This window comes from Kribbella sp. NPDC050459 (genome assembly GCF_040655315.1).
Taxonomy (GTDB): domain Bacteria; phylum Actinomycetota; class Actinomycetes; order Propionibacteriales; family Kribbellaceae; genus Kribbella.
Map to the genome: position 1 here is coordinate 112,646 of NZ_JBFAJQ010000004.1, position 115,343 is coordinate 227,988.

Genomic DNA, 115,343 nt, shown 5'->3' on the forward strand with positions numbered 1-115,343 from the left:
CAGGTACGCCGCGATGCTGTCGAGCTCGGCGCCCGTGGTGTGCCCGAAGACCCGGCCGGGTACCTGCGCCGGACCGACTGCCCACTCGGGGTCGAACGCCAGGCCGACATCCGGCTCCTTCAGCCATCGCTCCAGGCGCTTCACCTCGGGCAGGATCTTCGCGCGCCCGGGCTGGATGTCGAGCAGCAGCAGCATCTTGTGCTTGCGCGCGACGGTCAGGTATTCCTCGATCTTCGCGTCGTCCATGCGCCCGCGGTAGAGGCCGTCCTTGCCCCGTGAGCCCTTGGCGACGACCGCGATCAGCTCCATCACCGGCAGGGGCGTCCGGCCGGCCGCGTAGGCGCGGGACAGCTTGTCCAACTTGGCGGCCTTCGCGTCGAGGTCCTTGTCCAGCGGACCGAGCGCCGGTGAGCCCGGCAGGCCGACGTACCCGACGAGTTGGTGCTTCGGGAAGATCACCCGCCCGCCGCGCGGCAGCCCGCCAGGCGCGGGCGGGGGAGTGGGACTGGGGCTGGGACTCGCGCTGGACCTGACAGCAGCGGGTGGCGGGCCGGCCGGCGCCGGCTCGTCACTGCAGGCCGCCAGACCCAGCATCGCGACGGCCAGTGCCCCACAGACTTTCCGCACCGGACCAGCCAACCACACCTCACACAGCAGAGTGGTTGGCCAGTCCGGCGGCAGTCTGTCGGCTACAGGGTGTTCTGAGCCACGTAGGTGTCGATCTCGGACAGCAGGGCCGACTTCACCGAGTCCTCGGCGAACGACACCCGCACGGCCGTCTTCGCCAGCTCGCCGACGCCGGCTTCGTCCAGGTCGAGCAGCCGTGCCGCGACGGCGTACTCGTTGGTGAGGTCGGTGCCGAACATCGGCGGGTCGTCGGAGTTGATCGTGACCACCAGACCGGCGTCGACCATCGCGCGCAGCGGGTGCACGTCGTACGACGCGACCGCGCGGGTCGCGATGTTCGACGTCGGGCTGACCTCGAGCGGGATCCGGTGCTCGCCGAGGTAGTCGACCAGGGCCGGGTCCTGCATCGTCGACGTCCCGTGGCCGATCCGCTCGGCCTTCAGGAATCGGACCGCGTCCCAGATGGTCTGCGGGCCGGTCGTCTCGCCGGCGTGCGGGACGCTGTGCAGCCCGGCCGCGACCGCCGCCTCGAAGTGCGGCTGGAACTGCGGCCGCGGGACCCCGATCTCCGGCCCGCCGAGCCCGAACCCGACCAGACCCTCGGGCCGGACCTTGGTGGCGATCCGCAGCGTCTCGTCGGCGCCCGGCACGCCGTCCTCACCGGAGATGTCGAAGATCCACCGCAGCACCAGGCCGAAGTCCTTCTCGGCCGCGATCCGGGCGTCCTCGATCGCCTCGCAGAACGCCTCGGCGGCGATCCCGCGGATCACCGACGTGTACGGCGTGACGGTCAGCTCGGCGTACCGCAGGTTCTGCTGGCCGGCCATCTCGCGGGCGATCTCGTAGGTGAGCAGCCGGACGTCCTCGGGCGTCTTGATCAGCTCGACGACGGACAGGTAGATGTCGATGAAGTGGGCGAAGTCGCTGAACTTGAAGTACTCGGTGAGCAGCGCCGGGTCGGCCGGCACCGGCGACCCGGGGTGCCGCGCGGCCAGCTCGGCCACGATCCGCGGCGACGCGGACCCGACGTGGTGGACATGCAGCTCGGCCTTCGGCAACCCGGCGAGGAACTCGTGCGACACAGTCATGCCGGGGATCCTAAGGAGTCGCCGGGGTTTCCGGCGCGAAAGCTGACAATCGAATGTAAGGAAGAGCCCGGTTGGAGTCCGGGCCCGCGCGAGTGGCACGATTCACTCCGTGAGTGAGCGCTTCGACTTCACCGGGGACGAACTGGCACCGGCCTACCGCGCTGCGGTGGACGCCATCGAGGCCGGCGACCTGGTCGTCTTCCCGACCGACACCGTGTACGGCCTCGCCGCCGACGCCTTCAAGGCCGACGCCGTGCAGCGGCTGCTGGACGCCAAGGGGCGCGGGCGGGACGTGCCGCCGCCGGTGCTGATCTCGGTCGTCGAGTCGCTGGACGCGCTCGCCACCGACGTACCGGACAACGGCCGCAAGCTGTGCGAGGAGTTCTGGCCGGGGCCGCTGACGGTGATCTGCCACGCGCAGACCTCGTTGATGTGGGACCTGGGGGAGACCCAGGGCACGGTCGCGCTCCGCGTCCCGGACCACGAGAACACCCGCGAACTGCTGTCCCGGACCGGGCCGCTCGCGGTCAGCGCCGCCAACAGGTCCGGCCGGCCCGCGGCGCTGGACGTGTACGACGCCGAGGAGCAGCTGGGCGACTCGGTCGCGGTGTACCTCGACGGCGGCGAGGCGACCGCGGGGGAGCCGTCGACGATCGTCGACCTCACCACCGACACCCCGCGCGTGGTCCGCGTCGGCGCGATCTCCCTCGACCAGCTCCGCGCGATCGTCCCCGAGGTCGTCGCCGAGTCCGGCGACTCCGCCGAGCCCACCCCCGAACAGTCGCCCGAGCCCGAAGACAAACTCGACGAGAAGGCCGACGAGAAGGCCGACGAGAAGGTCGAGGAGAAGTCTGACGAGAAGGTCGACGAGAAGGCCGAGGACAAGGTCGAGGACAAGGTCGAGGACAAGGTCGACGAGAAGGTCGACGAGAAGGCCGACGACAAGGTCGAGGACAAGGTCGAGGACAAGGTCGACGAGGAGAAGCCGGACGAGACGGTCGCGGACGAGCCAACCGAAGCGCCGGCCGGAGCGTCCAAGCATGATGAGGCGAAGACGACCGATCCCGATGTGAGGCCTGCGGACTAGTGCGCGAGTACCTGCTGGTCCTGTTCGTGGCGATGGCCACGACCTTCCTGCTGACCGGCGTCGCCCGGCAGATCGCGCTGCGCTACGGCGCGGTCGCCAAGGTCCGGGCCCGCGACGTGCACAAGGTCCCGATCCCGTACTTCGGCGGCCTGTCCATCCTCGGCGGCCTGATCGCCGGTTTCGCGGTCGCGTCCAGCCTGCCGTTCCTCGGCAACAGCCTGCAGGTCGCCCACGACGCCCGCGCGATCCTGGTCGGCGGCGTGGTGATCTGCGCGGTCGGCGTGGTCGACGACCTGTACGAGCTGGACGCGATCACCAAGCTGGCCGGCGAAGTGCTCGCCGTCGGCGTACTCGTGGTCCAAGGCATCCAGTTGTACTGGCTGCCGCTGCCCGGCGGCGTGATCTCGCCGTCGCCCGCGCAGCTCGCCGTACTCACCGCGGGCATCCTGCTGGTGTCGTGCAACGCGGTGAACTTCGTCGACGGCCTGGACGGTCTCGCGGCCGGCGTCACCGCGATCGGGGCGACCGCGTTCTTCACGTACTCGTACCTGCTGAACGTGCACGAGAACCTCGACCGCGCGACGACCTCGACGCTGATCACGGTCGCGCTGGCCGGCGCCTGCCTCGGCTTCCTGCCGCACAACTTCTTCCCTGCAAGGGTTTTCATGGGCGACTCCGGCGCCCTGCTGATCGGCCTGATGCTGGCCGCGTCGACCATCAGCCTGACCGGCCAGATGGACCCGAACGCGGTGCCGTACGAGGTCGGCGGCTCGAGCCTGCTGCCCGCGCTGCTCCCGCTGGTGCTGCCGATCGCGATCCTCGCGATCCCCGCGCTGGACCTGACGATGGCCTACGTACGCCGGACCAAGGCCGGCCGGTCGCCGTTCGCCGCCGACAAGCAGCACCTGCACCACCGCCTGATGCAGCGTGGCCACTCGCACCGCCGGGCCGTCCTGCTGATGTACCTCTGGACCGCTTTGATCGCGTACGGCGTGGTGGTCCTCGGCCTCGTGCTGACCTGGTGGACGGTGCTCGTCGTGCTGGCCGTCGCGGTCACCGCGGTGCTCCTCACGACCGGTCTCCCGAGGCGTTCCCGGAAACCGCTCGCCAAAGTCTGAGCTGCGGCAATCACGGCTTCAAGCACTTGCCACTTCCTGCAATCTCACGCTTTGTATGGGTAGTTGTACGTTTTGTATCTGGCTGTCTCACATGTTCGTTGAGACATTCCCTTTTCGGCGACATTCCATCGAGAGGGGAATTTCATGAAGCGAGCACTGACCCGGGCCATCGCCGCAACGACGATCGGCGCGGCGGCCGCTGGAGGACTGTCACTGGCTGCGTGGGGGACGACGGATTCGGCACAGGCCTGCAGCCACTACGTCGCACCGCCGGATTCCAACGCCACCTACGTATGGGTGAGCGGAAGCCGGCGCGGTTGCACCAACACTGTGCGGCTGACGCTCGAGCTGATGCGCAGCTACTGGGGGGTCGACGGTGTGATGAAGACCGTGACCGGTACCGGCGTCAACTTCGAACTGACTGCCAAGACGACCTGTGCCACGGTGGGCAAGGGGCGTGAGGTCTACGGGCGGCTGAAGAGCTCGGCAGGCGGTACCTGGCAGGGCGCCAAGCAGACGGAGTGCTGATTCCAGCACCCAGATTCCGTCTGCTGTGACGCCTCCGGCGGCGGCGCTGAGTCCCGCCGCCGGGGGTGTCCGGTCCGAGGAGAAGGATCGAGATGTCCCGCAATCGCCCGTACCTGTTGGATGTCGTGCTGCTCGCCGTCGTGGCCGCGTTGCCGACGACGCTGCTGAGTGGCCGGATGATGCTTGAATGGCGGTACGCGACGTGGTCGGAAACAGCCCGCGTCCTGTCCACCACTCTGATCGTCGTTTTGCCGGTGATCACCTTGGCTGTCGTGGTGATCGTCGGTAAGGCCCCGCCGGGCGCGCAGTTCGTCCGCCGTGCGGCCGTGGCGAGCTCGACCGGTTGGATCGTGGGCGCGCTTCCGGCACTGATCTGGGCGTTCCGAACCGCCGGCGACACGCCACGGCTGCTGTTCCTGCTCGTGCCGGTGGCCTGGGTGGCCGCGACAGCCACGGGGACGGCGGTCCTCGCGTCAGTGGTAGCGCGGGGTGTCGCATTGCTTGCCGTGGTGGCCTTCTGGACGATCGCCATCCTGGCCGATCTGGTCACCGGCCAGCGTTCCCGGTGGCTCTTGTTCTTGCCATTCAGTGGACTGTCGGGTGAGCCGTCCGGCGAAGTCGTGCTGAATGCCTGGCTGGCCGTCGTGCGGTTGTCCGTTGCTGCCGCGATCGTCGTCGGCGTGTTGTCCGCCAGGCTGCGGAGAAGGACGGGTACATGGGCGACCGCTGGTGTCGTCGCCGCGCTGGTTGCCTTTCCGGTGCCCGTCTACGCTGCGGCCGACCCGAAGGTCGTCTGCTCGGGCACCGCGATTCGGGTGTGTCTGCTGGCGGAGCATCGGCAGGACCTTCCCGCCGTGCAGGCGATCGTCGATCGGATGGCTGCCGAAGCTGGTCCGAAGCTGTTCCCGTTCACGCTGGCCAGCGAGGTGGCCGCGAACGGTCCCGGCACGATCCAGCTCGCGGTCGGTTCGCAGCGGTCGGCATCGCTCGCCCGTGATGTGACCGGTCAGCTGGCGGGGAAGATTGCCAGGATCGACCGCTGTGCGCCGACCCCTGGCCAGCGGGTCGATCCGGCCTACCGCTTGGTCGCGTTCTGGTTTGTCGAGCAGTCCGGACTGCCACTGGCGGAGTTCGCCCAGGATGCGGCCCTCGAGCCTCGGCTGGCTGCCTGGCGCGGGCGGCCGAGCCAGGTCACGACCGGTTTGCGTGCGCTGGCCGGACAGCTGGACAGTTGCCAACTGACGATCGATGAGCTGCCACCGGGGTCAGACCAGTGAGGGCGGTGGCCTACCGATAGGGTGTTCGTGTACAGCGGGCGGGTCTCGTTTTGCTGACCGTGCAGACTTTGTGCTAGTTTTCACAAGCACCAGCAAAGAACAGCGACACCCCTGACCCCGCCCACCCGACGAGTTGGCCGCGAGACCAGCCCGCCTGCAGGACGGAACCACCAGATGGCTCCCACGGCTCACAGCCCGAAGCCCGCCGGACAAGCGACCAAGCACCCGGCGCTGGCAATGTTGCGTGGCGCTCTCGTTGCCGCCCTGGTCGTCGGTGTGAATGCTGCCGCGGTGTCCACCGTCGCCGCCGGTCTGCGCGGCCTCTGGGGTGCGCTGCTGGGGCTGCTGATCGTGGTCGTCTTCTCCGGCGTCGGTCTGCTCGCGCTGCACCTGTCCCGCAAGACGTCCCCGACGATGCAGCTCGCCGTCGCGATGGCGTCGTACACGGGCCGGATCGCGGTCTTCGGCGGTCTGCTCGCGATCGCGCTGAGCTCGGACAGCCTGGACGAGCACGTGAACCTGACCGTCCTCGGCCTGGTCGCCATGGTGGTCGTGATGGGCTGGATGGCCGGCGAGATCTGGGCCTGGTCCCGGCTGCGGGTGCCGATCTACGACCTCGACAAGGACGTGACGGCGTGAGCACCGTGGGTGACAACTTCCCTGCTGTGGTGGAAGTTACGGGCCCCGATGTGACCGCAACTGTCGCCGACTGGTACGTTTCGGGTGCCAATGAACGAGCATCAGGATCCGAAGCCATCACCCGGAGGGGGCGACGGCTGGCGGGTCCTGTCCTACTTGATCGGCGGTGTCCTCGTCTACGGGGGCATCGGCTTCGGGTTGGATCGCCTCTTCGGCACCCAGTTCCTGCTTCCGGTGGGCATCGTGCTCGGTGCCGGGCTCACCATCTTGATGTTGCACTTCCGGTACGGGTCGCGGTCCTGATCCTCACCGACCGCCATGCCCTGAGCCGCCCTGCCCTTTGCTACAAGGCGTCCGACTTGAGCACGACGCGAGAGGAGACCCGGTGACCGCCGGCGTTCCGACCGAGTTCATCGCACCCGGTCCACAGAGCTTCGACACCCCGCCGATCATCGACGGCGTGGACTGGTTCACCAAGCCCGTCCTGATCAGCGCGCTGACCGTTGTCGTCATCGTCTGGTTCTACTGGGGTGCGTCCCGCAAGGCCGCGATCGTCCCGACCAAGCTGCAGTTCGCCGGCGAGCTCGGGTACAACTTCGTGCGCAACTCGATCGCCCGCGACGCGATCGGCAGCCAGGAGTACATGAAGTTCGTGCCGTACCTGTGCGGCCTCTTCTACTTCATCCTGCTGAACAACGTGGCCGCGACCGTCCCGCTGCTGCAGTTCCCGACCTTCAGCCACATCGGCTGGGCGTACGTGGCGGCGATCATGAGCTGGGTCATCTACAACGCGGTCGGGATCCGCAAGCACGGCGCCTGGGGCTACTTCAAGCACCAGACCATGCCGGCCGGTGTGCCGGTCTGGCTGATGCCGCTGATGATCCCGATCGAGTTCATCTCGAACATCCTGGTGCGCCCGGTCTCACTGAGTCTGCGGCTGTTCGCCAACATGTTCGCCGGCCACATCCTGCTGCTGGTGTTCGTCCTCGGCGCCGAGTACATGGTGTTCGAGTCCGGCAGCATCGCGCTCGGCGGCGTCGGCGTCATCACCTTCCTGATGGGCCTCGCGATCGCCGGACTGGAACTGTTCGTCCAGTGCATCCAGGCCTACATCTTCGTGGTGCTGACAGCGCAGTACATCGGCAGCGCCATCGCCGAAGACCACTGATTCGCCGTACCCCCATAGACCCGTAGCAACGGAAACCCGGATAGCCCCTATCCGTACCGAAAGGAAACACCGCAAATGAGCAACATCGCTCTCGCAATCACCGGCAACATCGCCGTCCTGGGCTACGGCCTCGCCGCGATCGGCCCGGGCGTCGGCGTTGGTCTGATCTTCGCGGCGGTCATCAACGGCACCGCGCGGCAGCCGGAGGCCCAGAGCAAGCTGCAGTCGATCGCGTGGATCGGCTTCGGCGTCACCGAGGTTCTGGCCATCATCGGTATCGCGCTGGCGTTCGTGTTCAAGGCCGGCGCCTGATCCACCCCTTTTCCAGACTGACTGACAGGACACGGACATGATGACGATGGTGCTCCCTCTGGCTGAGGCGGCCGGCGAGGACGTCAACCCGCTGATCCCGCACACTGCCGAGATCATCTTCGGTTTCGTCTTTCTGGTCCTCTTGGCCATCGCCTTCGCCAAGGTCGTCGTACCGAAGTTCGAGAAGGCTTATGCCGATCGGACCGCGGCGATCGAAGGCGGGATGAACGAGGCCAAGGCGGCCCAGGCCGAGGCGAAGGCGGCTTTGGAGAAGTACAACGCGCAGCTGGCCGAGGCCCGGCAGGAAGCTGCGAAGATCCGCGAGGACGCCCGTGAGCAGGGTGCGGTGATCATCGCGGAGATGCGCGAGCAGGCGAACGCCGAGGCCGAGCGGATCGTCACGCACGCGCGCGCCCAGATCGACGCCGAGCGGACGCAGGCGGTTGCCTCGCTGCGCAGCGAGGTGGGCACGATGGCGACCACGCTGGCCGGCCGGATCGTCGGTGAGTCGCTCGAGGACGAGGCCCGGCAGCGCCGGACCGTCGAGCGCTTCCTGGCCGAGCTGGAGTCCTCGGAGTCCGCCCGTCAGGCTGTCGGAACGGACAGCTGATGCGCGGCGCGTCGAACGAGTCACTCGCCCGGGCCGAGCAGGCCCTGGCGGGTGCGGCCCCGGCCGAGGGCCTGGGCAGTGAGCTGTTCTCGATCGCCAAGCTGCTGGACGGCAACGGCGCGCTCCGGCGCGCCCTGACCGACCCGGCCCGGTCGGCCGAGACCAAGACCGCGCTCGTCGGGCAGCTGTTCGGCGGCAAGATCTCCGCCCAGGCGCTGGAGATCCTGTCCGCCGCGGTGTCCGGTCGCTGGGTCAGCGGCCGTGACCTCGCTGATGCCCTGGACCAGCTCAGCGTCGAGGCCGAGGTGGCCTACGCCGACACCCGGCGGAAGCTGGACGAGGTCGAGGACGAGCTGTTCCGGCTGGACCGGGTGGTCGCGGCCGAGCGCAGCCTGGCCGACAAGCTGGGCGACCGGGTGATCCCGGTCGAGCACCGCCAGGGACTGATCCGCGGACTGCTGCAGGGCAAGGCCGACGCCACCACGGTGCGGCTCGCCGAGCGGGCCGTGGACGGCCGCGGCCGCAGCTTCGCGGCGTCGATGCGGTCCTACCAGGTCGCCGCGGCGGCCCGGCGGAACGCCAGCATCGCGACCGTGCGGGTGGCCACCGACCTGACCGAGGCGGAGCGCACCCGGCTCGCCGCGGCACTCGGACGGCAGTACGGCCGGGACATCCAGCTGAACGTCATCGTCGACCGAGGAGTGGTCGGCGGCGTCCGGGTGGACATCGGCGACGAAGTGATCGACGGAACCATCGCGGCCAGGCTCGACGACGCGCAACGGCGCATCGCGGGCTGAACGCCCCTTAACGACATAAGCGGCGCTAAGGGTCGGGAAAGCCTTTAGAGCCACAACAGGCCAGCAAGGGTCAAGGAAGCAGGAAACACAATGGCTGAGCTCACGATCAGGCCGGAGGAGATCCGGGACGCCCTGGATCGGTTCGTCACCGAGTACCAACCGGCCGACACCACGGCCGAAGAGGTCGGCACCGTCGTCGACGCCGGTGACGGCATCGCGCACGTCGAGGGGCTGCCCTCGGCGATGACCAACGAGCTGCTCGAGTTCGAGAACGGCACCCAGGGCATCGCGCTGAACCTGGACGTCCGCGACATCGGTGTCGTCATCCTCGGTGAGTACGACGGTATCGAGGAAGGCCAGCAGGTCCGCCGGACCGGCCGGATCCTGTCGGTGCCGGTCGGCGAGGGCTACCTCGGCCGCGTGGTCGACCCGCTGGGCAAGCCGATCGACGGCCTGGGCGAGATCCAGGGCCTCGAGGGCGAGCGCGCGCTCGAGCTGCAGGCGGCCGGCGTGATGGACCGCCAGGAGGTCCGCGAGCCGCTGCAGACCGGCATCAAGGCCATCGACGGCATGATCCCGGTCGGCCGCGGCCAGCGCGAGCTGATCATCGGCGACCGCAAGACCGGCAAGACGGCGATCGCGGTCGACACGATCATCAACCAGAAGGCGAACTGGGAGTCCGGCGACCCGAAGAAGCAGGTCCGCTGCATCTACGTCGCGATCGGCCAGAAGGGCTCGACGATCGCGTCCGTGCGCGGTGCGCTCGAAGAGGCCGGCGCGATGGAGTACACCACCATCGTCGCCTCCCCGGCGTCCGACCCGGCCGGCTTCAAGTACGTCGCGCCGTACACCGGCTCGGCGATCGGCCAGCACTGGATGTACCAGGGCAAGCACGTCCTGATCGTGTTCGACGACCTGACCAAGCAGGCCGAGGCGTACCGCGCGATGTCGCTGCTGCTGCGCCGCCCGCCGGGCCGTGAGGCGTACCCGGGTGACGTCTTCTACCTGCACAGCCGTCTGCTCGAGCGTTGCGCGAAGCTGTCCGACGAGCTCGGCGCCGGCTCGATGACCGGTCTGCCGATCATCGAGACCAAGGCGAACGACGTCTCGGCGTTCATCCCGACCAACGTCATCTCGATCACCGACGGGCAGATCTTCCTGCAGTCCGACCTGTTCAACGCGAACATCCGGCCGGCCATCGACGTCGGTATCTCGGTGTCCCGGGTCGGTGGCGCCGCGCAGGTCAAGGGCATGAAGAACGTGTCCGGATCGCTGAAGATCGACCTGGCGCAGTTCCGCGCGATGGAGGCGTTCGCGATGTTCGCCTCCGACCTGGACGCCACCTCGCGCCGGCAGCTGGACCGCGGTCAGCGGCTCGTGCAGCTGCTCCGCCAGCCGCAGTACTCGCCGTACCCGGTCGAGGAGCAGATCGTCTCCATCTGGTCCGGGACGACGGGCAAGTTCGACGACGTCCCGGTGAACGACGTACTGCGCTTCGAGCGGGACTTCCTGGACTACCTGCGCCGGGAGAGCAAGGTGCTCGACGCGATCCGCGAGTCCGGGCTGTTCGGCGACGACGAGGCGCAGGCCGTCACGGACGCGCTGAAGGCGTTCAAGCCGACGTTCCAGACCTCCGAGGGCACGCTGCTCGGCAGCGAGGCCCCGGCCGAGGCGATGGACGAGGCGGACGTGGACCAGGAGCAGATCGTCAAGCAGAAGCGGGGCTGACCGATGCCGGCGAACCTGCGGGAGCTTCGCGACCGGAAGGCCTCGGTCACGACGATCAAGAAGCTCACCCGCGCGATGGAGCTGATCGCGGCGTCCCGGATCGTCAAGGCGCAGCAGCGCGCCGCGGCGGCCGGTCCGTACGCGCGTGAGCTCACCCGTGCCGTGTCGGCGGTGGCGACGTTCTCGAACGTCGACCACCCGCTGACCACCGAGAAGGAGAACCCGCGCCGCGCCGCCGTGCTGCTGATCACCTCCGACCGCGGTCAGGCCGGTGCCTACTCGTCCAACGTGATCCGCGAAGGCGAGCGGCTGCACCAGCTGCTGCGCGAGGAGGAGAAGGAGATCGTTCCTTACCTCAGCGGCCGCAAGGGCGTCGCGTACTACACCTTCCGCCAGCGTGAGGTCGCGCAGTCGTGGACCGGTGACTCCGACAACCCGAGCTTCGCCCGGGCCCGGGAGATCGCCGACGCGCTGATCGAGTCCTTCCTGACCCCGACCGAGGAGGGCGGTGTGGACGAGATCCACATCGTCTTCACCCGGTTCGTGTCGATGCTCACCCAGCGCGCCGACGTCATCCGGCTGCTGCCGCTGGAGGTCGTCGAGGGCGAGGAGGCGCCGGCGCCGGACGACGTGCTGCCGCTGTACGAGTTCGAGCCCTCCGCCGAGGACGTGCTCGACGGGCTGCTGCCGAAGTACGTCGCCAGCCGGATCCACTGGTGCATGCTGCAGGCGGCCGCCTCCGAGCTGGCCAACCGGCAGCGTGCGATGAAGTCCGCGACGGACAACGCGCAGGACCTGATCGAGAGCCTGACCCGGGACCTGAACCAGGCCCGCCAGGCGCAAATTACCCAGGAAATCAGCGAGATCGTCGGTGGTGCCAGCGCGCTGGCCGACGCGACCGCCGGGAGCGAGTGAGAGAGATGACTGCCACGGTTACCGAGAAGAACAACGAGGCCGGCGCCGCGGGCGTCGGTCGCGTCGCCCGGGTGATCGGCCCGGTCGTCGACGTCGAGTTCGCGGCCGACGCGATGCCCGACATCTACAACGCGCTCGAGGTGGACATCACCCTCGGCGACGCCACCCAGACGATCACCCTCGAGGTCGCGCTGCACGTCGGCGACAACATCGTCCGGGCGATCTCGATGAAGCCCACCGACGGCCTGATCCGCGGCGCCGAGGTGCGCGACACCGGCGCGGCGATCTCCGTCCCGGTCGGTGACGTCACCAAGGGCCGGGTCTGGTCCGTGACCGGCAAGTGCCTGAACCAGGACGAGTCCGAGTTCGAGATCGCCGAGCGCTGGCCGATCCACCGCAAGGCGCCGGCCTTCGACCAGCTCGAGTCGAAGACCGAGATGCTGGAGACCGGCATCAAGGTGCTCGACCTGCTCACGCCGTACGTGCAGGGTGGAAAGATCGGCCTGTTCGGCGGTGCGGGTGTCGGCAAGACCGTTCTGATCCAGGAGATGATCTACCGGATCGCCCACAACTTCGGTGGTACGTCGGTGTTCGCCGGCGTGGGCGAGCGGACCCGTGAGGGCAACGACCTCATCAACGAGATGGAAGAGGCCGGCGTCTTCAAGGACACCGCGCTGGTGTTCGGCCAGATGGACGAGCCGCCGGGCACGCGCCTGCGGGTCGCGCTGTCGGCGCTGACGATGGCGGAGTACTTCCGCGACGTCAAGCAGCAGGACGTGCTGCTGTTCATCGACAACATCTTCCGGTTCACGCAGGCCGGTTCCGAGGTCTCCACGCTGCTCGGCCGGATGCCGAGCGCCGTCGGTTACCAGCCGAACCTGGCCGACGAGATGGGCGTGCTGCAGGAGCGGATCACGTCGACCCGCGGTCACTCGATCACCTCGATGCAGGCGATCTACGTGCCCGCCGACGACTACACCGACCCGGCGCCGGCCACCACGTTCGCGCACCTGGACGCGACCACCGAGCTCTCCCGTGACATCGCGTCGCGTGGTCTGTACCCGGCCGTCGACCCGCTGACCTCGACGTCGCGGATCCTCGACCCGCAGTACATCGGCCAGGAGCACTACGACGTGGCCGTCCGGGTGAAGCAGATCCTGCAGAAGAACAAGGAACTGCAGGACATCATCGCCATCCTCGGTGTCGACGAGCTCTCCGAAGAGGACAAGATCACCGTCGCGCGGGCGCGCCGGATCGAGCAGTTCCTCTCGCAGAACACCTACATGGCGGAGAAGTTCACCAACATCCCGGGCTCCACCGTGCCGCTGAAGGACACCATCGAGTCCTTCAAGAAGATCACCGAAGGCGAGTGCGACCACATCGCCGAGCAGGCGTTCTTCAACGTCGGTTCGCTCGAGGACGTCGAGCGCAAGTGGGCCGAGCTGCAGAAGGAAAACTGAGATGGCCGACGATTCTGCCAAGCACCTCGAGGTCGCGCTGGTCGCGGCCGAGCGGACCGTGTGGCAGGGCCAGGCCAAGATCGTGATCGCCCGGACCACGGACGGTGACGTCGGCATCCTGCCCGGCCACGCGCCGCTGCTGGGCCTGCTGCAGGGCGGCACCGTCCAGGTGCGGACCGTCGACGACGAGTACTTCGTCGCGGCCGCGCCGGACGGGTTCATCTCGGTGGCGAACGACCGGGTCTCGATCCTGGCCGAGAACGCCGAGATGGGTCACGACATCGACCTGGAGGAGGCTCGGCGCGAGCTCGAGCAGGCGCTGGCGGCCGGTCTGGCCGACGCCGACGCCGACGAGGTGCGACTCGCTGAGGCCAGAGTTCGGGCCGCCGAGCAGACGTCCTGATCCGACCTGCCATAATCGAATATCGCATCACAGCAGTACGGTTCTCCGGGGTGCCCGGGGTCGGGCACCGGAAATGAGGTCGGCAAGGTATGAGGGTAGTCCTCGATGTCGTCGGGGTCTGTCTGCTTGCCGCCGTGCTGTTCATCGTGCTGGTCGCGTTCCGTCGTCGCTGGTTGTCCAGGGACGGCGGAACTTTCGATTGCAGCCTGCAACTCGCGGAGAAGGAGCACGGCCGCGGCTGGGCCCTCGGATTGGCCCGCTACGTCGGCGACGACCTGCAGTGGTTCCGGGTCTTCAGCCTGGCCTGGTGGCCGAAACTCGTCGTCAACCGCCGCCAGCTCGAAGGCGTCACCACCCGCCGCCCGATGGGCAACGAGCCGCTCGTCACCTATGCCGGCCACGTCATCGTCGACGCCGAGCTCCGCGACCGCACCGTCCACTTCGCCATGACCGAGGAAGCTCTCACCGGTGTCCTGGCCTGGATGGAGTCCGCGCCACCGAGCACGCAGACCTATCTGTGAAGGGCCTGCAGCAGCATCGGCAGTGAGGCGTGCAGCTCGCGCTGCCAGTAGGCCCACGCGTGGGTGCCCGGTCCGTAGAAGTTGGTCGTCAGGTGCTTCGCGCTGAGCCGTTCGAGCTCGGCGGCCAGAGCGTGGTTCTGGCGGTTGAAGTCCGCCTCCAGCGCGTCGGTCTTCCCGGGCGGGTCGAGCGGCCCGGCCGTGCCGTCGCCGCAGGACAGGTAGACCGGTAGCGACTTGAGCCGGTGCGCCAGGTAGTACGGATCGTGCGCCTCCCAGATCCCGCGTTGCGCGACGGGGTCTCCCCAGACCCGGAGCGGGTCGTTGCCCTGGCCGGCGAAGAACCCCTTGATCCGGTTGATCGACTCGTCGTTGAGCAGCGGATGGGCCGAGCCTGAGTACGCCGCGGCCGCACGGAACATGTCGGGGTGGCGAGCGGCGTACAGGAGTGCGCCCTGGCCGCCCATCGACAGGCCGGCGACGACACGGTTCGAACTCGCGCCCCAGCCGTGCTCCAGCAGGTGCGCCAGCTCGACGGTGTGGAACGTCTCCCACGCGGGGTCGCCGCCGGCGCCGTAGTTCCACCAGTCGCTGTACCAGCCGTTCCAGCCGGCCTCGGGCATCACGACGAGGACGTTGCGCAGGCTCGGGATCTTGGCGATGTCCGTGCCGGACCAGGACGTGTAGTCCCCGCAGCAGCCGTGCAGGAGCCAGAACGTCGGCCAGTGCTGACGGCGGTCGGCGGGATTCCAGCCGTCCGGGGTCAGCAGCCGGACGTTGACGGTCCGGCCGCCCAGCGCCTGGGACCGCACGGTCAGGTCGGTCAGCCGGTCTGCGACCTGGTTGACCGCGACGACTTCCGCGCTGCGTGCTGCGGTTCGGACGGTCGCGGTTTCGACGGCGGGCGGTGGCGCGGCTTGCGCGGGGGCGAGCGGGAAAAGTCCGAGGAACAGGGCGGTGGCGAGCAGCGTGACGCGCACGGGCAACCTCCGGGGCGGGACTTGAAAGTCAAGACCACGCCAGGTGGTTACTCAAGGGCGGGACGGAAATTCGCTGGGTGACCGGCGGTTCTTGTGCCACGATCGCGCCCATGAAGAGTTTCTTCTTCCGACGGGGCTGACTCCCGTCGGTCCGTTGTGTGGCGTTCTGCCCTTGGCCGGCGACGCGGGAGTAGCCGGTTGGTTGCTCCCGGGGTCTTGCCGGGAGATTCTTCATGCGCTCTGTGCTGGTGCGAGTTGTCGGTGGTCTGGAGTGGTTGGCGGCTGAGGAGGTCGCCGCAGCGGGACACCGGGTGGTCGAGGTGACGAAGCGGCAGCTGATCGTCGAGCCGTCGTCCGGCATCGTGGAGCAGCCGCCGTGGGTGGCTGACGACTTGTTCGAGGTGTACGGCGCGGCGCCGGATCCCGGCCGTGCACGGGCCGGCCTGGCCGACGCCGTGCGTGAGGCGGTGCAGTCGGCGCCGGCCGATCCGGCGTTCGCGGTGTCGGCGTCGTTCGTGGGCACGCGGAACTTCAACCGGTACGACGTCGAGGACCTGGTCGGGGAGCGGCTCGAGCGATTGACGGGCGGGCGGTACCACTCCCGGCGGTACGGCGTCGCGCCGCCGGACGACCGCGCCGAGTGGCGTGTGGTGCTGGACGGCAAGACGATGCGCGTGGCCCGGCGGCCGTACGCCGTACCGCTGCACAGGCGGCCGTGGCGGGAGCACACGGTGCTCGGCAGCCTGCACCCGCCCGTGGGCGCAGCGATGGCCCGGCTGGCAGGGCTCGCGCCCGGGCACCACGTCCTTGATCCGTTCTGCGGGGCCGGGACGTTGCTGCTCGAGGCGCAGCGGCTCGAACCGCGGGCGACGTACCACGGCGTGGACAAGAACCCGGCCGCCATCGCAGCAGCCCGGGCGAACACCACCCAACTCCGGACCACGCGGGCGTCCTCGATCACCTGGCGGCGGGGAAACGCTCGCGAACTCACGGCGGCTGCCGACCGCATCATCACCAACCCGCCGTGGGACCACCGCCTGACCATCGGCGACCTCACGCCGTACCTCCGTCGATGGCGGCGAACTCTTGCCCCTGACGGTCTCCTGGTCGCGGTCCTCAATCCGCACCAGGTGGCCCAACTCGAGCGGCACTGGACGATCCGCGCCCACCATCCCATCAGCCTCGCCGGTCAGCACCCAGAGATTGTCGTCGCCGACTGTCGGATTCGCCGTGCCTCGTTCGTTGCAGGGATATGAAGCTTCTTCTGACGTCTTCCGGCATCAAGAACGCGACCATCCACGACGCGCTCGTCGGGCTCCTGGGCAAGCCGATCGCCGAGTCCACCGCCCTCTTCGTCCCCACCGCGCTGTACCCGTTCCCCGGTGGGCCCGAGATGGCGTGGCGTGCGATCACGGGCAGCTCTCCGTCGCCGCTGTGCGGGCTGGGCTGGAAGTCGCTCGGCATCCTGGAACTGACGGCACTGCCGAGCATCGACGAGGCGGCCTGGGCGCCGGCGGTCCGCGAGGCCGACGCGATCCTGGTCGGTGGCGGCGACCCGCTGTTCCTCGCGAGTTGGTTGTGGCGCTCTGGCCTCGCCGAGCTCCTGAAGACGAACGAGGCGGTGTACGTCGGGGTCAGCGCCGGGAGCATCGCCGCCACCACCACGTTCGTCGAGACCTACCCCGAGCCGCCCCGTGGAGCCGACCAGCCGCTGAAGTCGGAGAAGTTCGTCTTCCGCACCCCGCAGGGCGACCTCGACCGGATCCTGGTCACGGCCCGGGGCGCCGGACTCGTCGACTTCGGGGTGATCCCGCACCTGGAGCATCCGCACCACCTCGACGCGTCCTTGGCGAACGCGGAGCAATGGGCGGCACGGATCCCCGCGCCGACGTACGCCATCGACGACGACAGCGCCGTCCGGGTTGTCGACGGCACGATCGACGTCGTCTCGGAGGGCGCCTGGAAGCTGTTCACCTCGTAGCCGTCGAGAGCCGTTGACAGGCCGGGCCTGGCGCTCGTAGGTTCCTGCTCATACGTAAGAGCACGGCCGTAGCTGAGTGCTCATACGTATGACGGAACTCATCCGCTGATCGCAGGAGACCTGATGAAAGCACCCAGACAGTCCGACGTCGCCCGGCTGGCCGGGGTGTCGCAGTCCGCGGTGTCACGGGTGATCAGCGGGGACGTCGACCGGATCCCGGCGGAGACCCGGGACCGGATCCGCGCCGCGGTCAAGGACCTCGGGTACGTCCCGAACGCCGCCGCGCGGAACCTGCGGAACAAGCGCAACCGGCTGCTCGGCGTCCATACCTTCGAGGCCGTGTTCCCGCACGCCCGCGACGACTTCTACTTCGAGTTCCTGCTCGGGATCGAGGAGCGCGCCGAGGAGCTCGGCTACGACCTCGTGCTGTTCACCTCGACCGGGACGAGTGACGGCCGGCGCCGGATCTACCGCGACGGCACCAACCGGCTGAACCTCGCCGACGGCGCCGTCCTGCTCGGCGCCGCGACCGATCGCGAGGAACTGGCCCGGCTGTGGCGCGACGGCTACCTGTTCGTGCACATCGGCCGCCGCGAGGTGCCGGGCGCGGAGATCCCGTGCATCGTGCCGGACTACGTGTCCGCGGCCGGCCGGATCGTGGCGTCGCTGGCCGAGCGCGGGCATCGCGATCTCGCCTATCTGCGCTCGGACAACGAGCAGGAGGCGTACGCCGATCGCCGTGCGGGGTACCGCGCCGCCGTCGAGCGTCTCGGTCTGCAGGACCGCTCGCCCGGGTTCCGCGGCGAGCCCGGGGTGACCGACGAGTGGCTCGACGAGCTGGCGGCAGGCCCCGAGACCGCGGTCGTTGCCGAGACCATCGGCCAGGCCGAGGACCTGCGGCGCCGGCTGGCCGAGCGCGGGCTGAGCATTCCGGTGGACGTGTCGGTGGCGGTGCTGGAGGGATCCGGCGACGAACCCGGTCACTGCTGGGACTGCCTGGTGGTTCCGCGCAAGGAGATCGGCCGGATCGCGATCGACGCGCTGGTCGCGCGGGTCGAGAACCCGGAGGCGGAACCCGTCGGTCGACTGGTGGCCTGTGACCTGGTGGCCGGCGAAACCGTCGCCGACGCCCGTACGAGGGAGTGAACCGGTGGAACTCGAAACCGATGTGCTGGTGGTCGGCGGCGGACTCGGCGGGGTCGCCGCCGCGCTCACCGCGGTCCGGTTGGGCCGTCGCGTCGTCCTGACCGAGCCGACCGACTGGCTGGGCGGTCAGCTCACCAGCCAACTCGTGCCACCGGACGAGCACCCGTGGATCGAGCAGTACGCCGCGAGCGGGTACGCCGAACTCCGCCGCCGGATCCGGGATTACTACCGCCGCAACTACCCGCTGACGCCCGAGGCCGCCGCGGATCCGCTGCTCGACCCCGGACTCGGCGTCGTCAGCCGCTTCTGCCACGAACCCCGCGCCGCCGCGGCCGTGCTGGAGGAGATGCTCGCGCCGTGGCGTGCCTCGGACCGGCTGCGGTTGTTCCTGGAGCACGAGCCAATCGCGGCCGCCACGACCGGCGACGAGATCGAGGCGGTGACGCTGCGGGACCTGCGCACCGGCGACGAGCTGACGGTGTCCGCGGCGTACGTCGTGGACGCGACTGAGCTCGGTGACCTGCTGGAGCTGGCGAACGTCGAGCACGTGATCGGTGCGGAAGGCCGCGATCAGACCGGCGAGCCGCACGCGCCCGACGTCGCGGATCCCCTCGACCAGCAGGCGTTCTCCTGGTGTTTCGCGCTGGAGCACCGGCCGGGGGAGGACCACACGATCGATCGCCCGGCCGGCTACGCGCACTGGCGGGACACGGTCGCGCCGTTCTGGCCGGGGCCGCAGCTGTCCTGGACCGACGTCGTACCGGTCACGCTGGAGCAGCGGGAATGGCAGCTCCTCGACGCGAACCCGGAGCACCGGGCGCCGTTCTCGCTCTGGCGCTACCGCCAGATCCTTGCCAGCAGCAACTTTGTCGACGAGGCGATCCCCGACGTCACGGTGGTGAACTGGCCGCAGCTCGACTACTGGGAGCAGCCGCTGCTCGGCGGGCCCGATCCGGCGAAGGCCCTGGCCGCGAGCAAGGACCTGTCGCGGTCCTTCCTGTACTGGATGCAGACCGAGGGCGGCTACCCCGGGTTGCGGTTGCGCCCCGATGTCACCGGTACGGCGGACGGTCTCGCGAAGACGCCGTACATCCGCGAGGCGCGCCGGATCCAGGCCGAGTTCACGGTGCTGGAGCAGCATGTCGGCGTCGAGGCGCGACCGGCCGGGGCGGGCAGTGAGGTGTTCGCGGACACGGTCGGGCTCGGCCGGTACCGGATCGACCTGCATCCGAGTACGGCGGGCCGCAGCTACGTCGACATCGAGGCGTACCCGTTCCAGATCCCGCTCGGCGCGCTGATCCCGGTCCGCGTCACCAACCTGCTCCCGGCGAACAAGAACATCGGGACCACCCATGTCACCAACGGGTGTTACCGCCTCCACCCGGTCGAATGGAGCATCGGCGAGGCAGTCGGCGCACTGGTCGGTTTCTGCCTGGCCGAAGGCCTGTCACCACGCAAGGTCCGTAACGACGCCACCCAGCTGGCCGACTTCCAGCGACTCCTCACCGACAAGCTGGGCACCCGGATCGCCTGGCCGGAAACGGTCCGGACCTATCGCGACTGAGAGTCGTTGACGGAAACTGGGTACGGACAAGCACATGATTGACATCACGCACGGCTACGAGGTTGTTGTCGCCCACTGAACCTTGGAGGACCCCGTGAACCGACCAGTTCGCGTCATCGCGGCGCTGATCGCGGCCGCGCTCGTGGTCCCGGTGGTTCCGGCCGTGGCGTCCCGCGACGTCAAGCTGGAGATCCTGTCCGGCCGCCCGGACATGGTGACCGGCGGCGACGCGCTCGTCCATGTCGTGGTCCCGGACGCGGACGAGCCGGTGCGGGTGACGCTGAACGGCGCGGACGTGTCGTCGGCGTTCGCCCCCGACGGCACCGGCGTGACGGGTCTGGTCAAAGGCCTGCGGCCCGGGCCGAACGTTCTCCGCGCTGAGACGGACGGGCAGCGGACGACGCTGGACGTGCAGAACCACCCGCGGCAGGGACCGGTGTTCTCGGGGCCGCACGAGCAGCCGTTCCTGTGTGAGACCGCGAAGTTCACCGTCCCGGTGATCGGCGGCACCCTCGGCGCCCCGCTGGACGCGGACTGCACGGTCGCGCCGCGCGTCGACTACTTCTACCGGACCACCGCGGGCCAGTTCGCGAAGTGGCCGGCCGGCGCCACGGCGTACCCGGCGGATCTCGCGAAGACGGACGCCGGCGACCCGTTCATCGTGCGGATGGAGACCGGCAGCGCGAACCGGGCCGTGGTCCAGACGAGCATGCTGCACGACCCGCTGCGGGAGGCCGCGCCGACGCCGACGCGGCGGTCGTCGAGCTGGAACGGGCGGGCGATCTTCACCCTCGGCGGCGGCTGTGCCGGCGGGTGGTACCGCTCCGGCTCGACGACCGGCGGCGTCACCGACGCGTTCCTGCTCGGTCGCGGGTACGCGTTGCTGTCGTCGTCGCTGAACGTCTTCGGCCAGAACTGCAACGACCTGACCGCGGCCGAATCCGCGATGACGACGAAGGAGCTGTTCGTCGAGCACTACGGCCGGCCGGACTTCACGATCGGCTTCGGGTGCTCGGGCGGTTCGTACCAGGCACATCAGATCACCGACAACTACCCGGGCATCTTCGACGGGATCGTCGTCGGCTGCTCGTTCCCGGAGGTCGGGTTCGGCACGGTCTCGTTCATCAGCGACTCGTGGCTGCTGAACTCGTACTTCACCACGTCGGGTCTGGCGTGGACGCAGGAGCAGAAGCGCAAGGTCGCGGGCTTCCAGACGTACGCGACGCTGCCGAGCATGGCGGTGAGCGCGAACCGGATCGACCCGCGGAGCAACTGCTCCCACCTCCCCGCCGAGCAGCGCTACGACCCGGTGACGAACCCGCAGGGCGCGCGCTGCGACGTCTTCGACCACACGATCAACGCGTACGGCGCGGACCCGTCGAGCGGGTTCGCCCGGCGGCCGCTCGACAACGTCGGCGTGCAGTACGGGCTGAAGGTGCTGAAGTCCGGGGCGATCACGCCCGCGCAGTTCCTCGACCTGAACGAGCACGTCGGCGGCTTCGACGCGGACGCGAACCTGGTGCCGTCGCGGACCGCGGCCGATCCGCAGGCGGTGCGCGCGGCGTACCGGACCGGGCGGCTGACGAACGGCGGCGGCGGGCTGAAGGACGTGCCGATCATCGACTACCGGGCGTACTACGACACCCAGTCGTACGGCGACATCCACGTCCGGTACCACACGTTCTCGATGCGCGCCCGGCTGCAGAAGGCGAACGGTACGGCGGACAACCAGGTGAGCCTGCTCGAGGACGCGACGTACGGGCTGTTCAGCACCGCGAGCCCGATGCTGCAGCACGCCGTCGACGAGATGGACCGCTGGCTGACCCAGCTGACGGCCGACACCACCGCGCGGCCGCGGATCGACAAGATCGTCGCGGCGCGGCCGTCCGGGCTGGTCGAGGGCTGCCGGGTTCCGTCGTCGACGGAGTTCGTCGCGCAGCCGCTGAACCGGGACCCGGCCTCGCGCTGCGAGAAGTTGTTCCCGTCGGCGTCGTTCCCGCGGGAGGTGGCCGGGGCCGGGGTCGCGGCGGACGTGATCAAGTGCGAGCTGCGGACGCCCAAGCGGCCGGAATACCCCGGATTCACCGACGCACAGTGGAAGAAGCTCCGGGCGATCTTCCCCGACGGGGTCTGCGACTGGTCGAAGCCCGGGATCGGTCAGCAGCCGCTGGCGGGGACGTGGATCAGCTTCCCAGGCTGAACTTGAAGGTGTGTTTGTGCGGTTGGAGGTCGTGGGGTGGGAGGATCGGCGCGCCGCTGGTGGGGCTGCCTAGGCCGTGTTGCAGGGCGTCCAGCGTGAGCCAGACGCGGTCGCCCGGGTGCAGGTCCGCCGGGTGCTCGGCCGCGGCCAGATCGGCGGTCGTCCAGCGGCGGACCGTCAGCGCGACGTGCGGGTCGCCGGTCAGGCGCAGCTTGCCGGCCGCGCCGGAGAGCTCGGCCCAGCGGACGTCGCCGCGGGCGCCGTTCTCCTGCGGATACAGGTACGGCACCTGGAGGTCGTCGATCGTGCGGGTGTAGCGGCCGACCCGCGCCGCCGACCGCGAGTCCGGGTACGCCTGCCCCGGACCCAACCCGAACCAGGTCATCGTGTGCAGGCCGCCCGGCAGCCCGAACGTAACGCCCAGCCGCGCCCACGGCACCGTCCACTCACCCAACGGCTCGACATCGACCTCGGCCATCAGCCGCTCACCGTCGCTGCGCCACCTGTACGTCGTCAGCACCCGCGCGTCCGTGGCGGCCGCGCCGACCATCGTGGTGACCACCAGGCCGTCACTCGTCTGCTCGACGCCAACAGTCCGGTACCGCAGCCGGTCCAGTCCGGCGTTGGCCCACCGTGTCTTCCGGTCCAGCGTCGTCGCATCCCACGTCCGCGCGTCGTGCTGAGTAGGCGCCCGCCACAGTTCCAGCGGCACATGCTCCACTTCCCACCCCCAAAGCCCCACCAGCCGCCCGGTCCGCGCGTCGAACACCCCCGGCCCCACCGCGCAACCACCTCCCAACGTCGGACGTTCACCCCGAAGCTTGCCCGTTCCTGGGCCGGTATGCGGACTGCTAACGGGCAAGCGGCGAGGTTCACCCCTCAAACGGGCCGGGGGTAGCGGGACGAGGGCTTGGGTGAAGGTCAGTTCGTGGCCGGCCCCGGCCCAGGCGCAGTCCTGTGTGAGGACGGCGCGGACTGTCAGCCAGCGTTCGGGGTTCTGGGCCGGCAGAGCAGGGAGCTTGATCGTGGCCGATTCGCCGGACGGGATGACCGGGACGTCCAGCGTGCCGCGGTCCACGACGACGCCCTCGTCCGCCAGATCCCAGTGGAAAGAAAGGTGGGAGGTGTCGAGGACGTCGTACCGGTTGGTGATAGTCAGCACGTCGTCGGCGATCGTCAGGCGGACCGGCTCGTAGACCTTGTGGACCTCGGCGAGGACCGGCTGCGGCGTCAGGTCGGGGAAGACGAGACCGTCGAGCACATACGTCCCATCGTGGAGCTCCTCGCCGAAGTCGCCGCCGTAACTGTACGACCCGTCGGCACGCAGGATGCCGTGCTCCATCCACTCCCACAGGAACCCGCCCTGGCACCGTTCGAACCGGTCGAAGAGCTCCTCGTACTCCGGCAGCCCGCCAGGACCGTTGCCGCCGGCATGCGAATACTCGCAGAGCACGAACGGCATCGCGCGGCGTCGCGCGTCCAGCACCGGATCGTCCAACGGCTTCTCGGCGCGCTTCCCGATCGCCTCGACCTCGGCGTGCGACGCGTACATCCGGCTGTACACGTCCACGTCGGCACACGTCAGGTCGCCCTCGTAGTGCACCGGCCGGGACGGATCCCGGTCCCGCGTCCACGCGGCCATCGCGGTCAGGTTCGACCCGACGCCGGCCTCGTTCCCGAGCGACCACATCACCACGCACGGGTGGTTCTTGTCGCGCTCGACCGTGCGCCGCATCCGGTCCAGGGACGCGTCCAGGAACCGCGGGTCGTCGGCCGGGTTCCCACGCCAGTCGAGCAGGAAGAACCCGTGCGACTCGTAGTCGCACTCGTCCATCACCCAGAACCCGAGCTCGTCGCACAGCTCCAGCAGCCGGGAGTCCGGCGGGTAGTGACTGGTCCGGATCGCGTTGATGTTGTGCCGCTTCATCACCAGCAGCTCTTCGCGCAGCCGCTCCAGCGGTACGGCGCGACCGAACACGGGATCGTGCTCGTGCCGGTTCACGCCGTGGAACACGATCCGCCGCCCGTTGACCCGCAGGACGCCGTCGGCGATCTCCACCGTCCGGAACCCGATCCGCAGCGCGACCCGCTCACCCGGCAGCTCCACGACCGCGTCGTACAACCGCGGCACCTCGGCCGACCACGGCTCGACGCCCGGGATCGCCACCGTCCTCCCGCTCGGAGCCTCGACGTCCAGCTCCAGGATCCGCACGATCGCACCCGGCGCCGACTCGACCCGCAGTACGCCCGAACCGTCCACGTAGTCGGCGTACACGAAGACGTCCGCGTCCACCGGCCGCGAGATCAGCATGACATCACGGAAGATGCCCGGCAGCCACCACATGTCCTGGTCCTCGAGGTACGACCCGGAGGACCACTGGTGCACGCGCACCGCCAGCACGTTCCGCCCCGGCCGCAGGACGTCGCCGACCGCGAACTCGGCCGGCAGCCGCGACCCGCGCGTCACCCCGAGCTCGACCCCGTTCAGCCAGACCCGCGCACAAGAGTCCACGCCGTCGAACCGCAACACGGTCGGACCGCTCCACGACGCCGGCAGCTCGAACGCCAGCCGATGGTCCCCGGTCGGGTTCTCGTCGGGCACGTACGGCGGGTCGACCGGGAACGGATATTTCTGGTTCGTGTACGCCGGACTGCCATGACCGTGCATCGGCCACGACGACGGCACGGGCAACCAGTCCCAGTCGGAGTCGTCGAAGTCCGGCGCCTCGAAACCGGCCGGAGGCACCGACGGCATCCAGCGGAATCGCCACTGCCCGTTCAGGCTCAACCGCGGCGCATCCGACCGTACGGCGGCCCGCGGCGGCAGCACGCCGTACCCGGGACCGGGATCCTCCCAGTAGTTCACGCGTCCTCCCGGATCCATACCGTCATCGGTCCGACCGTCCGGTTCGCCCAGGCGTAGTAGGGGATCGCGGTCAGCGTGCCGTCACGTGCCGGTACGTCGATGGTGGTCACGCCGCCGAGCAGGTCAGGTCGCTCCCGCTCGACCAGCTCGCCCGCGACGACCGCGGTGTGGTCGAGGACGACGTCCGCGTCCTGCTGCTCGAAGCAGTACACCAACGGGCCGCGTTCGATCGCGACGCAGCCGCGCACCGCGTCGATCCGCTCGTCCGGCGTCGTCCGGCGCGCCTCGACCGGCAACTCCAGCACGACCTCGTCACCCACGGACCACACCCGTCGCAGCGGTCCTTCGTGCCCGTTCACCGTCAGCCGTCGGCTGTCCGCCCACGCCGGGATCCGCAGCCCGAGCGTCCACGGTGTGTCCGGAGTCGCCGTGATCCGCACCCGGACGGTCCCGTGCCACGGATACTCGGTCTCGACCTCGAAGCCGATCTCGCCCGCGCTCACCGAAGCCGGCGCGTAGAGGTGCACCTGCACCCCGTCGTCGTCCGCGGTCGCGACCAGCTGGTCGAGCGAGGACAGCGTGCGCATCACGTTCGGTGGGCAGCACGCCGTACCGAACCACGGCTGCCTGCCGCCCACGGCCGACCGCTGGTCGTCGGCGAAGGCGTTGTGCCGGACCTTCAGCGTGTTCACGTAGAAGAACCGGTCACCGTCGAGCGACACCCCGGAGATCACCGCGTTGTAGAGCGTCCGCTCGATCAGGTCGGCGTACTTGCTCTGGCCGGTCGCGAGCAACAGCCGCCAGCTCCACTGCACGCTCGCGATCGCCGCACAGGTCTCGCAGTACGCCGCGTCCGGCGGCAGCTCGAACGGGTCACCGAACGCCTCGCCGTACCAGCGGGAACCGAGTCCGCCGGTCAGGTACGTCTGGCTCTCGACCATCGTCGCCCACATCGCCCGCAACGCGCCGAGCAGTTCGTCGTCGCCGGTCTCCACCGCGACGTCGGTCGCGCCCGACGCCAGGTACAGCGCCCGGACCGCGTGCCCGGCGATCGTCCGGGTCTCGCGCACCGGAAGGTGATCCTGGAAGTACGCCGGGCCGTGGTGACCCGGGGGAGTGAGCGTCCCGTGGCCGCGGGTCTCGACGAAGTACGACGCCAGCTCCAGGTACGCCGCCGTACCGGTCTCGCGGTACAGGTCGACGAGGGCCGTCTCGATCAGGGGATGCCCGTCGACACCCTCCAACCGGCCGGGGCCGAAGGTCTTGCACAGGTGATCGGCGAACCGGCACGCGACGTCGAGCAAGGTGCGATCCCCGGTTGCCCGCACCTGCGCCACCGCCGCCTGGAACAGATGTCCCGCGCAGTACAGTTCGTGCCCCTTCTCCAGGTCGCCGTACCGCTGCCCGTCCAGGACCAGATGAGTGTGGGTGTTGAGATAGCCGTCGGGCTCCTGCGCGGCGGCGACCAAGGCATTGGTGCCGACCTGCCAGGCGGCGAACTCGGCTGAGGGCTCGCGGTCCTGTTCCCAGGCAACGGCTTCCAGCCATTTGTAGACATCGGTGTCCGCGAACAGCTTGCCGGCGAAGGCCGCCTCGGTGCTCGCCTCGGCCCCGGTTTCCTGCCCGGCCGTTCGGCGGAAGTTGCGGAGCGTTCCGGCCTCCTCGAGCCGCTGTGCGGCGGCCGGGATGGTCGCGTCGCGGTTCGTGCGTTGCCGTTCCAACCAGAAGCCGCCGCTGATCCTGGTGCTGCCGTGGGGGAGTGGGCGCAAAGGCATGGAGGCTAGGTAACCACTGGCGCGGGCGGTCCGGCAAGAGTTCGTGCAAACGATTGCGGTCGAGAAAATCTCTGCCTGCAAACGATTGCAACTTTCCGGCGTCACGCTCTTGACATGCCTTCGTAACCTCCGTGACCATGAGGGCCGTCGTTCCATTCGGAGTTGACTAGATATTCAGACTGCGCGACTCAGCAGCCGCCCCCCTGCCGAAAGCGAGGCATGGACGATGACAGAAACTCTCCCAGGCGAAGCCCCGGCGCCAGGCTGGTCCCGGCGTGGATTCGTCGGGACCACTGCGGCCGCCATCGGTGTCGCATCGCTCGGCATCACGCCGACGGCGACCGCGAAGACCGCCGGCGCCACCGCGAACGAGGGCCGGCTGCCGGCCTTCCCGGGCGCCGAGGGCGCCGGGATGTGGGCCAAGGGTGGCCGCGGTGGCTCCGTGTACGAGGTGACCACGCTGGCCGATTCCGGACCCGGATCGCTGCGGGACGCGGTCTCCGGCTCCGACCGGACGATCGTGTTCCGGGTCTCCGGCACGATCCAGCTGCAGTCGGGCCTGAAGATCGCCGGGAGCAACCTGACGATCGCCGGACAGACCGCGCCTGGCGGCGGGATCTGCGTCGCGGGCTACGGCACCAACATCAGCGGCGGCGCGCACGACATCGTGATGCGCTACCTGCGGTTCCGGCTCGGCGACGAGAACGCGGTCGCCGACGACGCGTTCAACACCAACGTGCCCGGCTCGGTGAGCCCGCAGATCCGCAACCTGATCATCGACCACTGCTCGTTCAGCTGGGCGGTCGACGAGTGCCTGTCGCCGTACGGGAACTTCGACGTCACCGTCCAGTGGTGCATCGTCTCCGAGGGCCTGGCGCTGTCCGCGCACCCGAAGAACCGGCACGGGTACGGCGGCATCTGGGGCGGCGAGCGGAACACGTACCACCACAACCTGGTCGCCCACCAGGGCGGACGGCAGCCGCGCTTCGGCTACACCGAGGGCATCAACCTCGAGGTCGACCACTACAACAACGTGATCTACGACCACGGGTACACCTCGGTGTACGGCGGTGAGTGGGCCAACGGCATCAACATCATGAACAACTTCTACAAGCCGGGCCCGACCACGCTCGACGAGGTCGCGCCGGTCGTGGTGAGCGCCAACCGCGGCGGTCAGTGGTACGTCGCCGGCAACCAGGTCGAGGGTCACCCGGACGTCACGGCGCACAACCGGCGCGGCATCCGGTACCCGATCGGCGGCATCGTCGAACTGGCCGAGCCGCAGCCGATTCCGGGCCGCGGCGAGGTGCAGGCGGCGGCCAAGGCGTACGAGGCGGTGCTCGCCGGGGCCGGCGCGATCCTCCCGCAGCGCGACGCCGCCGACGCCCGCGTCGTCGACGAGGTCCGCAACGGCACCGGGCGGCTGATCAACTCGCAGAAGCAGGTCGGCGGCTACCCGGAGCTGACCCGGACCGAGGCGCCGGTGGACTCCGACCACGACGGCATCCCGGACTGGTGGGAGCAGGCGAACGGGCTCGACCCGAACGACCCGTCGGACGCGCAGAAGATCGCGCCGAACGGCTACACCTACCTGGAGAACTACCTCAACTCGCTGGTCCCGGACCCGGTCGGCAACCCGGCCGTGCGGATCACCGCCCCGGCGCAGAACCAGACGGTCGCCGGCCGGACCGCGCCGACCGTGACGATCGAGGCCGACGCTTCCGCCGCGAAGGGCGGGCAGCTGGCCAAGGTCGAGTTCTTCGCCGGTGACCAGGTGATCGGCACCGCGACGAGCGCGCCGTACCAGGTGCAGTGGAAGAACGTTGCCGACGGCTCCTACTGGGTCACGGCGCGGGCCACCGACCGCAACGGCACGGCGACCCAGTCGACCGCCGTCCAGCTGCACGTCAACAAGCAGGTGGGTACGGCGGGCTGGACGTCGGCCTCGGTCGGGAAGCCGCCGGTGCCGGGATCCGGGAGCCTGGACGCCGGGGTTCTGACCATCAAGGGCTCCGGCCGGATCTACGGGCGGAGCAGCAACTTCCACTACGTGTACCGCAAGCTCCAGGCCGGCGGTGCCGGCGCGGTCTCGCAGATCACCGCGCGGCTGGACAAGATCAGCAAGATCGCCAACGGGCTGACCGCGGGCCTGATGATCCGCGACTCGCTCGACCCGGCCGCGCCGTTCATGTACGGCGGGATCGGCTTCGGCGTCGCGGGCGGGTACGGCACGGTCAACGACAACGCGAGTGCCGCGCCGACGGCCACCGACGACGGCGGCATGAAGGCGCAGGCGATCCGGATCCAGACCCACGGCTCGGTGCCCAGCGTCGGCCCGTGGCCGTGGGACGGCAGCTACCTGGATCCCACGAAGGTGTACTGGCTGCGGCTGCTCCGGCGCGAGCGACCGCAGTTCCGGGACGTCGAGTTCGAGGCGTTCATCTCCACGGATCAGGTCAAGTGGGACCGCTTCGGCTACGAGAAGCTCGTGATGCCGAGCAGCTCCTTCTACATCGGGTTCGCCATCGACGGCGGCCTTCTGGACGACAACGGTCTCGTCGACTACGGGACCGCGCAGTTCAGCAACATCACGCTCGAGCAGCAGTGAGGTAGGACGATGTCTGAGAGCAAGATCGATCGACGCCGGCTGTTGCAGGGCGGTCTCGGCCTGCTGGCCGTCGCCACCGTCCCGGGATGCGGCTTCTTCGACACCAAGCCGGCCGGCGCCGGCGCCCAGGCCGTCGCGGCCGGCGACAAGGAATCGCCGATGCTGAAGGCCCTGGTGGACAAGGGCTCCCTGCCGCCGCTGGCGGACCGGCTCCCGAAGAACCCGCCGGTGATCAAGCCCCTCGACGGCAAGGCGATGTACGGCGGCACCTGGCGCTCGGCGATGCTGACCCAGGAGGACACCCAGTGGCTGTGGTACGCGATGCGCTACGAGCCGCTGCTGCGCTGGAAGCCCGACAAGGTCGGCAAGCCCGGTTACGACGAGATCGAGGCGAACACCTGCGAGTACACGGTCGATGCCGAGAGCAAGGTCTACACCTTCACCCTGCGTGAGGGCATGAAGTGGTCCGACGGCAAGCCGTGTACGGCGGACGACCTGATCTTCACGATCCTCGAGGTGCAGTGCGACGAGGGTCTGCACCCGGACGGACTGTACGACGCGTTCACCTCGCCGGACACCGGGAAGATCGCGAAGGTCGAGAAGGTCGACGAGCGCACGATCAAGATGACCTACAGCTCGCCGCAGCCGTCGCTGCTGGTGCAGATCGCCGACGGCATCTTCGAGCGTGAAGGCGCCTACGGGATGCTGCTGCCGAAGCACTACTTCCAGCAGTTCCACCTGAAGTACAACAAGTTCGTCAACGCGCTGGCGAAGAAGGCCGGTGTCGGCAGCTGGACCGACCTGTTCGCGCAGAAGCAGAACCCGTGGACCAACCCGGAGCAGCCGACGCTGGCGCCGTGGAAGGTGACCACCGCGCTCGGCAAGGGCTCCGCGGTCACGCTGACCCGGAACCCGTACTACTGGAAGGTCGACGACCAGGGCCGGCAGCTGCCGTACATCGACAACTGCCGCGTCGAAGTCGTCCAGGACGCCCAGGTCGAGCTGCTCAAGGTGATGAACGGCGAGTTCGGCATGCAGTACCGGAACTTCGGGACGCCGCAGAACAAGCCGGTCGTCGCGCAGAACCGGGAGAAGGGCGGCTACAAGATCTTCGAGGTGCCGACCCAGCTCACCAACACGATGGTCCTCGGCCTCAACCTGACCCACAAGGACCCGGTCAAGCGGGCGCTGTTCTCCAACAAGGAGTTCCGGGCCGGCCTGTCGCACGCGATCAACCGCAAGGAGGTCATCGACGCCGTCTACGCCGGCCAGGGGGAGCCCTGGCAGGGTGCGCCGCCGAAGGACTCGCCGTACTACAACGAGCAGCTGGCCACGCAGTTCCTGGAGTTCGACGCCGCCAAGGCGAACCAGCACCTGGACGCGGCCGGGCTGACCAAGAAGTCGGCGGACGGCAAGCGGCTCGGTGCGGACGGGAAGCCGGTGTCGGTCGCCGTGCTGGTCAGCGAGTCGTTCCCGGACCACGTCGAGGCGATCGAGTTCGTCAAGAAGCGCTGGGCCGCGGTCGGGATCGAGCTGCGCACGCAGGCGGTCAGTGAAGACCTCTACAAGGAGCGGGTCAAGGCCAACGACCACGACGCCGGTACCTGGACCTGCGGCACGTTCGTGCTGCCCACCGGGACCGGCGGCGACCACTACTGGGTGCCGACCAACGACGGCAGCGCGCGATACGGCATCGGCTGGGCGCAGTGGTACCAGTCGAAGGGCGAGGAAGGCGTACAGCCGCCGGCCGAGATCAAGAAGCAGATGGAGCTGTTCACCCAGGCTCGGCAGGAGCCGGACCCGGCGAAGACGCTCGACCTGGGCAAGCAGATCCTGCAGATCGCGGCCGACCAGTTCTACTACATCGGCATCAGCTCGGTCCCGAACACGTACGGCGTGGTGAAGAACGACTTCCACAACGTGCCGGCCACGATGAGCGAATCGGTCGCCCCGGGCATCGTTCACCCCGAGCAGTTCGCGATCGGCCGGTAATGCTGCGTTTCGTGGCCCGGCGGCTGGTCTGGATGGGCATCACGCTGGCGGCGATCTCGTTCGTCACCTTCGTGGTCATCAAGCTGCCGCCGGGCGACTACACCACCACGGTGATCGCGAACGCGGAGGCCCGCGGCCAGGACATCCCGGACTCGCAGATCGCCGAGCTGAAACGGCACTACGGGCTCGACAAGCCGTTCATCGTGCAGTACCTCACCTGGATCAAGGGCGTCGTACTGCACGGTGACCTCGGCCAGTCGTTCGCCTGGAACCAGTCGGTGGCCAGCCTGATCGGCAACCGGGTGCTGCTGTCGATGGTGCTGTCGATCGCGAGCCTGCTGTTCGTCTGGGCGATCGCGTTCCCGATCGGCATCTACAGCGCGCTGCGGCAGTACTCCGGCGGCGACTACCTGGCCTCGTTCCTCGGCTTCATCGGGATGGCCGTCCCGGAGTTCATGCTCGCGCTGGTGATGATGTACATCGGGTTCCGGTACTTCGGCCAGAGCGTCGGTGGACTGTTCTCACCGGAGTACGCCGACGCGGCCTGGAACCTGGGCAAGCTGCTCGATCTGTTGTCCCACCTGTGGATCCCGATCGTGGTGGTCGGCGTCGCCGGGACGGCCGGCCTGATCCGGATCACCCGGGCCAACCTGCTCGACGAGTTGCACAAGCCGTACGTCGCGACCGCGCGGGCGAAGGGCCTGCCGGAGTGGAAGCTGCTGCTCAAGTACCCGGTCCGGATGTCGCTCAGCCCGTTCTTCAGCACGGTCGGCTGGCTGCTGCCCGGCCTGATCAGCGGCGAGACGATCGTGTCGGTCGTGATGAGCCTGCCGACCAGCGGCCCGCTGCTGCTCGGGGCGGTGAAGAGCCAGGACATGTACCTGGTCGGCAGCTTCGTGCTGATCCTCAGCACGCTGACGGTGATCGGCACGATGCTCAGCGACCTCGCACTGGCCTGGTGGGATCCGCGGATCCGCACCCGGTTCCAGAAGGGATAGATCTGAATGGTCCAGCAGACCGAGGCGATCGCTCCGGACACTTCGCACGAAGTGCCGGCGGAGGTCGTGAAGAGCCTTCGCGACCACGGCGCGCTGCCGCAGTGGCGGCTGATGTGGCGGCAGTTCCGCCGGCACCGGCTGGCGCTGATCGGGCTGATCGTGCTGGTCCCGATCTACTTCGTCGCGATCTTCGCGGGCTTCTTCGCCCCGTCCAGTGCCGACACCGCGCACACCTCGCTGCCGTACGCCCCACCGCAGCGGATCCATGTCGACGCCGAGCACGGGATGTTCGTGTACGGGTACTCGTCGACGCGCAACCAGGAGACGTTCGAGCAGACCTTCACCGTCGACAAGTCGAAGATCGTCGACATCGGGTGGTTCGTGCGCGGCGACGAGTACTCGATCCTGGGCCCGATCAAGTCGAACATCCACCTGATCGGTCCGACGACGGCCGGCGAGCCGTTCTTCCTGGTCGGCGCCGACCAATCCGGCCGCGACCTGCTGTCCCGGCTGATCCACGGTGCCCGGGTGTCGTTGTCGATCGGACTCGTCGGCGTGTTCGCGAGCTTCGTGCTCGGCATGCTGATCGGCGGTATCTCCGGCTACCTGGGCGGCACGGTCGACAACATCATCCAGCGGATCATCGAGTTCATCATGTCGGTCCCGACGCTGCCGCTGTGGATGGCGCTGTCGGCCGCGCTGCCGGGCAGTTGGGGACCGCTGACGAGGTACTTCGCGATCACCGTGATCCTCTCGCTGATCGGCTGGACCGGGCTGGCGCGGGACGTCCGCGGCCGGTTCCTCAGCCTGCGCGAGGAGGACTTCGTGATGGCGGCCCGGCTGGACGGCGTCGGCCGGACCGGGATCATCTTCGGCCACATGGTGCCGTCGTTCGCCAGTCACATCATCGCGTCGATCTCGATGGCGGTGCCGCGGATGATCCTCGCCGAGACCAGCCTGTCGTTCCTCGGCCTCGGTCTGCAGCCGCCCGCGGTGAGCTGGGGCGTGCTGCTCGAGGGCGCGCAGAACATCCGCGCGGTCGCCACGGCGCCGTGGCTGCTGACACCCGGCCTCGCGGTCGTGGTGGTCGTCCTGGCCATGAACTTCGTCGGCGACGGTCTGCGCGACGCCGCGGATCCCTACAAGTGAGGACCCTCTGATGCAACCTCTACTGGAAGTGCGCTCGTTGAGGACTCACTTCGAGCTCGGCGACGGAGTGGTGAAGGCCGTCGACGGTGTCAGCCTGTCGGTGCCGCGCGGCCGGACGCTGGCCGTGGTCGGCGAGTCCGGGTGCGGCAAGAGCGTCACCGCCCGGTCGATCCTGCGGCTGGTGGAGAAGCCGGCCCGCATCGTCGGCGGCGAGATCCTGCTGTACGACGACGCGCCGGACAGCGAGCCGCTCGACCTGCTGGCGGCGAAGGACAAGCGGCTGCGGCAGGTGCGCTGGGCCGACATCGCGATGGTGTTCCAGGAGCCGATGGCGTCGCTCAGCCTGGTGCACACGATCGGCGACCAGATCGTCGAGGCGATCCGGCTGCACGAGCACGTCGGCAAGCAGGCCGCCCGGGAGCGCGCGATCGAGATGCTCGGCCGGGTCGGCATCCCGAACCCGCAGCGCCGCGTGGACTCGTACCCGTTCCAGCTCAGCGGCGGCATGCGGCAGCGCGCGATGATCGCGATGGCGCTGTCGTGCCGGCCGCGGCTGCTGATCGCGGACGAGCCGACGACCGCGCTCGACGTCACCACCCAGGCGCAGATCCTGGACCTGCTGCAGGACCTGCAGCAGGAGTTCGGGATGGCGATCATGCTGATCACGCACGACCTCGGCGTCGCGGCGCAGGTCGCCGACGAGGTCGCGGTGATGTACCTCGGCGAAGTCGTCGAGCAGGGGCCGGCGTCCGCCGTACTCAGCCGGCCCAAACACCCTTACACACAAGCACTTGTGCGTTCGGTGCCCAGACTCGGTGCGCGCGGGCAGGAGCGGCTGGTCGCAGTCCGCGGGACCGTGCCGCCGCCGTACGAGCGGCCGTCGGGGTGCCGGTTCCACCCGCGATGCGACGCGTTCATGGCCGGGAAGTGCGACACGACCGTGCCGCTCCGGGTGCGCAGCGACGAGATCGACGTCGCCTGTCTGCTGTACGGCGAGGAGAAGTCATGACGTTGCTGGAGACACGTGGGCTGACCATGCACTTCCCGCTGCACGGCGGGTTCCTCGGGCGGAACCGGGGCTTCGTGAAGGCGGTCGACGGTGTCGACCTGTCGATCCAGGCCGGCCGCACGCTCGGGCTCGTGGGCGAGTCGGGCTGCGGGAAGACGACCCTCGGCCGCTGCATCGTCCGCGCCTACGAGCCGACCTCGGGCAGCATCATGTTCGACGGTGTCGACCTGGCGCCGCTGAGCGAGAAGCAGCTGAAGCCGTACCGCGGCCAGGTCCGCCTGATCTTCCAGGACCCGCACTCCTCGCTCGATCCGCGCAAGACGCTGCGCGACATCATCGCCGAGCCGCTCCGGGTGCAGGGGGCGGGGTCGCGCGACGAGATCGACGACAAGGTCGCCGCGCTGCTGCGTCGCGTCGGGCTGCGGGCCGAGTACGCGCACCGCTACCCGCACGCGTTCAGCGGCGGCGAGCGGCAGCGGGTCGTGATCGCGCGGGCGCTCGCCACCGAGCCGCGGCTGGTGGTCGCGGACGAGGCGGTCAGCGCGCTCGACGTGTCGGTCCGGGCCCAGATCCTCAACCTGCTGCGGGATCTGCAGGAGGAGTCCGGCCTCACCTACCTGTTCGTGTCCCACGACCTCGGCATCGTCGAGCACGTCGCCGACGACGTCGCGGTGATGTACGTCGGCAAGCTCGTCGAGAGCGCGACGACCGAGGAGCTCTACACCAGACCCCTGCACCCGTACACCGAGGCGCTGCTGAGCGCCGTACCGGATCCCGACCCCGCCTCCCGCGGGCTCCGCGAGCGCATCAAGCTGCGCGGCGAGATCGCGGACCCGTCGAAGGTGCCGTCCGGCTGCCCGTTCCATCCGCGGTGCGGGTACGCCGAGGCGCGGTGCAAGACCGAAGTCCCGCAGCTGCGCGAGATCGGCGGCCGCAAAGTCGCGTGCCACCTGGCCGAGCAGCTCGACCTGAAGGGTGTCCTCACGGCCACCACCGCCCCGTAGGAAAGGTCATTCCATGTCTGAAGCTCAGAACGCCGAGCGTCCTTCCGCTTCGTCCGACGGCCCCGGCCTGTCGCGTCGCGGCTTCGTCCGCAACAGCGCGCTGCTCGGCGGCCTGGCCGCCCTGGGCGGCGTGCTCCCCGCCGGGACCGCCGCCGCTGCCACCACCAGCTCCACCACCGCGACGTCGCGCGGCAGCGTGAGCTCCGCGACCGGTGTCGTCGACATCCCGAACAAGTACAACGTGCCGTTCTCGGTCGCCGACGACGAGCTGTTCGTCTTCGCCGCCAACTTCAAGCCGTTCGAGCTCGGCGGCAACGACCAGGGCCGCGAGGCGACCCGGTACTTCGACACCGTGTTCGGTGACGCGATCCGGGCCAAGTTCCCGAACATCAAGCTGAAGTACGCCACCTGGGACTACCCGATCCGGTACGAGGACATGGCCAAGGCCGGCCGGGTGCCGGACCTGATCCTGGAGGACCCGCGGCTGCGGATCGACCGGGACCTCGAGCCGCTGGGCTGGACCCAGGACATCACCGGACTGGTGCAGCAGGCCGGCATCGACCTGACCGCGCTGAACGTCGGCTCGGTCGAGCAGATCAAGTCCCGCTCCGACGGCGGCCTGTACGGCGTCCCGCTGTGGATCGACGAGAGCCTGCTGTTCTACAACAAGCTGATCTTCGACAAGTTCGGCGTCCGGTACCCGACGGCCGGGTCGACGTACGACGACGTCTACAAGCTCGCGCAGAAGCTCACCCGGCAGGACGGGATCCACCACTACAAGGGCTACATGCAGCACCCGGACAACTACCTCGCGATGAACCAGCTCGGGCTCTACCCGTTCGTGCCCGGTTCGAGCGAGCAGCCGGCGCCGGAGGACGTGAAGGTCAACCTGACCAGCGCGGAGTGGAAGACCGTCGCGAACAACCTGTACCGGTTCCTGATGATCCCGCGGAACAACTTCACCACGGTGGACGACTTCTTCAAGGGCGACATGAGCTTCCCCGGCCACCTCGCGATGGCGGTGAACAACCTGTCGAAGCTGAACGCGTACGCGCTCAGCCCGTACTACGTCGAGGAGGACGACGCCGCGCAGTTCGCCGAGTGGGCCAAGAGCGTGAAGATCGGCGTCACCTCGATGCCGGTGCTGTCGCGCGGGTCGAAGACGATCTACCAGCCGGACACCCGGGCCGCGTTCATCCCGCCGCAGTCGCAGCACAAGGACCAGGCGCTGGACGTGATCAAGTACCTGGTGTCGGAGGAGATGCAGACGCGGATCTCGTCGTACGGCATGAAGGCGGTGCTGAAGACCGACGCGGTCGTGAACGCGTTCGGTACGGCGATCCCGGAGCTCGCGGCGGTCGACACCTCGGCCGTGTACTGGGGCGACAACGCGGTCATCAAGAACTACCAGAACACCGAGTACTGGGACATCCCGCTGTACAAGGTGTTCCGGCAGCACGTGCTCAAGGACGGCATGGACGTCGACTCGTCGCTGCTGGTCGCCGAGACGCAGGACATCCCCGACTACATCAAGGCGCAGGTCGCCCGCGGGCTCACATGGTGATCGATCCCAGGTTCGACGGCCGCATCCGCGAGGGTGCGGCCCTCCTGCCCACCATCCACCCCGGTGACAGCCACGCCGCCACCCTCGTCGAGACCGAGGCCGGCGACCTGCTCTGCGCGTGGTTCAACGGCCCCGGCGAAGGCGAACCGGACACGAACATCGTGCTCTCCCGCCTCCCGGCCGGCTCCGACACCTGGCTGCCGCCCGTACAGCTGTCCTCCGACCCGCGCAGGTCGGAACAGAATCCGCTGCTGTTCGTCGCCCCGCCGGCGGGTGAGGTCTGGCTGCTGCACACCTCGAACGAACCGCATGACCAGTCGAGCTCGCGGGTGATCCGGCGGGTCTCGCACGACGGCGGGGTCACCTGGGAGCGGAGTGAGGTGCTGTTCGACCACCTCGGTTCGTTCATCCGGAACCCGATTGTTGTGCTGAGCAACGGCGACTGGCTGCTGCCGGCGTACGACTGCGACAAGACCGCCGAGCGCACGGTGCTGAAGCTCAGCACCGACCAAGGCACGACGTGGTCGACCGTGGAGGTGCCGGACGCGGTCGGGCAGGTGCAGATGAGCATCGCCGAGCTGTCACCGGGCGAACTCGTCGGCTACTACCGCAGCCGCGCCGCCGACCGCATCCACCGGTCGGTGTCGAAGGACAACGGCCGCACCTGGACCGCTCCCGAGAAGACCACTCTGCCGAACAACAACTCGGCGATCCAGGTGCTCCGGCTCAGCGACGGTCGGCTCGTCATGGTGTTCAACGACTCGTGCGCCGACCGCGACCAGTTCCGCTGGGTCGACGACGGCAAGGGCGGCGTCCGCCGGAAGACCCTGCGCACCCCGCTGACGCTGGCGCTGTCCGAGGACGACGGCGCCACCTGGCCGTACTGGCGCAACCTCCAGGTGCAGGACGAGGAGTACCGCGACAACGAGTTCGGCTACTCGTACCCGACGCTGCTGCAGACCCGCGACGGCCGGCTGCACGTCGCGTACTCGTACCTGCGCAAGACCATCAAGCACGTGATCCTGGCGCCCGAGTGGATCCAGGCAGGAGACCGATTGCCATGAGTATCGAGAAGTGGGGCCTGCACGAGCTCACCCTGACCGGGCCGTCCGGCGGCAACCCGTTCGCCGATGTGGAGTTCCAGGTCACCTACCAGTTCCGGAACCGGATGGTGACCGTCGACGGCTTCTACGACGGCGACGGGGACTACCGCGCGCGGTTCTCACCGGACCGTGAGGGGGAGTGGTCGTACATCACCTCCAGCTCCGCCCCCGAACTGGACGGCCACCAGGGCACCTTCACCTGCGTCCCACCGGGCCAGGGCAACCACGGACCGGTCGACGTGCTCGGCAGGCACCACTTCTCGTACGCCGACGGCAGCCGCTACGACTGCATCGGCACCACCTGCTACCACTGGACGTACGAGACGAAGGAGCTCCAGGAGCTCACGCTCGAGTCGTTGCGCGAGGCACCCTTCGACAAGGTCCGGATGTGCCTGCTGCCCACGGACGGGATGCGCCCCGAGCGCACCCCGTTCGCGGGCAACACGCCCGGATCCGTCGATGTCGAGCGGTACGACCCGGTGTTCTTCCAGCACTTCGAGAGCCGTGTTGCCGACCTGCTGGCGCTGGGGATCCAGGCGGACGTGATCCTGTTCCACCCTTACGACCGTGGCGTGTGGGGCTTCGACCGGATGACCCCGGGGCAGGACGCGGCGTACCTGCGGTACGTCGTCGCGCGGCTGGCGGCGTACCGCAACGTCTGGTGGTCACTGTCGAACGAGTACGACTTCAACCACGAGAAGACGATCGCGGACTGGGACCGGCTGCTCCAGCTGGTGCAGCGCTACGACCCGTACCAGCGGCTGCGGTCGATCCACAACGGCACCAAGATGTACGAGGTCTTCACGCCGTACGACTTCGGCAAGCCGTGGATCACCCACCAGAGCGTGCAGCACTGGGACGGCGCCGAGGTCGCCGCGTGGCGGGACTGCCCGAAGCCGGTGGTGATCGACGAGATCGGCTACGAGGGCAACGCCGGCCGCCGCTGGGGCAACCTGACCGCGGACGAGATGGTGCACCGGTTCTGGCAGGGCATGTCGCTCGGCGGGTACGTCGGTCACGGCGAGTCGTTCGTCGACCGTGAGACCCGGGCCTGGATCTCGATCGGCGGCCGGCTGTACGGCGACAGCCCGGAGCGGATCGACTTCCTGCGGGCCGTGTTCGCCGGACTGCCACGGCAGTCGGACGGCGAGGTCGACACCGACCGCTGCGTCCTGCACTACCTCGGCGACCGGCAGCCGTCGGCCGTGGAACTCGACCTGCCGGACGGATCGCCGTTCCACTTCGACCTGATCGACACCCGCGCGATGACCATCACCCCGCTGTCCGAGTACACCGGCCCGAGCCGCATCCCGCTGCCCGCCACCCCGTACCTCGCCCTGAGAGGCACCCGATGACGTCAGTAGCACGCTGGGACGTGCTCGAACTACCCGTTGCCGGACCGACCGGCGTGCATTTCCGGCACGCGTCCGGCGCCACCGCCTACGCGGAGTCGTTCCAGTCCGAAGGCGGCTGGCTCGTCCGGTTCAGCCCGGACCTGGAAGGCGAGTGGTCGGGGTCTTCCGGCCTTGAGTTCACCTGCACGCCGGGGACCTCGCGTGGTCCGGTCCGGCGTTTCGGGACGGCGCTGCGATGGGCGGACGGCACGCCGTACTACCCGCTGACGACGTCGTGGTTCGGCCGCCCCGACCAATGGGCCGCGGCGCGTCCCGCGATCGCGGCGTCGCCGTTCAACCGCGTCCGGCTCGCATTCTCGGAGATCATCGAGGACCAGGTCCGCGACCTCCTGACGGCCGGCATCGTCGCCGACGTGAGCCTCCCGCTGGACGAGGCCACCATCCGCGCCACGGTGAACCGCTTGTCCGCGTACCGCAACGTCACCTGGTGCCTGTCGCCGACCAGCACACCGCAGGCCACGGACGTGCGCCGGCTGGCTGAGCTCATCGCCGAACTCGATCCCAGCCACCACCTGATCTCGATGCACGAGGCAACCGATCCCGGACCGCCCTGGCTGACCCACCTCAGCGTCCGCCTCGAGAACCTGCGTGGTGTCTCGTCCCTCCGCCGCGACTATGCCAAACCCGTTTTCGTCGACGCCTGCGGCTACGAGGGCAACGGCACCACCCCCGACACCAGCCTCCGTCCCGAGGAGATGCTCACCCGCATCTGGGAGGGAACGGTCCGCGGGGCGTACGTAACCCATGGCGAGTGGTACGTCGACACGCCTTGGTCAGCCGGGGGTAGTCGGCCGACGGGGGTTGCGGCGCAGCGGCTTCGGTTGTTGCGTGAGGTCCTCGACGAGCTCCCGGACGGCGTTGAGCCCATCGACGACTACCGGGACGCGCCGACTCTCGCTGTGCCCGGCTCGTACTACCTGCAGTACCTCGGCGAGCACCAGTTCCCCGACCGCACGTTCTCGCTCCCGGAGGGCGTGTACGACGTCGACGTGCTGGACGTGTGGAACCACTCGGTACGCCGTACCCGTGAGAACGTCACCGACACGCTGACCGTCCGGCTGCCCGGCACGCAGTACCAGGCCATCCAGATCCGCCGGAGGTCCTGATGCCACGGCTCACGTCGGGACCCCGCCAAGCCGAACTCCGCCGTACCCCTGACGGTGTGGTCCTGCAGCTCGGCCTGGCCGACGGCCCGGTCTACCTCGAACGCCCGCTGGCCGGTCTGCTGACCTGCTCGGCCGGCCGGCCGTGGCAGCCGAGTCTGCTCCAGGCGGCCGGGACACCGTCACCCGACGGCTGGTGGATCTCGCGGCGACCGGGCGAGCACCGCGCCGGCTGCCGCACCGGACCGCTCGCGGTCGAGGTGCAGCTGGCGTTCGACGACGGCGACCGGTTGAACCTCGAGCTCCGGTGGCGCAACACGAGCAAGCGCCGGCTCGCGGACCTTGCTGTCGGACTGCTGCTCGACCTGGGCCGGGTGAAGGACAGCCAGCTCACCGTCCCCGGCGTGATCTACAACGACAACCCGTCCGCCGACCCGGCGCGCGCCGTACCGCGAATCGGTCCGGCGCCCGGCGGCGGATTCGTCGCCGAGGAGGACCGGCTGCCGATCCCCGGGGTGAACCTCGAATGGCGCGAGGGCCGCGAGCGGCGTTGGCTGTCCGTCCTCTCGCGCCCGCAGGCACGCCGCTCGGGGGACGGCCAGGTCCGCTACGGTTCGCTCGGCGCGATCCGGCAGGAGGGGCCGGTGATCGCGGCGCTCAGCGGCGTCCTGATGTTCGACGGCAAGCAGGACATCCGGTATGTCAGCAAGGCCGAGACCGAGGTCACCGACGACGGCTACCTCACGCTGCGGCCGGGGGAGAGCTACACACAGCGGCTGGTCCTCGACTGGGGGCCGCAGGACATTCGTGGTCACGCCTTCCGGCAGCTGGTCCACACGGCGCGCACGGTCTTCACTGGTTCCGGTGCTGACGGTCTGGCGCTGGACGAGTTGATCCGGCTGAAGACCGTTGCTCTGGACAACCGGTGGTACCAGTCCGGGACGGTGGCCGGGTACACGAAGTTCAGTGACATCTCGGGCAACGGTCCGCGGAAGACGCGGCACTTCATGTACGGGTGGACCGGCCAGGCGCTCAAGCTCGCCTGGTGCGACGCGCAACTCGGCTTCAACACCCGGGACCGCCTGCGCATCGATCGCTGCCGCGCGGCCGTCGAGTTCTACCTGTCGGGCAGCCCGACGCCGACTCCCGGCCTGCGCCACAACGCCTACCAGGCCATCACCCGTCGCTGGACCAGCTTCCGGACCGGCAACCGTCCGATGGTCTCCAGCCGTGCTTACGGCGAGACGATCGCGGACCTGGCCGACATCATCACGCTCTTCCGAGCGCACGGCGAAGCCGTTCCGCCGTCCTGGTTGCACGCCCTCACGGAGTCCATGACCTTTCTTCGCTGCTCGGCGGGCGCTCAGTTGGCCGACGGCACGTTCCCGGTGGGGTGGCGGCTGGACGGCTCTCCGGCGGCGACGACCGTCTCGTCCGCCGGGATCCCGTGCGTACTCGCTGCGCTGAAGGCCTCGGAGGTTCTTGACGACGCCGAGCTGTTGTCGGAGGCGACCGTCTGGCTGTCCCGGTACCACGATCAGCACGCGCGGACCTTCGACCGCCCGTTCTCGCGGTCCACACTCGACGCGGCGTGCGAGGACAAAGAAGCCGGCATGTACTACTTCATGGCCGCCTACGAGCTCTTCCGCCGTACCGGCGATCCCGTCTATGCGACCTGGTGCGAGGTGGCCGCCGACTGGCTCTTGACCTGGGTTTACGTGTGGTCCCCTGAACAGGACGAGGGCTCGCCCTTGCACGCGGCCGGCTTCAACGCGATCGGCTGGCCGACCGTCAGTGTCCAGAACCACCACCTCGACGCCTTCTTCCCGACGTACGAACTGCTGTCCTTCGGACTCACCACCAACCGCCGGTCGTACGTCGACGCGGCCCGAACGACCCTCCAGGCCCTCACCCAGAACGTCGCCATCAGCCCCCACGACTGGAACTTCCCCCTGCCCGGCGAACAAGGCGAAGCCGTCTTCCAAACCCACTGGCAACGCCGCGGCCACGCCAACACCTGGAACCCCAGCTGGGTCATCGCCGTACCGCTCGCCAACGCCCTCCACACCCAAGCCCTACCCCACGATGACTGACTACCTGATCACCAACTTCGGCGCCGCCGCTGACGCGGACTGTACGGCGGCGATTGCGAGGGCGATCGACGCGTGCGCGCTCACCGGCGGGCGCGTCGTCGTACCCGCCGGTGAATTCCACACCGGTGCGATCCGGCTGCGCAGCAACGTCGAGCTGCACGTGTCTGCCGGCGCGACGCTGCGGTTCAGCACGGACCCAGCGGCGTACCCGATCGTCCGCACCCGGTGGCAGGGGATCGAGTGCTTCAGTCACTCACCTCTCATCTACGCCTACGACGAAACGGACGTCGCGATCACCGGCACCGGAACCCTCGACGGCGGCGCGAGCACGGATAACTGGTGGCACAACACCCGCCCGCGCACGGACTGGGAACGTCTGCTGCGCATGGTCGACGACGGCGTCCCGGTGGCGGACCGTGTCTTCGAACCCGGTCACGGTTTCCGCCCCAGCTTCGTCCAGCCGCACAGCTGTCGTCGCGTCCGCATCGAAGACGTCCGCATCGTCAACGCCCCGATGTGGGTGGTGCACCCGGTCTTCTGCAGCGACGTCCTGGTGCGCGGAGTCACCGTCGACTCGCACGGCCCGAACAACGACGGCTGCAATCCCGACTCCTGCACGGACGTCGTCATCACCGGCTGCTCGTTCGACACCGGTGACGACTGCATCGCGATCAAGTCCGGCCGCGACGACGACGGCCGCCGCGTCGGTCGCCCGTCCCGGAACATCCTCATCGAGTCGTGCCGATTCGTCGCCGGCCACGGCGCGTTGACGATCGGGAGCGAAGTATCCGGTGGAGTCCACAACGTCCATGCCCGCGACCTGCACGTCGCCGGCCCAACCGTCGACCACGCCGTACGGATCAAGACGAACTCCTCACGTGGCGGCCTGATCGAGCAGGTCCGTGTCGAAAACCTCGCAGTCGAGTCAGTCACCTCCTCCGCCGTACTCATCACCACCCGCCACGCGGAACCCGAACACGTCGGCGGCCACGCCCCCGTCGTACGCGACATCACCATCACGAACCTGACCGTCGCCTCCGCGCCACGCACCGTCGAAATCCTCGACAGCCCACAGGCACCAGTCGAATCCTTCACCCTGACCACCTCCGAAACCGCGTAAACAGATCGACCTCCCCCAACTGCCCCGGCTTCAACAACAACTCCAGCCCATCGAGCTCCACCTCGCCCGACGCCGCCCGGCACAAATGCACCCCAGGCGCGATCGACTCCGACCCATCAACCAGCTCAAGCGCACTGACCCCAAGCTCCCGCAGCACCTGCCCAGACGTATCCCCACCCGCCACCACCACCCGACGTACGCCGACCGCCGCAGCAACCCCCCGCACAACCTCCGCCAACGCAGCAGGCACCTGCGCGAGGTCCCTGGGATCCAACTCATTCGTATGCACGACGACTCCATCCACCCCCGCCACGAACGCACCAATCACCCGCCCCACCTCACCATCCGCGAGCGCGGTAGTCGCCTGACCTGCCGTACCGTCTGGCGGCCCAGCAGTCGTCTGAGCCGCCACACCGTCGGCGAGCGAGGCGGTCCTCTGACCCGCCATGCCGTCCGCAGGCACAGCAGTCGCCTGACCGGGCACACCGTCGGCGGGCGCGCCAAGCGCCTGACCCACCGCGCCGTCTGCTGGCACGGCAGTCGCCTGACCCGCCGTACCGTCTGGCGGCCCAGCAGTCGTCTGAGCCGCCACACCGTCGGCGAGCGAGGCGGTCTTCTGACCCGCCATGCCGTCCGCAGGCACAGCAGTCGCCTGCCCGGACACGCCGTCGGCGGGCGCGCCAATCGCCTGACCCACTGCGCCGTCTGCTGGTACAGCCGTCGTCTGACGCATGGTGCCGTCTGCGAGCGCGGCGGTCGTCTGAGCCGTCGCACTGTCTGCGAGCGGCAGCACCTCCCAGCCGGCGGAGCGGGCGTACTCGATCTGCCCCGCGGTACGCCGCGACTGGCTGCCCGACACCACTAACACCGGCCCACCGACACGGGACGCCGCCGCGGTAGCTGCTCCGCCGTCAGGCCGAAGGGCCAAGGCGACGGCTCGGGACATACCGCCTGAGCCGACGACGAACCTGGCTTCACCCGCGTCTCCCAGGATCACCTTTCCGAGTAGCCGCAGATCCTCGTCGGTCAGCGCATCGAGAATAGCTGCGGCAACGTCCCCAGCCGCGGTGAGGCCAGTCGCGAGCGTGGAGTAGGTGGTCAGGTGAAGGGCACCAAGAGGAAGCGACGTCTGACGGCTGAGGTGTTCGCGGAGATCGGACTCGTGCATGGGGGTGGCGGGATGCGTGGACATGGTGGGTTGACGGTCGAGGCGGTGAACGGTGCCGGCTTCGGCGGCGAAATGGTGGCTGAAGACGGTGTAGCGGCCCAGCTCCGGTTGCGCGATGAGGACAGGTACGACGGTGGTACCACAAACCTCCCGCCCGATCTCCAGCGCTCGCCCGATGCTGCCACGCGTGGGGGAGGAGTCGGCAGTCGAGCAGACCTTGTACTGCAATACGCGCGGCCCGAGATCCCGGAGCGCCTGCAGCACCGGACGAAGCTCAGCTTCCTGCTCGTCAGGCGGCAGCGACCGTGCGATCCCGGCGACACCGATCACGTCGTACCGCTCGGCCAGCTCGCGCAACTCAGATGCCGACGGCAACGTCACAAGCAGCACCGACCGCAACCCGACCCGAGCAAACTGCACCATCGCATCGGTCGACCCAGTGAAATCGTCCCCGTAGAACGCCGCCTCAACCACAACCGCCGCCCCACTTGTTGAAGGTCTGTTGCGCGGCGAGAGCCTGTCTGGTGGTGGGCGTCGGGTCGGTGCTGAAGGTTGTCGTCTCAGACACGGTTGCCGCCGAACTTGTCCAGGGCTTCGCGTAGTGCGGGGAACTGGGCGGCGGCCTTGTCTAGGTCGGTGCCTGAGGTTGCGGCTGACCAGGCTGCTCGCATGGCGGTCACGCCTGCGGCGGGGCCGCTTGGGTGGCCGTGGATGCCGCCGCCTGCCAGGACTAGGAGATCGGTGGTGTTTGTGCGGCGGTAGGTTTCTGGGGCCAAGCCTGGTGTCTGGCCGGAGGAGAGGACGGGGAGTGTCTCGTAGCCTCCGAGTAGGGGTGTGCGGACGGCCGTGACTGAGCGGAGGACCTCCTCGTCGGTCTCGTAGAACTTGTTGGACAGGCCGTTCGTGTGCAGGTGATCCGCGCCGGCCAGGCGCGCGAGTTTGGACCAGGCGACGTAGTCGATGCCTAGCTGCGGTGCGCGGGTGTAGACGCCGGTCATTGCGCGGTGCCCGTGGATGGGGAGGGCACAGCGTTCTCGGAGCCAGGCGAGGGCGGTGAAGCCGACGAGGTTCACGCAGACCATCACGCAGGTGCCTCCGGCTGCCTGGACAAGGTCGTGGTTGGCGGCCATACGGTCTAGGTCGTCGGTGATGTTGAACGCGTACATCGGGCGGCGTCCGGTGCGCGCGGCGACCTTGTCCAGCTCCTCGGTGACGACGGCCACGCGGTCGGCGAGCGGCGAGTGCGGCGGGTTGCCCATCAGCTCGTCGTCCTTGATGAAGTCGATCCCGGCCTCGGCGAGCTCGCGGACGACGAGGCGGAGCTCCTCCGGCGGCAGCCCGATACTCGGCTTGACGATCGTGCCGAGGAGTACGCCGGCCGGCCGGTCGAGCAGCTCGCGCGTCCCGCGGACGCCGTACTGCGGGCCGGGGTAGCGCTCGGCGAAGGGCGCCGGGAGCTCGAGGTCGAGCAGCCGGATCCCGGCCAGTTGCCGGAGCTCGAACAGGTTCCCCGCCACCGCGGCGAGCAGATTGGGCAAGGAAGGCCCGAAGTTGTCGAGCCCGAAGGCAACCCGCACCCGACCACTCGTCCGTCCGGCCGCGTGTGCCGCATCCGCCGAGCCCGGTGCCCCAGCGCCCGGTGACCCAGCGCTCGGTAACCCAGCTCCCGGCGAGCCCGTGCGCGGTGCGGGTGGTCGGGTGGCTCCTGGGAGGTCGGGGTTGCCGGTGGGGGGTAGTTCTTCGATCGACACGACTCGGGCGGCGAAGCGTTCGCGGAGCTCGGGGGTTTCGCGTGCGACGGCTGTGAACGTGCCTGTGGATTGCTCGCCGGCTACGGCTTCGGCGGCTTGCTCCAGTGGGAGGTAGGTCTCGATCAGATAGGTGGCGACGACCTCGTGGGCGCTCATCGCGTCGGGTCGATCTGGGTCTTGAGGTGGGCGGCGCCGCCGTCAATCGCCGCCAAGGTCTCCGGTGTGCGGTCGAGTGGCACGATGTCCGAGATGTATGGACGGACGTCGAGGGTCCGGGTGTTGACGAGCCGTGCCGCTGCCGCGAAATCGGCTGGTGTGTAGATCGTCGAGCCCTGCACTGTGACCTCCTTGAGAACGACTGGATTCAGATCGACCGTCAGCGCGCCGCCGAACATCGGCAGCAGCACGACCTGCCCGCGCGGTCTGCACAACGCCAACGCCTCCGCCAGGCACCCGGGATGCCCGGAAGCCACCACGACCACGTCGAACCCGTCGCCACCACTAACCTCGAGCCCGATCGACGTCAGGTCCGACGAGAGCGGATCGACCACGACGTCGACGCCTTGTGCCACCAGGAACTCGCGGTTGTGCTGCTTGATGTCGCTCACCAGCACCGTCCGAGCGCCGCGGTGCCGGCTGATCGCGGCCGCGAGACTCCCGATCGCGCCGCCGCCGAGGACCGCGACGGCGTCACCGGCCCGCACGGCCGATGTCGAGCGCCACCCGACGGCGGCTGGCTCGATCATCGCGCCCTCGCCGTACCCGATCTCGTCGTTCAGCGGGATCAGGACCCGCCCGGGCGCGGCGAAGAGCTCACTCAGCATGCCCGGCCAGCCCAGGCCGGGGACGCGTTTGTGCTTGCAGAGATGCGGATTCCCGGTTTCGCAGCGCGTGCACTCCCAGCACGAAAGGGCCGGCAGCACCGCGACGCGGTCGCCCGGCCGGAAGCGTGGGTCGCCCGACGACACGACCTCTCCGGCGCCCTCGTGGCCCAGCACGACGGGTGGTTTGCGGAACGGGTGCTGCCCGCTCCAGGTGTGCAGGTCTGAGCCGCACAGCCCGACCGCGCGCATCCTGAGCAGCACGTCGCCGCCCGTGTCGGGATCCGGCACGTCGGTCACCGAAACCTGCCGCGGCGCCTCCAGAACTGCTGCTCGCACGAGGCCTCTCCTTTCGCTCGGGTCCGCCCAGTCTCCGCCAGCAAACGTCAAGAAAACAAGGCGGATCGGCCAGCCTGTGGATAGCCGGTTGACTTCGGCGGCCGAGGAGGCAAAGGTTTACCTCATGGCGACGATCCCCGCGACACTGCTGCTCGAGGACCGGGCCGCGCTGGCGATGAACGCGGTGACCGGACTGGCCGACGACGACCTGGATGGCATCCCGTTCTTCAGTGCGAACCTGCTGGCCCGCCCGGCCCGCATGGACCACGGCGACTGGGACTACGGCTCCAGCCACGGCCGGCTCACCGATGCGATCCTGCTCACCCGGCAGATGACCGGAGGCAAGGACTGGGATCCGCGGTGGGACACGATCGCCGACCGCTACCGGCAGCGGCTGTTCGCGCTGCTCGCCGACGACGGTCTCACCTACCGCCAGGTCCATCCCAAGGGACACTGGCTGCCGAACGCGAATCTGATCGATCAGCGCGCCACACTCCTTGCGATGACGACCGCTGTGGTTGCGGCCGATGATCCACAGGCCCGGCGGGCCGCGGACCGTCAGGTGGCAGCGCTGAGGCGGATCGCGATCAAGGAGCGCGACGTCTGGTTCTATCCGGCCTCGGAGTACACGAAGGACGGCTGGCCGTCGTCGAACGCGATCGACCTGCACCTCGCGCCGGACCCGGCCTCGTTCTCCGGCCGTCTGATCATGCCGCTGCTGCGGTACCACCAGGCCACCGGCAACACTGACGCGCTTGAGCTGTGCGAGTGGTTCGCCCGTCTGATCGTGGAGAAGAGCGGTGTGTTCAACGCGGACGGGAGCTTCAACTCCGCCCGTGCCTACCGCAGCGGCCACTTCCACACGCGCGTCGGGACGCTGGAGGGGCTGGCGCGACTGGCCAGGCACACCGGTGACCACGGGCTGACCGAGTTCGTGCGCCGCAGCTATGACTGGGTTCTCGGCGAGGCGACCAGGTTCGGCTGGACGCCGGGCGACCTCGCCGACCAGCAGTTCGAGCACGAGACCTGTTCTCTCGTGGACCTCATCGGTCTGGGCACGACGCTGGCCGGCAACGGACTCACGGAGTACTGGCCGGTCGTCGAGCGCTTCGTCCGCAACCACCTGGCCGCGTCGCAACTGCAGGACGTCAGCTGGGTGGAGTCCGCCCCGGACCGCTCACAGGACGAGCCCGGCTGGCGGACGTACGTGGACGTCGGCGAGCGAGTCCTCGGCGCCTTCTGCGGATACGGCGCTCCGAACGACTATGTCTCCGACGTGCCGCTGGGCCGTGGCCACACCAACGACGTGCAGGCATGCTGTGTCGGCTCCGGCGTTCGTGGACTGTTCTGGGCCTGGAACAGCATCGTCACCGGCGACCACCAGGTGCGGCGGGTCAACCTGCTGCTGACGCGCGGGCACCACGCAGTCGACGTGATCAGCCACCTGCCGGTCGAGGGCAAGGTCGAGCTGCACGTCAACGAGCCGATGGAGGAGCTCCGCGTGCGGATCCCCGACTGGGCCGGGTATGCGCGGTTGAAGCTCCGCCGCGGAGACGACGAGCGGACCGGCGCCGAGCGAATCTGGGCGCCCGACGGCTACCTGTCGATCCCGAAGCCGCAGCCGGGAGAGCGGATCGTGGTGACGTTCCCGATGGTCGAGCAGACCACCACAGAGCTTGCGGCTGGCAACGAGTTCCGGACCACCTGGCGAGGTGACGACGTGATCGCGATCGACCCGCCCGGCACGTCCCGCCCGATGTACGGCGACCGCCCCGAGCACGCCGGCGGCCTGCGGGAGTACGAGCTGCATCGACCCGAGACGGAGTGGTCCTGGTGACAACTGACTGGGTGCTGTCCGAAACGCCGGCCGTGACAGAGCTGCCAGGGCTGACGGCGTACGACCTGCGCTGCGAACACCGAGCAGACCCGCTCGGGATCGGTACGGCGCGACCGCGGCTGAGCTGGCGGCTGGCGTCGCCGACGCGTGGCGATCGGCAGGAGGCCTTCCGCGTGCGTGTGCTGCGCGACGGCGTGCAGGTGTGGGACAGCGGGTGGCGGAGCGAGCGGACGACGTCCGTTGACCACGGCGGTGCTCCGCTGACGTCGCAGACCGATTATGTGTGGCAGCTCGAGGTGCGTGACGCGGCTGGAGCCGTGACGTCGGCCGAGGCGACGTTCGCGACCGGGCTTTTCCATGACGACGAGTGGCAGGCGCACTGGATCGAGCACGACTACGAAACCGATCCGTACTTCGAGCCGCCGGTGGATCGCGCCGAGCCGCGGACGGTCCGGCAGGCGACCATCGCGCCGCCGCGCTACTACCGCCGGTCGTTCGAGTTGACCCAGCCGATCACCAGGGCCCGGCTCTACGCGACCGCCCACGGGCTGTACCAGTTCCACGCCAACGGCCGGCGGATCGGCAACGACGAGCTGACGCCGGGCTGGACCGACTACCGCGAGCGCGTCGCTTACCAGACGTACGACGTGACTGAGGTGTTGCGCGCCGGCGAGAACGTGATCGGTGCCGTCCTCGGCGAAGGCTGGTGGTCCGGGTACGTCGGGTGGGACACTCGCAGCCACGCGCACCACTACGGCAAGAAGCCCCAACTGCTCGCGCAGCTCGTCGTCGATCACCCCGACGGCTCGCAGACCGTGGTCGCGACCGACGGCCGCTGGGTCGAACACGTCGGACCGATCAGATTCGCCGACCTGCTGATGGGGGAGTCGTACGACGCGAGGCTCGAGCTGGGCGACTGGTCCAGCGCTGGGTACGACGCGAGCGAGTGGGCACCCGCCGGCGATCTCGGTGGTGACGTGTCGACGCTGATCGCGGCGACGACCGATCCTGTGCGCGTCACCGAGGACGTGCCGGCGGTTGCGGTCACCGCGGTCGAGCCAGGACGCTTCATCGTCGACCTCGGGCAGAACCTTGCCGGTCGCGTGCGGTTGCGGGTTCGCGGCGCCGGTGCCGGAGACCGGATCCGGTTGCGGCACGGCGAGATGCTGCAGGCCGACGGCGAGCTGTACACCGCCAACCTGCGGACGGCCGACGCCACCGACTACTTCGTCAGCGCCGGCGCGACCGAGGAGTTCTTCGAGCCGATCTTCACCGTGCACGGCTTCCGGTACGTCGAGGTCGACGGGTATCCGGGCGAGCTGACCGCCGACGACGTGACCGGTCGGGTGCTGCACTCCGACACGCCGGTCGCGGGGCGGTTCGAGTGTTCGGATCCCGGCGTCAACCAACTGCTCAGCAACATCCGGTGGGGACAGCGTGGCAACTTCGTCAGCGTCCCCACGGACTGCCCGCAGCGCGACGAGCGCCTCGGGTGGACGGCCGACGCGCAGATCTTCCTGCCCACGGCGGCCTACCAGGCCGACGTGCTGACCTTCTTCGAGAACTGGTTCGCGGATCTCGCCGTGGCGCAGACCGACGAAGGCGCGATTCCGGACGTGATCCCGCACGTGATCACCGGCCGGCACGGCACGCCGGCGTGGGCGGACGCGGCGACGATCGTGCCGTGGACGCTGTACCGGATCTACGGTGACGAGCGCGTGCTCCGGACCGCGTGGCCGGTGATGCAGCGCTGGGTCGACTATGTCCACCGTGCCAACCCCGACCTGATCTGGCGGCACCGCACGAGCGGCCACTACGGCGACTGGCTGCAGGTCGGCGTGCGCACCGATCGCGACGTCCTCGCAACGGCGTACTTCGCGCGCAGCGTGGAGTTCACGGCCGCGACCGCCGAGGTGCTCGGGCTGACGGACGAGGCAGCGGCGTACCGCGCGCTGTGGACGAAGATCGCGGCGGCGTTCGTCGCGGAGTTCGTCGATGCCGAGGGCAAGGTCCGCGGCGACACCCAGACCGGGTACTTGCTGCCGCTGGCGTTCGGGTTGCTGCCGGAGCAGGCCGAACAGGTAGCGGTCAAGCATCTGGTCGCGGATCTCGAGCTCCGCGGGCGATCGTTGACGACCGGGTTCGCCGGGGTTGCGCTGCTGTGCCCGATCCTGACCAGGTACGGGTACGCCGAGCTGGCGTACGACCTGCTGCACGACGACCGCTACCCGTCCTGGGGGTACTCGATCAAGCACGGCGCGACGACGATCTGGGAGCGCTGGGACGGGTGGACCGAGGAAGGCGGGTTCGGCCCGGTCGCGATGAACTCGTTCAACCACTACTCGCTCGGCTCGGTCGGCGAATGGCTGTACGGCGACGTCGCCGGGATCAGCCAGGCGCCCGAGTCGATCGGCTTCCGTGACCTCGTCATCAAGCCCTGTCCCGGCGGTCGGCTGACCTGGGCCGAGGCGTCGTACGACATCCCGTCCGGCCGGGTCTCGACCCGCTGGGAGATCGCCGACGGCACCCTCACGCTCGACGTCACCGTCCCACCCGGCGCCGACGCGACGATCCACATCCCCACCTCGAACCCCGCTTCCACCCAGGAGTCCGGCCACCCCCTGACCGACGCCGAAGGCATCACCCTGCGCGAAGCCGGCGCCGACACCACCACCTGCCGAGTAGCCCCCGGCACCTACCACTTCACCGCCCAGGCCTGACCCGCTACTCGCTCCGCGGCAGCGGCGCTCTGGTGGGTCAAACCCACCAGATGCCCCAGCGCGCCGAGACGCTGGGCGCGACGAGGTGACGTCGGGTCGGACGGCGGCTGTCGCGGGGTGAGGGGCGCCGAGTGATGCCGGCTCGGTTGGTGGTGGGGTGGTCAGCGGCGGCGGGGCGGTGGAGCCGCGGATGACGAGTTCGCCTCGGAGGTGGGTGGTGGCGGTGGTGACCTGTGGTCAGCGGCGGCGGGGTGGGCGGGCGGTGGAGCCGCGGATGACGAGTTCGCCTCGGACGTGGGTGGTGGCGGTGGTGACCTGTGGTCAGCGGCGGCGGGGTGGGCGGGCGGTGGAGCCGCGGACGACGAGTTCGCCCCGGACGTGGGTGGTGGCGGTGGTGACCTTCGGTGTGAAGCGTTCCCAGGCCTGGCGGCCGAGCTCGACCGTGGACACGGCGTACGTCGTCAGGCCGGGGTCGGTGTGCGCGCTCATCGGGGCGTCGTCGATGCCGGCCACGGAGATGTCGTGCGGGACGGACAGGCCGAGTTCGCGCAGACGGCTGAGGACGCCGACGGCGACGTGGTCGTTGAAGCAGATGATCGCGGTCGGCTGGTACGTCAGCGCTTCCTCGACCGCCTCCCGCCCATCGACGAGCGTCGAACCGCACTCCACCCGGACAATCGTGAGCCCCGACGCCTCCGGCGAGCGGAAGCCGCGTTGCCGCTGCTGATCGGACCACGCGGCGGTCGGCCCCTGCAGGTACGCGATCCGCTTGTGCCCGAGCGACGCGAGATGCTCGCACAGCGCCCGCACACCGAGGTGGTAGTCCACAACCACCGAGCCGACGGCGTGGTGTCGCAACACCCGGTTGATCAGGACGAGTCGTCGCGCCGCCTCCGCGACCTCGCGCAGGCGCGGCGTGCTCATCCGGGGCGCACACAGCAGCAGACCGTCGACCCAACGCGCGAGCTCCATGGCGGACCGGTACTCCTGCTCCGGATCCTCCTCGGTGCCGGCGACCAGCGTGTGGTGCTCGTCCGCGGCCGCCTCGGCGGCGATGCCCTTGAGGATCTCCGCGAAGTACGGGTTGCCGAGATCCGGTACGACGACGCCGACCGTTCGGCTGCTGCCGCGCAACAGCGTCTGCGCCGCCGGGTTCGGCCGGTAACCGACGTCCTGGGCGGCCATCCGGACCCGGTCGGCGACCTCCGGCGACACCGGCTTGCCGCCGCTCAGCACCCGCGACACGGTCGCCGTCGACACCTCGGCCAGCCGCGCCACGTCATGGATCGTCGCACGAGCTGCGCGGTTCGCAACGGGCTTTCTCACCGCCCCATTGGACCATGAGCGCAGCGCAGATCGCTGCCGGCAGCACGATGTAAACCTTTTCCCGATTTCCTCAGGCGAACCCTTGACGTCACCGCGCAGCGCTGTCACGGTTGCCAGGAAAAGGATTACCCGCCCACCGCCCCGGGCCTTCTGTTGCGGCGGTCCGCGCGAGGAGATCGCCGTGCGAAATCGTCTGTTGAGCGTGTGCCTGGTCGTGCTCGCCGGAGCCGGACTGCTGACCGTGTCCGCCGGACCGGCAGCTGCCGCGAACCCGGCGACGTACGGCCCGTTCGACCCGCGGATCGAGCTCGACGGTCACTGGGGCCGTGACGACGACGTCGCGATCACGGTGAACTCCGGCTCGTCGGTCCGCTTCCGCTTCACCGGCTCGCACCTGGGCGCCCTGTTCGACACCGCGTCGATCACGGTCCCCGCGCAGCTGTACGTCGCGATCGACGGCGGGGCGCCGGTGCTGCACAAGGTCGACGCGGACCACAAGGTGTTCGCCGACGACCTCGACCCGGCGGTCGCGCACACCGCCGAGATCCTGGTCAAGGACGTCGACGAGTACGAGAACCGCTGGAACGTCCCGCTGCAGACCGGCGTCGTGCTGAAGAAGATCGAGCTCGCCCCGGACGCCAAGCTGATCCCGCTGCCGACGACGGCCGAGCACCGGATCGAGTTCTACGGCGACTCGATCACCCAGGGCGTGATGGCCCTGTGCGCCGAGCTCGGCACGGACTGCGCGGACGGCACCAAGGCGTACCCGCATCTGGTCGGGGAGGCGTTCGGCGCGGACACCAACCAGGTCGGCTTCGGCAAGCAGGGCATCCTGCAGCCGGGGCACGGCAACGTCGGCACCGCCGCGGAGTCGTTCGGCTGGAATCTCGCCGGCTTCCCCGCCACGGGCTTCGACCCCGGCGCGGTCGTCGTCAACTTCGGCACGAACGACGCGGCGTACGACAGCGCGCAGTTCACTCCTGCGTACGCCGCGTACCTCAGCAAGATCCGCGCCGCCTACCCGCACACGTTGATCGTTGCCCTGCGCCCGTTCAACGGCACGCACGCCGACGACATCAAGGCGGCGGTCGCGGCGGCCAACGACCGCAAGATCGTGTACGTCGACACCACGGGCTGGCTGGGACCGGACGACTTCAACGGCAGCACGCACCCGAACATCCAGGGCCACCAGGTCGCGGCCGCCAGGCTCACCGCGGTCCTCGAACGCCTCACCGGCTGGTCCACCGACCCCATCGGCACGCCGAAACTCGCGCCGCAGGGACTCACAGAGGCGACCTGCTCAGACACGCCGCTGACCCTCACCTACCAAGGGCCCGTCAGGCTCGGTGTCACCGGGAAGGTCCAGATCCACGCGGCCAACGGGGACGTCGTCGACACGATCAGCCTTGCGGACCTCACGTCGTACCAGCGGTCGGTCGGGCAGGCGCAGACGGACTTCGGGCAGCTGCACAGGTGGATGTACCAGGCGGTGGTGGTCGACGGGCCAACGGTGACGATCTATCCGCACCGGCGGCTCGAGCCTGGCCAGGTGTACTTCGTAACTGTCGATCCCGGGTTCGTGGTCGGGGACCGTGGCACCAAGGATTGGCGGTTCAGAACCCGGCACAATCCCAGGACCGATGAGCGCTTGTCCGTGGGCCCCGGCAGGGATTTCTGCACAGTGCAGGCGGCGGTCGACTTCGTGGGGGAGGGGCACAAGGCGACGATCGACGTCGCGCCGGGGCTCTACCGCGAGCTGGTCTGGGTGCCGCCGACCAAGCCCGGGCTGACGATTCGCGGCGCGGGCGCCGGCAAGACCGTGATCGGCTACCCGAACAACAACCTGCTGAACGGCGACTCCGCGATGGGCAACCTCCCGCCCGAACAGTCGTACTGCCAGCGCCGCGTCATCCCGCAGTCCGACCGGTTCAACTGCTGGCGGTCCGCGATGGCCGTGTTCGCGGACGACTTCACGATGTCGGACGTGACGGTGCAGAACCTCACGCCGTACCGCGGTTCGCAGGCCGAGGCGTTCTTCGGGAACGGGAGCCGGATCGTGCTTGCCCGGGTCCGCATCCTCGGCTACCAGGACAGCCTGCGCCTGCAAGGCCAGGCGTTCGTGACGAACAGCTACGTCGAGGGTGACGTGGACTTCGTCTGGGGGACCGGCGGCGTGTTCATGCAGGACTCGGAGCTGAAGGCGCTGCACGAGGGCTACTACAACCAGGTCCGCAACACCGACAACGGTCCCGGCAACATCTTCGTCCGGGTGCGGCTGACCCGTGCGCCGGAGGTGCCCGACGACAGCGTGTTCCTGGCGCGTGCCGAGCTCAGCCGGTTCCCGACCAGCCAGGCCGTCTTCGTCGACTCCGCGATGGACAGCCACGTGAAGAAGACCGGCTGGCAGATCACCAGCCCCAACGACTGCGCGGCCGCCGGCCAGATCCGGTTCTGGGAGTACCACAGCACCGACCTGGCCGGCCGGCCGCTCGACACCAGCACACGACTGGCGTGCTCCCGGCAGCTCGGCGACGAGGAGGCCGCGCAGTTGCGCGACCCGTCGTTCGTGTTCGGCGGATGGCACCCGGTCGTTCCCCGCCTCGAAAGGTGATTCATGATGAAGAACGTCAACCGTCGGGCCATTCTCGGAGGTGCTCTCGCCGTGACTGCCGGCAGCGCGACCGGATGGCCGCTGACCGCGGCCGCGACAGAGGTCCCCGCGGGCGGTGTGCAGCCGCACCCGGCGCCGCGCCCCGTCGCGCCGGTGAATGCTGAGATCGCGGCGGCCCACGCGGCGACGTACAAGACGCTGCCGCAGGTCGTCGTCGGGGTGGACGTCGAGGAGTTGATGAAGATCCACACCGCCGCCGACGCGGACGCGCTGCGGCCGCAGCTGGTGGCGCAGGTCTGGAAGGACACCGGCGTCCTGCCGACCGGGCTGCCCGCTGTGCGGCGCGACGTCGGCGTGCCGCCCGAACTGCCGGCGTTCACCGGCGTACGGCGGTTCGACAAGCTCGACGTGGCGATGGAGTTCGGGTACGTCGCGAGCGTGTTCGTGCTCGAGCCCGTGCAGAGCACGCACCGGCGGGTCGCGTTCTACCACAACGGGCACGGCGAGGGCCTAGACACGATGCAGCGGGTCGCGCAGGGGCTGCTCGACCACGGGTACACCGTGCTGCTGTTCGCGATGCCGTTCTACCACTGGAACCCGAAGACGCTGCAGGACCCGGCCGATCCGACCAAGCAGTTGCAGCCGTCGCACAACGATCTACCGCAGTGGGCCTCGGCCACGTACTCACCGCTCGCCTTGTTCCTGACGCCGCTCGCGGTCGCGATGAACTACGTGCAGGCGACGTACCGTCCGTCGTCGGTGCAGATGATCGGGCTGTCCGGCGGCGGGTGGGCGACGAGCGTGTACCCGGCGCTGGACACCCGGATCACGCGGTCGTACCCGACCGCCGGCTCGTTGCCGTTCTTCGTCCGGCCGGGGTCGCCGAAGCCGAGCCCGACCCGCGGCGACTGGGAGCAGCGGCTGGACATGCAGCCGGGGTTCTACGGGCTGGCCGACTTCCCGGACTTCTACGCGCTCGCCGCCGTCGGGCCGCACCGGCGGCAGATGCAGATCCTCAACCGGTTCGACGAGTGCTGCTTCAACGGCGTCGGCCACCGGTCGTACGAGGCGGCGGTGCGGCAGCGGATCGCGGTGATCGGTACCGATGCGGTGAGCAACGAGTCGAACGGCCACTGGGAGCTGCTCGAGGATGCGACCCACGGCGACCACACAATCAGCCAGTACGCGCTGTCGGTGATCCTGTGGGACCTCGACGTCCACTGCGCGCATCTGCCCTAACGGATCTGGTGGACGTCCTTCACGCCACGGCCGTTGATCGTGACGTCGTCGAAGCTCAGCACCGCGTGCTGCACGGTGCTGGGCTGGTCGACGGTGAAGGCGCAGTCCACCAGCCGGAAGTCTTCGATCCGCGCGTGCCGGTAGCCGCGGAGCAGCAGCGCGTTGCGCGCGTGCTCCACGGTCACGCCGCGCAGCTCGACGTTCCGGACGGACGGCGTGAGCGGGCCGGCCTCTCCCTCACCGCGGTGGAAGTTGCACTGGACGACTTCCTTCAGGACGTCGGAGACCGTGATGTCGCGCAGGTAGACGTTCTCGACGAAGCCGCCGCGGACCGCGTTGGTCTTGATGTACAGCGCGAAGTACGGCCCGCCGATCCGGCAGTCGCGCACGTAGACATTGCGGACGCCGCCGGTCAGATCGGATCCGAGCGTGATCGCGCCGTACTTGACCCGCAGCTCGCAGTTCTCGATCAGCACGTCCTCGGTCGGTACGCCGACCCGCAGCCCGTCCGCCTCACGGCCGGACTTGAGCGCGATGCAGTCGTCGCCGGCGTCGATCACGCAGCCGGAGACGACGACCGAGCGGCACGACTCGAGGTCGATGCCGTCGTTGTTCGGCCCCTGCGAGTCGATCACCAGGTCGCGGATCGTCACGTTGCGGCAGAGCACCGGGTGGATCTGCCAGAACGGTGAGCGCACCACGGTCACGCCCTCGATCAGCACGTTGGTGCAGTCGTACGGCTGGACGAAGCTGGATCGCAGGCGGGTGCCCCGCACCCTGTCCGCGAGCGGTACGCCGTACCAGCTCTGTTCGCGGAGCGTCCGGAACTCGTCGTCGCATTCGTTGAACCACTGCCACCAGCTGTCCCACGACCCCTGGCCGTCGAGCGTGCCGGTACCGGTGATCGCGATGTCGGTGCAGCCGTGCGCATAGATCATCGGCGCGTGGTTCAGCAGGTCGAGACCTTCGTACCGCGTCTCGACGAGCGGGAGGTAGTCGGCCGGGTCGGTGCTGAACAGCAGCGTCGCGCCCTCGCTGACGTGGAGTTCGACGGACGACAGCAGGCGGATCCCGGTGGTGTGCCAGCGTCCGGGCGGTACGACGACGCGCCCACCGCCGGCTGCGTGGCAGGCGGCGATCGCGGCAGCGGTTCCGGGGCCGGCGTTCGCCTCGACCGCGCCGTACGCGGTGATCGGGAAGTCGACGGCAGGAAAGACCGGCGGCCGGACGCCGGCCAGAATGCGGTCGGCGTCCGGCCAGCCTGCCGGGTGAGCGGTGTCCGGAGCGGTCACGTGAGCTGCGCCGGGTCGGTGATCAGCTGACCGTTGACAGTGAAGTTCTGGAACGTGAGCTCCGTGTCCTGGATCGAGCTCGCGGCGTCGATGCTGGTGTATGTGCAGTCGATCAGCCGGAAGTCCTGGATCGGCGAGCGCGGGTACCCGAAGATCGAGAAGGCGTTCCGGGCGTGCCCGACGTTCACGTTGCGCAGCTCGACGTTCCGCACCCGCGGCGTCAGCGGGCCGACGTCGCCCTCGCTGCGATAGAAGTTGCAGGACACGACTTCCTTGGTCAGGTTCGAGATGTCGAGGTCGCGCAGGTAGATGTTCTCGGCGAAGCCGCCGCGCACCGAGTTGGTCTTGATGTAGAGGCCGAAGTACAGGTTCGGGCTGCCGATCGTGCAGTTGCGGACGAACACGTTCCGGACGCCGCCGGTCATCTCGCTGCCGATCGTGATGGCGCCGTACCGGATGTTCAGCGTGCAGTTCTCGATCAGGATGTTCTCCGACGGCACGTTGATCCGCAGCCCGTCGGCGCCCTTGCCGGACTTGATCGCGATGCAGTCGTCGCCGCAGTTCAGCGTGCAGTCCTGGATGTGGACGTACTGCGAGCTCTCCGGGTTGACGCCGTCGTTGTTCGGGCCGCGGCTGTCGATGGTCAGGCCGCGGACGGTGACGTTGCGAGACAGCACCGGGTGGATCTCCCAGAACGGCGACCGCAGGATCGTCAGGCCCTCGATCAGCACGTTGCGGCAGGACTGCGTCTCGATGAACGCGGCGCGCAGGTGATGGCCGTCGCCGAACACGCGGTCCTCGACCGGTACGCCGTCCGCCGCCAGCTGCTGCAGCGTCTGGGCGTCCGGGCCGGAGGGCGTGACCCAGGACCACCAGTTGTCCCAGGTCGCGCCGCCGTCCAAGGCGCCGCTGCCGGTGACCGCGATGTTCTCGCAGTCGCGCGCGTAGATGAACGGCGAGTAGTTCATGCACTCCTGGCCCTCGAAGCGGGTCAGGACGACCGGGAGGTACTGCGTGGGGTCGCTGCTGAACAGGAGCGTGGCGCCGGCGGAGACGTGCAGGTTGACGTTCGACTTCAGGTGGATCGCGCCGGTGAGGAAGGTGCCGGCGGGTACGACGACGCGGCCGCCGCCGGCGCGGTGGCAGGCGTCGACGGCCTTCGCGATCGCATCCGTGGCGAGCGTCGTGCCGTCGGGGATCGCGCCGAACGTGGTGATCGAGAAGTCGCGGGCGGCGAACCGCGGCGGACGGGTGTTGCGGAGGATCTCGCTGACATATCCCCAGCCAGGCCCCGGATCGTGCAGCGCCGACCCGGCTGCGCCGTCGGCGGCGGCGGCAGGTCCGGCTGTCAGGATTCCGGCGGTGCCGGTGACGGCCGCGGCTGCGCCGAGGCGGAGGAAGTTCTTCCGGCTCACGTCATTCATGGAGGGCTCCTTCAGTTGTCGACGCGGGCGCCGTTGATCCAGACTTGGTCCAGGCGCAGGCCCTCGACGTTCTCGATCACGTTCTTCTCGGTGATCGCGTCGAAGCGGCACTGATGCAGGTGGATGTCGCGCAGCGGGTCGTCGGTGAGGCCGAGCAGATTCAGGGCCCGCGGCGCGGACGCCACGGTGAGTTGGCTGATCGTGATGCCGTGCACGTCCGGCGGGTAGGCGCCGGTGGTCACGTTGGCGTAGTTGAGCACGATCTCGATCGCGGAGTCGGCGGCCTGGCCGACCGCGACCCGGCGGACGTCGATGTTCGCGATCGTGCCGCCGCGGTTCGGGTTGCTCTTGATCCGGATCGCGCGCTCGAGGTGCGGGCTGCTCATCCGGCAGTCGCGGACGAAGATGTCCAGCACCCCGCCGCTGGTCTCGCTGCCGGCCGTCACGCCGCCGTTCCCGTCGGCCATCTCGCAGTTGCGGACGACGGCGTACCGGGCGGGAACGTTCACGCGCCGGCCGTCGGCGTCCTTGCCGGACTTGAACGCGATGCAGTCGTCGCCGGTGGAGATCGTGCAGTTCTCGATCAGCACGTCGGTGCAGGACTCCGGGTCGATGCCGTCGTTGTTCGGCCCGTCCGGGCTGTCGACGGTCACGCCGCGGATCGTGACGTTGCGGCAGAGCACCGGGTGCAGGTTCCACATCGGCGAGTCCTTGACCGTGATGCCCTCGAGCAGCACGTTCTCGCACCGGTTGAACTGCAGCAGGTTCGGCCGCAGGTTGTGGCCGGCGCCGAATACCCGCTCCTCGACCGGGACACCAGTCTCGGCCATCTGGATCAGCAGCGTCTTGTCCGGTCCTTCGTTGGGCGGCGGGCCGCCCGTCCAGTCCCACCAGTGCGTCGCGTCGGCGCGGCCGTCCAGAACGCCGGCGCCGGTGACCGCGATGTCGCGCTGTCCGTAGGCGTAGACGAAGGCGGAGTAGTTGTAGCACTCCGTCCCCTCGTAGCGCGTCGGCACCACCGGCAGGTACGCGGCCGGGTCCTGGCTGAACGCCAGTCGCGCGCCGGCCGCCAGATGCAGGTCGACGCGACTCAACAGATGAACGGCGCCGGTGCGGTAGTCACCGGCCGGTACGACGACATGCCCGCCGCCGCTGCGGTGACACGCCTCGATCGCCGCGCGCAACGCCGCCGTACAGTCGGTGGCGTCGTCGCCGACGGCGCCGAAATCGGTCACGTCGTACCAGCGGTCGGGGAACCGCGGCGGGCGGATCCGGCCGAGGATGGCGGCGATCTGCGCGTCGGCGGACGCCTCCGGGGCGAGCGCGGCGGCGGCCGGGGCGGTGCCGCCGCCGAGCAGGGATCCGCCGGCGAGAGCGGCTCCGCCGGCGAACAGGACGGTACGGCGACGAACAGGGGCGGTCATCCGCGGCCTCCTAGCATGCAAACGATTGCAACCGATCGTGCCCGCAGACCGCGAGGGTGTCAACGCCTGGGCTTGACCGGTGCGGAATCTCTTGGATACTTGCGGGCAAAGCTTTACCTCATCCGCCCCTGAGGAAGGTGTTCCGCCCATGCGTCCCACCCGTCGACAACTTCTCGGTCTCTCGGTCGGAGGAGTGGTTGCTGCCGGCATCGGCCTGCCCGCGGCCGCCGATCCGGGCACCGCCGATCCGGGCGCCGAAGGCCTGATCCGGCCGCGGATCCGCCCGCCGCGGTTCCGTGACGCCTGGTTCCCGATCACGGCGTACGGCGCGACGCCGGCCGACGCGACCGCGGGGATCGCCGCCGCCGTCGCGGCGTGTCACCAGGCCGGCGGCGGGCATGTCGTCGTACCGCCCGGTGTGTGGCAGACCGGCGCGATCAACCTGCTGAGTCACGTCGACCTGCATCTCGAGGAGGGCGCGACGCTGCGGTTCAGCACCGACCCCGCGGCGTACCTGCCGGTTGTCCGGACCCGCTGGCAGAGCGTCGAGGTGTACAACTACTCGTCGCTGATCCGTGCCGAGGGGCAGACCGACATCGGCATCACCGGCAAGGGGGTGCTCGACGGCGCCGGCGACAACGAGCACTGGTGGTACCTGATCGGCAGCGGGCAGTACGGCTGGCACACCGGCCTGCCGAACCAGCGCGCCGACTGGGCCGAGCTCGAGCGGATGAACAACGAGCAGGTCCCGGTCGAGCAGCGCGTCTTCGGCGCGGGTCACTACCTCCGCCCGAGCTTCATCCAGCCGTTCCGCTGCACGAACGTGCTGATCGAAGGCGTGACGGTCAAGGACTCGCCGATGTGGACGATCCACCCGCTCGAGTGCCGCAACGTCACCGTGCAGGGCGTCACCGTGAACAACCTCGGCCCCAACGGCGATGGCTGCAACCCGGAGTCCTGCACCGACGTGCTGATCCGCGACTGCACGTTCGCGACCCACGACGACTGCATCGCGATCAAGTCCGGCCGAGACGCCGACGGCCGCCGGCTCGGCCTGCCGTCACGCGGGATCATCGTCGAGGACTGCGCCTTCGTCAGCGGTGGCGCCGCGGTCGCTGTCGGTAGCGAGATGAGCGGTGGCATCGAGGACGTGTTCGTCCGGCGGCTGTACGCGCCGGGCGATCCGGCCGCCGACGAGGCGTACCTGCAATGGCTGCTGTGCGTGAAGTCCACCTCGACCCGCGGCGGATACGTCCGCAATGTCGACGTCAGCGACGTGGATTCGCGCGCCTGGATGTATCGTCCTTTGGAAATCACTTTCAGCTACCAGGGAGGCGGCGACCAGTCGCTGTTCCCCGCTGTGCACGGCATCCGTTTCGACCGGGTCCGGGTGGCCCGCGCCGAGCGGGCCTATCGCATCGTGGGGGCGGAGGCCAAGCACATCTCCTCGGTGGCGATCACCGACAGCCGGTTCGACGAGGTCGCGGCGGGAGCTGTCGTACAGTACGCCGACGACGTGACGATCCGGAACGTTCGGATCGGTGCTTCTGAGGGGATTTAGGGGAACACAGTGGCGGAACGGGTTCGCTTGATCGATGTGGCACGCGAGGCCGGCACCTCGGTCTCGACGGTGTCGCGCGCGCTGAACGGATCCGACCTGATCTCGCCCGAGGTCGTCGCCCATGTGCGCGCGGTGGCCGGCCAGCTGGGGTACCGCGCCGACAAGCGGGCGCAGGAGTTCAAGCTCGGCCGCCCGCTGACGGTCGGCGTGACGGTGCCCGACCTGGCGAACCCGTTCTTCTCCGAGGTGCTGAAGGGCCTGAACGCCGCGGCGCGGGCCGGCGGCTACCGCCTGCTGATCGGCGAGAGCGGTGAGGATCCGGCCGAGGAGCTGCGACTCGTCGACGAGCTGGTCGACTACTCCGGCGCGCTGGTGCTCTGCAGTTCACGGCTCACCCGCGCCGGCCTGGAGAAGGCGCTGGCGCTACCGGTGCCGGTGGTGTGCATCAACCGCACCGTGAAGAACGCGGGCGTGGTCGCGATCGACTACCGGGCCGCCTCGCGGTTGCTGCTCGAGCATCTCACCGGCCTCGGCCATCGCCGCGTGCTGTACGTCGGCGGCCCGGCGTCGTCGTGGTCCGACGGCGAGCGCCGCCGCACGCTGCGTCGTACGGCGCGGGCGCTCGACGTGACGCTGGACGAGGTCGACGGCGGCTGGTCCGGCAACCATGGGTACGACGCGGGCCCGGCCGTCCTGCACAGCCGGGCCACCGCGGTGATCACGTTCAACGACCTGGTCGGCATCGGGTTGCTGAGCTGGATGTACGACAACGGCGTCGAGGTTCCGTCGGAGTTGTCGGTCGCGTCGTACGACGACATTCCGATCGCGGCGTACTCACGGCCGCCGCTGACGTCGCTGCGCAACGAGCGGGCGAGGCTGGGCGAGCTGGCGTGGCAGCAGCTCACCAAGCGACTCGGCGGCGACGACTGGCCGGCGCCGGATCTGCTCACGCCCGAGCTCGTGGTCCGGGCCAGCACCGGAACCGCCCGGCGACGGGCCCGGATTCGCTGAAATCCCTGCATGCAAACGATTGCACGCGCGGTCTGCCGTCGGTTAGCGTTGGCGCATGCTGCCGCCACATGTCGTGCTGGGGACGGCCTACTACCCGGAATATCTGCCCCGTTCGCTCGGTGACCGGATCCCGGCCGACCTGGACCTGATGGTCGCGGCCGGTATCACCGCCGTCCGCGTCGGTGAGTCGGTCTGGTCGACGTGGGAACCGCAGGACGGCGTTTTCGACCTCGAATGGATCCGTCCGGTGCTCGACGGCGCCCACGACCGCGGGATCGCCGTGATCCTCGGGACTCCGACGTACGCCGTACCGCCGTGGCTGCAGCGGGCGCACCCGGAGATCGCAGCTGAGCGTCAGACCGGCGTACCGGTGCCGTGGGGGATCCGGCAGGAGATCGACTACGGGCAGCCGGCGTTCCGCTTCCACGCGGAGCGGGTGGTGCGCCGGATCGTGGAACGGTACCGGGATCATCCAGCGGTGATCGGGTACCAGGTCGACAACGAGCCGGGTGTGCTGCTCGCTCACAACGCGTCGGTCTTCGGCGATTTCGTGGCCGGGTTGCGCCGGACCTACGGCGACGTCGAGGCGCTGAACGAGGCCTGGGGACTGACCTACTGGTCGCATCGGCTGAGCGATTGGTCCGAGTTGTGGCGGCCGGACGGGAACAGCACCCCGTCGTACGACCTGGCCTGGCGCCGGTTCCAGGCTTCGCGGACCGCGGAATTCATCGGGTGGCAGGCGGAACTGGTCCGCGAGCTACGACGGCCGGGTCAGTTCGTCACGACCTGCCTGGCGTACGACCGGCCGGCGGTGGCCGACGTGGACTTGACGTCGCAGCTGGACGTTGCAGCCGGCAACATTTACGTGGCTGTGCAGGACGGGCTCGCGCGACCGGCGGAGCCGTCGCGGTTGGCGCCGGGGTGGATCGGTCGGAGTGTGTCCGAGCTGTTCCTGGCCGCCGACCGCGTGTACGGGTCACGCGGCAAGCCGTTCCTGGTGACCGAGACGAACGCGACCTCGATCGGCGGCTCGCACCAGAACCGGCCGCCGTACGACGGGCAGCTCCGGCAAATCGCCTGGGCGATGGTCGCCCGCGGTGCGCGGATGGTCGAGTACTGGCACTGGCACTCGATCAACCACGGGGCGGAGACATTCTGGGGCGGGATTCTGGGCCACGGGCTCGAGCCCGGGCGCGTGTATCGGGAGATCGCCGCGATCGGGGCGGAGCTGACGGCGGCCGGTTCGTCGGTGGCGGAGCTGACGCCTGATGTCGACGTCGCGGTGCTGTGGTCGACCGAGAGCGACTGGGCGATGCAGTGCCAGCCGCCGTTGGCCACCGCGAACAGTCAGCCCGACAAGGCGTCGTACCGGACGATCGTCGAAGCGTTCTACGGCGGGGTCCTGGACGCCGGGCTGCGGCCCGGAGTGGTCCCCGTCGAGCGGCTCGACGCCGCGTTGTCGGCGCCGGTGGTGGTTGCAGCCGGCCTCTACGTGGCCTCGGATGCTGTGCTGGATCGCTTGGTCGGCTACGCGCGCGACGGTGGGCATTTGATCGGCGGACCGCGAACGGGATACGCCGACCTGGAGGCTCGGCCGCGGCCATTGGTCGCTCCGGCAAGGTTGCGAGAGGCCGCCGGAGTGGCGTACCACGAGTTCGAGAACCTGGACGCCGCGATGCCGGTGAGCGGGTTGGACGGATGCGCGACGCGGTGGGCGGAGACGTTGCTCGTCGAGGACGCCGAGGTGCTGGCGTCGTACGAGCATCCGGACGGCCGCCGGCCGATCGTCACGACCAAGCGGTTCGGCGCCGGGCGGGTGACGTACGTCGGCACGGTGCCGGACGCTGCGCTGGCGGCGGCGCTGTACGGGGAGTCGCGGTTGTGGGCTCCGTCGGTGACCGCGCTGTCGGCGGTGAACGCGGCGGGGGAGCGGTTGTGGTTCGTGCACAACTGGTCGGGTGCTTCGGTCGTCGTGTCGCCGCCAGTGCCTGTCGGGCGAATCGAGTTGGGGCCGTGGGACGTGCGGGTGCTCAAGGAGGCGCAGTGAGGTACTTCGAGGATCTGACGCCGAGCACCGGGGCCCGGGAGCCGCGGGCGTGGTTGCGGTCGTCGCGGCCGCGGATCTGCTTGAACGGCCGCTGGAGATTCAAGCTCCGGGACAGCGCGCCGGACGGCGTACCAGAGATCGGGCCGGACTGGGGTGAGCTGGAGGTCCCGGGGCACTGGGTGCTGCAGGGGCACGACCGGCCGCGGTACACCAACACGGCGTTCCCGTTCCCGATCGATCCGCCGTACGCGCCGGACGCCAACCCGACCGGTGACCACGTCCGCTCGTTCGACCTGCCGGGCGACTGGCCGGCCGACGGCGCCGTCCTGCGGTTCGAGGGCGTCGACTCGTGCTTCAAGGTCTGGGTGAACGGCGTCGAGGCAGGGACCGCGAAGGGCAGCCGGCTGCCGAGCGAGTTCACCGTCGGCCACCTGTTGCGGCCGGGACGGAACAGGCTGGCCGTCCGGGTGCATCAGTGGTCGTCGGGTTCGTACCTCGAAGACCAGGACATGTGGTGGCTGCCCGGCATCTTCCGGGACGTGACGCTGCTCGCGCGGCCGTTGATCGACGACGTCTTCGTGCACGCGTCGTACGACCACGTGACCGGCGCCGGGACACTGCGCGTCGACACGGCGCCGGACGCGGTCGTCCGGGTACCGGAGCTCGGTGTCGTCGCGGAGCCGGGGGCGCCGGTGACGATCGGTGCGGTGGAGCCGTGGTCGGCCGAGCTGCCGCGGCTGTACGACGCGACGGTCGAGGTGCCGGGGGAGACGGTCGAGCTGCGGATCGGGTTCCGGACGGTGCGGATGGTGGACGGGCTGTTCACCGCGAACGGGCAGCCGCTGTTCTTCCGCGGCGTGAACCGGCACGAGCACGACGAACGGCGCGGCCGGGCGATGACGGTGGACGCGATGCGCGAGGACCTCGTGCTGATGAAGCAGCACAACGTCAACGCCGTACGGACCGCGCACTATCCGCCGCATCCGGCGTTCCTGGACCTGTGCGACGAGCTCGGGTTGTGGGTGATCGACGAGTGCGACATCGAGACGCACGGGTTCATCTACACCGACTGGCGGGGCAACCCGGCCGACGACCCGGACTGGGCGCCGATGATGCTCGACCGGATGCGGCGGATGGTCGAACGCGACAAGAACCATCCCAGCGTGGTCATCTGGTCGCTGGCCAACGAGAGCCACCGCGGCCGGAACTTCGGCGAGCTGGCGGCCTGGACGCGGCAGCGGGACCCGGAGCGGGCACTGTTCTACGAGCGGGACCGGACGTACGAGTTCTCCGACTTCTACAGCCTGATGTACCCGCCGCTGGAGGACCTCGAGGCGATCGGCACGCGGACGGAGGACGTACCGGAGGAGACCGCCGAGCACCCGTCGTTGGAGGCCCGGCGCCGCGCGCTGCCGTTCGTACTCGCCGAGTACGGGCATGCGATGGGCAACGGCCCCGGCGGGCTGGCCGACTACCAGCGGATCCTCGAGCGCTATCCGCGGCTGCAGGGCGGCTTCCTCTGGGAGTGGATCGACCACGGTCTGCTGTTGCCCGGTGCAACCGACCATGTGTACGGCGGCGACTTCGGCGAGCAACTCCACGGCATGAACTTCTGCATCGACGGCCTGCTGTTCCCGGACCGCACCCCGTCGCCGGGTCTGACCGAGTACAAGAAGGTCATCGAACCGGTTCGTTTCACCGGGCCGGATCCGCTCGTCGTCCACAACTACCGAACCTTCACCTCGCTCGACGACCTCACGTTCCTCTGGACCGTCGAGGAAGACGGTGTAGAAGTAGCGGCAGGTAACCTGACGATCCCTCCGGTCCCGCCGGGCCAGTCCACCCAGGTCGCCACCCCGTCCCGGGCAACGGCTGGTCCGCCCACCTCGGAACAGGTGTTGACGGTGCGTGCCGTGCTTGCGAAGGACGAGGCGTGGGCGACTGCGGGACACGAGGTTGCGTGGGCGCAGTTCGTGCTGGAACAACCGGCTGTGGAACCTGCGCCTGTGGCGGCTGCTGTGGTTGACCGCGGGGAGGACCTGACGCTTGGCGGTGGTGAGTTCGACCGTCGTACCGGTCGGCTGACCAGGCTGTTTGGACAGGCGGTCGACGGGCCTGTGCTGGACCTGTGGCGTGCTCCGACCGACAACGACAACGGCCAGGGCGGCCGGAACGGCGTCACCCAGGAGTGGCGCGCCGCTGGCCTCGACCGCCTGCTGCACCGGGTCCAGGCCGTCGAGGTGATGGAGAGCGGTCTAGTGGTGCGGGCTCGGGTCGCACCGGAGGGCCTCGGCGTCGGTGTGCGTACGATGTACCACTGGACCGCAGACGCTGATGCTCTCCGGCTGACCGTGGACGTACAGCCTGAGGGAGAGTGGGGCGGCACCGCCGTCACCCCACGCTGCGGCAGTTGGCCGCGGGTCGGCGTACGTATGACGCTGCCGCGGGAACTGGAGAACGTGCAGTGGTACGGCGGCGGGCCAGGTGAGGCTTATGCGGACAGTCGTGAGGCGGCCCGGGTGGGACGGTACGAATGCACCGTGGACGAGCTGCAGACGCCGTACGTCGTACCGCAGGAGAACGGCTCCCGCATCGACATCCGTTGGGCTGAGCTGACCGATGCTCAAGGCAACGGCCTCCGTGTGACCGGCGCGCCGCATTTCCAGCTGACGGCCCGCCGCTGGACCGCCGAGGACCTGGAACGCGCCCGCCACCGCTCGGACCTCACGCCCCGCGAGCACGTCTACCTCAACCTCGACCTGGCCCAGAACGGCCTCGGCTCAGCCTCCTGCGGCCCACCCGCCACATCCCCTCATACGCTCGAGGTCGCACCGTACACCTTCACGCTGGTCTTTCGCCGCGCTGAGGCGTGAGGGTTGCACGAATTCCCTTGAAAACAATGGCCTTTCGGTTGATTTTGGCTGGTCGGTGGATGCTCAGCTGTGCTGCGGACGGTAGGTGTGGAGCACGATGCCGCTGGGGAACGGCAGGGCCTCGACGAGTGTCAGGTGCCTGGAGGTCGGTAGTTGGTCGAACAGGGGCTGACCGGCGCCCAGCACCAACGGCTGGACCAGGAGGCGGTACTCGTCGATCAGATCCGCTGCGGCCAGCGCGCCGGCGAACCGTGCGCCGCCCCACACGATCACGTCCGGGCCCGGCTCGGCCTTGATCGCGGCGATCTCGGTCGCGAGGTCGCCGCGCGCGACCCGCGTCACCGGCCAACTGGCCTCGGCGTCGCTGAGCGTCTTGGAGAACACGATCTTGGGGATGTTGTTCATCGGGGCCGCGTACTCGTCGTCCGAGTGCGGCCAGTAGGACGCCATCTCCTGGTACGACGTACGGCCCATCAGGTGCGCACCCGCCTGGCTGATGCGGTCGAGCTTCCACTGCTTGAGTTCCGCGCCCTCGGGGATCGCGACCCCGGGGTGCTCGCGGTCGCTGCCGACCAACCCGTCCAGCGACATCGACATGTACAGAACGACGTCTCGCATGACCTGTCTCTCCCTTGTTTCCTTGGTGTTCGTCGAACAACATCCCGAATCCTCGGACCACCGGTGCTCCGGTCTGCTCGAGGACGGACCACAGCAGGACCTGGTTCGCCGTCAGAACGAGGCGTCCGGTCCGGCGCTCCAGGTACTGGACGGCGCGCGCGGCCCGGAAGCCGCCTCGTCGAGAGTGTGGTGTCAGCACGCCCACCGTGATCACCATGACCCGACCCTCGCACCGTGATCGCGCGCGATCAACGCCGATCTGCTGCACGCAACGTGTAGCATTGCTCAACGATGCCGGACGTCGAGATGCGTGAACTTCGCCTGTTCCTGGTGCTCGCCGAGGAGTTGCACTTCGGGCGCACGGCCGGGCGTCTTGGTCTCACGACGTCGCGCGTCAGCCAGACAGTGCGGGTTCTGGAGCGGAAGCTGGGCGGTCAACCGCTGTTCCGCCGCACCAGCCGTGTCGTCGAACTGACCGAGGCCGGACGCGCGTTGTACGCCGAGCTCGTCCCCGCGGTGACCGGCCTGGACCGGGTGCTGCGCACGGCCGCGTTCCGTGGCTCCGGGCCGGGGGTCGTGCGCGTGGGGCTGCTGAATGCCGCGTCCGGCGTGGACGTCCTGAGTCGCGCTGTCGAGCGGTTCGAGGCGGCGTACGCCGGCGCCACCGTGCAGCTGAGCACCATGCCCTTCGGCGACCGCCTCGGTCCACTGCGGCGTCGCGAGGTCGACCTGGTCGTGACGCGGCTTCCGCTCGACCAGCCGGATGTCGTCGTCGGTCCGGTGCTGAGCGTCGCGGACCAGCGCGTCGTGATGGTCGGCCGGACCCATCCGCTCGCCGGCCGCGCCGATCTGTCCGTCGAGGACCTCGCGGACCACGACGTCAGGCGACCCTATGGACTCAGTCCGGAGCTGGCCGAGGCGACCTGCCCGGCCAGGACACCGTCAGGGCGGCAGGTCCGGTTCGTCGACGCGATGGTCGACGACAATGCGGAGCTCCTCTATCTTCTGGCGCGCGGCCGACTCGTGCACCCGACGGTCGCGCCGTTCGCGGAGCACTTCCAGCACCCCGATGTGATCGCGATCCCGCTACGTGACCTGCCGCCCTCCGCCTGTGCGCTGGCCGGACTGAGAGACGTCGACGACCCGGGCCGCGACGCCTTCGTCGACATCGTCGACGCTCTCTCCCACGACCTGACTACTTAGCGGTCGAACCAGTCGAGTAGTCGGCGGACGTAGGGCTCGCGCTGGGCGGGGGTTGCGGACGTTTCGAGGTGACGAGTGTTGTAGAGGTTGTCGCCGGGGTACCGCGGGAAGACGTGGACGTGGTAGTGCCAGGCGTCCTGGTAGCCGGCCGGTTCGTTGTGCTGGCGAGTGGAGACACCGGCGCAGCCGTAGGTGCTGCGGATGGCGATTGCGACCTCTCGGACGACGTCGTGGACGGCGTGGCCGGACTGCGCTGGTAGGTCGTACAGGTTCTCGTGGTGTTCGGTCGGGACGACCAGGACGTGGCCCTGGTTGTTGGGCCACCAGCGGGAGGCTACGAAGGCCAGGGCGTGCTCACGGCGCAGCACGATGTCGTGCTGCGCCGAGGCTGTCCTCGCCCCCGGCGGCCAGTCGGCAAAACGGGCAGTCGTAGCCGTCGGGGGCATGGTTGAACATGACTAGCGTGGTACCACGAACGTGACGTAGGTGGAATTGCCCTTGCCGGCCACCCCGGAGTTCGGTCCGAGGGTCAGCTGTCCGGCGGGTACGTCGCGTTTGAAGAGGATCAGGCGCTGGTCGGTGGTGCCGACGGTCTCGCCGGTGCGATTGAAATCGGACAGCCACGCCGGCCACCACACGTTCTCGCCGCGTGGATCGAAGGCGACGTAGACCGTGGCCGGACGGGTCAGGTTGAGCTTCAGGTAGTCCGGCGGTGTGGTCGCCTTGGAGTCGTCGTTGGCACCCTGGACCAACGCCTGCCCGTTCAACTGACCGGGCAGTTCACTGACCGTGTAGCTGCGGTCGACATAGATCGGTGCGCCGACCTGCGCCTTCACCAGGTTGGACAGCTTCTCCGGCGCCACCACGGACACCAGGTCGCTCGCCAACGGCGGCTCACTCTTCTTGATGCCCAGCACCCGGTTCCCCACGGTCTTGACCGCGGTTGCCGGCTGACCGGTCAAGGGCGCATAGGTGAACGACGAGAGCGGCACGTCGACACGCTCCACCGTGTACGTCGCGTGCGGGAGGACCGCGACCGACAGAACCTCAGCCGAGCCGGCACCGACAACGACCCGCCCCTGAGCGTCGAGCACCCGAACCTTCTGACCCGGCCACGGGTTGCGCACCTTCAGCGTTTCCCGGCTGCCGGCCTGGATACCGACCACCGTCGGTACGCCGTCGTGCACTTCGGTGCTGATCCGGTGCCCGCCCTCGATCTGCACGGACCCCGCGACGTCCCAGTCCCGCGGCCACGCCGGGGCGACGTGCACGACACCGTCGTACGACTGGACCAAGGCTTCCTGCAGGCCGGTGCTCAGGACACCGCCCCACTCGTTGTAGAAGCTGTGGTTGCGGACCGCCTCCTGGCCGGTGCGGTGGACGGTGAAACCGTTCGGGTAGATCTGGAAGTCGGCGATGCCCTTCAGCAGCATCCGTTTCACCTCGTCCGGCAGACCGAGTCGCGCGGCCCAGGTCGCGTCCATACCCCAGTCCTTGTCCTGCGGGTACACGCGCTGCCGGTACGTCGCCTGCATCACCTCGGACGTCTCGTCGAACACGCCCCACGGCCAGAGCGCCTCCATCTCCGGGTTCTGCGTGTTGTGGGCCGCCTCGTCGGTACCGGACCACGCCAGCACCTGCTCGCCGTTGCGTTCGACGGTCCGGAACGGCGGGAGCTTGCCCACCGCGTCCCGCAACTGCGCGGCCAGCGCGGTGTCCCCACGTGTCTGTGCCAGGTCGGCGACGAGCGGGAAGATCACCCGCATCGCGGCCAGGTCCGGCACCGGGTCAGTGGTGTCCCACTGCACCTCCAGCGCGTTCACATGCTCCAGATGCAGGTAGCCGTCCGCACCGGGCGTCATGGCCGACAGGTAGAACCGCGCCACGTCCCGCATCAGCGGATAGCTGCGGTCCAGCAAGGCCTTGTTGCCGGTGTACCGGTACTGCTGCCAGATGTTGTTCACCAGCTCAGGACCACTGGTCAGGATCCTCCGCGTCCAGCTGGGCTCCTGTGTGTTGTCACAGCCGTCACCGGTGCCGTCGTACCGCATGAACTCCGGCAGACAGAGCCCCTCGCCGCCGATCCAGTGCGTCCGCGTCCACTCGCGCATCAGCTCGGCACGGTCCAGGTAGAACTTGAAGTACGGCGAGTTGAGCTCGCCGACGCCGGCGCCGAGGTTCGCGGAGACCAGCATCCGCAGGTTGAAGTGCCAGTACGAGTCCTGTGCCCAGTCGGCCTGGTCTCCGGACGACGAGAACATCCGGACGACAGCGCCGTGCGTGCTCGGTACGTCGCCGCGCATCGATGCGGCCATGGTGTACAGCTGCAGCGTCCGCAGGTTCTCGACGTACTCACCGGAACCGTCGGCCGACGTGATCCGCATCGGCGCCGCCTTCTCCCAGAAGGCGTGCCACCAGTCGAGGTGATGACTGGGCGTCTCGACCACTGCCCGCCTGGCGGCGGCGCGCAGTTCACCACCGCGGTACGACGGTACGCCGACCACGAGCCGGAAGCTGCCGTCCGCCCGAGGACGGAACGTCAGCCGCACCGTCAGCGGGTCGACCACCGACGCGGTGACACCCTGGGCCTGTGCGGTCAGCGCGGCGACCGCACCGGTGATGCTGCCGGACGCCTCGTCGTGGAACGTCTCCGCCAGCGCGGCGATCCCGTTCGCGGCGCTGACCGCCGGCGTACGACCGGCCCACAACTTCAGGTCGGCGGTCTGTGGACGCGACGGATCCGCGCCCGTGACTTCCAGAACGAATTGATCCGCGTCGGCACGCACGTAGGACCGTGCGGTCATTCCACCGCCGCTCTGCACGACCTGGCCGTCGTACAGCGACAGCCGGCCGCTGTAGTCGTCAGCACGCATCAGCGAGTCCAGCCCCGGTACGACGAGGCGCCCGGCGGACTTGAGGTCCGGGAACGTGTCCACGCGGTTGAGCTGAGCGCTGTACCCCTTCTCGGCCCAGACCGAGGCGCCGAGCACACCATTTCCAAGCGGCATCGCCTGGTAGTAACGCCAGGCAGGGCCCTCTTGGACGAGGTCTGAGCGCGATACCAAGCCAGCTGTATCGCCCTGCAGCGCACCGTCGTGCCAGGCGGTCGTCTGCTGCTCAGTGGGCGTAGCACTGGCAACTGGCAGCGAGGTGGCGCCGACACTGAGCAGGGCGACCAGCAACGGCATCGTCAGTCGCAGGGCGTTCATGCGCGCACCTCCACGAAGTAGTCGATGCCGGCGCGGGTGCGGAACTCGACCACGCCGTCCTCCGGCCTGGCGAACGCGACCGGTCCGGCGGACGACTTCACGTCCACCGGAGCGCCGGTCCGCAGCCGCAGCCGGTTGCCGAGCAGCGACCGGATCTTCGCCTTGACCAACTTCCCGCCGGACCAGGAGAACTCCAGGTCGAAGCCGCCGCGGGCGCGCATCCCCCGGACGCTCCCGGTCGGGAACGCCGTCGGCAGACACGGCAGCAGCGCGACCTCACCGGAGTGGCTCTGCATGATCATCTCGGTGAGGCCGGAGACGCCGCCGAAGTTTCCGTCGATCTGGAACGGCGGGTGCAGGTCGAACATGTTCGGTGCGGTCCGGCCGGGGCCCAGCAGCTGCGTGAGGTGCTTGTACGCGTTGTCCGGCTCGAGCAGTCGCGCGCGCAGGTTCAGTTTCCACGCCAGCGACCACCCGGCGGTGACGGCCGGCCCGCGGAGCTCCAGCGACTTGCGCGCCGCATCGGCGAGCTCCGGCGTCCGGCGGGGTGTCACCTGGTCGCTCGGGAACACGGCCCACAGGTGTGAGACATGTCGACTCGTCTCCAGAGCGGCCTCCTCCCAGGCGATCAGCCACTCCTGGATCTGGCCGAGGTACCCGATCTGGATCGGCGCCAGCTTCGACCGTGCTTCCGCTGCGGCTGCGGCCAGCGTGCTGTCGACGCCCAGCACCGCGGTCGCCTGCCCGAACACCTTGAACAGGTCGTGCAGGATCTCGGTGTCCATCGTCGGCCCGGCGCACATGCTCACGCCGACGTTGTCGTAGTCGTGGTGCTTGAGCTCGGGCGAGTGCGACGGGCTGGTCACCAGCCAGCCTGTCTTCGCGTCGGTCTGCAGCTGGTCGAGGAAGAACTCCACCGAGCCGCGCAGGACCGGGTAGTACTTCCGCAGCATCTCCAGGTCGCCGGTGTACTCGTACCGCTCCCAGAACAGCAGCGACAGCCACGCACCGCCGGTCGGCCAGACACCGTAGTACGCGAAGTCCACCGGTGCGGTCCCGCGCCAGCCGTCGGTGTTGTGGTGCGCGACCCAGCCCGGGGCGTCGTACATGGCGGCCGCCGTCCGCGCGCCGGACTCCGACAGCTCACCGATCATCTGGAACAGCGGGTCCCAGCACTCCGCGAGGTTGGCCGGGCCGGCCGGCCAGTAGTTCATCTCGCAGTTGATGTTCAGGGTGAACTTGGACTGCCACTCGGGCAGCATCTTGTAGCTCCAGATGCCCTGTAGGTTCGCGGGCTGACCCGGCGTGCGGGAGCTGGAGATCAGCAGGTACCGGCCGAACTGGTAGTACAGCGCGGCCAGTTGCGGGTCGCCGCCGTTGCGGAACGCGATGATGCGCTGGTCGGTCGGCAGGGCGATCGAGTCCGACGTACCGAGGTCCAGATCGAGGCGGCCGAACAGGCGCTGGTAGTCGTCCACGTGTGCGTGCCGGAGTGCGCCGTACGCCGGTCGGCCGATCGCCGTCAGCGGCGCGGCGGCGCGTGCGACTTGGTCAGCGCCGACATCGAGGTAGTTGCGGTAGCTGGTGCCGACCGAGAACAGCAGCGTGACCTCGTCCGCGCCGGCGACCGAGAGCTTGCCGTCAGCAACCGTCGTGGTGCCGCCGTCGGCGAAGGCGCGGAGCAGCGCGCAGAACTTGACCGATCCTTTCAGACCTTCGGCGTCGCCGCTGATGCCGTGGAGCGCCAGCGTGCGCTCGTCGTACGCCGCGGGTGTCGCCGCCTGCTCGGTGGTGTACGTCGCGTCGAAGGTGAGCGCACCGCGCTGGTTCGCGGTCAGCTTCATCACCAGCACCTGCGCGGGATGGCTGACGAACACCTCCCGGGTGTAGCGCACGCCCGCGTGCTCGTAGCTGACCGACGTGATCCCCGTGGTCAGATCGAGCTCCCGCCGGTACGTCGTGACCGCGGTCGCGTCGATGCCCGGGAAGGCCAGCGAGAGGTAGCCGACCGGCTGGTACTGCATCTGCTCGGTCGGGCGACCCATGAAGTGCTGGTCGGCGAGGTTCTGCGCGTCGAGGTACTTCTCCTCGGCGATCAGCCGGCGGATCTCGGGCAGCACCTCCTTGCCGACCGGGTCGTCGTACTGGTGCGGGCCGCCGGCCCAGATCGAGTCCTCGTTGAGCTGCAGCGTCTCGGTAGCGGTCCCGCCGTACACCATGGCGCCGAGCCGACCGTTGCCAATGGCAAGTGCTTGGAGCCACTCGGTGGCGGGCTGGGTGTACCAGAGCTTGAGGGGGTTGGTGTCGCTGCCGGTTGTCGCGGCTGCGGACAGGGGATGGGTGAGTGAGCCGGCGACGACTGCGGTGCCGGCCGCGGCACCGGCGGTCTTGAGGACCTGGCGCCGGGTGTATTCGGTCATGGGGCGGTCTCCCTGGGGCGGTAGATGCGCTGGGCGGTGCCACGGAACACGTCGTTGTGCGTGGCGGGTGGCAGCAGTGCGGTGGTACGGCGGATCACCTCGGCGCGGGGGGCGGCCAGCGTGCACACGGGCCAGTCCGAGCCGAACAGCAACCGTTCACTGCCGAAGAGTTCGAGGGCGACGTCGACCAGTGCGCGGAGGTCGTCGGTCGCGAGGTGGGCGGTTCCGGAGAGCTTGACGGTGACGTTCGGGCACTCGGCGAGTGCCTGCATTCCGGTGCGCCACGCGGGGGTGGCGGTCGTCGGGTTGCCGAGGTGGTCGAGGACCAGGCGGGCGTCCGGTACGGCGGTGGCGAGCCGAGCGGCGCCGATCAGGGCAGAGGGGCGGATCAGGAGATCGATGGCAAGGCCGGCGTCGGCGGCGGCCCGCACTCCGCGCACGTGCGCGGGAGCTGTCAGAAGGTCGGGATCGCTCTGGTCCTGCGGCGGACTACGCACCCCCACTAGCCGTGGGTCGTCAGGCAACCGGTCCGGAAAGTCCAACAGGTCGAACCACCCCACCACCCCAACCACACTCGGGTTCTCGCGCGCCGCCGCCAGCAGGTCGCCGACCTCACCCGGATCGGCATCCGCCTGCACCAGCACAACGCCCCAGCCGCCAGCCATTTCAGTGGTTAACCCGCGCGGGTGTCCCTTCACCTCTCGCATCCGGGTGGGTAAAGGGGCACCCGTGCGGGTTAACCCCTCAAACGGCCCGGGGGCGGGCGCGCGGGCGGCGGTGGATGGGGTAATGAAGGCGGTCAGCGCGAAGTCGCGGCGGAGGGGGTGGCCTTCCGGGAGCCAGGGGAGGGCGCGCCGGGCGAGGTCCCACACATGCACATGGGCGTCAATCATGGTGGCCGGCTGGTCTGGTGATGGAGCTTTCGCCGCGGGCGTGGGCGGCGAAGAGGCGGGCGGAGTCTTCGGGGTCGGTGCCGTTGAGGACCTCGATCAGGTCGAGGTGGCGGCGGGCCATCAGGCCCCAGTCGCCGGCGTACATCGCGTTCGAGACCACCTGCAGGCTCCACAGGGCCGGCTCGAGCGTCCGCCACACGCGGAGCAGCATCGAGTTACCGCTGGTCGCCAGCACCTGCCGGTGGAACCGCAGGTCGGCCTCGCGGAACGCGCCGATGTCGTGGTGACCGGCGGCCTCGATCATCCGCTGCACCTCGATCCGGAGCAGGTCCAGCTCCTCCGGCGGCACATGCCCGGTCGCCCGCCGCGCCGCCGCGGACTCCAGCAGCACCCGGACTTCGCGCGCCTCCCGAGCCTCGACCTGCGAGATCTCGGTGACGAAGTTGCCCAGCCGCGGCCGGTACGTGACGAGCCCTTCGTGCGCCAACCGCCGTACGGCTTCCCGGGCCGGGGTCTGGCTGGTCCCGAGCACCCGCGCGATCTCGGACTCGACGACCCGCATCCCGGGCGCGAGCTCGCCGGACAGTATCCAGCCGCGGATCGCCTCGTACACCCGGTCGGACAGCAACTCAGGGTCACTGGAGACCGGCGGAGCGGGACGACCCGCGCCCAGGACGATTCCAGCACCGGAGCGATAGTGCTGGACCTCCTCCCGGCGGCGCCGCGCGACCGTCGACTGCGAGACGCCGTACGCCGCCGCCAGTTCGCGCGTCGAGGGCCGATGTCCGGAATCGGCCATCGATGTTGCCGCGACAGCGCCCAGCTGCACCCGGTCGACCATCCGCGGCCGTCCGCTGCGCATCCCGTCGTCGAGGCCGGCCATGCCCATCCGGAGGAAGCGGCGGCGCCACTTGCCGACCGTGCCGGGGGTGACCTCGAGCAGGTCCGCGACCGCCTTGTTCGACCGTCCCTCGGCGCTGGCCAGCACGATCCTGGCGCGCAGCCGCATGGCGTCGGTGGTCCGCGGCGCGGCGGCGAGCTGGCTGAGCGCGGTCCGCTCGGCCACCGACAGGGTCAGCGGCGACTTCGGTCTTCCGGCATCGGGCATGGCTGCATGGTGACCCCGTTCACAGTGTTCTGCCAACCCTATATGGCGCGGACTTCTGACTCATAGCGTCCACTTTGTCGCGTAAACGTTGACACTTCGGCGCGGCGCTCTGCATCGTCACTCGATAACGACGCCCGGCCGCCCCCGACGCCGGGACGATCTGGAGAGGACCCGGAAATGGCTCGTTCGGCACGCAAACCAGGGCGCAAGCTCGGCCTGCTGACATCCGTTGTGATCCTGGTGGGCGCGGCGGGCTGCGGTGGCGGCTTCAGCGACGACAAGGGTGCTGCTGGTGACAGCACCGGCGAAGTCCGGATGCTGGTCAACATCACCCCCAACCTCACCAAGAGCTACTGGGAGGGGCTGGTCAAGCCCTTCGAGGACGCCAACCCGGGCGTCGACGTGAAGATCGAGGCGCCGACCGGGTCGGGTGTGAAGGACACGCTGCCGCAGTTGCTCGCGGCCGGCAACGCGCCGGATGTCGTCGAGACGCTGATGGCCGACAAGGTGCTGGCGCCGCAGATGCTCGATCTGACCGACCAGGCCTGGACCAAGGACACGCCGCTGGTGGAGCAGGCCTCGCTGGACGGCAAGGTGTACACGGTCGGCGTCGGCCAGCAGGCGCAGTCGCTGGTGTTCTACAACAAGGACGCCTTCGCCAAGGCCGGCATCAGCGCGCCGCCGAAGGACCTGGACGAGCTGACTGCCGCGATGGGCAAGCTGAAGGCCGCCGGCTACCTGCCGCTGCAGACGGCCGGCGACTACGTGACCGGCTTGCAGTTGCTGCAGCTCAGTGACCCGTCGATCGCGACCAAGCACCCGGACTGGTACCAGCAGATCAACTCCAAGCAGGCCAAGGTCGGCGAGACCATGCTGCCGCTGCTGGAGCGCTACCAGTCGTGGATCAGGAACGGGTACGTCGACAAGAACGCGCTGGGTCTGAAGGACGTCGGCGCACAGACCAACTTCCTGTCCGGCAAGGCCGGTATGTATGTCATGGGCAGCTGGTTCGTCCGGACCGCCGACGACGCGAAGCCCACGTTCGACCTGGGTGTGTTCGCGGCGCCCACCGAGAAGGGGCAGCCGTCGCCCGGCCCGCAGGGTGTCACGATGGCCGCGCCGTACATGGTGCTGAAGTCGACCAAGCAGCGCGACCTCTCGGTGAAGCTGGTGCAGTGGCTGGTCACCGACAAGACCGCTGTCCAGAGCCAGCTCGCGCAGGACGGCAACTTCCGCAAGGGCTACACCGAGAAGCTGTCGCCGCTCGGCAAGCAGGTGCAGGACATCCTCGACCAGGCGCCGAAGCAGGTCGCCCAGGGTGAGGGGTACGGCGCGAACACGCTGCCGCAGGGCTTCAACGGCGAATGGAACAAGGCGGTCCAGAGCCTCTACACGGGGAAGAGCGCGAAGGACGTCGCCGCCCGCATCGACAGCTGGATGGGCTCGAAATCGTGAGAGCCCGTCTGACCACCCTCAGTATGGTCGGCCCCGCCCTGGCGCTGTTCGTCGTCATGCTGGTCGTCCCGGTCGGTCTGTCGCTCTACCTCAGCCTGACCGACTGGGACGGGTACAGCGCGAACCCGGCGTTCGTCGGCCTCAAGAACTACGTCAACCTGACGCACAGCGCTGAAGCGATCAGGGCCGGCTGGGTGACGCTGCTGATCGCTGCTGTCGGCACTGTCCTGCTCAGCGTGTTCGGCCTCGGGTTCGCGCTGCTGGTGAACGGTGCCTCCCGGCTGAACGCGTTCTTCCGCATCGTGCTGTTTTACCCGCACGTGCTGAGCGCACTGGTCGTCGGCTTCCTGTGGAGCGCCGTGCTCGGTACGTCGGGTGTCGTGAACGGCTGGCTTACCTCGAAGGGTGCTGAGGTCCTACCGTTCCTGTCTGACCCGAAATGGGCTCTTGCGAGTCTTATCGCCGTACTGGTCTGGGCTGGGTTCGGTGTGAACGTCGTGCTCTACCTAGCCGGTCTGCAGACGGTGTCGAAGGACCTGCTCGAGGCTGCCCGGATCGACGGTGCAACCACCAGGCAGACGTTCTTCAATGTCACGCTGCCCGCCCTGGCACCTGTCGTGACGGTGAACCTGGTGCTGTCGCTGGTCGCGCTGCTCAAGACGTACGACCTGGTGGTGTCGCTGACGGGTGGCGGCCCGGCTGGGTCCACGCAGACCGCGGCGTACCTGATCCTGTGGGACTCGTTCCACAACAACGGGCTCGGCTTCGGCTCGGCGCAGAGCGTCGTATTGATGGTCATCACGGCTGGACTCGCCCTGACCGTCGCCCGGCTGCGGGCGCGCGCTGACCAAGGGGTGCAGGCATGAGCGCGCTCCGGATGCCTCGGGTGGCCACTGTGCAGTTCAAGCCGTGGAAGACCAAGGGCTGGGGACGGGTCGCGTTCCTGGTGGTGACCAGCGTGCTGATGCTGGTGCCGATGTACCTGCTGGTCGTCAGCGCGTTCAAGTCGCAGCAGGACATCCTGGCGCACCCGTTCTCGCTGTCGCCGGACCAGCTGACCACGGAGTACCTGCAGAAGGCCGCGACGAACCCGGACTTCAACATCCTCAAGGGGTACGCCGTCACGATCCTGTTCGTGGTGTCGGTGAACGTGCTGTCCGTGGCGCTGGCCGGCCCGGTGTCGTACGTGATCGCCCGGCGCAGCGAACGCCGGTACCGGATGCTCCTGCTGCTGTTCGTCGCCGGGACGTTCATCCCCAGCCAGGTGCTGGTGATCCCGGTCGTGTACACGCTGAAGTTCCTCGGCCTGATGGGCACGATCCCCGGGTTCGTGCTGTTCGAGACCACCCTGACGCTGCCGTTCTCGATCTTCCTGTACGCCGGGTACATCATGACGATCCCGGCCAGCCTGGACGAGGCGGCCGCGGTCGACGGCGCCGGCAAGCACCGGGTCTTCTGGTCGATCGTGTTCCCGCTGATGAAACCGGCCGTGGTCACGATGGTCATCCTGAACACCTTCTCGGTGTGGAACGACTTCGTGAACCCGCAGATCATCCTCGGCCCCGGCAGCGGCCTCTACACCGTGACGACCGGTGTGTACGCCGCCGTCAGCCAGTACTCCACCGACTACACGGTGGTGTTCCCGACGCTGCTGCTCGCAGTGGCTCCGTTGCTGGTGGTCTTCGTGCTGCTCCAGCGGCACGTGATCAGCGGCCTGACCGCGGGAGCGACCAAGGGATGACCCCGAAGAATTCCACGCAGACAACGGTCCTGGCCGAGACCCCGATCGGTACGCCGCCCGCGTGGGCGATCATGCAGCGCCGGCTGTTCGACGTGATGGACGAGGGCTGGTGGCTGTTCCGGGAGCGCTATTGCCTGCCGGACGGCGGCCTGCGCTACGCGGGCCCGATGCAGAGCCGGGACGGCGCGGACGACTTCTACGAGGCGTTCGTGAACTGGCCGGTGCTCTACCAGCTGGGCGGCGCGGACGACCTGATCGACGTGTCGAAGTGGCACTGGGAAGGTGTCACCCGGCAGCTCACCGACCTGGGGTTCCTGGTCGACGAATTCGAGCGCGGGTACGACTGGTTCCACATCGGCGAGTCGATGATCTTCTTCTACTCGCTGTGTGCGGCGGATCCGACCGATGAGGTGTTCCGCGAGCGCGCGTACCGGTTCGCCGAGCTGTATCTCCCCGGTTCGCCCACCGGTAACTACGATCCCGCGACCAGGACGATCCGTGCACCGCACAACGGCGCCGGCGGTCCACGGTGGGGGATCAACGACGAGTGGCGGACGTTCGGCACCAACCAGGAGCGGATGCGTGTCTTCGGGCTCCCGCTGTCCGGTGTGCCCGGCATCTCAGGCTGGGACGACCTGAAGGACAACGCGGACCTGATGGGCGCGGAGATGATCCGCCGACTCGGTGCTGGTGACACCGCAGTCAACCTGGCCGCGACCACGCTGACCGCGAACGCCTGGCTGTACGACCACAGCGACCGGTTCGCTGACTGGACCCTGGAGTACCTGGACGCGTGGGAGGAGCGGGCCAAGGCCAACGGCGGTCTGCTGCCCGACAACGTCGGCCCGAACGGCATCGTCGGCGAACTGCACGACGGTCGCTGGTACGGCGGCAACTACGGCTGGAACTGGCCGCACGGCGTGTACAGCGTCGGCTCGGCCGCCTGCGTCGCCGCGCTGAACGGCGCCGTACTCACGGGTGACCAGAAGCGGCTGGACTTCGCCCGGCAGTTGCTCGACCACCTGTACGAGCGTGGCGTCAGCGGTGCTGTCGACGACACCGAGATGAGCATCCGCGACCGCTGGGAGGCCGAGCTCGGCGAGGACTGCGCCAACCCGACGCTGCTGATCCCGAACCGGCACAACGACGACGGCTGGTTCGACTACCAGCCGCCGCAGCTCGGACTGCCGATGTGGTTGTGGCAGGCGTCCTTCGAAGCGGGCGACCGCGAGCGGCTGGTCCAGCTGCGGGAGCGCAGCGGCTACGACTGGCGGACCGTCCGCGACTTCCGCAACAAGGAGGATGCCGGTCACGAGGCGCCCTGGCTCGCGTACCTGGCCGGCGACAACCCCGGCTACCCGGAGGCGATGCTGGGCGTCGCGCTGTCGCAGGTGCAGCGGCGGATGGACCTGATGGCCGTCGACACCGTCGACCCGGCCGAGATGAACATCCACCACTGGCAGCGGCACAACCCGGTCGCCACCGAGGCGCTGCTGCAGCTGACCACAGGTACGCCGCAACTGCTCTACAACGGCGGCCTGCTCCCGATGCGTGTCCTGTACCTGGACGCCGACCGCGGACGGCCCGGACTGCCGCCGGACGTCGCGGCGCTGGTCGACACGGTCGAGCCGGACCGCACCGGTCTGCAGCTGGTCAACCTGTCCGCGACGCAGACCCGTCGCGTGATCGTGCAGGCCGGCAGCTTCGGCACGGACCGGATCGACGAGGCGACGGTGTCCACCGCGACCGGGGGGTACCCCGGGCCGTCCCCGGCGTACACGTCGCGGCCGCCGGAGCCGGGGACGCGCACGGTCGTTGTCGGCAGCAACAGACTCGAAGTGACGATGCCGCCGGGCCGGACCATCCGGCTGGACCTGCGGCTGACCAGAAACACCTACCGCGCCGCACATCTGGCGCTTGACTGATCGAGTACCGAGGAGACATATGAGCAGCACGGAACAAGCTCCGGTGACGCCGGTCTGGGATCTGCCGGTGCGCGGCGACACCCCGCCGGCGCCGGATCCCGACCTGGTCGCGCGGCTGTCCGGGATCGGGTCGGCCACCGCCTGCGCCCGGTTGCACAACCAGGGCATCCGCCGGACCTTCGTCGACGGTCCGACCAGCATGTTTCCCGGCAGGAAGGTGGTCGGCCGCGCGCTGACCCTGCAGTTCATGCCGCAGCGTGAGGACATCGCCGACGGGCAGACCCAGGAGTACATCGAGCGCAGTACGGCGCTGTGGGCCGTACTCGACGAGATCCAGCCCGGCGACGTCCTGGTGGTCCAGGCGTACGGCAGCCACACCACGGGCTGCTTCGGCGACATGCTGGTCCGCTACTTCAAGCTCCGCGGCGGGGCCGGCATCGTCGTCGACGGCCGGATCCGCGACGTACCGCGGGTGTCGGAGCTCGACGTCCCGATCTGGTCCACCGGAGCCACCCCGCACTACGCGTCCCAGTCCGAACTGTTCCCGTGGGCGTACAACGTCCCGGTGGCGGTCGGCGGCGTCCTCACGCTGCCGGGGGACCTGGTGCTCGCCGACGACGACGGCGCCGTCGTCGTACCCCGCCGGCGTGCCGAGTCCGTCATCGCGGCGGCCGCCGAGCACGACGAGTGGGAGAAGTTCAGCCGGCGCCGCATCGACGAGGGCGCCCCGCTGCGTGACTACTACCCCCTGAACGAGAAGACCCGGCTCGAGTACGAACGCTGGCGCAGCCAGAACGGCAACGCCGGCGCCTGACCTCCCCCGAGAGAGGACCCCGCCCGAAAATGTCCAAGAGAACCAGGCGCACGACGCTCAGCGTCGGCGCCGGGGTGGTCGCGGCTGCCCTGGTGACGGTCGCCGCCATCCAATTCAACGCCCAGCCCGCCGGTGCCGTCGACTGCAACACCTTCTGGGTCGCGCCGAACGGCGACGACGCCGGCAAGGGCACCGAGAAGGAACCGTGGAAGACAGTCACCCGGGCCCGTGACGAGATCCGGAACAAGCACCTCAACGACCGGATGAACTGCGACATCACGGTCAACCTGAAGGCCGGCGACTACCCGGTCGCGTCCACCATCGACCTGAACGAGCAGGACTCCGGGAAGAACGGCCACCGCGTCGTGTACCGCAGCGTCGACGGTCCCGGCAAGGCGCAGCTGCAGGGCGCCGAGGAGATCACCGGCTGGACCCCGACGCAGAACGGCATCTACAAGGCCAAGTTCGACGCGTCCAAGCCGTTCTACACGCTCTTCGAGGACGGCAAGCGCGCGACGAACGCCCGCTACCCCAACCGGGGCAGCGACGACACCTGGTCGCCGTACATGACGTCGATCCTCTACGAAGAGGACAAGATGGACGTCCACAACTGGCTGTGGGGCAAGCCTGGTGACTGGGACCCCAGCTGGGACATGAGCCAGGCGTCGGTGACGATCTGGTCCGGTGGCTCCTGGTCGTGGTTCACCGACACCATCCCGCTGCTGGACACCAACTTCAAGAAGACCCAGACCACGCTGAAGTACTGGACGCGCTACGCGATGGTCAACAGCCGCGGCGGCTCCCGCTACTTCTTCCAGAACTCGCTGAGCTTCCTGGACCAGGCGGGGGAGTACTACGTCGACAACAAGGCTGGTGAGGTCTACTACAAGCCGCGCGCCGGGACCATGGACGGCGTCAAGGTGCTGCGGCCGACGGTGAAGACTGTGCTCAACCTGGCCGGCAAGTCGCCGCAGGACCGGCTGCACGACGTCACGTTCGACGGTCTGGGCGTTCAGTACTCCGACTTCGTCAGCTGGTACCGCAACGGCTGGGTGGCCGGTGGTGACGCCGGTGTCGAGCACAAGTACCCGGAGTACGACCGGCAGATCGAGATGCCGCGGAACCGATTCGGTGCGATCACGCTGACCAACACGAGCAACATCGACCTGATCCGGATGCACCTGTCCGATACCGGCTTCACCGGCATCTACCTGCTGTTCGCCAACGACCACACCAGGATCACCGACAGCCTGCTGGAGAACATCGGGGCCGACGGCATCAAGGTCGAGGGCGGCTGGCCGGGTGAGGGCGACCTGAGCAACCACCACACGATCTCGAACGTGTTCATCGACCACATCGGCGAGCTGGTCCCCGGCGACTCGGCCGGCGTCGAGCTGATGGACACCGGCAACAACACGATCTCGAACATCGAGGTCAAGCACGGTGCGCGCTACGGCATCAGCCTGGAGTCCCGGCCCGAGGTGAAGGACGGCGACCAGTACGCGTCCGGCAACAGCTTCAAGTACATCCGGTTGGAGCAGCTCGGCCTGGACAGCGGCGACATGGGCGCGTTCTACACCTACGGCGTCGACAACCAGGAGCCGCACCCGGTCCAGAACACGGTCGACCAGCTGGTCGTCGGAGACGTGATCCCCGACCCGTCGATGCCCGACGCGGGTGGAACGCGCGGCGTGCACATGGACGCCGGCGGCTGTGGGTTCGCCTTCAGCAACGTCGAGGTCGGTACCGTCACCGACGACAAGTACCAGTCGTACAAGTGCAACGAGGTAACGAACGCCAACTGGGTGACCGGCTTCGACGCGTCGAAGATGGAGTACGACAAGATCGGCGTACTGCCGTCCTTCCCGTACGACGTCGCGGGGCGGTGAGCTCGCGATGAAGCTGCTCGTGGGAGTAGTCGTGGGTGCCGCGCTGGCTGTGGTCGGCGCAGGCTCCGCGGTGGGAACCGCGGCGCCGACGCAGGACTGCGGCTCCAAATGGGTGTCGCCGGACGGCAACGACCAGGGCCCGGGGACCGAGCGGAAGCCGTGGAAGACCGTGGAGCACGCGCGGGACGCGCTGCGGATCACGGCGCACGCCGAGTGCACGCCGGTGGTGAACCTGAAGGCAGGGACGTACCAGGTCGACAAGACGATCACGTTCGACGACCGCGACTCCGGGGTGACCTACCGGAGCGCGGACGGGCCGGGCAAGGCGGTCTTCGAGGCGGGGCGGGAGGTGACCGGCTGGACGCCGTACAAGGACGGCATCTTCAAGGCGCCGGTCGACGTCAGCCAGCCGTTCTACAGCCTGTACGCCGAGGGCAAGCGGGCGACGACCGCCCGCTACCCGAACCGGGCGGCCGACGACAAGTGGGCGCCGTACCTGCGGTCCATCCTGTTCGACCCGACCAAGGAAGCGGTCCGCGACCAGCTCGGGTTCAACACTGGCGACATCGACCCGTCCTGGGACCTGCGGCTCGGTACGTCGTGGCCGGCGCAGGTGACGGTGTGGTCGGGCGGCTCCTGGTCGTGGTTCACCGACACCATCCCGATGCTCGACATCAACTTCACCAAGAAGCGGACCACGCTGGTCTACCCGGCGCGGTACGGCTTCATCAACTCCGGCGGTGGCTCGCGGTACTTCGTGCAGAACTCGCTGAGCCTGCTCGACCAGGCCGGTGAGTACTACCTGGACTACCCGGCCAAGACGCTGTACTACAAGCCCGCCGGCGGGACGATGGACGGCGTCAAGGTCTACCGGCCGACGCAGACCCAGGTGTTCTCGCTCGAGGGCGCGTCGCCGAACCGGCGGGTGGAGAACCTGACGCTCGACGGCCTGACGATCCAGCACACCGACTTCATGGACTGGTACCGGTACGGCTGGAACGGGACGGGCGACTCCGGGGTCAAGCACAAGTACCCGAAGTACGACACCCAGATCGAGCTGCCGCGGAACCGGTGGGGCGCGATCACGCTCACGAACACCCGCGGCGTGAAGCTCACCAGGCTGCACATCCTGCAGACCGGATTCACCGGGATCGAGCTGCTGTTCGCGAACGAGCAGACCACGGTCTCGGACAGCCTGCTCGAGCACCTCGGCAACGACGGCATCAAGATCGAGGGCGGCTGGCCCGGCGAAGGCGACGTTGCCCACGGCAACACGTTCACCAACAACTACATCCACCACATCGGTGAGCTGGTGCCCGGCGACTCGGCCGGCGTCGAGATCATGAACAGCGGCGGCAACGAAGTGAGCCACACCGTCGTCGAGCACGGCGCCCGGTACGGCATCAGCATCGAGTCCCGGCCGGAGATCCCGAACGCGGACAACTACACCGGCGGCAACACCGTCAAGTTCGTCCGGCTCTCGCACCTCGCGCAGGACAGCGGCGACACCGGTCCGTTCTACGCGTACGGCGTCCGCAACGAGCCGCCGTACACGCCGGATGCCTCCGTCTCCCAGCTGGTCATCGACGACGCGAACGCGGATCCGTCGATGCCGGACGCCAAGCCGTACGGCGTGCACATGGACTTCGGCGGCTGCGGGTTCGCGTTCTCCGACATCAAGGTCACCAACACCGAGAGCGACCCGTACCACGGGCCGTCCGCCGGACCGTGCGACACGTTCGCGAACGTCAGCTGGGAGGCCGGCTTCGACGACTCCAAGATGCAGTACGACCAGATCGGCGTGCTGCCGTCCTTCCCCTACGAGAAGCCCTAGAGAGTTCTAGAACAGCTATGGATACCGAAAGGTTCAAGGGCAAGGTCGCGCTGATCACCGGAGCCGCCTCCGGGATCGGCGCGGCCACCGCCCACCGCATCGCCGCCGAGGGCGGCGAGGTGATCATCTGCGACCGCAACCGCGCGGCCGCTCAGGAACTGGCCGCCGACATCGGTGGGCGGGCGTTCGAGCTCGATGTGACGGATCTCGAGCGGACTGTGGAGGTGGTCTCGGGGCTCGAGCGGGTTGATGTGCTGGTGAGTGCTGCTGGTGTGGATGTCTGCGACACCGTGCCGAACACCTCTCCGGACGAGTGGCGGACGATTCTCGACGTCGACCTGACCGGCGTCTACAACTCGTGCCGGGCCGTCCTGCCGCGGTTCATCGCGCAGGGCGGCGGGGCGATCGTGACGATCTCGTCCGCGATCGGCACGGTCGGCGAGCGGAACAGGTCGGCGTACTGCGCGGCGAAGGCCGGCGTCGAGAACCTGACCCGCGCGATGGCCCTCGACCACGGTCGCGCCGGCGTCCGCGCGAACTGCGTGGCGCCCGGACTCATCGACACGCCGCTGATCCGCAACGGAAAGGTCGGCGGCGAGGACGACCCGGGCGCCATGCAGGCCATGGTCGAGCGCCACCACGCGCTCGGCCGGATCGGGCAGCCGGCCGAAGTGGCGGCCGCGATCGCGTTCCTGGCCAGCGACGACGCCTCGTTCGTCACCGGCGCGGTCCTGCCGGTCGACGCGGGATGGACGGCGCAATGAACATCCTGGGCGGTTACCGGGTTCTCGACCTGTCGGTGGCGATGGCCGGTCCGCTGGCGGCGATGCGGCTCGGCGACCTCGGCGCGGACGTGGTCAAGGTCGAGCCGGTGACCGGCGAATGGCAGCGGCACACGTCCGCCGGCGGCGCCGCGGGCAACGAGGTCAATGCGTCCTTCCTGTCGCTGAACCGCAACAAGCGCAGTCTGGCCGTCGACCTCAAGTCCGAAGAGGGCCGCGAGCTCCTGTACGAGCTGGTGCGCACGTCGGACGTGTTCCTCCAGAACTACCGGCCCGGCGTAGCAGCCCGTCTCGGCGTCGACTACGACACGCTGCGCGCACTGAAGCCCTCACTGGTCTACGTCTCGATCTCCGGGTACGGCGAGAGCGGGCCGTACGCCGAGTGGCCCGGACAGGACCTGCTGGTGCAAGCGATGAGCGGTGCGCTGTTCAGCGCCGGCCGCCCTGACGAGCCGCCCGTCGCCGCGCCGTACTTCCTGGCCGACGCGGTCACGGCGTACAGCGCGTTCGAAGGTGTGCTGGCCGCGCTGCTGCATCGGGAGCGTGCCGGCGAGGGGCAGCTCGTCCAGGTGAACATGCTGGACGCGGTGATCGCCCTGCAGATGCAGGAGCTGTCGGTGCACACCGTCGGCGGCGTACCGCAGACGCGCTCCGAGGAGGTCCACGCGCACAGCTACATTCGTGCGCCGTACGGGATCTTCACGACCGCCGACGGGTACATCTCGTTGGCGTTCGCGAACCTGCCGGTGCTGGCGGAGGTGCTGGACGCGCCGCAGCTGGCCGGACTGGACGCGGAGCGCGACGGGTTCGCCCGCCGCGACGAGATCGCTGCCGCGGTGTCGACGGCGCTGCGACGGGAGTCCACCGAGCACTGGATGCTCAAGCTGCGTGAGCGTGGCGTGTGGTGCGGTCCGGTGCTGTCGTACGACGACCTGCGCACGGACCCGCAGGTGCTGCACAACGAGTCGTTCGTGACGTACGAGCACCCGACCGAGGGCACCGTGACGACACCGGGATTCCCGTACCGCTTCAGCCGGACACCTGCCGAGGTACACCGGCCTGCTCCGCTGGTCGGTGAGCACACCGACGAGCTGTTGTCGGAGCTTGGCGTCTCACCGGCGAGGCGCCAGGCGTTGCTGGACTCGGGCTCGGTGGTCGCGCCGTGACGGTGGCATTGCGCGGACTGACCTGGGACCACCCGCGGGGCTATCGGCCGCTGGAGGTGTTCTCACACCCGGAGGTCCAGGTCGAGTGGGACCGGCAGCCGCTGTCCGGGTTCGAGTCGACTCCGTTGGTGGAGCTGGCCGGGCAGTACGACCTGCTGGTGATCGACCACCCGGGACTGGGCGCGGCGATCGAGGCAGGCGCCGTACTGCCGGTGGAGGACGTGTTCTCGCCCGACGACCTGGCGTTGTGGGAGTCGCGGGCCGTGCCGCCGACGTGGGCGAGTTATCAGCTGGAGGGGCATGGATGGGCGTTGCCGTTGGATGCTGCGACCCAAACGTGCGTGTACCGGCCGGACCTCGCTACCCCGCCCGCAGCCTGGTCCGACGTACTGCGGCTGTCCGGTGTCGTCCTGTGCGTCGCAGGCCCACATGCGGGGTTGATGCTGCTGGGTCTTGCAGGAGACCGCAGTGGACACACGCTGCTGGACAGGCAACGTGCCGTTGCGGCTTTGGAGTTGTTGCGTGCGGTGTGGCGACGCAGTGATCAGAGTGCGGCCGACCTGGACCCGATCGGCATTCACGAGTTGCTGGTGGCTGGGGAGGCTGAGTACTGTCCGCTGGTTTACAGCTACGCCTACTACGGACACACGCTCGCCTGGTCGGCTGCGCCTCGGCTGTTCGATCAGGACTCGTCGGGGAACGGCACGCTCGGTGGGACCGGTCTGGCGGTGACGCCGCGGGCGTACTCGAAGGTGCTCGCCGTGACGAAGTACGTGCGCGGTCTCCTCGACGTACAGACGCAGCTGGAGCTGTCCGCGGTGGGTGGACAGTCGGCGGCTACCGCGGTGTGGGAGTCGCCACAGGTGGACCAGGCGTGGAACGGGCACTACTCCGCGACGCTCGAGACTGTGCGGACGTCGTACGTCCGGCCGCGGTTCGACGGCTGGATCGGGTTCCAGGACGAGCTGTCCGAGCGGGTGCGGGAGCTGCTCGGCAACGACGACGACCTCGACGCGGCGGTCGACCGGATCGAGGACGACTTCAAGAAGGTGCTCAATGGATGACGGCCGGATCCGCTTCGACCAGGACGGGTACGTCGGCGTGCTCACGCTCGACCGGCCCGCGAAGCTGAACGCGGCCACCCGGTCGATGAGCGCCGAGCTGCTCGACCTCATCCCGCGCATCGACGAGGAGCCGTCGATCCGTGCGGTCGTGGTGACCGGCGCCGGCGAGCGGGCCTTCTCGGTCGGCAGCGACATCGGCGAGCTCGACCGGTACGACGGCCCGTGGCACTTCCGGAACCGGCGCGACTACTGCGACGCGCTGCGCTCGTTGCGGACGCCGGTGATCGCGGCGGTCAACGGGTACGCGTACGGCGGCGGGCTGGAGCTCGCGCTGTCGTGCGACATCCGGCTGGCGTCGTCGGCCGCGAGCTTCGCGGCGGCCGAGATCAAGCTCGGCTGGATCGGCGGCGGGGGAGTGACGGCGCTGCTCGCCGCCTCGGTGCCGGCGAGTGACGCGGCGACGCTGCTGCTCACCGGCGATCCGATCGACGCCGCCGAGGCGCTGCGGATCGGCCTGGTCAGCAAGATCCTGGCCCCGGACGACCTGTTGCCGGCAGCAACCGAGCTGGCGCACCGGATCGCCGCCCGCCCGCCGGTCGCGGCCGCCGCGGCGAAGGCGAACCTGCGTGCGGCCTGGTCGATGGGGCTGGAGGCCGCCATCCAGTACGAGCGCGAGCTGCAGGCGGTTGCCCTCGGCACCCACGACGCCACCGAAGGCCGAGCGGCCTTCGCGGAACGGCGGACCGGAATCTTCGAGGGACGGTGAACCATGCCTAGCGAGATCGCACCGGGGATCCACCAGTTGGCGACCGACTACCCGCATGTGTGCGGACTGCCGCTCTGGCTGCACGTGATCGACGCCGGCTCGGAGCTGGTCCTGCTGGATGCGGGCATCGCGTCGACTCCCGAGTCGACGACGGCGCCCGAGCTCGCGGGCCTCGGCCTCGGGCTGTCGGACCTCACCCTGGTCGTCAACAGCCACGCACACCCCGATCACATGGGCGGCAACGCCGTACTGCGCAAGCACAGCGGCGCCCGGTTCGCGGCGCCCGCGCTGGAGGCCGGGTGGCTGGAGGACAACGATCGGCTGCTGACCGAGCTGTGGGGTTCGGATCCGGACGCGCTGGACCTCTCCGAGGCCGAGCGGACCGAGCTGCTGGAGATGCTGGACGACCGGGTCCGGATCGACCTCCTGCTGCGTGACGGCGATCGCCTGCCCGGCGAGCGGCCGTTGCAGGTGATCACGACCAGCGGCCACAGTCCCGGGCACATCGCCGTACTCGACGAGACCTCGCGGACCCTGTTCACCTTCGACGACGTGCAGGGCCGCGGCCGGCCGTACCTCGACAGCTCGGTCTGGCTGGCGCCGCTCTACACCGACGTCACGCGGTACACGAACGGGCTGACCCGGCTCCTGGAGCTCGACTTCGACGCGCTCGTACCGTCGCACGGCGACGCGATCGACGCGACCGCCGGCCGTAAGCTCATCGAGGAGAGCCTCGAGTGGGTCGCCGGCGTCGACGAACTCACCGCCCGGCTGCTCAGGAACAAGGGTTCGCTGACTGTCCGTAACCTGGCCGAAGCCATCGGTACCGAGCTGGGGGCGTACGGCGGTGTCAACTTGCAGACCGTGCGGATGGCCCGCGCCCACCTCGAACACCTCGCCCGCCGCGGCGCCGCCGAGACCCGCTGGCACCACCGCGGCTGAGCCGGTTTCGGCCAGACACTCCGACCAAAGCTGCGCGACTCCCCAAGACGCGACACAGTCGAACACAGGAGAACGGAAAGCGCTCTCCATCGTGGGGGGCGACGACCCTGGGAGTGTCGCGTGGCTCAAACAGATCGAATCCCCAGCCGGCAGACCATGGCCGGCGAACCGACCGGCTCCGGACCGCCGGGCGTGGCTACGGACAGTAGGTCCGCACCGCCCCGGCACAGCGCGAGCGGCAAACCGCTGTCCTGGTGGGCGCGGGCCCGCCGGGACAAGATCCTGCTGCTGATGGCCCTGCCCGGGCTGGCGCTGCTGCTGGCGTTCCACTACCTGCCGCTGCTCGGGAACCTGATCGCGTTCCAGGAGTACCTGCCGTTCGTGCCGCTCGGCCGCAGCGCGTGGGTCGGGCTGGACAACTTCGCGGTGATCTTCAACGGCGACCCGGAGTTCCTGAACGCACTCAAGAACACGCTGCTGATCACGCTCGTCCAGGTGATCTTCGTGTTCCCGGCGCCGATCGCGCTGGCGCTGCTGCTGAACAGCCTGCTGTCCGAGCGGATCAAGCGGGTCGTGCAGTCGGTCCTGTACCTGCCGCACTTCCTGTCCTGGGTGATCGTGATCGCGATCTTCCAGCAGATCCTCGGCGGCAGCGGGCTGATCAACAACTTCCTCCGCGAGCACGGGATGGGCACGATCGACTTCCTCGGCAACCCGGACGGCTTCATCGCGCTGCTCACCAGCCAGGTGATCTGGAAGGACACCGGCTGGGGGACGATCCTGTTCCTGGCCGCGCTGACCCAGATCGATCCCGGGCTGTACGAGGCGGCCCGCGTCGACGGCGCCTCCCGCTGGCGGCAGCTGTGGCACGTCACGGTGCCCGGGATCCGCGGCCTGATCATCCTGCTGCTGATCCTGCGGCTCGGCGACTCGCTGACCGTCGGCTTCGAGCAGATCATCCTGCAGCAGAACCTGGTCGGGAGACCGGCGAGTGAGGTCCTCGACACCTACGTCTACAACAACGGCGTACTGGCCGGCCAATGGGGCGTCTCCGCCGCGGTCGGACTCGTGAAGGGCCTGGTCGGCGTCGCCCTGGTGATCGGCGCCAACAAGATCGCCCACATCTTCGGCGAAGCGGGGGTGTACAAGAAATGAGTCTCGTACAGACGAAGGGGATCGACGACGGTCCCGGCGCGCCCACGCGGGCGGTGAAGGGCGTCGTGCTGTTGATCTGCTGCGCGGTCGTCATCATCCCGTTCATCGGTGTGATCGCGACCAGCATCGCCAGTCAGGAACACGTCACGAACTCCGGCGGGTTCGTGCTCTGGCCCGACGGCCTCAACCTGGACGCTTACAGATCGATCTTCAACGGCGGTGTCGTCCAGCGGGCCTTGCTGGTCAGCGTGGTCATCGCCACCGGCGGCACGCTGATCAGCCTGGCCGGGTCCACGATGCTGGCGTACTCGCTCAGCCGGCCGGGCTCGTTCGGGCAGAAGCCGATCCTGATGATCGTGCTGTTCAGCCTGCTGTTCAGCCCGGGCCTGATCCCGAACTACCTGGTGGTGAAGGAGTTCGGGCTGCTCGACTCGTTGCTGGCGCTGATCCTGCCGACGGCGATCAGCGGCTTCAACGTGATCGTGCTGCGCTCGTTCTTCATGGGCATCCCGGACTCGGTGCTCGATTCGGCCCGGATCGACGGCGCCGGCGACTTCCGGATCTTCTGGTCGATCGTGCTCCCGCTGTCCCGGGCCGTGCTCGCGGTGGTCGGGCTGTTCTACGCGGTCGGCTACTGGAACGCGTTCTTCAACGCGATGCTCTACATCAACGACACCGCGAAATGGCCGTTGCAGCTGGTCCTGCGCACGTACGTCGTCAACAACACCGAGTTGAGCAGCGGTGACCTCGGCGGCGCGGCGGCCGACCAACTGCCGCCGCAGGAGTCGATCCAGATGGCGATCCTGGTGGTGTCGCTGGTACCGATCCTGATCGTGTACCCGTTCCTGCAACGGCACTTCGCCAAGGGCATGCTGACCGGGGCGGTGAAGGGATGACGTTCAGCAGAAGGGCGTTCCTCGGCGGATCACTGGCCGCCGCGGCGGTCGGTGTCACCGGGTGCTCGACGGTGACCCGGTCCACCGACATCGCAGCGCTGAACAAGCCGGTCGCGCTCCCGACGTACAAACGCTTCGACGGCCCCAAGCCGGACCTGCCGCGCAGCCATCCGCTGATGCCGGACTGCTTCTACCGCTTCCCGGCGAACCCGACGAAGGTGACCAGCGGTACGCCGGGCGACGGGAGCGATGTGGTCGGCTCGACGCTGACCTCGAATCCGATCCCGCCGACGGCCGACCGCAATCCGTACTGGCAGGAACTGAACCGGCGGCTCGGGTCGCCGCTGGAACTGACCATCACGGCGGCGGCCGACTACCCGAACAAGTTCGCCACCGCGGTGGCCGGTGACACGCTGGGCGACCTGTTCAACGTGGACGGCGGCTTCGCCTACCTGCCGCAGTTCCTGGAGGCGCGGGCGCAGGACCTGACCGAGTACCTGTCCGGGGACGCGATCCTCGAGTACCCGTTCCTGGCGAACGCGCCGCAGGCGTCGTGGCGGGGCTGTGTGTTCTCGGGCGGTATCCGGGCGGTGCCGATCCAGCGCGGCGTGATGTCGACGAACACCCTGCTGGTCCGGCAGGACCTGCTCGACCAGTTCGGCGTCGAGATCGGGTCGCCGACCGTCGAGGAGCTGGTGAAGGTGGCGAAGGCGGTCACCGACGGCAAGAAGAACCGGTGGGGTTTCGCCGTACCGCCGACGGCGGCGGTCAGCGCGATGCTTCGGTTGCCGAACGGGTGGGAGGTGCGCGACGGGAAGCTCGTGCACAGCCGGGAACTGCCGGAGCACAAGGAGATGCTGGCGATCACCCGGCAGATGGTGAAGGACGGCCTGATCCATCCGGACGGGGTCGCGAAGAACAACCAGAAGGTCTGGTTCACGCAGGGCTCGGCGGTGATGACCCAGGACACGTACTCGTCGATCCAGAGCTTCTACCGGCGCGCGACGAACAAGAACTTCAGCATCGCGATCCCGGTGCCGCGCTCCGACGACGGGCAGGTCGGACGGGTGCTGCTCGGCTCGCCGAACAACTCGATCGCCGCGATCCGGCCGAGCTCGCCGGAGCGGATAAAGGCGCTGCTGCGGATCCTGAACTGGTTCGCGGCGCCGTTCGGGACCGAGGAGTACCTGTTCCGCAAGTTCGGCCTGCCCGGGCGGCACTACACGCTGAACGGAACCGATCCGCAGCTGACCAAGGACGGCGGGAGCGAGGTGTGCCTCGGCGAGTTCCCGGTCCAGTACCTGGCCGACGGTCCCTACCCCGCGTACTTCCCCGGCCATCCCGAGGCCGTCGACATGGCGTACAACCACCTGAAAGCCGTCCTCCCGACAGCGATCCTGCCGCCGGCGTACGGCCTCTACTCACCCACCCAGTCCACCAAGGGCAAGGTCCTCGACACCCGCATGGACGCCCTCACCAAGGACATCCAACTCGGCCGCGCCGACCTCTCCGCCTGGGACGAAGCCGTCACCAACTACCGCAAGTCCGGTGCCGACGCCATCCGAGACGAACTGGAACAAGCCCTCGCCATCAAGGGCGAGAAGTAAGGAATCCGGGTGCACCGCCCGAGCGGCGGTGCACCCGGTTCCGGCTACTGACAGCGAAGCGAGTCGAGGGTGGGGGCGTTGCCCATGGCCGCACTTCCCGCGTCGTTGGGGTGCAGGCCGTCGCCGCCGTCGTACGCCGCCGCGAGTCGCGCCGGGTCGGCGGGGTCGCGGGTGGCGGCGTCGAAGTCGGCTACCCCGTCGAACTCACCGCTGCTGCGGATGAACGTGTTGACCGCCTGCCGGATCGCCTCCTTCTCCGGCGTGTAGACGAACGAGCTGCCCATCGGCGTCAGCGTCCCGCCCACGATGCACCGGCCGGACGCGTGCACCCGCGTGATCAGCTGCCGGTACCCGGCGATCAGCTGTTCGGTCGTCGCCCCGGCGTAGATGTCGTTGATCCCCTCCAGCACCAGCACCGTCCGTACGCCGGGCTTCGTCAGCACGTCCTTGTCCAGCCGGGCCAGCGCACTCGCCCCGGCGCTGCCCGCCTTCGCGACCCCGCCGAGCACCCGGTTCCCCGAGATGCCCTCGTTCGAGATCGCGAGCCGCCGCGGTTCGGGCAGTTGCGCGTACCGGGCGGCGAGGACGTCCGGCCATCGCCGGTCGGTGTCGATCGTCGAACCGACCGACGACGTGATCGAGTCGCCGAGCGTCGCGACGGTCTGCACCGGCCGCGGCGCCTCGACGATCGCGGCGTTCAGGAAGAACCAGGCCGAAGACTCCGTCTGGTATGCCGTACTCGACTCGTCGGCCGCGTGATCGCCGGACGTCGACTTGTAGCTGTGCTGCATCGCCCGGTTGTGCGCGGTGATCACACCCGTCGTCCCGACCACGTGCAGGCTGACCGTCAGCTTGGTCAGCGCCGGCACCGCGCCCGGCAGCGGATCGCTGATCGCCATCGCGCCCGGCGGGATCGTCACCGTCGTGCTGCCGCCGAACGTCAGCCGCCGGCTCGTCCCGGGCACCACGCTCGCGCCGGTGTCCTGCCGCCCGACGTACACCGAGTCCGACACCAGCGGCTGGTCCCCGTTCGCGTTGGAGATCCGGATCCGCAAGTCCTCCCCGCCGACCGACGTCCGCAGCACGTTCCGCACCGTCATGTCGCTCAACGTCCCGCCGGCGATGTCGTCCGCCGCACCCCAGGTCGTCACCAGCCCCTCACCACCTCCCGTCGTCCCCTGATCGTCGGGCCCGGCCGCCACCAGCCCCGCCGCCCCCACCGCCGCCACCAGCAAACTCGCGCCCATCCGGCGCCACGAAGTAGAAGTCATGCCCATCAAGTCACCGTTGAATAGAAATGCTTGCAATCGTTTGCACTGTTTCTGTCGCCGAACGGTCCCCAAACCGAGCCGAACGGTAGGTGTGCAACCTCGACAGGATGTCTTCGTCCACCTCCGCCCTTGGTACGCCTGGCGCGTCTCCGGTCGCGGCGTGGTTGGCGGATACATCCTGTCGACGCTGCACGCGATGCCACCGCATCGAGCCGGCGGCGGCAGGCGAGCTACCGGACGGGTGCGCCGCACCCGGCAGCGCTGGTGGATTGTCCGGTCGGGGACAATGGTCGGTGATGACGCTGACTGAGAACGTTCCGGGGACGACCGAGCCCGACGACCTGTTCGACGCCTTTCAGGGATGGGTGACGGAGCAGGGGATCTCGCTGTACCCGGCGCAGGAGGAGGCGCTGATCGAGGTGATGACGGGGTCGAACGTGATCCTGTCGACGCCGACCGGGTCCGGGAAGAGCCTGGTGGCGACCGGCGCGCACTTCGCCGCGCTGGCCAACGGGCAGCGGACGTTCTACACCGCGCCGATCAAGGCGCTGGTGTCGGAGAAGTTCTTCGCGCTGTGTGACGTGTTCGGGGCGGACAAGGTCGGCATGCTGACCGGTGACGCCGCCGTCAACGCGGCCGCTCCGATCATCTGCTGTACGGCGGAGGTGCTGGCGAACATCGCCCTGCGCGAAGGCGCGGACGCGGACGTCGGCCAGGTGGTGATGGACGAGTTCCACTTCTACTCCGAGCCGGATCGCGGCTGGGCCTGGCAGGTGCCGCTGCTCGAACTGCCGAAGGCGCAGTTCATCCTGATGTCCGCGACCCTCGGCGACGTCGAGCGGTTCAAGATCGACCTGTCCCGCCGGACCGCCCGCCCGACGGCGATCGTTGCGTCCGGCGAGCGCCCGGTGCCGCTGATCTACAAGTACGTCACCACCGCGCTGCACGAGACGCTCGAAGAGCTGCTCACCACCCACCAGGCCCCGGTGTACGTCGTGCACTTCACCCAGGCGGCCGCCCTCGAACGCGCCCAGGCGCTGATGAGCATCAACGTCTCCTCGAAGGAGGAGAAGGAGAAGATCAACGAGCTGATCGGGAACTTCCGGTTCAGCAAGGGCTTCGGCCGGACGCTGCAGCGACTGGTGAAGCACGGCATCGGCGTCCACCACGCCGGCATGCTCCCGAAGTACCGCCGGCTCGTCGAGCAGCTCGCGCAGGCCGGGCTACTCAAGGTCATCTGCGGCACCGACACCCTCGGCGTCGGCATCAACGTCCCCATCCGCACGGTCGTCCTCACCGCGCTCAGCAAGTACGACGGACGCCGCCAGCGGATCCTGAAGGCGCGCGAGTTCCACCAGATCGCGGGCCGCGCCGGCCGGGCCGGGTACGACACGTCCGGCACCGTCGTCGTGCAGGCGCCGGACCACGTCGTCGAGAACGTCAAGGCTCTCGCGAAGGCCGGTGACGACCCGAAGAAGCAGCGCAAGGTGCAGCGGAAGAAGCCGCCGGAAGGGTTCGTCACCTGGGGCGAGGACACCTTCGACCGGCTGGTCGCGGCCGAGCCCGAGGCGCTCCGGTCGCGGATGCGGGTCAGCCACGCGATGCTGCTGAACGTCATCGCCCGCGACGGCAACGCGTTCGAGAGCATGCGGCGGCTGCTCCGCGACAACCACGAGGACGCCAAGGCGCAGGTGCGGCTGATCCGCCGCGCGATCCAGATCTACCGCACGCTCGTCACCGCCGGCGTGGTGGAGCGCCTCGACGAGCCCGACGAGAACGGCCGGATCCTCCGCCTGACCGTCGACCTGCAGAAGGACTTCAGCCTCAACCAGCCGCTGTCCACGTTCGCGCTCGCGGCGCTGGACCTGCTGGACCCGGCCGACCCGTCGTACGCCCTCGACGTGGTCTCGATCATCGAGGCCACGCTGGAGGACCCGCGGGCCGTGCTCTGGGCGCAGGAGCACCACGCCAGGGGCGAGGCGGTGAACGCGATGAAGGCCCAGGGCATCGAGTACGACGAGCGGATGGAGCTGCTCGAGGACGTCAGCTGGCCGAAGCCGCTCGCGGAGTTGCTCGAGGCAACATTCGAGATGTACCGGCAGACGCACCCGTGGATCGCGGACACCGGGCTGTCGCCGAAGGCCGTCGTCCGGGACATGTTCGAGCGCGCGATGACGTTCGGCGAGTTCATCGGGTACTACGGGCTGGCCCGCTCCGAAGGCATCGTCCTGCGCTATCTCAGCGACGCGTACAAGGCGCTGCGGCAGACCGTCCCGCCGGACAAGGTGAACGAGGACCTCGCCGACCTGATCGAGTGGCTCGGCGAGGTGGTCCGCCAGACCGACTCCAGCCTGCTCGACGAGTGGGAGGAGCTGACCAACCCCACCGAGGAGGAGGCGGCCGAGCCGACGCCGGCCGGTCCGCGCCGGATCACCTTGAACACCAGGGCTTTCCGGGTCCTGGTCCGCAACGCGATGTTCCGTCGCGTCGAGCTACTCGCCCTGCACCGCTGGGCCGAGCTCGGTCAGCTCGACAGCGAGGCCGGCTGGGACGCGGGCCGCTGGGCCGAGGCCGGTACGGCGTACTACGCCGAGCACGACGTCGTCGGCACCGGTCCGGCCGCCCGCGGTCCCGCACTGTTCCTGGTCGAGGAGCACCCGGGCTACTGGGAGGTCCAGCAGATCATCGACGACCCGGAGGGCAACCACGACTGGCGCATCACCGCGTCCGTCGACCTCAACGCCTCCGACGAGGCCGGCGAACTCGTCCTGGAAATGGTGTCGTTCAAGCCGTTGTAGGCCACTCCACGTCGACCTCGGTCTCGGCGTCGTAGTCCACGCCGGGTACGTCGAAGCCGTACAGGCGGCGGACTTCGGCGAGGAACCAGTCAGCGTCCGCGACCGACGCGATGTTGTCGGGCGTCACGGACTCCCACTGGGTGCGGACGGCGGACTGGACCTCGTCGTTGAGTTCCCAGCGGTCGAGGCGGATGCGGCCCTCGTCGTCCAGGTCGAGCGGGGTCTCGCCGGTGAGCTGATCCCAGAGCGCGATCGACTGCTCGACGGGGGTCTGCAGGCCGGTCACCTTGTGCAGCAGGCTGACGTACAGGCCGATGCCGGGGATCGCCGACGACGCCTGCGTGACGGCGGCGCCGTTCACCGACGTCATCGCGGTCACGCCGTCGGCGGCCAGCTTCAGTGCGGTCTGCTCCAGGTCCGCCTTGGCCGCGCCGATCGAGCCCTGCCGATACAGCCGGCCGGTCAGCTCGGAACCGATGTAGGTGAGGGCGACGGTGTTGAAACCGGGCTTGAGCAGGTCGCGTTCGCGCAGCGCGGTGATCCAGCGGGCCCAGTCCTCGCCGCCCATCACCTTCACGGTCTGCGCGATCTCGTCGTCGGTCGCGACCTCGATCCCGATCTCCTGCAGCACCGGCGCACCGTCGTCGAACGCGAGGCTCTTGGTGATGTGCGGCGCGCCGATGGCCTTCAGCGCCGACTGGTACGTCTCGCCGGTGCGCGGGTCCGTACGACGCGGTGCGGCGACGCTGTAGACCAGGTGATCGATCCCGCCGAGCTGCGAGGCGATCAGGTCGAGGACGTCGTCCTTCGTGGTGTCCGCGAACGCGTCGGCGTTCACGAAGGTCCACGAGCGGCCGAGCTGAGCGGCCAGCGCGGAGGTCTCCGCGGTCCGGTACCACCCGGCGGTCGCCGTACGACGGGCGGTGGCGGCCTTCTCGAAGCAGATGCCGATGCCGTCGATCCCGTACCGCGCGAGCCCGGCGATCGTCGTCGCGAGCCCGTACCCGGAACTGGATCCGATCACCAGCGCCGTACGCCGCTCCGCGGGACGCTGTTCGACCTCTGCCGCCATGTCCCGCACGACCTGTGCACACCCGGCCGGGTGCGAGTCGAGAAACAGGAAACCCCGACCCACCGGCTTCACCACGCGCTCAGTCATGCGGAGGAGCTTATTAGCTCCAGTACATCTCTGCGTCGTCAGGTTCCACGACGACGTCGGCGCCGAGACGGCGGAGGTTGCCGGCGAAGTCGGTGTAGCCGCGGTGCACGTGATGGGCCGCGGACACCAGCGTCTCGCCCTCGGCGGCGAGGCCGGCCAGCACCAGCGCGGCCCCGGCGCGGATGTCCGAGGCGACCACGGGCGCGCCGGACAGCCGCGGTACGCCGCGGACCACGGCGTGATGCCCGTCGGTCTGGATCTGGGCACCCAGCCGGGTCAGCTCCTGCGCGAACGTGAACCGGCCCTCGAACAGGTTCTCGGTGACCATGGCGGCGCCGTCGCTGATCGCGTTCAGCGCGATCACGAACGCCTGCAGGTCGGTGGCGAACCCGGGGTAGGGGAGCGTGACCACGTCCACCGGCTTCGGCCGGTCGTGCATCCGGACCCGGAAGCCGGGGTTCAGCACGGTGATGTCCGCGCCGGCCCGGTGCAGCTTGTCGAGCGGCAGTTCGAGGTGCTCGGCGTGCCCGTTGGCAATCGTCACGTCACCCTTGGTGATCGCGGCCGCGAACGCCCAGCTGCCGGACACGATCCGGTCCGGCACCACCACGTGCTCGACCGGGTTCAGCAGCCCGTCCACGCCGGTGATCTCGATCCGCGGCGAGCCGGCGCCGTCGATCTGCGCGCCCATCTCGACGAGCATCGCCGCGATGTCCTGGATCTCCGGCTCGCGGGCGGCGTTCTCGATGATCGTCGTCCCGCGCGCGAGCACCGCGGCCATCATGATCGTCTCGGTGGCGCCGACGCTCGGGAAGTCCAGCCAGACCTCGGCGCCGTGCAGGCCCTGCGGGGCCTCGGCGATCACGAAGCCGTGCTCGATGTGCACCTTCGCGCCCATCGACTCCAGGCCGGCGACGTGCATGTTCAGGCCGCGGGAGCCGATGTTGTCGCCGCCCGGCAGCGCGACCTCCGCCTGGCCGCAGCGGGCCAGCAGCGGACCGAGCACCGAGATCGACGCGCGCAGCTTGCGGACCAGGTCGTAGTCGCACTGGTGCCCGATGGTGCCCGGTACGGCGATCGTCGCGAGCCGTTGCTCGGCGTCCACCGTCACCTCGCACCCGAGGGTGTCCAGCAGTTGCGCCATGAAGGTGACATCGAGAATGCTCGGCACCTGCCGCAGCGTCGTCGTACCTTCCGACAGCAGCGCCGCCGCCATCAGCTTGAGCACACTGTTCTTCGCCCCGGCCACCTCGACAGCGCCCTCGAGCCGTGCCTCACCCGCGATTCGAAACCGTTCCACCGGTCGACTGTAGCGTTTGACCTCGCCGGGCTTTGCGTAGAGTCCTGGCATGGCTGTGAACTTGACGCGGATCTACACCCGCACCGGTGACGCCGGCGAGACCCGTCTCGGCGACAACTCCACGACCTCGAAGACGGACCCGCGACTGGCGGCGTACGGCGAGGTCGACGAGGCGAATTCCGCGATCGGGGTGGCCATCGCGGCCGGGCACCTGAACAGCGCGATCGTCGTGCTGCTGACCCGGATCCAGAACGACCTGTTCGACGTCGGCGCGGACCTGTGCAACCCGATCACGCCCGACCCGGAGTACCCGCCGCTGCGCATCACCCAGGACTACGTCGACCGGCTCGAGTCCTGGTGCGACGACTACAACGGTCGTTTGACCAAGCTCCGCTCGTTCATCCTGCCCGGCGGCACCGAGGGCGCCGCGTACCTGAACGTCGCGCGCGCGGTCGTCCGCCGCGCCGAGCGGGCCGGCTGGGCCGCCGTCGAATCTCACGGCCCGTCGATCAACCTGCTCGCGATCACCTATCTGAACCGCCTGTCCGACCTGCTCTTCATCCTCGGCCGGGTCGCCAACCTCTCGTCCGGCGGCGACGTCCTCTGGGTCCCCGGAGGCGAGCGGGACTAGGCCCTGTCTGGCAATCCATCGCCTACTGCGGGGCACTCGGCACGGCACCTCGCCGCACGGGTGCAAAGGCCACGATGCTCCGCATCGAGACCTTCGCCCCCGCACGCCGATGCACCGCACCGAGCACCTCCTCGCTACGGCGCTGGATTACCAGACAGGACCTAACTGATCTCCCAGCTGAAGGGCATCCGCAGGACACCGGCCGGCGGCAGGCCGAGGGCGGTGTAGAGACCGGTGGTCAGGCCGTCGAGCGTCAAGGGCGCCGCGCTGACCGCCAGATCATCGGTCGTCGTCGGGGCCTTCAGCTGACTCAGCAGGTTGCGGTGCGGGACCGACGTCACGGCGATCTCCTCGCGGTCCAGACCGGCCCGGTTGCAGGCGAGTGTGAGCGCGTGCTGGAAGCCGCCGAGTTCGTCGACCAGCTTGTGACTGTGCGCGTCCGCACCGGTCCAGACCCGTCCGCGAGCCAGCGACTCCAGCCTGTCTTCGGGCAGCCCGCGGTCCTGGGCGGCCTTGGCGACGAAGTCCTTGTAGATCCGGTCGAGCGTCTCCTCCAGGCGCGCCCACTGCTCGTCGGTGAACTCTTCCTGGGCCGAGTACATCTGCGCGTTCTCACCCTCGGACACGGCCTCCCGCGAGATGCCGATCCGCCCCAGCGCGTCGCGGACGACGCCCTTGCCGGTCAGCACGCCGATCGACCCGGTGATCGTGCCCGGCTGGGCCACGATCACGTCGGCCGGCATCGCGACGAAGTACCCGCCGGACGCTGCCACTCCGCCCATCGACGCGATCACAGGGCGTCCGGTCGAGCGCAACCGCAGTACCTCGTTGCGGATCGCGTCCGAAGCGACGTACGAACCGCCTGGGCTGTCGACTCGCAGGACGACCGCCTTCACCTGGTCGTTGTCCGCGACAGCGCGCAGCGCGGCGCCGATGGTGTCGGAGCCGGAGCCAGGGCCGCCGAGCGGGCTGTTCGAGTTGCGGCCGACCGAGATGCCGCCTGTCACGCGGACCACCGCCACCAGCGGCTTCTGCGGCCAGGGGAGCGCCTTCCGGACGTCTTCGAGGGTCCGCGGACCACGCCGGATGTACCGCTCGGCCAGCAGCCGGTTGTCGTACTGGAGCGTCTTCTCGAGCTCGTCGTACACGTCGGACCGGTAGCCGAGCCGATCGATCAGTCCGGCATCCAGGCCGGCCTGTGCGGCCAGTGGTGCGCTGTCGACGAGCTCCCGGACCCGCGCGGTGTCCAGACGCCGCCGTACGGCGATGCCCTCGACGATCTGCTCGTACGCCGACTCCGCGAGCCGCGAAGCCATCTCGCGGGCCGGCGGGGTCATCTCCCGCTCGGTGAACGTGTCGGCAGCGGTCTTGTACTCACGCCGCTTGCCGAACTGCGGGATCACGCCGGCCTTGTCGAGCGCGCCGCGGACGAAGACGGCCTGCACCGAGACGCCGGTGACGGCCAGGTCGCCGGACGGCTGCAGCCAGATCTCGTCGAACGCGGTCGCCAGGTAGTACGGCACAGTTCCCTGACCGGACTCGCCGAACGACTCGGTCCACGCGACGGCCGGCTTGCCCGACGTACGGAAGTCGGCCACCGCCTCACGCAGCTCCTGCACCTGCGCGAGCGACAGCCGGTGTCCGCCGAGGTGCGCCACGATCCCGACCACACTGTCGTCACGCGCCCCCTTCCGCAGCGCGCCCACCAGCTCGCGCAGTGTCGGCAGGTGCCGCGCCCGGAACGCGGCCACCGGGGAAGCGGGCGGTGTCTCGAGCACACCGCGGGTCAGATCCAGCTCAAGCAGAGTCCCCATACCCCGACCCTAGACCCCCACCAAAGACCGGCTACCGGACAGCGGTGGAGGGCGGGGTCGGCTCGTCGTCGGTCCAGCCGGACTCGAGGACGACGGTGGACCCTGTTTTCGGCCCGCGAATCGTGGAGCTGAGCAGGCGCCCGGTGACCGGATCGATGATGTATGTCGCTCCGCTCCAGAACAGACCGGTCCGCGTACCGCTCGGCTTGACGGACGTGATGCTGACCTCGGTGCCGGTGCGGCCGATCGGGTCCTTGATGCCGGTCCGGATCCGTGTCCCGGGCAGGGCAGCCAGCACCCGCAGGGCAGCGCCCCGGAGCTTGGGCGGCGACGGCATCTCGAACAGCAGCCGTCCGGCCGCGGCGAACACGGCGTAGTCCTGGTCGGCCGCGTTCAGATCCGGACCCGCCGTCTTGGCGAGGACCTTGCGGAGCACCGCGGGGTCTGTCGGCAGCGCAGCGATCTGCTTGGCGCTCAGCGGTTTCTCACCCAGGAAGTAGCCCGGCGGCACGTCGCGGAACGACATCTTGTTCACCACCGGCGCGGTTTTCTCGCCAAGGTTCACCCAGCCGAACCAGGAGGCGACGCCCGGCTTCATCGGCATCCAGCTCTCGGTGATGGTCCGCCGCGCGTATTTGCCGGTGGTCATCTGCAGACTCCGCACCCGGAAGTACGTGCCGGACACCTTCTCGTCCTTCTCCTGCCGTACGGCGACAGCGATCAACACCTCGGCCGCAGTGGCGAGCCGCGGCGCAGTAGTGGTCGTTGGCCCGCTCGGCACGGTCCCGTCGTCGCCGCGCCCCACCAGCAACGCGCCGCCGAGCCCCGCCACGGCCACCAGCGCGGTGGCTGCGGTAACGGCGGTCCCGAGCCAGCCGGTCCGGACGAAGGACACGCGAGGCTTGCGCGTCAGCTCCTGCAGCTGGCGACGCGCGTCCGCCGCCGCCTCGGGAGTCGGCGGCTCCTGCTCCGGAAATGCCTTCCGCAGTACGTCGAACTCGTTCACGACGCGTCCTCCGAAGGATTTGTGACCGCTGCCCGTACCGTCCGGCGGGCCCGTGACAGTCGCGAGCACACTGTGCCGTAGGCGATTCCCAGCGCGGCCGCGACCTCGTCGTACGTCAGCTGCCCGAGCGCGACGAGCAGCAGGACCTCCCGGTCCTTCGCGTTCAGCTTCGCCAACGCGGCGGCCAGTTCACGGGACGCGCCTTGCGCCGTCACCAGTGCCGTCACCCGGTCGTCGTGTGCTCCCGCGGGCAGCGGCGCCGGCAGCTTCGCCGCGGCCCGCCACGCCCGGACCTCGTCGCGCCGGTGCCGCCGGATCAGGTTGGTCGCGATCCCGTACAGCCACGCCCGGACCGCGCCGCTGCGCCGGTCGAACCGCTCCCGCCGGCGGAACGCGATCAGGAACGTCTCGGCGGCCAGGTCGTCCGCCACATCGGTCCCCAGCCGGCGCGCGACGTACGCGTGCACCTGGCCGTAGTACCGGTCGAAGATCACCGCGAACCGCTCCGGCTCGCGCACCGACGCCTCCAGCACGCGGGCGTCGTCGGTGACGGGTGCGACATCGCGCCAGGTTGGATTCTGGTACGGAAACGCGACCCCAGCTTCAGACGTCATGGTGGAGTGACGCCTGAGATCGCTCTCAGGTGGACACGGCCGCTCAGGGAGCGTCGAGCAGGCCGCGGGCGGCGGCCTCGTCCCGCGGCCAGACGTATACCGTCCAGCCCTCGGTGGTGCGAGCCGCGGTCGCCTTGATCCCGAAGATGCGCAGGCGGCTGACCAGCACGCGGGCCTCGTTGTAGTTCGGCACGGTGCGGATGTCGACGAGCAGGCCGAAGGCGTCCCGCTCGGCCGGGCGGTGGTCGACGCGGCGGACCAGCGATCCGCCCTTCGCCTTCGAGAACGCCCAGCGGCAGAGCAGGACCATCACGCCGGCCAGAGCGAGGGCCACGACCGGGAAGAGGAAGTACTGCTCGGCGAACACGGACACCATTGTCGCGCGAAACAAAAGATCGTGAGGCCTTGGCAACCTTCCGGGTCTCCGGGGAGTCTTTACGGACACAAGCGCTGTCACGCGGCCGATGGAAACCTCGGGGGCCGCCGGAAGAGCGGAGGGCACGCACATGCTCGAGCCTGACAACGTGGTGCATCTGACCGGGATCCTGGACGTGCGCTCGGTCGGCGACGTCCGTCAAACTCTCAACGACCTGATCGACGCCTCCGACGGCGACGTGATCGTCGACCTGGAGGAGGTCGACGCGGTCGACGCGACCGGCCTCGGCCTGCTGGTCGCGACCCATCGCCGCACCCAGCTGCTCGGCCGCCAGCTGGTCCTCTGGCACCCGATGCCGTCGGTCGTCCGCATCCTCGCGGTCACCCGCCTGCACCGCGTCCTCAAGGTCGAGCGGACACCCCTACCCATCAGCGCCTGAATGTGACCCACACCCCTGGTGACGCCAGTCACGAGGAGCGGACTCACAAGGGCACAGAGTCCTACTCTCGGGTACATGGCGACCGACAAGGATCGACCCTGGGTGATGCGGACGTACGCGGGCCACTCGTCCGCGGCGGAGTCCAACGCGCTGTTCCGCCGGAACCTCGCGAAGGGCCAGACCGGGCTGTCGGTCGCCTTCGACCTGCCCACCCAGACCGGGTACGACGCGGACCACCCGCTCGCGAAGGGCGAGGTCGGGAAGGTCGGCGTACCGGTCGCGCATCTCGGTGACGTCCGGGCGCTGTTCGACCAGATCCCGCTGGCGCAGATGAACACGTCGATGACCATCAACGCGACCGCGATGTGGCTGCTCGCGCTCTATCAGGTGGCCGCGCAGGAGCAGGGCGCGTCGCCGGCCGAGCTGACCGGCACCACGCAGAACGACATCGTCAAGGAGTACCTGTCCCGCGGCACGTACGCGTTCCCGCCGGACGCCTCGCTGCGGCTGACCACCGACCTGATCGCGTACACGGTCGCGGACATGCCCAAGTGGAACCCGATCAACATCTGCAGCTACCACCTGCAGGAGGCCGGCGCGACGCCGGTGCAGGAGCTCGCCTTCGCGCTGTCCACCGCGATCGCGGTCCTCGACCGGGTCCGCGACGGCGGGCAGGTGCCGCCGGAGCGGTTCGGTGATGTCGTGCAGCGGATCTCGTTCTTCGTGAACGCCGGTGTGCGGTTCATCGAGGAGACCTGCAAGATGCGCGCCTTCGTCCAGCTCTGGGACGAGCTGACCCTGCAGCGGTACGGCGTCACGGACCCGAAGGCCCGCCGGCTGCGGTACGGCGTCCAGGTGAACTCGCTCGGCCTGACCGAGGCGCAGCCGGAGAACAACGTGCAGCGGATCGTGCTCGAGATGCTCGGCGTGACGCTGTCGAAGAACGCGCGGGCGCGCGCCGTCCAGCTGCCGGCGTGGAACGAGGCGCTCGGGCTGCCGCGCCCGTGGGACCAGCAGTGGTCGCTGCGGATGCAGCAGGTGCTGGCCTACGAGTCCGACCTGCTCGAGTACGACGACATCTTCGACGGCTCGCACGTCATCGAGGCGAAGGTGTCGGCGCTGGTCGACGGCGCGCGCGAGGAGATCGACCGGGTGCAGGCGATGGGCGGTGCGGTCGCCGCCGTCGAGACCGGGTACCTGAAGCAGGCGCTCGTCGCGTCGCACGCCGAACGGCGGCAGCGGATCGAGTCCGGTGAGCAGGTCGTCGTCGGCGTGAACAAGTTCGAGAGCACCGAGCCGTCGCCGCTGACCGCGGACCTGGACACCGCGATCCAGACCGTCGACCCGGCGGCCGAGGCGGCTGCGCTCGAGTCGCTGCGGACCTGGCGTGCCGAGCGGGACGAAGCCGCCGTCGAGACCGCACTGTCGAAGCTGCGCGCGGCGGCCAAGACGACCGACAACCTGATGCCGGTGACGCTGGAGTGTGTCCGCGCCGGTGTGACGACCGGGGAGTGGGCCGGGGTGCTGCGGGAGATGTACGGCGAGTATCGCGCACCGACTGGGGTCGCCGGCTCCGTCGGTGTGTCCGGCGGCGGCGCCGAGATCGCCGCGGTCCGGGACAAGGTGGCCGCGACGTCCGCGGAGCTGGGCGGCCGGCTCCGCCTCCTGGTCGGCAAGCCCGGGCTCGACGGCCACTCGAACGGCGCCGAACAGGTCGCGGTCCGGGCGCGCGACGTCGGTTTCGAGGTCATCTACCAGGGCATCCGCCTGACGCCGGAGCAGATCGTCGCCGCCGCGGTCGCCGAGGACGTGCACTGCGTCGGCCTCTCGATCCTGTCCGGCTCTCACATGGAGCTGGTCCCGCAGGTCGTCGACGGTCTTCGCGAGGCGGGTCTGGAGGACGTCCCGGTCGTCGTCGGCGGCATCGTCCCCGACGCCGACGCCAAGGCACTGCGCGCGGCCGGGGTGGCCGCCGTCTACACCCCGAAGGACTACGACCTCACCGGCATGATGTCGGACGTGGTCGACGTGATACGCCACGCCAACAGGGTGTAAGGCATGGTAGAAGGAGAGCATGATGACTCGCACGCTCTCGAACGGAACTGAGATCCCGGTGCTCGGCCTGGGGGTCTGGCAGGTGGACGACGGCGTGGAGTGCGAGCGTGCCGTGACGTGGGCGCTCGAGGCCGGCTACCGGCTGATCGACACCGCGCAGGCCTACCGCAACGAGACCAGCGTCGGGAAGGCGATCCGGGACAGCGGCATCCCGCGCGAGGAGATCTTCCTGACGACGAAGTTCTACCCGGGCGGCAAGGACGCGCGGGTCGAGGCGGAGAAGAGTCTCGAGCGGCTCGGCACCGACTACCTCGACCTGTACCTGATCCACTGGCCGCAGGGCGGACCGACGTGGGCCTGGCCGGCGATGGAGGCCGCGGTCGACGCCGGGCTCACCAAGGGCATCGGCATCTCGAACTTCAGCGCCGCCGAGCTGGCCGAGTTGAACAAGATCGCCCGGATCCAGCCGGTCGCGAACCAGGTGCTGTTCAGCCCGTTCGAGTACCGCAAGGGACTCGTCGCGGCGTGCGAGGATGCGGGCGTCGTCGTGCAGGCGTACAGCCCGCTCGGCACCGGCCGGCACCTCGACGACCCGGTGATCGCGCGGATCGCCGCGGCGACCGGCCGGACACCGGCGCAGGTCCTGATCCGCTGGGCGATCCAGAAGGGCCTCTCGGTCATCCCGAAGTCCATCCACCAGGACCGGATCGTCGAGAACTTCGACGTCTTCGGCTTCGAGCTGGACGACGCGCAGGTCGCCGACCTGGACGCCCTGGACACCACGCATCTGACAGCGGACGCCTTGGCGCAGAGCGGCAAGTGGTGGTCCTGACACCATGCTGACCCCATGATCCAGGAGGTGCTGCGGGAGCCCGCGAAGGCAGCGATCTTCCTCGTGCTCGACGTCCGTCCTGGATCCGAGAGCGTCGCGCGGGACGTGCTGGCCGACCTCGCCGGGCTGACCCGCTCGGTCGGTTTCCGGGTGCCGGACGATCGGCTCAGCTGTCTGGCCGGCATCGGCGCCTCCCTCTGGCACCGGCTGTACCGCCAACCGGTGCCGCGCGGCCTGCATCCGTTCCGGGGCGTGTCCGGCGCCAAGCACACCGCCCCGGCGACGCACGGTGATCTGCTCTTCCACCTGCGCGCCCGGAGCCTCGATCTGTGCTTCGAGCTCGCCCGCCAGGTGATGGCCCGGCTGGCCGGCCACGTCAACCTCCGCGACGAGGTGCACGGGTTCAAGTACTTCGACCAGCGCGATCTTCTCGGCTTCGTCGACGGCACCGAGAACCCGTCCGGCGCGGCGGCGGTCGCCGCGGTCACGATCGGCGCCGAGGACCCGGCCTACGCCGGCGGCAGCTACGTGATCGTGCAGAAGTACCTGCACGACCTCGACGCCTGGCAGGCGCTGCCGGTCGCGGAGCAGGAGCGGGTGATCGGCCGGTCGAAACTCGCCGACATCGAGCTCACCGACCAGCCCGCGAACTCGCACGTCGCGGTCACCACGATCGTCGACCCGGACGGGACCGAGCGGCAGATCGTCCGCGAGAACATGGCCTTCGGCGCGCCCGGATCCGCCGAGTTCGGCACCTACTTCATCGGGTACGCCGGGACCCCGGACGTGATCGAGCGGATGCTGCGCCGGATGTTCGCCGGTGAGCCGCCCGGCAACCACGACCGGATCCTCGACTTCTCGACCGCGGTCACCGGCAGCCTGTTCTTCGTGCCGACCGCCGCGTTCCTCGCCGGCGACCAGCCGGCCACCACCAGCGCGGACGGCTCGCTGGGCATCGGCAGTCTGAAAGGGAGTCACGCATGACCAACAACCTGCACCGCGAGCTCGCCCCGGTCTCGGACGCCGCGTGGGGCGAGATCGAGGAGGAGGCCCGGCGGACCTTCACCCGGGACATCGCCGGCCGCCGCGTGGTCGACCTCGTCGGCCCGGCCGGGCCGGGCCTGTCCTCGGTCGGCACCGGGCACACCGAGCCGGTCGAGGCGCCGGGCGAGGGAGTGCTCGCGCTCCGCCGGACCGCGCAGCCGATCATCGAGCTGCGGGTTCCGTTCACCGTCTCGCGGCAGGCCGTCGACGACGTCGAGCGCGGCGCGAAGGACTCCGACTGGCAGCCGGTCAAGGACGCTGCCAAGCAGATCGCGTACGCCGAGGACCACCTGGTCTTCCACGGCTCCGGCGCGGCCGGGATCACCGGCCTCGCCCCGAGCTCCTCGAACCCGGTCCTCACCCTTCCGGCCGATCCGCGCGAGCTGCCGGACACCGCCGCCCAGGCCCTGCGCGCGTTGCGCCTGGCCGGGGTCAGCGGTCCGTACAGCCTGCTGCTGTCCGCCGACACGTACACCGCGGTCGCGGAGACCACCGACCACGGCTACCCGATCCGCGAGCACCTGGCCCGGCTGATCGGCGACGGCGAGATCATCTGGGCGCCGGCGCTCGAGGGCGCGCTGCTGGTGTCGACGCGCGGCGGCGACTACGAGCTGCACCTCGGTCAGGACCTCTCGATCGGGTACCTCTCGCACGACGCCGACAGCGTCCAGCTGTACCTGCAGGAGTCGCTGACGTTCCTGGCCCTCACCGCGGAGTCGAGCGTCGTGGTCCGTTAGTTCGGCCCGTAGTTCCAGAAGTAGCCCTGGCGGCAGGTCTTCGGGTCCGGGTGCGGGTTGTGGCTCTGCCAGACGCTCAGCTTGCCGTTCGGGTCGAGGTAGCACGCCCTGCTGAGGGCCGCGGCCTCACCGTCGGTCCGCGGGCTGGTGTACACGACCTTGCCCGTCGCGTCGTACCCGCGGACGACGTACACGCGACGGGCCGAGTCGACGTGCGGCCCGCGGGCCCGGATGTAGGGCACCGCGGTGTAGAAGAAGCCGTTCCGCAGTACCGCCTCGACCGGCTCCTGGTTGCCGACGGCAACCGTGATGCGCTTGATGTGCGCGGCGTACGGCCCGGCGCCGATCATCCGGGGCTCGATCGCGCGGTACAGGTCCTGGTTGTCGCCCTCCACATCGCCCTGCTGCACGCGCCCCTCGGCGTCCAGCCCGCAGGTCACCCACAGGCCGAACTGCTTGATGACCACCCAGGACGTCGTGTACGCGTCCGCCGGAGGGTTCGTGAACCGGAACCCGTCGAGGACCTGGTAGCGCACCGACTGCGGAGCGCGCTTCGCCGGAAACTGGTGACGCTGCGCGCAGAGCTTCGCGAACCGCGCCTTGTCGGCGTCGTTCAGCGGTGCCACCGCCTGCGGCGGCTGCGTCGCGGGAGCTTGCTCGTTGTCACGGCGCAGTGCCGGTACGCCGAACGCGAGGCCGGCCGTCACGGCGAGGACGGCCGCGGCGGCCAGCAGCGGTACAACGCGGCCGCGGGGCTTGCGGGCCGCCTCGTGCGCGACGATCGCGGTCAGCTCGGCGCGCTGGCGTTCGCGGGTCTCGGGGCGCAGGTCGGGAGGAGAGGTGATCATGCCGGTGACTCCATCGGAGAAGGAAGATTGAGTTCGCGCAGGTGCTTGCGGGCCCGCGACAGCCGGGACTTGACCGTGCCGAGCGGTACGTCGAGGGCGACCGCGGCGGCCTGCTGGTCGAGACCGGCCCAGATGCAGAGTTCGACGATCTCGCGCTCGTGCTTCGGAAGCCGCCGCAGCGACTCCCGGGCCTGCTGGACCCGGCGGTCGTCGTCGAGCCGGCCGGCGACGTCGTCGGCGTGGTCCCGGACGTCGTGGACCAGCACGTGCGCCGCCGCGAGCGCCCGGCGGTAGCGGAGCTTGGCCCGCCACTCGTTCCGCACGGTGTAGTCGGCGGTCCGCAGCAGCCAGGGGAGTGCCGAGTCCCGGTCGAGGACCACGTCCGCGCGCCGCCGCCAGGCGTGCAGGAACACCGTGGACGTGAGGTCCTCGGCATCACTCCACGAGCCGGTCCGCCGGTACAGGAACCTGTAGATCGCCTGCGCGTGCCGGTCGTACAACTGCCCGAACGCCCCGGAATCGCCCTCGGCCGCGCGGTCCCACAGCAATCCGTCGGACGCCGTCACCGGCCCGTCGTCCACTAGGTAAACCCCCATCGACCCTCCGTTCTCGCCTGACACCTGCAACGTGTCGGGCGCGCGGGAAAGGTTCCCGGGTGGGTCAATCAGTCACCGTAGCCGGAACCGCTGTAGCGCAGCAGGCTCGGAGTCCAGATCGCCAGCGCGGCGACCAGGACGACCAGCAGGAGGGCGCTGACGAAGGTTGTCCTGCCGACGCCGTAGTGCTCGGCGAACGCGCCGAGAGCGAGGGAGGCAACCGGCATGATGCCGATCGCCAGCTCCTGGACGCCCAGCGCGCGACCGTGCAGGGACTCGTCGGTGGTCATCAGGAGCAACGTCGTCTGGAATACGCCGAACGCGGCGCTCATCACACCGATCGCGGCCGTGAGGACGAACGCGACGATCCTGTCGTGGGACAGCGCGAAGAGGGACCACAGCGTGCCCCACAGCGCCGTACCGATCACGAACAGGCCGCCCTTGAACCGGAAGTCGCCGAGCCAGGCGATCACCAGCGAACCGGTCAGCCCGCCGACGCCGGCGCAGGTGAGGAGCCAGCCGAGTCCCGCCGCGTCCAGTCCGAGCGACTCCTGGGCGAACACCGGCATGAAGGACTGGGCGACCGGCCACAGCAGCGTGTTCGCGGCCAGCGTGACCAGGAGCACGGTCGAGGCGAGCCGGTTCCTCGCGAGGTCGCGGAGACCGCTGGTGACCATCCGGATCGCCGACCCGGCGTGCGCGCCGGCCACGCGGCCGTGCCCGCGCAAGGGCAACAGCGTGACCAGCGAGACGGCGTACCAGAAGGTCGAGACCCACAACGCGGCCGCGGCGCCGAGCCCGGTGATCAGCAGCCCACCGATCGCGGGGCCGATCACCTGCGTCATGTTGAGCGCCATCGAGTTCAGCGCGTTCGCGTTGCTGAGGTTCTGCCGACCGACCAGGTCCATCACCAGCGAGGCGCGGGCCGGCTGCGACGGGGACTGCGC

The 115,343-nt window shown here is 69.1% G+C and carries 91 protein-coding genes (2 of these 91 running past the window's edge); 63 read left to right on the forward strand and 28 right to left on the reverse strand.

Annotated elements, in window-relative coordinates; genetic code table 11:
• Both AB0I12_RS16630 and AB0I12_RS16635 read right to left on the reverse strand, forming a co-directional pair.
• A protein-coding gene (locus tag AB0I12_RS16630) for a hypothetical protein (protein WP_359929962.1) crosses the window boundary here: on the reverse strand, positions 1-627 show its 5' portion. 309 nt of this gene lie to the left of the window's left edge; the window shows 627 of its 936 coding nt (coding positions 1-627); its start codon is at positions 625-627; the stop codon falls past the left edge of the window.
• Between the two features lie 62 nt (positions 628-689).
• Complete coding sequence (locus AB0I12_RS16635; protein ID WP_359929964.1) at positions 690-1,715, reverse strand: adenosine deaminase; 1,026 nt, start codon at positions 1,713-1,715, stop codon at positions 690-692.
• 109 nt (positions 1,716-1,824) lie between these two features.
• On the opposite strand from AB0I12_RS16635, the gene AB0I12_RS16640 reads away from it, so the two are divergent.
• From AB0I12_RS16640 to AB0I12_RS16710, 15 genes are all read left to right on the forward strand, one after another.
• Positions 1,825-2,802, forward strand: a complete 978-nt coding sequence (locus AB0I12_RS16640) for an L-threonylcarbamoyladenylate synthase (protein WP_359929966.1) — start codon at positions 1,825-1,827, stop codon at positions 2,800-2,802.
• A complete protein-coding gene (locus AB0I12_RS16645; RefSeq protein ID WP_355700082.1) occupies positions 2,802-3,920 on the forward strand; it encodes an MraY family glycosyltransferase in 1,119 nt (372 codons plus the stop codon). Before AB0I12_RS16640 ends, AB0I12_RS16645 begins: the two co-directional genes overlap by 1 nt.
• 144 nt (positions 3,921-4,064) lie before the next feature.
• Positions 4,065-4,448: a hypothetical protein gene (locus AB0I12_RS16650; protein WP_359929968.1), complete on the forward strand. Its 384-nt coding sequence runs from the start codon at positions 4,065-4,067 to the stop codon at positions 4,446-4,448.
• Positions 4,449-4,573: 125 nt separating this feature from the next.
• A complete protein-coding gene (locus tag AB0I12_RS16655) occupies positions 4,574-5,725 on the forward strand; it encodes a hypothetical protein (protein WP_359929970.1) in 1,152 nt (383 codons plus the stop codon).
• Between the two features lie 174 nt (positions 5,726-5,899).
• Positions 5,900-6,364, forward strand: a complete 465-nt coding sequence (locus tag AB0I12_RS16660) for a hypothetical protein (RefSeq protein WP_359929972.1) — start codon at positions 5,900-5,902, stop codon at positions 6,362-6,364.
• A 90-nt stretch (positions 6,365-6,454) separates the two neighbouring features.
• Positions 6,455-6,667, forward strand: coding sequence for a hypothetical protein (locus AB0I12_RS16665; protein WP_359929974.1), 213 nt, complete (start codon positions 6,455-6,457; stop codon positions 6,665-6,667).
• 82 nt (positions 6,668-6,749) lie between these two features.
• Positions 6,750-7,532: a F0F1 ATP synthase subunit A gene (atpB, locus tag AB0I12_RS16670; protein ID WP_359929976.1), complete on the forward strand. Its 783-nt coding sequence runs from the start codon at positions 6,750-6,752 to the stop codon at positions 7,530-7,532.
• Between the two features lie 75 nt (positions 7,533-7,607).
• Complete coding sequence (gene atpE / locus AB0I12_RS16675) at positions 7,608-7,844, forward strand: ATP synthase F0 subunit C (protein WP_359929978.1); 237 nt, start codon at positions 7,608-7,610, stop codon at positions 7,842-7,844.
• 37 nt (positions 7,845-7,881) lie between these two features.
• Complete coding sequence (locus AB0I12_RS16680; RefSeq protein ID WP_359929979.1) at positions 7,882-8,454, forward strand: F0F1 ATP synthase subunit B; 573 nt, start codon at positions 7,882-7,884, stop codon at positions 8,452-8,454.
• A complete protein-coding gene (locus AB0I12_RS16685; protein ID WP_359929981.1) occupies positions 8,454-9,251 on the forward strand; it encodes a F0F1 ATP synthase subunit delta in 798 nt (265 codons plus the stop codon). Before AB0I12_RS16680 ends, AB0I12_RS16685 begins: the two co-directional genes overlap by 1 nt.
• A gap of 90 nt (positions 9,252-9,341) precedes the next feature.
• Positions 9,342-10,979, forward strand: coding sequence for a F0F1 ATP synthase subunit alpha (atpA, locus tag AB0I12_RS16690; protein ID WP_359929983.1), 1,638 nt, complete (start codon positions 9,342-9,344; stop codon positions 10,977-10,979).
• 3 nt (positions 10,980-10,982) lie between these two features.
• Positions 10,983-11,894: a F0F1 ATP synthase subunit gamma gene (locus AB0I12_RS16695; protein WP_359929985.1), complete on the forward strand. Its 912-nt coding sequence runs from the start codon at positions 10,983-10,985 to the stop codon at positions 11,892-11,894.
• 5 nt (positions 11,895-11,899) lie between these two features.
• Positions 11,900-13,354 (forward strand): F0F1 ATP synthase subunit beta, encoded by a 1,455-nt coding sequence (gene atpD / locus AB0I12_RS16700; protein WP_355700076.1) that lies wholly within the window; start codon positions 11,900-11,902, stop codon positions 13,352-13,354.
• A 1-nt stretch (position 13,355) separates the two neighbouring features.
• On the forward strand, positions 13,356-13,757 hold the full coding sequence (locus AB0I12_RS16705) for a F0F1 ATP synthase subunit epsilon (protein WP_355485667.1): 402 nt from the start codon (positions 13,356-13,358) through the stop codon (positions 13,755-13,757).
• Positions 13,758-13,846: 89 nt separating this feature from the next.
• Positions 13,847-14,278, forward strand: a complete 432-nt coding sequence (locus AB0I12_RS16710) for a DUF2550 domain-containing protein (protein ID WP_355700074.1) — start codon at positions 13,847-13,849, stop codon at positions 14,276-14,278.
• Here AB0I12_RS16710 and AB0I12_RS16715 read toward each other — a convergent pair.
• On the reverse strand, positions 14,269-15,255 hold the full coding sequence (locus AB0I12_RS16715) for an alpha/beta hydrolase family protein (protein ID WP_359929988.1): 987 nt from the start codon (positions 15,253-15,255) through the stop codon (positions 14,269-14,271). The genes AB0I12_RS16710 and AB0I12_RS16715 overlap by 10 nt on opposite strands.
• Before the next feature lie 233 nt (positions 15,256-15,488).
• Between AB0I12_RS16715 and AB0I12_RS16720 the strand changes: the two genes are divergently transcribed.
• The 5 genes from AB0I12_RS16720 to AB0I12_RS16740 all read left to right on the forward strand — a co-directional run bounded on the left by AB0I12_RS16720 (position 15,489) and on the right by AB0I12_RS16740 (position 22,146).
• A complete protein-coding gene (locus AB0I12_RS16720; protein ID WP_359929989.1) occupies positions 15,489-16,511 on the forward strand; it encodes a methyltransferase domain-containing protein in 1,023 nt (340 codons plus the stop codon).
• Positions 16,508-17,236 carry a Type 1 glutamine amidotransferase-like domain-containing protein gene (locus AB0I12_RS16725; protein WP_359929991.1) on the forward strand — a complete coding sequence of 243 codons (729 nt, stop codon included), beginning with the start codon at positions 16,508-16,510 and terminating at the stop codon, positions 17,234-17,236. Before AB0I12_RS16720 ends, AB0I12_RS16725 begins: the two co-directional genes overlap by 4 nt.
• A gap of 123 nt (positions 17,237-17,359) precedes the next feature.
• Positions 17,360-18,382, forward strand: coding sequence for a LacI family DNA-binding transcriptional regulator (locus tag AB0I12_RS16730; RefSeq protein ID WP_359929993.1), 1,023 nt, complete (start codon positions 17,360-17,362; stop codon positions 18,380-18,382).
• Between the two features lie 4 nt (positions 18,383-18,386).
• Positions 18,387-19,946, forward strand: coding sequence for an FAD-dependent oxidoreductase (locus AB0I12_RS16735; protein ID WP_359929995.1), 1,560 nt, complete (start codon positions 18,387-18,389; stop codon positions 19,944-19,946).
• Between the two features lie 94 nt (positions 19,947-20,040).
• Positions 20,041-22,146 carry a DUF6351 family protein gene (locus AB0I12_RS16740; RefSeq protein ID WP_359929997.1) on the forward strand — a complete coding sequence of 702 codons (2,106 nt, stop codon included), beginning with the start codon at positions 20,041-20,043 and terminating at the stop codon, positions 22,144-22,146.
• On the opposite strand, the gene AB0I12_RS16745 is transcribed toward AB0I12_RS16740, so the two are convergent.
• On the reverse strand, positions 22,130-25,012 hold the full coding sequence (locus tag AB0I12_RS16745; protein ID WP_359929999.1) for a glycoside hydrolase family 2 TIM barrel-domain containing protein: 2,883 nt from the start codon (positions 25,010-25,012) through the stop codon (positions 22,130-22,132). The two genes, AB0I12_RS16740 and AB0I12_RS16745, sit on opposite strands and share 17 nt — an antisense overlap.
• Positions 25,009-26,787, reverse strand: coding sequence for a beta-L-arabinofuranosidase domain-containing protein (locus AB0I12_RS16750; protein ID WP_359930001.1), 1,779 nt, complete (start codon positions 26,785-26,787; stop codon positions 25,009-25,011). The genes AB0I12_RS16745 and AB0I12_RS16750 overlap by 4 nt, the downstream gene beginning before the upstream one ends.
• Positions 26,788-27,013: 226 nt before the next feature.
• On the opposite strand from AB0I12_RS16750, the gene AB0I12_RS16755 reads away from it, so the two are divergent.
• The 12 genes from AB0I12_RS16755 to AB0I12_RS16810 are packed head-to-tail and all read left to right on the forward strand — an operon-like array spanning position 27,014 to position 43,945.
• On the forward strand, positions 27,014-29,395 hold the full coding sequence (locus AB0I12_RS16755; RefSeq protein ID WP_359930003.1) for an Ig-like domain-containing protein: 2,382 nt from the start codon (positions 27,014-27,016) through the stop codon (positions 29,393-29,395).
• Positions 29,396-29,404: 9 nt separating this feature from the next.
• Positions 29,405-31,387, forward strand: coding sequence for an ABC transporter substrate-binding protein (locus tag AB0I12_RS16760; protein ID WP_359930005.1), 1,983 nt, complete (start codon positions 29,405-29,407; stop codon positions 31,385-31,387).
• On the forward strand, positions 31,387-32,385 hold the full coding sequence (locus AB0I12_RS16765; RefSeq protein ID WP_355700063.1) for an ABC transporter permease: 999 nt from the start codon (positions 31,387-31,389) through the stop codon (positions 32,383-32,385). The genes AB0I12_RS16760 and AB0I12_RS16765 overlap by 1 nt, the downstream gene beginning before the upstream one ends.
• Positions 32,386-32,391: 6 nt before the next feature.
• The gene (locus AB0I12_RS16770) at positions 32,392-33,534 is read left to right on the forward strand and encodes an ABC transporter permease (RefSeq protein ID WP_359930007.1); all 1,143 of its coding nucleotides are present in this window, start codon (positions 32,392-32,394) and stop codon (positions 33,532-33,534) included.
• A gap of 10 nt (positions 33,535-33,544) precedes the next feature.
• Complete coding sequence (locus AB0I12_RS16775; RefSeq protein WP_359930008.1) at positions 33,545-34,543, forward strand: ABC transporter ATP-binding protein; 999 nt, start codon at positions 33,545-33,547, stop codon at positions 34,541-34,543.
• Positions 34,540-35,547 (forward strand): oligopeptide/dipeptide ABC transporter ATP-binding protein, encoded by a 1,008-nt coding sequence (locus AB0I12_RS16780; protein WP_359930009.1) that lies wholly within the window; start codon positions 34,540-34,542, stop codon positions 35,545-35,547. Before AB0I12_RS16775 ends, AB0I12_RS16780 begins: the two co-directional genes overlap by 4 nt.
• Before the next feature lie 13 nt (positions 35,548-35,560).
• On the forward strand, positions 35,561-37,111 hold the full coding sequence (locus AB0I12_RS16785; protein ID WP_359930011.1) for an extracellular solute-binding protein: 1,551 nt from the start codon (positions 35,561-35,563) through the stop codon (positions 37,109-37,111).
• Positions 37,108-38,175: a sialidase family protein gene (locus AB0I12_RS16790; protein ID WP_359930013.1), complete on the forward strand. Its 1,068-nt coding sequence runs from the start codon at positions 37,108-37,110 to the stop codon at positions 38,173-38,175. Before AB0I12_RS16785 ends, AB0I12_RS16790 begins: the two co-directional genes overlap by 4 nt.
• Complete coding sequence (locus AB0I12_RS16795) at positions 38,172-39,569, forward strand: DUF5060 domain-containing protein (RefSeq protein ID WP_359930015.1); 1,398 nt, start codon at positions 38,172-38,174, stop codon at positions 39,567-39,569. Before AB0I12_RS16790 ends, AB0I12_RS16795 begins: the two co-directional genes overlap by 4 nt.
• Positions 39,566-40,735 (forward strand): DUF5605 domain-containing protein, encoded by a 1,170-nt coding sequence (locus AB0I12_RS16800; protein ID WP_359930017.1) that lies wholly within the window; start codon positions 39,566-39,568, stop codon positions 40,733-40,735. The genes AB0I12_RS16795 and AB0I12_RS16800 overlap by 4 nt, the downstream gene beginning before the upstream one ends.
• Positions 40,735-42,825 (forward strand): hypothetical protein, encoded by a 2,091-nt coding sequence (locus tag AB0I12_RS16805; protein WP_359930019.1) that lies wholly within the window; start codon positions 40,735-40,737, stop codon positions 42,823-42,825. Before AB0I12_RS16800 ends, AB0I12_RS16805 begins: the two co-directional genes overlap by 1 nt.
• Positions 42,818-43,945, forward strand: a complete 1,128-nt coding sequence (locus tag AB0I12_RS16810) for a glycoside hydrolase family 28 protein (RefSeq protein ID WP_359930021.1) — start codon at positions 42,818-42,820, stop codon at positions 43,943-43,945. Before AB0I12_RS16805 ends, AB0I12_RS16810 begins: the two co-directional genes overlap by 8 nt.
• On the opposite strand, the gene AB0I12_RS16815 is transcribed toward AB0I12_RS16810, so the two are convergent.
• The 3 genes from AB0I12_RS16815 to AB0I12_RS16825 all read right to left on the reverse strand — a co-directional run bounded on the left by AB0I12_RS16815 (position 43,917) and on the right by AB0I12_RS16825 (position 48,024).
• The gene (locus AB0I12_RS16815; protein WP_359930023.1) at positions 43,917-45,587 is read right to left on the reverse strand and encodes a four-carbon acid sugar kinase family protein; all 1,671 of its coding nucleotides are present in this window, start codon (positions 45,585-45,587) and stop codon (positions 43,917-43,919) included. The genes AB0I12_RS16810 and AB0I12_RS16815 overlap by 29 nt on opposite strands.
• An 86-nt stretch (positions 45,588-45,673) precedes the next feature.
• Positions 45,674-47,020 carry a RuBisCO large subunit C-terminal-like domain-containing protein gene (locus AB0I12_RS16820; protein ID WP_359930025.1) on the reverse strand — a complete coding sequence of 449 codons (1,347 nt, stop codon included), beginning with the start codon at positions 47,018-47,020 and terminating at the stop codon, positions 45,674-45,676.
• Positions 47,017-48,024 carry an alcohol dehydrogenase catalytic domain-containing protein gene (locus tag AB0I12_RS16825; RefSeq protein ID WP_359930026.1) on the reverse strand — a complete coding sequence of 336 codons (1,008 nt, stop codon included), beginning with the start codon at positions 48,022-48,024 and terminating at the stop codon, positions 47,017-47,019. Before AB0I12_RS16825 ends, AB0I12_RS16820 begins: the two co-directional genes overlap by 4 nt.
• A 124-nt stretch (positions 48,025-48,148) precedes the next feature.
• Between AB0I12_RS16825 and AB0I12_RS16830 the strand changes: the two genes are divergently transcribed.
• Positions 48,149-49,861, forward strand: a complete 1,713-nt coding sequence (locus AB0I12_RS16830) for a hypothetical protein (protein WP_359930028.1) — start codon at positions 48,149-48,151, stop codon at positions 49,859-49,861.
• The gene (locus AB0I12_RS16835; protein WP_359930030.1) at positions 49,858-52,581 is read left to right on the forward strand and encodes a family 78 glycoside hydrolase catalytic domain; all 2,724 of its coding nucleotides are present in this window, start codon (positions 49,858-49,860) and stop codon (positions 52,579-52,581) included. The genes AB0I12_RS16830 and AB0I12_RS16835 overlap by 4 nt, the downstream gene beginning before the upstream one ends.
• 321 nt (positions 52,582-52,902) lie before the next feature.
• Here AB0I12_RS16835 and AB0I12_RS16840 read toward each other — a convergent pair whose 3' ends face one another.
• Entirely contained in the window at positions 52,903-53,907 is a 1,005-nt protein-coding gene (locus AB0I12_RS16840; protein WP_359930032.1) for a LacI family DNA-binding transcriptional regulator, read from the reverse strand.
• A 181-nt stretch (positions 53,908-54,088) separates the two neighbouring features.
• Here AB0I12_RS16840 and AB0I12_RS16845 point away from each other — a divergent pair, with 181 nt between their 5' ends.
• Together AB0I12_RS16845 and AB0I12_RS16850 are read left to right on the forward strand one after the other, a co-directional pair.
• Positions 54,089-56,518 (forward strand): pectinesterase family protein, encoded by a 2,430-nt coding sequence (locus tag AB0I12_RS16845; protein WP_359930034.1) that lies wholly within the window; start codon positions 54,089-54,091, stop codon positions 56,516-56,518.
• A gap of 51 nt (positions 56,519-56,569) precedes the next feature.
• The gene (locus AB0I12_RS16850; protein WP_359930036.1) at positions 56,570-57,757 is read left to right on the forward strand and encodes a hypothetical protein; all 1,188 of its coding nucleotides are present in this window, start codon (positions 56,570-56,572) and stop codon (positions 57,755-57,757) included.
• Here the strand turns inward: AB0I12_RS16850 and AB0I12_RS16855 are convergent.
• The 3 genes from AB0I12_RS16855 to AB0I12_RS16865 are packed head-to-tail and all read right to left on the reverse strand — an operon-like array spanning position 57,754 to position 61,897.
• The gene (locus AB0I12_RS16855; protein WP_359930038.1) at positions 57,754-59,049 is read right to left on the reverse strand and encodes a glycoside hydrolase family 28 protein; all 1,296 of its coding nucleotides are present in this window, start codon (positions 59,047-59,049) and stop codon (positions 57,754-57,756) included. The two genes, AB0I12_RS16850 and AB0I12_RS16855, sit on opposite strands and share 4 nt — an antisense overlap.
• Complete coding sequence (locus AB0I12_RS16860) at positions 59,046-60,473, reverse strand: glycoside hydrolase family 28 protein (protein WP_359930040.1); 1,428 nt, start codon at positions 60,471-60,473, stop codon at positions 59,046-59,048. Before AB0I12_RS16860 ends, AB0I12_RS16855 begins: the two co-directional genes overlap by 4 nt.
• A gap of 11 nt (positions 60,474-60,484) precedes the next feature.
• Complete coding sequence (locus tag AB0I12_RS16865) at positions 60,485-61,897, reverse strand: glycoside hydrolase family 28 protein (protein ID WP_359930042.1); 1,413 nt, start codon at positions 61,895-61,897, stop codon at positions 60,485-60,487.
• Positions 61,898-62,045: 148 nt separating this feature from the next.
• Here AB0I12_RS16865 and AB0I12_RS16870 point away from each other — a divergent pair, with 148 nt between their 5' ends.
• From AB0I12_RS16870 to AB0I12_RS16885, 4 genes are read left to right on the forward strand one after another with little or no spacing between them, the layout of a single operon-like run.
• A complete protein-coding gene (locus tag AB0I12_RS16870; RefSeq protein ID WP_359930044.1) occupies positions 62,046-63,458 on the forward strand; it encodes a glycoside hydrolase family 28 protein in 1,413 nt (470 codons plus the stop codon).
• Positions 63,459-63,494: 36 nt separating this feature from the next.
• The gene (locus AB0I12_RS16875) at positions 63,495-64,469 is read left to right on the forward strand and encodes a LacI family DNA-binding transcriptional regulator (RefSeq protein WP_355700187.1); all 975 of its coding nucleotides are present in this window, start codon (positions 63,495-63,497) and stop codon (positions 64,467-64,469) included.
• Between the two features lie 55 nt (positions 64,470-64,524).
• A complete protein-coding gene (locus AB0I12_RS16880; protein WP_359930046.1) occupies positions 64,525-66,516 on the forward strand; it encodes a beta-galactosidase in 1,992 nt (663 codons plus the stop codon).
• Positions 66,513-69,389, forward strand: a complete 2,877-nt coding sequence (locus AB0I12_RS16885; RefSeq protein WP_359930048.1) for a glycoside hydrolase family 2 TIM barrel-domain containing protein — start codon at positions 66,513-66,515, stop codon at positions 69,387-69,389. The genes AB0I12_RS16880 and AB0I12_RS16885 overlap by 4 nt, the downstream gene beginning before the upstream one ends.
• 63 nt (positions 69,390-69,452) lie before the next feature.
• Here AB0I12_RS16885 and AB0I12_RS16890 read toward each other — a convergent pair whose 3' ends face one another.
• A complete protein-coding gene (locus AB0I12_RS16890) occupies positions 69,453-70,007 on the reverse strand; it encodes a dihydrofolate reductase family protein (RefSeq protein WP_359930050.1) in 555 nt (184 codons plus the stop codon).
• Between the two features lie 291 nt (positions 70,008-70,298).
• On the opposite strand from AB0I12_RS16890, the gene AB0I12_RS16895 reads away from it, so the two are divergent.
• A complete protein-coding gene (locus AB0I12_RS16895) occupies positions 70,299-71,210 on the forward strand; it encodes a LysR family transcriptional regulator (protein WP_359930052.1) in 912 nt (303 codons plus the stop codon).
• On the opposite strand, the gene AB0I12_RS16900 is transcribed toward AB0I12_RS16895, so the two are convergent.
• Genes AB0I12_RS16900 through AB0I12_RS16920 form a run of 5 tightly spaced genes read right to left on the reverse strand, consistent with a single transcriptional unit; the run spans position 71,207 to position 78,840 of the window.
• Complete coding sequence (locus tag AB0I12_RS16900; RefSeq protein WP_359930054.1) at positions 71,207-71,656, reverse strand: HIT domain-containing protein; 450 nt, start codon at positions 71,654-71,656, stop codon at positions 71,207-71,209. The two genes, AB0I12_RS16895 and AB0I12_RS16900, sit on opposite strands and share 4 nt — an antisense overlap.
• Positions 71,657-71,668: 12 nt before the next feature.
• A complete protein-coding gene (locus AB0I12_RS16905; RefSeq protein ID WP_359930056.1) occupies positions 71,669-74,419 on the reverse strand; it encodes a hypothetical protein in 2,751 nt (916 codons plus the stop codon).
• Positions 74,416-76,839 (reverse strand): glycoside hydrolase family 95 protein, encoded by a 2,424-nt coding sequence (locus AB0I12_RS16910; RefSeq protein ID WP_359930058.1) that lies wholly within the window; start codon positions 76,837-76,839, stop codon positions 74,416-74,418. The genes AB0I12_RS16905 and AB0I12_RS16910 overlap by 4 nt, the downstream gene beginning before the upstream one ends.
• Positions 76,836-77,732 carry an amidohydrolase family protein gene (locus AB0I12_RS16915; RefSeq protein ID WP_359930060.1) on the reverse strand — a complete coding sequence of 299 codons (897 nt, stop codon included), beginning with the start codon at positions 77,730-77,732 and terminating at the stop codon, positions 76,836-76,838. The genes AB0I12_RS16910 and AB0I12_RS16915 overlap by 4 nt, the downstream gene beginning before the upstream one ends.
• Positions 77,725-78,840 carry an FCD domain-containing protein gene (locus AB0I12_RS16920; RefSeq protein ID WP_359930062.1) on the reverse strand — a complete coding sequence of 372 codons (1,116 nt, stop codon included), beginning with the start codon at positions 78,838-78,840 and terminating at the stop codon, positions 77,725-77,727. The genes AB0I12_RS16915 and AB0I12_RS16920 overlap by 8 nt, the downstream gene beginning before the upstream one ends.
• Before the next feature lie 177 nt (positions 78,841-79,017).
• On the opposite strand from AB0I12_RS16920, the gene AB0I12_RS16925 reads away from it, so the two are divergent.
• From AB0I12_RS16925 to AB0I12_RS16995, 15 genes are all read left to right on the forward strand, one after another.
• Positions 79,018-80,295, forward strand: coding sequence for an extracellular solute-binding protein (locus AB0I12_RS16925; protein WP_359930064.1), 1,278 nt, complete (start codon positions 79,018-79,020; stop codon positions 80,293-80,295).
• Positions 80,292-81,161, forward strand: coding sequence for a sugar ABC transporter permease (locus AB0I12_RS16930; protein ID WP_359930066.1), 870 nt, complete (start codon positions 80,292-80,294; stop codon positions 81,159-81,161). Before AB0I12_RS16925 ends, AB0I12_RS16930 begins: the two co-directional genes overlap by 4 nt.
• The gene (locus tag AB0I12_RS16935) at positions 81,158-82,036 is read left to right on the forward strand and encodes a carbohydrate ABC transporter permease (protein WP_359930068.1); all 879 of its coding nucleotides are present in this window, start codon (positions 81,158-81,160) and stop codon (positions 82,034-82,036) included. Before AB0I12_RS16930 ends, AB0I12_RS16935 begins: the two co-directional genes overlap by 4 nt.
• Positions 82,033-83,961: a hypothetical protein gene (locus AB0I12_RS16940; protein WP_359930070.1), complete on the forward strand. Its 1,929-nt coding sequence runs from the start codon at positions 82,033-82,035 to the stop codon at positions 83,959-83,961. Before AB0I12_RS16935 ends, AB0I12_RS16940 begins: the two co-directional genes overlap by 4 nt.
• A 19-nt stretch (positions 83,962-83,980) precedes the next feature.
• Positions 83,981-84,775: a hypothetical protein gene (locus tag AB0I12_RS16945; RefSeq protein WP_359930072.1), complete on the forward strand. Its 795-nt coding sequence runs from the start codon at positions 83,981-83,983 to the stop codon at positions 84,773-84,775.
• Positions 84,776-84,804: 29 nt separating this feature from the next.
• Positions 84,805-86,664: a right-handed parallel beta-helix repeat-containing protein gene (locus AB0I12_RS16950; RefSeq protein WP_359930074.1), complete on the forward strand. Its 1,860-nt coding sequence runs from the start codon at positions 84,805-84,807 to the stop codon at positions 86,662-86,664.
• Positions 86,665-86,671: 7 nt separating this feature from the next.
• A complete protein-coding gene (locus AB0I12_RS16955; RefSeq protein ID WP_359930076.1) occupies positions 86,672-88,498 on the forward strand; it encodes a right-handed parallel beta-helix repeat-containing protein in 1,827 nt (608 codons plus the stop codon).
• 17 nt (positions 88,499-88,515) lie between these two features.
• Positions 88,516-89,262 carry an SDR family NAD(P)-dependent oxidoreductase gene (locus AB0I12_RS16960; RefSeq protein WP_359930078.1) on the forward strand — a complete coding sequence of 249 codons (747 nt, stop codon included), beginning with the start codon at positions 88,516-88,518 and terminating at the stop codon, positions 89,260-89,262.
• On the forward strand, positions 89,259-90,446 hold the full coding sequence (locus AB0I12_RS16965; protein WP_359930080.1) for a CoA transferase: 1,188 nt from the start codon (positions 89,259-89,261) through the stop codon (positions 90,444-90,446). Before AB0I12_RS16960 ends, AB0I12_RS16965 begins: the two co-directional genes overlap by 4 nt.
• Entirely contained in the window at positions 90,443-91,510 is a 1,068-nt protein-coding gene (locus AB0I12_RS16970; RefSeq protein ID WP_359930082.1) for a hypothetical protein, read from the forward strand. Before AB0I12_RS16965 ends, AB0I12_RS16970 begins: the two co-directional genes overlap by 4 nt.
• The gene (locus tag AB0I12_RS16975; protein WP_359930084.1) at positions 91,503-92,276 is read left to right on the forward strand and encodes an enoyl-CoA hydratase/isomerase family protein; all 774 of its coding nucleotides are present in this window, start codon (positions 91,503-91,505) and stop codon (positions 92,274-92,276) included. Before AB0I12_RS16970 ends, AB0I12_RS16975 begins: the two co-directional genes overlap by 8 nt.
• 3 nt (positions 92,277-92,279) lie before the next feature.
• Positions 92,280-93,218, forward strand: coding sequence for an MBL fold metallo-hydrolase (locus AB0I12_RS16980; protein WP_359930085.1), 939 nt, complete (start codon positions 92,280-92,282; stop codon positions 93,216-93,218).
• A 192-nt stretch (positions 93,219-93,410) separates the two neighbouring features.
• Complete coding sequence (locus AB0I12_RS16985; RefSeq protein WP_359930087.1) at positions 93,411-94,373, forward strand: ABC transporter permease subunit; 963 nt, start codon at positions 93,411-93,413, stop codon at positions 94,371-94,373.
• Positions 94,370-95,269, forward strand: a complete 900-nt coding sequence (locus AB0I12_RS16990) for a carbohydrate ABC transporter permease (RefSeq protein ID WP_359930089.1) — start codon at positions 94,370-94,372, stop codon at positions 95,267-95,269. The genes AB0I12_RS16985 and AB0I12_RS16990 overlap by 4 nt, the downstream gene beginning before the upstream one ends.
• Positions 95,266-96,876 carry a hypothetical protein gene (locus AB0I12_RS16995; protein WP_359930091.1) on the forward strand — a complete coding sequence of 537 codons (1,611 nt, stop codon included), beginning with the start codon at positions 95,266-95,268 and terminating at the stop codon, positions 96,874-96,876. The genes AB0I12_RS16990 and AB0I12_RS16995 overlap by 4 nt, the downstream gene beginning before the upstream one ends.
• Positions 96,877-96,920: 44 nt before the next feature.
• Here the strand turns inward: AB0I12_RS16995 and AB0I12_RS17000 are convergent, their stop codons facing one another.
• Positions 96,921-98,147, reverse strand: coding sequence for an SGNH/GDSL hydrolase family protein (locus AB0I12_RS17000; protein ID WP_359930093.1), 1,227 nt, complete (start codon positions 98,145-98,147; stop codon positions 96,921-96,923).
• Between the two features lie 296 nt (positions 98,148-98,443).
• Between AB0I12_RS17000 and AB0I12_RS17005 the strand changes: the two genes are divergently transcribed.
• Positions 98,444-100,945, forward strand: coding sequence for a DUF3516 domain-containing protein (locus AB0I12_RS17005; protein WP_359930095.1), 2,502 nt, complete (start codon positions 98,444-98,446; stop codon positions 100,943-100,945).
• Here AB0I12_RS17005 and fabV read toward each other — a convergent pair.
• Positions 100,932-102,104 (reverse strand): enoyl-[acyl-carrier-protein] reductase FabV, encoded by a 1,173-nt coding sequence (fabV, locus tag AB0I12_RS17010; protein WP_359930097.1) that lies wholly within the window; start codon positions 102,102-102,104, stop codon positions 100,932-100,934. The two genes, AB0I12_RS17005 and fabV, sit on opposite strands and share 14 nt — an antisense overlap.
• A 13-nt stretch (positions 102,105-102,117) precedes the next feature.
• Entirely contained in the window at positions 102,118-103,404 is a 1,287-nt protein-coding gene (gene murA, locus AB0I12_RS17015) for a UDP-N-acetylglucosamine 1-carboxyvinyltransferase (RefSeq protein ID WP_359930099.1), read from the reverse strand.
• A 49-nt stretch (positions 103,405-103,453) separates the two neighbouring features.
• Here murA and AB0I12_RS17020 point away from each other — a divergent pair, with 49 nt between their 5' ends.
• Positions 103,454-104,035, forward strand: a complete 582-nt coding sequence (locus AB0I12_RS17020) for a cob(I)yrinic acid a,c-diamide adenosyltransferase (RefSeq protein ID WP_359930101.1) — start codon at positions 103,454-103,456, stop codon at positions 104,033-104,035.
• A 161-nt stretch (positions 104,036-104,196) separates the two neighbouring features.
• Here the strand turns inward: AB0I12_RS17020 and sppA are convergent, their stop codons facing one another.
• Genes sppA through AB0I12_RS17040 form a run of 4 tightly spaced genes read right to left on the reverse strand, consistent with a single transcriptional unit; the run spans position 104,197 to position 107,845 of the window.
• Complete coding sequence (gene sppA, locus AB0I12_RS17025) at positions 104,197-105,849, reverse strand: signal peptide peptidase SppA (protein ID WP_359930103.1); 1,653 nt, start codon at positions 105,847-105,849, stop codon at positions 104,197-104,199.
• Positions 105,850-105,880: 31 nt separating this feature from the next.
• Complete coding sequence (locus tag AB0I12_RS17030; RefSeq protein ID WP_359930104.1) at positions 105,881-106,855, reverse strand: CU044_5270 family protein; 975 nt, start codon at positions 106,853-106,855, stop codon at positions 105,881-105,883.
• On the reverse strand, positions 106,852-107,469 hold the full coding sequence (locus AB0I12_RS17035; protein ID WP_359930106.1) for an RNA polymerase sigma factor: 618 nt from the start codon (positions 107,467-107,469) through the stop codon (positions 106,852-106,854). The genes AB0I12_RS17030 and AB0I12_RS17035 overlap by 4 nt, the downstream gene beginning before the upstream one ends.
• 43 nt (positions 107,470-107,512) lie before the next feature.
• Positions 107,513-107,845, reverse strand: a complete 333-nt coding sequence (locus tag AB0I12_RS17040) for a hypothetical protein (protein ID WP_359930108.1) — start codon at positions 107,843-107,845, stop codon at positions 107,513-107,515.
• Between the two features lie 130 nt (positions 107,846-107,975).
• On the opposite strand from AB0I12_RS17040, the gene AB0I12_RS17045 reads away from it, so the two are divergent.
• The 5 genes from AB0I12_RS17045 (at position 107,976) to AB0I12_RS17065 (ending at position 112,952) form a co-directional block, all read left to right on the forward strand.
• Positions 107,976-108,284, forward strand: coding sequence for an STAS domain-containing protein (locus AB0I12_RS17045; RefSeq protein WP_359930109.1), 309 nt, complete (start codon positions 107,976-107,978; stop codon positions 108,282-108,284).
• 75 nt (positions 108,285-108,359) lie between these two features.
• Positions 108,360-110,339: a protein meaA gene (locus AB0I12_RS17050; RefSeq protein WP_359930111.1), complete on the forward strand. Its 1,980-nt coding sequence runs from the start codon at positions 108,360-108,362 to the stop codon at positions 110,337-110,339.
• A gap of 22 nt (positions 110,340-110,361) precedes the next feature.
• Positions 110,362-111,171, forward strand: coding sequence for an aldo/keto reductase (locus AB0I12_RS17055; RefSeq protein WP_359930113.1), 810 nt, complete (start codon positions 110,362-110,364; stop codon positions 111,169-111,171).
• A 15-nt stretch (positions 111,172-111,186) separates the two neighbouring features.
• A complete protein-coding gene (locus AB0I12_RS17060; protein ID WP_359930114.1) occupies positions 111,187-112,155 on the forward strand; it encodes a Dyp-type peroxidase in 969 nt (322 codons plus the stop codon).
• Positions 112,152-112,952, forward strand: a complete 801-nt coding sequence (locus tag AB0I12_RS17065; protein ID WP_359930116.1) for a family 1 encapsulin nanocompartment shell protein — start codon at positions 112,152-112,154, stop codon at positions 112,950-112,952. The genes AB0I12_RS17060 and AB0I12_RS17065 overlap by 4 nt, the downstream gene beginning before the upstream one ends.
• Here the strand turns inward: AB0I12_RS17065 and AB0I12_RS17070 are convergent.
• The 3 genes from AB0I12_RS17070 to AB0I12_RS17080 all read right to left on the reverse strand — a co-directional run.
• Positions 112,949-113,800 carry a hypothetical protein gene (locus AB0I12_RS17070; RefSeq protein WP_359930117.1) on the reverse strand — a complete coding sequence of 284 codons (852 nt, stop codon included), beginning with the start codon at positions 113,798-113,800 and terminating at the stop codon, positions 112,949-112,951. The genes AB0I12_RS17065 and AB0I12_RS17070 overlap by 4 nt on opposite strands.
• The gene (locus AB0I12_RS17075; protein WP_359930119.1) at positions 113,797-114,396 is read right to left on the reverse strand and encodes a sigma-70 family RNA polymerase sigma factor; all 600 of its coding nucleotides are present in this window, start codon (positions 114,394-114,396) and stop codon (positions 113,797-113,799) included. Before AB0I12_RS17075 ends, AB0I12_RS17070 begins: the two co-directional genes overlap by 4 nt.
• Before the next feature lie 68 nt (positions 114,397-114,464).
• Positions 114,465-115,343: the 3' portion of an MFS transporter gene (locus AB0I12_RS17080; protein WP_359930121.1), read on the reverse strand. Its footprint extends 366 nt past the window's final position; only the last 879 of its 1,245 coding nucleotides appear in the window; its start codon lies off the right edge, out of view; its stop codon occupies positions 114,465-114,467.

Bases quoted from the DNA above. Each gene is read 5' to 3' on its own strand.
- AB0I12_RS16710 (WP_355700074.1), top strand. From the start codon at position 13,847: ATGAGGGTAGTCCTCGATGTCGTCGGGGTCTGTCTGCTTGCCGCCGTG.
- AB0I12_RS16780 (WP_359930009.1), top strand. From the start codon at position 34,540: ATGACGTTGCTGGAGACACGTGGGCTGACCATGCACTTCCCGCTGCAC.
- AB0I12_RS16805 (WP_359930019.1), top strand. From the start codon at position 40,735: ATGCCACGGCTCACGTCGGGACCCCGCCAAGCCGAACTCCGCCGTACC.
- AB0I12_RS16915 (WP_359930060.1), bottom strand. From the start codon at position 77,732: ATGATTGACGCCCATGTGCATGTGTGGGACCTCGCCCGGCGCGCCCTC.
- AB0I12_RS16890 (WP_359930050.1), bottom strand. From the start codon at position 70,007: ATGCGAGACGTCGTTCTGTACATGTCGATGTCGCTGGACGGGTTGGTC.
- AB0I12_RS16910 (WP_359930058.1), bottom strand. From the start codon at position 76,839: ATGACCGAATACACCCGGCGCCAGGTCCTCAAGACCGCCGGTGCCGCG.
- AB0I12_RS16905 (WP_359930056.1), bottom strand. From the start codon at position 74,419: ATGAACGCCCTGCGACTGACGATGCCGTTGCTGGTCGCCCTGCTCAGT.
- AB0I12_RS16945 (WP_359930072.1), top strand. From the start codon at position 83,981: ATGAGCAGCACGGAACAAGCTCCGGTGACGCCGGTCTGGGATCTGCCG.
- AB0I12_RS16830 (WP_359930028.1), top strand. From the start codon at position 48,149: ATGGCGACGATCCCCGCGACACTGCTGCTCGAGGACCGGGCCGCGCTG.
- AB0I12_RS16660 (WP_359929972.1), top strand. From the start codon at position 5,900: ATGGCTCCCACGGCTCACAGCCCGAAGCCCGCCGGACAAGCGACCAAG.
- AB0I12_RS16925 (WP_359930064.1), top strand. From the start codon at position 79,018: ATGGCTCGTTCGGCACGCAAACCAGGGCGCAAGCTCGGCCTGCTGACA.
- AB0I12_RS16950 (WP_359930074.1), top strand. From the start codon at position 84,805: ATGTCCAAGAGAACCAGGCGCACGACGCTCAGCGTCGGCGCCGGGGTG.
- AB0I12_RS16635 (WP_359929964.1), bottom strand. From the start codon at position 1,715: ATGACTGTGTCGCACGAGTTCCTCGCCGGGTTGCCGAAGGCCGAGCTG.
- AB0I12_RS16755 (WP_359930003.1), top strand. From the start codon at position 27,014: ATGACAGAAACTCTCCCAGGCGAAGCCCCGGCGCCAGGCTGGTCCCGG.
- AB0I12_RS16935 (WP_359930068.1), top strand. From the start codon at position 81,158: ATGAGCGCGCTCCGGATGCCTCGGGTGGCCACTGTGCAGTTCAAGCCG.
- AB0I12_RS16705 (WP_355485667.1), top strand. From the start codon at position 13,356: ATGGCCGACGATTCTGCCAAGCACCTCGAGGTCGCGCTGGTCGCGGCC.
- atpE (WP_359929978.1), top strand. From the start codon at position 7,608: ATGAGCAACATCGCTCTCGCAATCACCGGCAACATCGCCGTCCTGGGC.
- AB0I12_RS16795 (WP_359930015.1), top strand. From the start codon at position 38,172: ATGAGTATCGAGAAGTGGGGCCTGCACGAGCTCACCCTGACCGGGCCG.
- AB0I12_RS16760 (WP_359930005.1), top strand. From the start codon at position 29,405: ATGTCTGAGAGCAAGATCGATCGACGCCGGCTGTTGCAGGGCGGTCTC.
- AB0I12_RS16990 (WP_359930089.1), top strand. From the start codon at position 94,370: ATGAGTCTCGTACAGACGAAGGGGATCGACGACGGTCCCGGCGCGCCC.
- AB0I12_RS16765 (WP_355700063.1), top strand. From the start codon at position 31,387: ATGCTGCGTTTCGTGGCCCGGCGGCTGGTCTGGATGGGCATCACGCTG.
- AB0I12_RS16820 (WP_359930025.1), bottom strand. From the start codon at position 47,020: ATGAGCGCCCACGAGGTCGTCGCCACCTATCTGATCGAGACCTACCTC.
- AB0I12_RS16695 (WP_359929985.1), top strand. From the start codon at position 10,983: ATGCCGGCGAACCTGCGGGAGCTTCGCGACCGGAAGGCCTCGGTCACG.
- AB0I12_RS16995 (WP_359930091.1), top strand. From the start codon at position 95,266: ATGACGTTCAGCAGAAGGGCGTTCCTCGGCGGATCACTGGCCGCCGCG.
- AB0I12_RS16975 (WP_359930084.1), top strand. From the start codon at position 91,503: ATGGATGACGGCCGGATCCGCTTCGACCAGGACGGGTACGTCGGCGTG.
- AB0I12_RS17050 (WP_359930111.1), top strand. From the start codon at position 108,360: ATGGCGACCGACAAGGATCGACCCTGGGTGATGCGGACGTACGCGGGC.
- AB0I12_RS17035 (WP_359930106.1), bottom strand. From the start codon at position 107,469: ATGACGTCTGAAGCTGGGGTCGCGTTTCCGTACCAGAATCCAACCTGG.
- AB0I12_RS16800 (WP_359930017.1), top strand. From the start codon at position 39,566: ATGACGTCAGTAGCACGCTGGGACGTGCTCGAACTACCCGTTGCCGGA.
- AB0I12_RS16725 (WP_359929991.1), top strand. From the start codon at position 16,508: ATGAAGCTTCTTCTGACGTCTTCCGGCATCAAGAACGCGACCATCCAC.
- AB0I12_RS17060 (WP_359930114.1), top strand. From the start codon at position 111,187: ATGATCCAGGAGGTGCTGCGGGAGCCCGCGAAGGCAGCGATCTTCCTC.
- AB0I12_RS17065 (WP_359930116.1), top strand. From the start codon at position 112,152: ATGACCAACAACCTGCACCGCGAGCTCGCCCCGGTCTCGGACGCCGCG.
- AB0I12_RS17045 (WP_359930109.1), top strand. From the start codon at position 107,976: ATGCTCGAGCCTGACAACGTGGTGCATCTGACCGGGATCCTGGACGTG.
- atpA (WP_359929983.1), top strand. From the start codon at position 9,342: ATGGCTGAGCTCACGATCAGGCCGGAGGAGATCCGGGACGCCCTGGAT.
- AB0I12_RS17070 (WP_359930117.1), bottom strand. From the start codon at position 113,800: ATGATCACCTCTCCTCCCGACCTGCGCCCCGAGACCCGCGAACGCCAG.
- AB0I12_RS16785 (WP_359930011.1), top strand. From the start codon at position 35,561: ATGTCTGAAGCTCAGAACGCCGAGCGTCCTTCCGCTTCGTCCGACGGC.
- AB0I12_RS16880 (WP_359930046.1), top strand. From the start codon at position 64,525: ATGCTGCCGCCACATGTCGTGCTGGGGACGGCCTACTACCCGGAATAT.
- AB0I12_RS17040 (WP_359930108.1), bottom strand. From the start codon at position 107,845: ATGGTGTCCGTGTTCGCCGAGCAGTACTTCCTCTTCCCGGTCGTGGCC.
- fabV (WP_359930097.1), bottom strand. From the start codon at position 102,104: ATGACTGAGCGCGTGGTGAAGCCGGTGGGTCGGGGTTTCCTGTTTCTC.
- sppA (WP_359930103.1), bottom strand. From the start codon at position 105,849: ATGGGGACTCTGCTTGAGCTGGATCTGACCCGCGGTGTGCTCGAGACA.
- AB0I12_RS17020 (WP_359930101.1), top strand. From the start codon at position 103,454: ATGGCTGTGAACTTGACGCGGATCTACACCCGCACCGGTGACGCCGGC.
- AB0I12_RS16685 (WP_359929981.1), top strand. From the start codon at position 8,454: ATGCGCGGCGCGTCGAACGAGTCACTCGCCCGGGCCGAGCAGGCCCTG.
- AB0I12_RS16770 (WP_359930007.1), top strand. From the start codon at position 32,392: ATGGTCCAGCAGACCGAGGCGATCGCTCCGGACACTTCGCACGAAGTG.
- AB0I12_RS16955 (WP_359930076.1), top strand. From the start codon at position 86,672: ATGAAGCTGCTCGTGGGAGTAGTCGTGGGTGCCGCGCTGGCTGTGGTC.
- AB0I12_RS16965 (WP_359930080.1), top strand. From the start codon at position 89,259: ATGAACATCCTGGGCGGTTACCGGGTTCTCGACCTGTCGGTGGCGATG.
- AB0I12_RS16900 (WP_359930054.1), bottom strand. From the start codon at position 71,656: ATGCCCCCGACGGCTACGACTGCCCGTTTTGCCGACTGGCCGCCGGGG.
- atpD (WP_355700076.1), top strand. From the start codon at position 11,900: ATGACTGCCACGGTTACCGAGAAGAACAACGAGGCCGGCGCCGCGGGC.
- AB0I12_RS17055 (WP_359930113.1), top strand. From the start codon at position 110,362: ATGACTCGCACGCTCTCGAACGGAACTGAGATCCCGGTGCTCGGCCTG.
- AB0I12_RS16720 (WP_359929989.1), top strand. From the start codon at position 15,489: ATGCGCTCTGTGCTGGTGCGAGTTGTCGGTGGTCTGGAGTGGTTGGCG.
- AB0I12_RS16860 (WP_359930040.1), bottom strand. From the start codon at position 60,473: ATGAATGACGTGAGCCGGAAGAACTTCCTCCGCCTCGGCGCAGCCGCG.
- AB0I12_RS17075 (WP_359930119.1), bottom strand. From the start codon at position 114,396: ATGGGGGTTTACCTAGTGGACGACGGGCCGGTGACGGCGTCCGACGGA.
- AB0I12_RS16775 (WP_359930008.1), top strand. From the start codon at position 33,545: ATGCAACCTCTACTGGAAGTGCGCTCGTTGAGGACTCACTTCGAGCTC.
- AB0I12_RS16960 (WP_359930078.1), top strand. From the start codon at position 88,516: ATGGATACCGAAAGGTTCAAGGGCAAGGTCGCGCTGATCACCGGAGCC.
- AB0I12_RS17005 (WP_359930095.1), top strand. From the start codon at position 98,444: ATGACGCTGACTGAGAACGTTCCGGGGACGACCGAGCCCGACGACCTG.
- AB0I12_RS16870 (WP_359930044.1), top strand. From the start codon at position 62,046: ATGCGTCCCACCCGTCGACAACTTCTCGGTCTCTCGGTCGGAGGAGTG.
- AB0I12_RS16810 (WP_359930021.1), top strand. From the start codon at position 42,818: ATGACTGACTACCTGATCACCAACTTCGGCGCCGCCGCTGACGCGGAC.
- AB0I12_RS16730 (WP_359929993.1), top strand. From the start codon at position 17,360: ATGAAAGCACCCAGACAGTCCGACGTCGCCCGGCTGGCCGGGGTGTCG.
- AB0I12_RS16865 (WP_359930042.1), bottom strand. From the start codon at position 61,897: ATGACCGCCCCTGTTCGTCGCCGTACCGTCCTGTTCGCCGGCGGAGCC.
- AB0I12_RS16895 (WP_359930052.1), top strand. From the start codon at position 70,299: ATGCCGGACGTCGAGATGCGTGAACTTCGCCTGTTCCTGGTGCTCGCC.
- AB0I12_RS16650 (WP_359929968.1), top strand. From the start codon at position 4,065: ATGAAGCGAGCACTGACCCGGGCCATCGCCGCAACGACGATCGGCGCG.
- AB0I12_RS16680 (WP_359929979.1), top strand. From the start codon at position 7,882: ATGATGACGATGGTGCTCCCTCTGGCTGAGGCGGCCGGCGAGGACGTC.
- AB0I12_RS17000 (WP_359930093.1), bottom strand. From the start codon at position 98,147: ATGACTTCTACTTCGTGGCGCCGGATGGGCGCGAGTTTGCTGGTGGCG.
- AB0I12_RS16920 (WP_359930062.1), bottom strand. From the start codon at position 78,840: ATGCCCGATGCCGGAAGACCGAAGTCGCCGCTGACCCTGTCGGTGGCC.
- AB0I12_RS16940 (WP_359930070.1), top strand. From the start codon at position 82,033: ATGACCCCGAAGAATTCCACGCAGACAACGGTCCTGGCCGAGACCCCG.
- AB0I12_RS16750 (WP_359930001.1), bottom strand. From the start codon at position 26,787: ATGCCTTTGCGCCCACTCCCCCACGGCAGCACCAGGATCAGCGGCGGC.
- AB0I12_RS16980 (WP_359930085.1), top strand. From the start codon at position 92,280: ATGCCTAGCGAGATCGCACCGGGGATCCACCAGTTGGCGACCGACTAC.
- AB0I12_RS16665 (WP_359929974.1), top strand. From the start codon at position 6,455: ATGAACGAGCATCAGGATCCGAAGCCATCACCCGGAGGGGGCGACGGC.